The sequence below is a fragment of the Flavobacteriales bacterium genome (genome assembly GCA_016704485.1).
In the GTDB taxonomy this organism is placed as follows: Bacteria; Bacteroidota; Bacteroidia; order Flavobacteriales_F; family PHOS-HE28; genus PHOS-HE28.
In genome coordinates this window covers 2,425,858-2,541,200 of sequence record JADJAA010000001.1, presented here as the reverse complement: position 1 = coordinate 2,541,200, position 115,343 = coordinate 2,425,858, and the positions used below count along the sequence as shown (strand labels likewise).

The 115,343-nt window shown below is 49.2% G+C and carries 112 protein-coding genes, 2 tRNA genes and 2 pseudogenes (1 of these 116 running past the window's edge); 80 read left to right on the top strand and 36 right to left on the bottom strand.

Annotation, left to right across the window (positions count from 1 at the left end; all coding sequences use genetic code 11):
- Positions 1-49 precede the first annotated feature (49 nt).
- The 3 genes from IPF95_10905 (at position 50) to IPF95_10895 (ending at position 3,593) form a co-directional block, all read left to right on the top strand.
- Complete coding sequence (locus IPF95_10905) at positions 50-1,030, top strand: T9SS type A sorting domain-containing protein (GenBank protein ID MBK6475200.1); 981 nt, start codon at positions 50-52, stop codon at positions 1,028-1,030.
- 226 nt (positions 1,031-1,256) lie between these two features.
- Complete coding sequence (locus IPF95_10900) at positions 1,257-1,784, top strand: DUF488 domain-containing protein (GenBank protein ID MBK6475199.1); 528 nt, start codon at positions 1,257-1,259, stop codon at positions 1,782-1,784.
- 156 nt (positions 1,785-1,940) lie between these two features.
- Positions 1,941-3,593 carry an aryl-sulfate sulfotransferase gene (locus tag IPF95_10895; GenBank protein ID MBK6475198.1) on the top strand — a complete coding sequence of 551 codons (1,653 nt, stop codon included), beginning with the start codon at positions 1,941-1,943 and terminating at the stop codon, positions 3,591-3,593.
- A gap of 97 nt (positions 3,594-3,690) precedes the next feature.
- Here the strand turns inward: IPF95_10895 and bshB1 are convergent, their stop codons facing one another.
- A complete protein-coding gene (bshB1, locus tag IPF95_10890; GenBank protein MBK6475197.1) occupies positions 3,691-4,434 on the bottom strand; it encodes a bacillithiol biosynthesis deacetylase BshB1 in 744 nt (247 codons plus the stop codon).
- Positions 4,419-4,895: a glutathione peroxidase gene (locus IPF95_10885; protein MBK6475196.1), complete on the bottom strand. Its 477-nt coding sequence runs from the start codon at positions 4,893-4,895 to the stop codon at positions 4,419-4,421. The genes bshB1 and IPF95_10885 overlap by 16 nt, the downstream gene beginning before the upstream one ends.
- Before the next feature lie 373 nt (positions 4,896-5,268).
- On the opposite strand from IPF95_10885, the gene IPF95_10880 reads away from it, so the two are divergent.
- From IPF95_10880 to IPF95_10815, 14 genes and pseudogenes are all read left to right on the top strand, one after another.
- Positions 5,269-6,105 carry a hypothetical protein gene (locus IPF95_10880; protein ID MBK6475195.1) on the top strand — a complete coding sequence of 279 codons (837 nt, stop codon included), beginning with the start codon at positions 5,269-5,271 and terminating at the stop codon, positions 6,103-6,105.
- Positions 6,106-6,174: 69 nt separating this feature from the next.
- Entirely contained in the window at positions 6,175-6,843 is a 669-nt protein-coding gene (locus IPF95_10875) for a heme exporter protein CcmB (protein ID MBK6475194.1), read from the top strand.
- Between the two features lie 198 nt (positions 6,844-7,041).
- Positions 7,042-8,061 carry a cytochrome c biogenesis protein CcsA gene (ccsA, locus tag IPF95_10870; GenBank protein MBK6475193.1) on the top strand — a complete coding sequence of 340 codons (1,020 nt, stop codon included), beginning with the start codon at positions 7,042-7,044 and terminating at the stop codon, positions 8,059-8,061.
- A complete protein-coding gene (locus tag IPF95_10865; protein ID MBK6475192.1) occupies positions 8,058-8,279 on the top strand; it encodes a CcmD family protein in 222 nt (73 codons plus the stop codon). The genes ccsA (IPF95_10870) and IPF95_10865 overlap by 4 nt, the downstream gene beginning before the upstream one ends.
- A 40-nt stretch (positions 8,280-8,319) precedes the next feature.
- Positions 8,320-8,709: a cytochrome c maturation protein CcmE gene (locus IPF95_10860; protein MBK6475191.1), complete on the top strand. Its 390-nt coding sequence runs from the start codon at positions 8,320-8,322 to the stop codon at positions 8,707-8,709.
- A 54-nt stretch (positions 8,710-8,763) separates the two neighbouring features.
- The gene (gene ccsA, locus IPF95_10855; GenBank protein MBK6475190.1) at positions 8,764-11,562 is read left to right on the top strand and encodes a cytochrome c biogenesis protein CcsA; all 2,799 of its coding nucleotides are present in this window, start codon (positions 8,764-8,766) and stop codon (positions 11,560-11,562) included.
- A 96-nt stretch (positions 11,563-11,658) separates the two neighbouring features.
- Complete coding sequence (locus IPF95_10850) at positions 11,659-12,417, top strand: DUF2520 domain-containing protein (protein ID MBK6475189.1); 759 nt, start codon at positions 11,659-11,661, stop codon at positions 12,415-12,417.
- Positions 12,418-12,536: 119 nt separating this feature from the next.
- Positions 12,537-12,875 (top strand): ribose-5-phosphate isomerase, encoded by a 339-nt coding sequence (locus IPF95_10845; protein ID MBK6475188.1) that lies wholly within the window; start codon positions 12,537-12,539, stop codon positions 12,873-12,875.
- 44 nt (positions 12,876-12,919) lie between these two features.
- Positions 12,920-13,432: a hypothetical protein gene (locus tag IPF95_10840; protein ID MBK6475187.1), complete on the top strand. Its 513-nt coding sequence runs from the start codon at positions 12,920-12,922 to the stop codon at positions 13,430-13,432.
- Positions 13,433-13,504: 72 nt separating this feature from the next.
- On the top strand, positions 13,505-14,032 hold the full coding sequence (locus tag IPF95_10835) for an HAD hydrolase family protein (protein ID MBK6475186.1): 528 nt from the start codon (positions 13,505-13,507) through the stop codon (positions 14,030-14,032).
- Positions 14,033-14,125: 93 nt separating this feature from the next.
- A complete protein-coding gene (locus IPF95_10830) occupies positions 14,126-15,154 on the top strand; it encodes a geranylgeranylglycerol-phosphate geranylgeranyltransferase (protein ID MBK6475185.1) in 1,029 nt (342 codons plus the stop codon).
- A gap of 62 nt (positions 15,155-15,216) precedes the next feature.
- Complete coding sequence (gene maf / locus IPF95_10825) at positions 15,217-15,786, top strand: septum formation protein Maf (GenBank protein ID MBK6475184.1); 570 nt, start codon at positions 15,217-15,219, stop codon at positions 15,784-15,786.
- Between the two features lie 85 nt (positions 15,787-15,871).
- Positions 15,872-16,774 carry a hypothetical protein gene (locus tag IPF95_10820; GenBank protein MBK6475183.1) on the top strand — a complete coding sequence of 301 codons (903 nt, stop codon included), beginning with the start codon at positions 15,872-15,874 and terminating at the stop codon, positions 16,772-16,774.
- A gap of 119 nt (positions 16,775-16,893) precedes the next feature.
- Positions 16,894-18,463 (top strand): annotated as a pseudogene (locus IPF95_10815) (IS1182 family transposase).
- Positions 18,464-18,909: 446 nt separating this feature from the next.
- Here IPF95_10815 and IPF95_10810 read toward each other — a convergent pair.
- From IPF95_10810 to IPF95_10800, 3 genes are all read right to left on the bottom strand, one after another.
- Positions 18,910-19,464: a transposase gene (locus tag IPF95_10810; protein MBK6475182.1), complete on the bottom strand. Its 555-nt coding sequence runs from the start codon at positions 19,462-19,464 to the stop codon at positions 18,910-18,912.
- 398 nt (positions 19,465-19,862) lie between these two features.
- A complete protein-coding gene (locus IPF95_10805; protein ID MBK6475181.1) occupies positions 19,863-22,289 on the bottom strand; it encodes a gliding motility-associated C-terminal domain-containing protein in 2,427 nt (808 codons plus the stop codon).
- A gap of 158 nt (positions 22,290-22,447) precedes the next feature.
- On the bottom strand, positions 22,448-25,153 hold the full coding sequence (locus tag IPF95_10800) for a gliding motility-associated C-terminal domain-containing protein (GenBank protein ID MBK6475180.1): 2,706 nt from the start codon (positions 25,151-25,153) through the stop codon (positions 22,448-22,450).
- Positions 25,154-25,223: 70 nt separating this feature from the next.
- On the opposite strand from IPF95_10800, the gene IPF95_10795 reads away from it, so the two are divergent.
- The 8 genes from IPF95_10795 (at position 25,224) to IPF95_10760 (ending at position 31,461) form a co-directional block, all read left to right on the top strand.
- Complete coding sequence (locus tag IPF95_10795; protein MBK6475179.1) at positions 25,224-25,481, top strand: hypothetical protein; 258 nt, start codon at positions 25,224-25,226, stop codon at positions 25,479-25,481.
- A 179-nt stretch (positions 25,482-25,660) separates the two neighbouring features.
- Positions 25,661-26,359 (top strand): hypothetical protein, encoded by a 699-nt coding sequence (locus IPF95_10790; GenBank protein MBK6475178.1) that lies wholly within the window; start codon positions 25,661-25,663, stop codon positions 26,357-26,359.
- A gap of 333 nt (positions 26,360-26,692) precedes the next feature.
- Entirely contained in the window at positions 26,693-27,142 is a 450-nt protein-coding gene (locus tag IPF95_10785; protein ID MBK6475177.1) for a hypothetical protein, read from the top strand.
- A 207-nt stretch (positions 27,143-27,349) separates the two neighbouring features.
- Entirely contained in the window at positions 27,350-28,195 is an 846-nt protein-coding gene (locus tag IPF95_10780) for a hypothetical protein (protein ID MBK6475176.1), read from the top strand.
- A 166-nt stretch (positions 28,196-28,361) separates the two neighbouring features.
- Entirely contained in the window at positions 28,362-28,742 is a 381-nt protein-coding gene (locus tag IPF95_10775) for a hypothetical protein (protein MBK6475175.1), read from the top strand.
- A 205-nt stretch (positions 28,743-28,947) separates the two neighbouring features.
- Positions 28,948-29,514 carry a hypothetical protein gene (locus tag IPF95_10770; GenBank protein MBK6475174.1) on the top strand — a complete coding sequence of 189 codons (567 nt, stop codon included), beginning with the start codon at positions 28,948-28,950 and terminating at the stop codon, positions 29,512-29,514.
- Positions 29,515-29,727: 213 nt separating this feature from the next.
- Positions 29,728-30,099 carry a hypothetical protein gene (locus tag IPF95_10765; protein MBK6475173.1) on the top strand — a complete coding sequence of 124 codons (372 nt, stop codon included), beginning with the start codon at positions 29,728-29,730 and terminating at the stop codon, positions 30,097-30,099.
- A gap of 930 nt (positions 30,100-31,029) precedes the next feature.
- Positions 31,030-31,461 carry a hypothetical protein gene (locus IPF95_10760; GenBank protein MBK6475172.1) on the top strand — a complete coding sequence of 144 codons (432 nt, stop codon included), beginning with the start codon at positions 31,030-31,032 and terminating at the stop codon, positions 31,459-31,461.
- A gap of 144 nt (positions 31,462-31,605) precedes the next feature.
- Here IPF95_10760 and IPF95_10755 read toward each other — a convergent pair whose 3' ends face one another.
- Together IPF95_10755 and IPF95_10750 are read right to left on the bottom strand one after the other, a co-directional pair.
- Complete coding sequence (locus IPF95_10755; GenBank protein ID MBK6475171.1) at positions 31,606-32,016, bottom strand: hypothetical protein; 411 nt, start codon at positions 32,014-32,016, stop codon at positions 31,606-31,608.
- Between the two features lie 17 nt (positions 32,017-32,033).
- Complete coding sequence (locus tag IPF95_10750; GenBank protein ID MBK6475170.1) at positions 32,034-32,588, bottom strand: hypothetical protein; 555 nt, start codon at positions 32,586-32,588, stop codon at positions 32,034-32,036.
- Between the two features lie 197 nt (positions 32,589-32,785).
- Between IPF95_10750 and IPF95_10745 the strand changes: the two genes are divergently transcribed.
- The 9 genes from IPF95_10745 (at position 32,786) to IPF95_10705 (ending at position 39,154) form a co-directional block, all read left to right on the top strand.
- A complete protein-coding gene (locus IPF95_10745) occupies positions 32,786-33,109 on the top strand; it encodes a hypothetical protein (GenBank protein MBK6475169.1) in 324 nt (107 codons plus the stop codon).
- A gap of 284 nt (positions 33,110-33,393) precedes the next feature.
- Complete coding sequence (locus tag IPF95_10740; protein ID MBK6475168.1) at positions 33,394-34,011, top strand: hypothetical protein; 618 nt, start codon at positions 33,394-33,396, stop codon at positions 34,009-34,011.
- Between the two features lie 282 nt (positions 34,012-34,293).
- Entirely contained in the window at positions 34,294-34,836 is a 543-nt protein-coding gene (locus IPF95_10735) for a hypothetical protein (GenBank protein MBK6475167.1), read from the top strand.
- A 367-nt stretch (positions 34,837-35,203) separates the two neighbouring features.
- Positions 35,204-35,671, top strand: coding sequence for a hypothetical protein (locus tag IPF95_10730; GenBank protein ID MBK6475166.1), 468 nt, complete (start codon positions 35,204-35,206; stop codon positions 35,669-35,671).
- Positions 35,672-35,784: 113 nt separating this feature from the next.
- Positions 35,785-36,243 (top strand): hypothetical protein, encoded by a 459-nt coding sequence (locus IPF95_10725; protein MBK6475165.1) that lies wholly within the window; start codon positions 35,785-35,787, stop codon positions 36,241-36,243.
- Positions 36,244-36,831: 588 nt separating this feature from the next.
- On the top strand, positions 36,832-37,362 hold the full coding sequence (locus tag IPF95_10720; protein ID MBK6475164.1) for a hypothetical protein: 531 nt from the start codon (positions 36,832-36,834) through the stop codon (positions 37,360-37,362).
- Between the two features lie 207 nt (positions 37,363-37,569).
- Positions 37,570-38,046 (top strand): DUF695 domain-containing protein, encoded by a 477-nt coding sequence (locus IPF95_10715; protein ID MBK6475163.1) that lies wholly within the window; start codon positions 37,570-37,572, stop codon positions 38,044-38,046.
- Between the two features lie 173 nt (positions 38,047-38,219).
- Positions 38,220-38,624, top strand: coding sequence for a hypothetical protein (locus tag IPF95_10710; protein MBK6475162.1), 405 nt, complete (start codon positions 38,220-38,222; stop codon positions 38,622-38,624).
- A 125-nt stretch (positions 38,625-38,749) separates the two neighbouring features.
- On the top strand, positions 38,750-39,154 hold the full coding sequence (locus tag IPF95_10705) for an OmpA family protein (protein MBK6475161.1): 405 nt from the start codon (positions 38,750-38,752) through the stop codon (positions 39,152-39,154).
- A 130-nt stretch (positions 39,155-39,284) separates the two neighbouring features.
- On the opposite strand, the gene mazG is transcribed toward IPF95_10705, so the two are convergent.
- A complete protein-coding gene (mazG, locus tag IPF95_10700; protein ID MBK6475160.1) occupies positions 39,285-40,079 on the bottom strand; it encodes a nucleoside triphosphate pyrophosphohydrolase in 795 nt (264 codons plus the stop codon).
- Between the two features lie 116 nt (positions 40,080-40,195).
- Between mazG and IPF95_10695 the strand changes: the two genes are divergently transcribed.
- The 8 genes from IPF95_10695 to IPF95_10660 all read left to right on the top strand — a co-directional run bounded on the left by IPF95_10695 (position 40,196) and on the right by IPF95_10660 (position 48,888).
- Positions 40,196-40,870 carry an NAD(P)-binding domain-containing protein gene (locus IPF95_10695; protein MBK6475159.1) on the top strand — a complete coding sequence of 225 codons (675 nt, stop codon included), beginning with the start codon at positions 40,196-40,198 and terminating at the stop codon, positions 40,868-40,870.
- Positions 40,871-41,010: 140 nt separating this feature from the next.
- Entirely contained in the window at positions 41,011-41,649 is a 639-nt protein-coding gene (locus tag IPF95_10690; protein ID MBK6475158.1) for a hypothetical protein, read from the top strand.
- A gap of 197 nt (positions 41,650-41,846) precedes the next feature.
- On the top strand, positions 41,847-42,134 hold the full coding sequence (locus IPF95_10685; GenBank protein MBK6475157.1) for a hypothetical protein: 288 nt from the start codon (positions 41,847-41,849) through the stop codon (positions 42,132-42,134).
- Positions 42,135-42,261: 127 nt separating this feature from the next.
- Positions 42,262-44,775 (top strand): TonB-dependent receptor, encoded by a 2,514-nt coding sequence (locus IPF95_10680; GenBank protein ID MBK6475156.1) that lies wholly within the window; start codon positions 42,262-42,264, stop codon positions 44,773-44,775.
- 100 nt (positions 44,776-44,875) lie between these two features.
- A complete protein-coding gene (locus IPF95_10675) occupies positions 44,876-45,262 on the top strand; it encodes a hypothetical protein (GenBank protein MBK6475155.1) in 387 nt (128 codons plus the stop codon).
- Between the two features lie 53 nt (positions 45,263-45,315).
- Positions 45,316-46,821, top strand: coding sequence for a serine hydrolase (locus tag IPF95_10670; GenBank protein ID MBK6475154.1), 1,506 nt, complete (start codon positions 45,316-45,318; stop codon positions 46,819-46,821).
- 50 nt (positions 46,822-46,871) lie between these two features.
- Complete coding sequence (locus IPF95_10665; GenBank protein ID MBK6475153.1) at positions 46,872-48,071, top strand: tyrosine-type recombinase/integrase; 1,200 nt, start codon at positions 46,872-46,874, stop codon at positions 48,069-48,071.
- A gap of 100 nt (positions 48,072-48,171) precedes the next feature.
- Positions 48,172-48,888 (top strand): DUF4304 domain-containing protein, encoded by a 717-nt coding sequence (locus tag IPF95_10660; GenBank protein ID MBK6475152.1) that lies wholly within the window; start codon positions 48,172-48,174, stop codon positions 48,886-48,888.
- A 99-nt stretch (positions 48,889-48,987) separates the two neighbouring features.
- Here the strand turns inward: IPF95_10660 and ltrA (IPF95_10655) are convergent, their stop codons facing one another.
- Positions 48,988-50,304 carry a group II intron reverse transcriptase/maturase gene (ltrA, locus tag IPF95_10655; protein ID MBK6475151.1) on the bottom strand — a complete coding sequence of 439 codons (1,317 nt, stop codon included), beginning with the start codon at positions 50,302-50,304 and terminating at the stop codon, positions 48,988-48,990.
- Between the two features lie 702 nt (positions 50,305-51,006).
- Between ltrA (IPF95_10655) and IPF95_10650 the strand changes: the two genes are divergently transcribed.
- Complete coding sequence (locus tag IPF95_10650; GenBank protein MBK6475150.1) at positions 51,007-51,921, top strand: T9SS type A sorting domain-containing protein; 915 nt, start codon at positions 51,007-51,009, stop codon at positions 51,919-51,921.
- 51 nt (positions 51,922-51,972) lie between these two features.
- Here the strand turns inward: IPF95_10650 and ltrA (IPF95_10645) are convergent, their stop codons facing one another.
- A complete protein-coding gene (gene ltrA / locus IPF95_10645) occupies positions 51,973-53,289 on the bottom strand; it encodes a group II intron reverse transcriptase/maturase (protein MBK6475149.1) in 1,317 nt (438 codons plus the stop codon).
- 772 nt (positions 53,290-54,061) lie between these two features.
- Complete coding sequence (gene rocD, locus IPF95_10640; GenBank protein MBK6475148.1) at positions 54,062-55,318, bottom strand: ornithine--oxo-acid transaminase; 1,257 nt, start codon at positions 55,316-55,318, stop codon at positions 54,062-54,064.
- A gap of 112 nt (positions 55,319-55,430) precedes the next feature.
- On the opposite strand from rocD, the gene IPF95_10635 reads away from it, so the two are divergent.
- The 11 genes from IPF95_10635 (at position 55,431) to IPF95_10585 (ending at position 63,265) form a co-directional block, all read left to right on the top strand.
- Positions 55,431-55,670 carry a hypothetical protein gene (locus IPF95_10635; GenBank protein ID MBK6475147.1) on the top strand — a complete coding sequence of 80 codons (240 nt, stop codon included), beginning with the start codon at positions 55,431-55,433 and terminating at the stop codon, positions 55,668-55,670.
- On the top strand, positions 55,660-55,992 hold the full coding sequence (locus IPF95_10630; protein ID MBK6475146.1) for a hypothetical protein: 333 nt from the start codon (positions 55,660-55,662) through the stop codon (positions 55,990-55,992). The genes IPF95_10635 and IPF95_10630 overlap by 11 nt, the downstream gene beginning before the upstream one ends.
- Before the next feature lie 139 nt (positions 55,993-56,131).
- Positions 56,132-57,574, top strand: a complete 1,443-nt coding sequence (gene rlmD, locus IPF95_10625; GenBank protein ID MBK6475145.1) for a 23S rRNA (uracil(1939)-C(5))-methyltransferase RlmD — start codon at positions 56,132-56,134, stop codon at positions 57,572-57,574.
- A 17-nt stretch (positions 57,575-57,591) separates the two neighbouring features.
- Positions 57,592-58,074: a hypothetical protein gene (locus IPF95_10620; protein MBK6475144.1), complete on the top strand. Its 483-nt coding sequence runs from the start codon at positions 57,592-57,594 to the stop codon at positions 58,072-58,074.
- Between the two features lie 75 nt (positions 58,075-58,149).
- Positions 58,150-58,749, top strand: a complete 600-nt coding sequence (locus tag IPF95_10615; GenBank protein MBK6475143.1) for a CDP-alcohol phosphatidyltransferase family protein — start codon at positions 58,150-58,152, stop codon at positions 58,747-58,749.
- 5 nt (positions 58,750-58,754) lie between these two features.
- The gene (locus IPF95_10610; GenBank protein MBK6475142.1) at positions 58,755-59,687 is read left to right on the top strand and encodes a phosphatidate cytidylyltransferase; all 933 of its coding nucleotides are present in this window, start codon (positions 58,755-58,757) and stop codon (positions 59,685-59,687) included.
- Position 59,688: 1 nt separating this feature from the next.
- Positions 59,689-60,228: a 1-acyl-sn-glycerol-3-phosphate acyltransferase gene (locus tag IPF95_10605; GenBank protein ID MBK6475141.1), complete on the top strand. Its 540-nt coding sequence runs from the start codon at positions 59,689-59,691 to the stop codon at positions 60,226-60,228.
- Positions 60,229-60,626: 398 nt separating this feature from the next.
- Complete coding sequence (locus IPF95_10600; GenBank protein ID MBK6475140.1) at positions 60,627-60,998, top strand: GxxExxY protein; 372 nt, start codon at positions 60,627-60,629, stop codon at positions 60,996-60,998.
- A 197-nt stretch (positions 60,999-61,195) separates the two neighbouring features.
- Positions 61,196-61,984 (top strand): SAM-dependent methyltransferase, encoded by a 789-nt coding sequence (locus tag IPF95_10595; GenBank protein ID MBK6475139.1) that lies wholly within the window; start codon positions 61,196-61,198, stop codon positions 61,982-61,984.
- A 41-nt stretch (positions 61,985-62,025) separates the two neighbouring features.
- Positions 62,026-62,733 carry an SIMPL domain-containing protein gene (locus IPF95_10590; protein MBK6475138.1) on the top strand — a complete coding sequence of 236 codons (708 nt, stop codon included), beginning with the start codon at positions 62,026-62,028 and terminating at the stop codon, positions 62,731-62,733.
- 31 nt (positions 62,734-62,764) lie between these two features.
- The gene (locus tag IPF95_10585) at positions 62,765-63,265 is read left to right on the top strand and encodes a phosphoribosyltransferase (GenBank protein ID MBK6475137.1); all 501 of its coding nucleotides are present in this window, start codon (positions 62,765-62,767) and stop codon (positions 63,263-63,265) included.
- 45 nt (positions 63,266-63,310) lie between these two features.
- Here IPF95_10585 and IPF95_10580 read toward each other — a convergent pair whose 3' ends face one another.
- Entirely contained in the window at positions 63,311-63,796 is a 486-nt protein-coding gene (locus IPF95_10580; protein MBK6475136.1) for a shikimate kinase, read from the bottom strand.
- A 182-nt stretch (positions 63,797-63,978) separates the two neighbouring features.
- Here IPF95_10580 and IPF95_10575 point away from each other — a divergent pair, with 182 nt between their 5' ends.
- From IPF95_10575 to IPF95_10555, 5 genes are all read left to right on the top strand, one after another.
- Positions 63,979-65,181: a hypothetical protein gene (locus IPF95_10575; GenBank protein ID MBK6475135.1), complete on the top strand. Its 1,203-nt coding sequence runs from the start codon at positions 63,979-63,981 to the stop codon at positions 65,179-65,181.
- Positions 65,182-65,343: 162 nt separating this feature from the next.
- A tRNA-Lys gene (locus IPF95_10570) sits at positions 65,344-65,416 on the top strand.
- 925 nt (positions 65,417-66,341) lie between these two features.
- Positions 66,342-66,557 carry a hypothetical protein gene (locus IPF95_10565; protein ID MBK6475134.1) on the top strand — a complete coding sequence of 72 codons (216 nt, stop codon included), beginning with the start codon at positions 66,342-66,344 and terminating at the stop codon, positions 66,555-66,557.
- Positions 66,558-66,611: 54 nt separating this feature from the next.
- Positions 66,612-66,695 (top strand) — tRNA-Leu (locus tag IPF95_10560).
- Positions 66,696-66,846: 151 nt separating this feature from the next.
- Positions 66,847-67,923: a CoA transferase gene (locus IPF95_10555; GenBank protein ID MBK6475133.1), complete on the top strand. Its 1,077-nt coding sequence runs from the start codon at positions 66,847-66,849 to the stop codon at positions 67,921-67,923.
- Between the two features lie 9 nt (positions 67,924-67,932).
- Here the strand turns inward: IPF95_10555 and IPF95_10550 are convergent, their stop codons facing one another.
- Complete coding sequence (locus IPF95_10550; protein MBK6475132.1) at positions 67,933-68,493, bottom strand: hypothetical protein; 561 nt, start codon at positions 68,491-68,493, stop codon at positions 67,933-67,935.
- Positions 68,494-68,502: 9 nt separating this feature from the next.
- Positions 68,503-69,633 carry an N-acetyl-alpha-D-glucosaminyl L-malate synthase BshA gene (gene bshA, locus IPF95_10545; protein MBK6475131.1) on the bottom strand — a complete coding sequence of 377 codons (1,131 nt, stop codon included), beginning with the start codon at positions 69,631-69,633 and terminating at the stop codon, positions 68,503-68,505.
- 132 nt (positions 69,634-69,765) lie between these two features.
- On the opposite strand from bshA, the gene IPF95_10540 reads away from it, so the two are divergent.
- The 3 genes from IPF95_10540 to apaG all read left to right on the top strand — a co-directional run bounded on the left by IPF95_10540 (position 69,766) and on the right by apaG (position 74,202).
- Positions 69,766-71,109: a DUF5103 domain-containing protein gene (locus IPF95_10540; GenBank protein MBK6475130.1), complete on the top strand. Its 1,344-nt coding sequence runs from the start codon at positions 69,766-69,768 to the stop codon at positions 71,107-71,109.
- Positions 71,110-71,280: 171 nt separating this feature from the next.
- Entirely contained in the window at positions 71,281-73,674 is a 2,394-nt protein-coding gene (locus IPF95_10535; GenBank protein ID MBK6475129.1) for a gliding motility-associated C-terminal domain-containing protein, read from the top strand.
- Between the two features lie 141 nt (positions 73,675-73,815).
- The gene (apaG, locus tag IPF95_10530) at positions 73,816-74,202 is read left to right on the top strand and encodes a Co2+/Mg2+ efflux protein ApaG (GenBank protein ID MBK6475128.1); all 387 of its coding nucleotides are present in this window, start codon (positions 73,816-73,818) and stop codon (positions 74,200-74,202) included.
- A gap of 147 nt (positions 74,203-74,349) precedes the next feature.
- Here the strand turns inward: apaG and IPF95_10525 are convergent, their stop codons facing one another.
- Positions 74,350-75,180, bottom strand: a complete 831-nt coding sequence (locus IPF95_10525) for a T9SS type A sorting domain-containing protein (GenBank protein ID MBK6475127.1) — start codon at positions 75,178-75,180, stop codon at positions 74,350-74,352.
- Positions 75,181-75,325: 145 nt separating this feature from the next.
- Between IPF95_10525 and IPF95_10520 the strand changes: the two genes are divergently transcribed.
- From IPF95_10520 to IPF95_10510, 3 genes and pseudogenes are all read left to right on the top strand, one after another.
- Positions 75,326-75,607 carry a DUF4372 domain-containing protein gene (locus IPF95_10520; GenBank protein MBK6475126.1) on the top strand — a complete coding sequence of 94 codons (282 nt, stop codon included), beginning with the start codon at positions 75,326-75,328 and terminating at the stop codon, positions 75,605-75,607.
- Between the two features lie 77 nt (positions 75,608-75,684).
- Positions 75,685-76,451 (top strand): annotated as a pseudogene (locus IPF95_10515) (IS5 family transposase).
- Position 76,452: 1 nt separating this feature from the next.
- On the top strand, positions 76,453-77,448 hold the full coding sequence (locus tag IPF95_10510; GenBank protein ID MBK6475125.1) for an IS4 family transposase: 996 nt from the start codon (positions 76,453-76,455) through the stop codon (positions 77,446-77,448).
- A gap of 61 nt (positions 77,449-77,509) precedes the next feature.
- On the opposite strand, the gene IPF95_10505 is transcribed toward IPF95_10510, so the two are convergent.
- Positions 77,510-78,214: a hypothetical protein gene (locus tag IPF95_10505; protein ID MBK6475124.1), complete on the bottom strand. Its 705-nt coding sequence runs from the start codon at positions 78,212-78,214 to the stop codon at positions 77,510-77,512.
- 154 nt (positions 78,215-78,368) lie between these two features.
- On the opposite strand from IPF95_10505, the gene IPF95_10500 reads away from it, so the two are divergent.
- On the top strand, positions 78,369-79,451 hold the full coding sequence (locus IPF95_10500; GenBank protein ID MBK6475123.1) for an iron-containing alcohol dehydrogenase: 1,083 nt from the start codon (positions 78,369-78,371) through the stop codon (positions 79,449-79,451).
- 10 nt (positions 79,452-79,461) lie between these two features.
- On the opposite strand, the gene IPF95_10495 is transcribed toward IPF95_10500, so the two are convergent.
- Positions 79,462-79,635 (bottom strand): hypothetical protein, encoded by a 174-nt coding sequence (locus tag IPF95_10495; GenBank protein MBK6475122.1) that lies wholly within the window; start codon positions 79,633-79,635, stop codon positions 79,462-79,464.
- A gap of 68 nt (positions 79,636-79,703) precedes the next feature.
- Between IPF95_10495 and IPF95_10490 the strand changes: the two genes are divergently transcribed.
- Genes IPF95_10490 through IPF95_10480 form a run of 3 tightly spaced genes read left to right on the top strand, consistent with a single transcriptional unit; the run spans position 79,704 to position 82,652 of the window.
- Positions 79,704-80,822 (top strand): T9SS type A sorting domain-containing protein, encoded by a 1,119-nt coding sequence (locus IPF95_10490; protein ID MBK6475121.1) that lies wholly within the window; start codon positions 79,704-79,706, stop codon positions 80,820-80,822.
- A 55-nt stretch (positions 80,823-80,877) separates the two neighbouring features.
- Positions 80,878-81,891 carry an iron ABC transporter permease gene (locus IPF95_10485; protein MBK6475120.1) on the top strand — a complete coding sequence of 338 codons (1,014 nt, stop codon included), beginning with the start codon at positions 80,878-80,880 and terminating at the stop codon, positions 81,889-81,891.
- Positions 81,888-82,652, top strand: a complete 765-nt coding sequence (locus tag IPF95_10480; GenBank protein ID MBK6475119.1) for an ABC transporter ATP-binding protein — start codon at positions 81,888-81,890, stop codon at positions 82,650-82,652. The genes IPF95_10485 and IPF95_10480 overlap by 4 nt, the downstream gene beginning before the upstream one ends.
- A 139-nt stretch (positions 82,653-82,791) precedes the next feature.
- Here IPF95_10480 and mscL read toward each other — a convergent pair whose 3' ends face one another.
- The 10 genes from mscL to IPF95_10430 form a co-directional block, all read right to left on the bottom strand.
- A complete protein-coding gene (gene mscL / locus IPF95_10475; GenBank protein ID MBK6475118.1) occupies positions 82,792-83,220 on the bottom strand; it encodes a large-conductance mechanosensitive channel protein MscL in 429 nt (142 codons plus the stop codon).
- A 57-nt stretch (positions 83,221-83,277) separates the two neighbouring features.
- Positions 83,278-84,900 carry a hypothetical protein gene (locus IPF95_10470; GenBank protein MBK6475117.1) on the bottom strand — a complete coding sequence of 541 codons (1,623 nt, stop codon included), beginning with the start codon at positions 84,898-84,900 and terminating at the stop codon, positions 83,278-83,280.
- A gap of 148 nt (positions 84,901-85,048) precedes the next feature.
- Entirely contained in the window at positions 85,049-85,606 is a 558-nt protein-coding gene (locus tag IPF95_10465) for a hypothetical protein (protein MBK6475116.1), read from the bottom strand.
- On the bottom strand, positions 85,603-86,016 hold the full coding sequence (locus tag IPF95_10460; protein MBK6475115.1) for an acyl-CoA thioesterase: 414 nt from the start codon (positions 86,014-86,016) through the stop codon (positions 85,603-85,605). Before IPF95_10460 ends, IPF95_10465 begins: the two co-directional genes overlap by 4 nt.
- A gap of 2 nt (positions 86,017-86,018) precedes the next feature.
- The gene (locus IPF95_10455; GenBank protein ID MBK6475114.1) at positions 86,019-87,788 is read right to left on the bottom strand and encodes a DUF349 domain-containing protein; all 1,770 of its coding nucleotides are present in this window, start codon (positions 87,786-87,788) and stop codon (positions 86,019-86,021) included.
- Positions 87,789-87,968: 180 nt separating this feature from the next.
- Entirely contained in the window at positions 87,969-89,597 is a 1,629-nt protein-coding gene (gene pruA / locus IPF95_10450; protein MBK6475113.1) for an L-glutamate gamma-semialdehyde dehydrogenase, read from the bottom strand.
- 128 nt (positions 89,598-89,725) lie between these two features.
- Complete coding sequence (locus IPF95_10445) at positions 89,726-90,343, bottom strand: carbonic anhydrase (GenBank protein MBK6475112.1); 618 nt, start codon at positions 90,341-90,343, stop codon at positions 89,726-89,728.
- 27 nt (positions 90,344-90,370) lie between these two features.
- The gene (locus IPF95_10440; GenBank protein ID MBK6475111.1) at positions 90,371-91,960 is read right to left on the bottom strand and encodes a SulP family inorganic anion transporter; all 1,590 of its coding nucleotides are present in this window, start codon (positions 91,958-91,960) and stop codon (positions 90,371-90,373) included.
- Between the two features lie 104 nt (positions 91,961-92,064).
- The gene (locus IPF95_10435; protein MBK6475110.1) at positions 92,065-92,382 is read right to left on the bottom strand and encodes a hypothetical protein; all 318 of its coding nucleotides are present in this window, start codon (positions 92,380-92,382) and stop codon (positions 92,065-92,067) included.
- Positions 92,383-92,816: 434 nt separating this feature from the next.
- The gene (locus IPF95_10430) at positions 92,817-94,013 is read right to left on the bottom strand and encodes a DegT/DnrJ/EryC1/StrS family aminotransferase (protein ID MBK6475109.1); all 1,197 of its coding nucleotides are present in this window, start codon (positions 94,011-94,013) and stop codon (positions 92,817-92,819) included.
- A gap of 425 nt (positions 94,014-94,438) precedes the next feature.
- Here IPF95_10430 and IPF95_10425 point away from each other — a divergent pair, with 425 nt between their 5' ends.
- The 3 genes from IPF95_10425 to IPF95_10415 are packed head-to-tail and all read left to right on the top strand — an operon-like array spanning position 94,439 to position 95,744.
- Positions 94,439-94,771: a translation initiation factor gene (locus IPF95_10425; protein ID MBK6475108.1), complete on the top strand. Its 333-nt coding sequence runs from the start codon at positions 94,439-94,441 to the stop codon at positions 94,769-94,771.
- A 49-nt stretch (positions 94,772-94,820) separates the two neighbouring features.
- Complete coding sequence (locus IPF95_10420; GenBank protein ID MBK6475107.1) at positions 94,821-95,213, top strand: hypothetical protein; 393 nt, start codon at positions 94,821-94,823, stop codon at positions 95,211-95,213.
- Positions 95,214-95,234: 21 nt separating this feature from the next.
- A complete protein-coding gene (locus IPF95_10415; GenBank protein MBK6475106.1) occupies positions 95,235-95,744 on the top strand; it encodes a DUF1905 domain-containing protein in 510 nt (169 codons plus the stop codon).
- Positions 95,745-95,807: 63 nt separating this feature from the next.
- Here IPF95_10415 and IPF95_10410 read toward each other — a convergent pair whose 3' ends face one another.
- The 3 genes from IPF95_10410 to IPF95_10400 all read right to left on the bottom strand — a co-directional run bounded on the left by IPF95_10410 (position 95,808) and on the right by IPF95_10400 (position 101,423).
- Positions 95,808-96,476: a flavodoxin reductase gene (locus IPF95_10410; GenBank protein MBK6475105.1), complete on the bottom strand. Its 669-nt coding sequence runs from the start codon at positions 96,474-96,476 to the stop codon at positions 95,808-95,810.
- 88 nt (positions 96,477-96,564) lie between these two features.
- Positions 96,565-99,192: a T9SS type A sorting domain-containing protein gene (locus tag IPF95_10405; protein MBK6475104.1), complete on the bottom strand. Its 2,628-nt coding sequence runs from the start codon at positions 99,190-99,192 to the stop codon at positions 96,565-96,567.
- A gap of 128 nt (positions 99,193-99,320) precedes the next feature.
- On the bottom strand, positions 99,321-101,423 hold the full coding sequence (locus IPF95_10400) for a dehydrogenase E1 component subunit alpha/beta (GenBank protein MBK6475103.1): 2,103 nt from the start codon (positions 101,421-101,423) through the stop codon (positions 99,321-99,323).
- Positions 101,424-101,567: 144 nt separating this feature from the next.
- On the opposite strand from IPF95_10400, the gene IPF95_10395 reads away from it, so the two are divergent.
- Positions 101,568-103,082 carry a hypothetical protein gene (locus tag IPF95_10395; GenBank protein MBK6475102.1) on the top strand — a complete coding sequence of 505 codons (1,515 nt, stop codon included), beginning with the start codon at positions 101,568-101,570 and terminating at the stop codon, positions 103,080-103,082.
- On the opposite strand, the gene IPF95_10390 is transcribed toward IPF95_10395, so the two are convergent.
- Together IPF95_10390 and IPF95_10385 are read right to left on the bottom strand one after the other, a co-directional pair.
- Positions 103,079-103,831 (bottom strand): methyltransferase domain-containing protein, encoded by a 753-nt coding sequence (locus IPF95_10390; protein MBK6475101.1) that lies wholly within the window; start codon positions 103,829-103,831, stop codon positions 103,079-103,081. The two genes, IPF95_10395 and IPF95_10390, sit on opposite strands and share 4 nt — an antisense overlap.
- The gene (locus IPF95_10385) at positions 103,809-104,792 is read right to left on the bottom strand and encodes a glycosyltransferase family 2 protein (GenBank protein MBK6475100.1); all 984 of its coding nucleotides are present in this window, start codon (positions 104,790-104,792) and stop codon (positions 103,809-103,811) included. The genes IPF95_10390 and IPF95_10385 overlap by 23 nt, the downstream gene beginning before the upstream one ends.
- Positions 104,793-104,963: 171 nt before the next feature.
- Here IPF95_10385 and IPF95_10380 point away from each other — a divergent pair, with 171 nt between their 5' ends.
- Genes IPF95_10380 through IPF95_10370 form a run of 3 tightly spaced genes read left to right on the top strand, consistent with a single transcriptional unit; the run spans position 104,964 to position 107,583 of the window.
- Positions 104,964-106,061 carry a sulfatase-like hydrolase/transferase gene (locus IPF95_10380; protein ID MBK6475099.1) on the top strand — a complete coding sequence of 366 codons (1,098 nt, stop codon included), beginning with the start codon at positions 104,964-104,966 and terminating at the stop codon, positions 106,059-106,061.
- Entirely contained in the window at positions 105,950-106,720 is a 771-nt protein-coding gene (locus IPF95_10375) for a sulfatase-like hydrolase/transferase (protein ID MBK6475098.1), read from the top strand. Before IPF95_10380 ends, IPF95_10375 begins: the two co-directional genes overlap by 112 nt.
- Positions 106,717-107,583 (top strand): diacylglycerol kinase family lipid kinase, encoded by an 867-nt coding sequence (locus IPF95_10370; GenBank protein MBK6475097.1) that lies wholly within the window; start codon positions 106,717-106,719, stop codon positions 107,581-107,583. The genes IPF95_10375 and IPF95_10370 overlap by 4 nt, the downstream gene beginning before the upstream one ends.
- 25 nt (positions 107,584-107,608) lie before the next feature.
- Here the strand turns inward: IPF95_10370 and IPF95_10365 are convergent, their stop codons facing one another.
- The 4 genes from IPF95_10365 to IPF95_10350 all read right to left on the bottom strand — a co-directional run bounded on the left by IPF95_10365 (position 107,609) and on the right by IPF95_10350 (position 110,887).
- The gene (locus IPF95_10365; GenBank protein ID MBK6475096.1) at positions 107,609-107,845 is read right to left on the bottom strand and encodes a hypothetical protein; all 237 of its coding nucleotides are present in this window, start codon (positions 107,843-107,845) and stop codon (positions 107,609-107,611) included.
- A 54-nt stretch (positions 107,846-107,899) separates the two neighbouring features.
- Positions 107,900-108,220 carry a DUF5615 family PIN-like protein gene (locus IPF95_10360; GenBank protein ID MBK6475095.1) on the bottom strand — a complete coding sequence of 107 codons (321 nt, stop codon included), beginning with the start codon at positions 108,218-108,220 and terminating at the stop codon, positions 107,900-107,902.
- Positions 108,204-108,449: a DUF433 domain-containing protein gene (locus tag IPF95_10355; protein ID MBK6475094.1), complete on the bottom strand. Its 246-nt coding sequence runs from the start codon at positions 108,447-108,449 to the stop codon at positions 108,204-108,206. The genes IPF95_10360 and IPF95_10355 overlap by 17 nt, the downstream gene beginning before the upstream one ends.
- Before the next feature lie 92 nt (positions 108,450-108,541).
- Positions 108,542-110,887, bottom strand: coding sequence for a M1 family metallopeptidase (locus IPF95_10350; protein MBK6475093.1), 2,346 nt, complete (start codon positions 110,885-110,887; stop codon positions 108,542-108,544).
- Between the two features lie 328 nt (positions 110,888-111,215).
- Between IPF95_10350 and IPF95_10345 the strand changes: the two genes are divergently transcribed.
- The 4 genes from IPF95_10345 to IPF95_10330 all read left to right on the top strand — a co-directional run.
- The gene (locus IPF95_10345) at positions 111,216-112,229 is read left to right on the top strand and encodes a site-specific integrase (protein MBK6475092.1); all 1,014 of its coding nucleotides are present in this window, start codon (positions 111,216-111,218) and stop codon (positions 112,227-112,229) included.
- Between the two features lie 176 nt (positions 112,230-112,405).
- Complete coding sequence (locus IPF95_10340; GenBank protein ID MBK6475091.1) at positions 112,406-113,230, top strand: hypothetical protein; 825 nt, start codon at positions 112,406-112,408, stop codon at positions 113,228-113,230.
- A gap of 339 nt (positions 113,231-113,569) precedes the next feature.
- Positions 113,570-114,892 (top strand): T9SS type A sorting domain-containing protein, encoded by a 1,323-nt coding sequence (locus tag IPF95_10335; protein ID MBK6475090.1) that lies wholly within the window; start codon positions 113,570-113,572, stop codon positions 114,890-114,892.
- Positions 114,893-114,999: 107 nt separating this feature from the next.
- A protein-coding gene (locus IPF95_10330; protein ID MBK6475089.1) for a hypothetical protein crosses the window boundary here: on the top strand, positions 115,000-115,343 show its 5' portion. It continues 679 nt past the right edge of the window; 344 of the gene's 1,023 nt are visible here — the first part of the coding sequence; it begins with the start codon at positions 115,000-115,002; its stop codon lies beyond the right edge, outside the window.

Here is a 115,343-nt window from a genome sequence, read left to right as displayed (position 1 = left end):
AAAGCGTATCGTACTTAACCAGTACATTGTACGGTGAATCCAAGTAGAGATGAAGCTATTCGTCACCTTTTTCGTCCTATCAGTTTCCGCATTCTGCATCGCTCAGCCCACCATTCCAATAACTGACGCGATCTCCGTTGGGAGCACCTTCACGCTAGTTTCTGGAACGTGGTTAGACCAAACTGAAGTGGGAGCGGATATAACGTGGGATTACTCTACAGCTGGAGAAATAAGCATTTTCAACATGACTGTTTCGGAAGTTACTACGAGCAGCTTTGCTTCTCTATTTCCAAGTGCATCAATGGTACTAATAGGCGATGGTTTAAACATGTTCGTGAGTAAAGATGAAGATGTGGTATACACACATGGGTCTGCAAGTGATTTTTCAGAAGTCGTTTTGGATGCACCATTGCCCCTGATCGAATATCCGATATCCATTTCGACGGATTGGACGGCATCGGTTAGTGGAATGAACCAGACAGACTCACAGACTGTTAATACCTCTAGCGTTGCGGTGGGATTTGGCACGCTCTTATTGCCTTGGGGCCAACTAGAGAATGTCCTAAAAGTACATAGTTATTCTACGACAACAAGATTCGGTGACATACTAATTGTCAGCGTAGATACGATGGAATTGTATTACTCGAACAACTTTCCTTGGTATGTAGCACGAACATTAAAACGTCAACGTTACGTCGGCGTTGGGATACCAGACCCTGAGTTCAGTTTCTTATATGCTGGAGAAAACAGTTTCGTCGGAATTGCCGAGCAACAGCATAATGGTATGGTCGTTAAAGCCTTTCCGAATCCAGCATCGGATATGGTGATAATTGCGGCAATGGGGCATAGTCAAGGAACGCAGGTGCAAGTATTCGATGCTGCGGGACGTTCGGTCCAACTCGGTAAGCTTGTGCCGAAGAGCAACTTGGTTCAACTCGATGTTTCTAGTTGGGAGAGCGGGCTGTATGTGGTGAGAGTTAAGCATGCTGATGGGAGCAATGGCAGCGCGCGCTTTATTGTGAATAATTGACTGAGAATTTTATTGAAGCCTGCCATATATAGCCTTCAACGATGTCGTAGTGTTTTGTGGTGAATAGGTGACGGACACATCCGCGACACGATCATACATTCGGATCAAGCAGCGGAACGATCACCAGCCAGCATGATTATCTTAGCCTTCTGCAGCGTTCTTCGCACTGATGCTGGGCAACCAAGAGTTGATCTGGAGCAAAGTGCCTAGACCTGAGCAAGATCCAATGGGGGCAAAAACCGTTTATACCATCGGGCATTCCACCCACAGTCTCGCAGAATTCGCGGAAATGTTGGAGTCATTCGACATTCAAACCCTTGTAGACATCCGGGGAATGCCAGGATCTAGCAAGTTTCCCCACTTCAACAAGGAAGTATTAGAGGTCTCCATGGAGGAAATGGGAATACATTACCTGCACCTTGCTGGCTTAGGCGGAAGGAGAAAGGTCCATAAGGATTCGAAGAATACCCGCTGGGAAAAGGCCTCCTTCAGAGGATATGCCGACTACATGGAAACCGCGGAATTTGAGGCTGCTGCCGCGCAACTGGAGCAGATTGCACGCAAACAACGCACAGCCTATATGTGTGCCGAAGCGGTTTGGTGGCGGTGTCATCGTTCCATGGTTTCCGATCATTTGAAAGCAAAGGGCTGGACGGTGATGCACATCATGGCGATCGGCAAAGCCCAAGAACACCGCTACACGGCGCCGGCACGAAATATTGGTGGAAAAGTCTTTTACAATGAAGAGGCGTAGTGCTACGTGTTGGTCACCTAAGCCGCGGGTCAGACATTGTGAAGTAAGTTGACCAATAGTTGTCCGGCACGGTTCGACCACCTTTACTGATCCCGCCCGAAGGAGCCAGCGCATACGCGTTGTCCAATTGAATAGCCCACTATACCTTCGTGGCCGATGACCAAGACCCTAACACTCACGGCTACGCTACTTTTCAGCGCAATAGGCAACAGCCAAACCGTTGGCTTACTTCAGCACACCCCAGAGAATCTGGAGGATGGCTATGTACTATTCGCGCCAATGTCCGGCACAGAAACTTATTTGATCGACAAATGCGGTCGTGAGGTAAAGAGCTGGAGCAGTGCGTACCGTCCTGGGCAATCGGTGTACTTGTTGCCTGATGGAAAGCTGTTACGTCCTGGGAATGTGGGGAACTTGACATTCAACGCGGGCGGCAAGGGCGGTATCATCGAGATCATTGAATGGGATGGCACGGTTTCATGGAGCTATGACCTTAGCTCGATGGCAATTTGCCAGCACCACGATATCCGCGGATTACCCAATGGCAATGTATTGGCGATCGTATGGGAGAGCAAGACCAGCGGAGATGCCATTAATCAAGGCCGCGATCCCGCGTTAACGCCCAATGCCGTTTGGAGCGAAACCATTCTGGAGATCCAACCCACAGGTCTGACTACCGGCACAGTCGTTTGGAAATGGGATCTTTGGGACCACTTGGTGCAGGACTTTGACCAGAGCAAGCCCAATTTTGGTGTGATCGCTGAGAATCCACAGCTAATGGACATTAATTATGGCGCCAGCGATCTGCAAAGTGATTGGGTCCACATGAATTCGATCGACTATGATCCGGTCTTGGACCAGATCTTACTCAGCCCGCACAGTTTCGACGAGATCTGGATCATAGACCATAGTACAAGCACTGCCGAAGCGGCCAGCCATAGCGGAGGCAATTCTGGCCAAGGTGGCGACCTGCTCTACCGATGGGGCAATCCAGCGGTCTACGGCCAAGGGTCGAACCAGGACAAAAAGCTCTTTGGGCAGCATAACGCACGCTGGATCGAAAATGACCTCCCCTTTGGAGATCACATCATGATCTTCAACAATGGTGAAGGACGTCCTGATGGTAGCTACAGTACAGTTGAAGTAATAGACCCGCCAGTAATGGGTTGGAACTATGATACCAGCTTGCCTTTTGGTCCGGCCACCACGGCTTGGAACTATAACTACGGCGACCCACACAATTACTATGCACAGCGTCTTTCAAGTGCGCAGCAGCTTAGAAATGGAAACGTATTGATAACGAACGGTCCGGCAGGCATTTTCACGGAAGTAAATGCTGTAGGCGATCCGGTTTGGAACTACGTTAACCCGGTTTCCGGCACAACGATCGCTCCTCAATATTCCATACCATCTTCGAATAATGCATTCCGGAGCGCCTTCTATCCAATTTCTTACTCAGGATTTGCGGGTCAAACGCTCGTTGCGGGAACTACCATTGAGGACACGAACCCTGTGTCGGATGCATGCGGCCTAACGGTAGGTTTAATGGAAAGCACAGGTTATGACGTTCTGGAAGTCTACCCGAACCCTGCGTTCGATAACATCACGATCCAGTTCGGTAGTGCGATCCCACAGGGCACTAGGCTCAGCATGTATAATGCAATAGGCCAATGTATTTACAGTCATTTCATAACCAGCTCAAACACAGTTTACACGATCCCGGTCGCGGAATTTTCCGGCGGGATGTATGTTGTGAAGGTAAATGGCCGTGACCTTCACTGGGAACGCCGCTTGACTATCGTACGATAATTTATCGGACTATGGAATTACCCTTCAATGGGTAAACACCAAGACTCCACTTTGCCCCTTAACCTGCATCTGGTCTTTCGTCTGAAATATCCTCGGATCAACTTTGATCAAAGGACAACAGATCATTGATCTTCAGTGGTTTTTGAGACGTATATCCTTCGCCATAGGTCGTTCCGATCAACCGGCCCATTTCGCGTGCTCTGCCTTCTAGAAAGGGTAGGAAATCAGGAGTTGCGATGGGGCTAGTTGGTTCGGTGCTGTTCGGGTCGTGGAACTGAGAAGCAAAGCACTTAAGCGCGGCTAACTTATTTGACCAATAAGGGGTTATGTCAACTACAAGGTCCGGCTGGATGTAGTGATCTTGGATCGCATGAAAAACCTGAGAAGGTCTCCATGGAACTTGATCCAATCCGTTATGTGTAGTAATAATTCGCCTTAATCCACTCAGGAAAGCGGCCTCGTTGACCAGTTCCGCACCGCGTCCATGATCGGGGTGACGGTCCCGTACGGCATTGGTCAACAGCACCTTAGGTCGGTGACGACGTATGGAAGCGATCACTTTGTGCAAACTTAGCTCATCGGGCCTAAAGAACCCATCTGGAAGCCCTATCTGATAACGGAAAGAGACACCCAGGAACTTCGCTGCTGCCTCAGCTTCTTGTTTACGGATCTCCGGGGTTCCGCGCGTACCTAGTTCGCCAGCCGTTAATTCCACCAAGCCAACAGAATGGCCCAAGGATCGATGGTGCAGGATCGTCCCAGCCATGGATATTTCAACATCATCCGGGTGTGCGGTAACGCACAACATATCAACATGATCAGCAGTTACTTGCCCAGCCATTCTACAATCTCTTTGTCAAGCGGAGAAACAGCAGAACCGAACGACATTACAAGGTGTCCATCGGCATCAATAAGATACTTATGGAAATTCCACTTTACGCTGGATTCCAGCACTCCGTTCAATTCTTTGTGAGTGAGCCAGTTATATACCGCATGCTGACCTTCACCTTTGGTCTGCACTTTACCCATCATTGGGAAGGTAACCCCGTAATTCTTCTGACAGAATGTCGCGATCTCAGCTTCTGAACCCGGCTCCTGTTTTCCAAAATCGTTACTTGGAAATCCTATGATGATCAATCCTTTATCCTTGTATACCTCATATAATTCTTGAAGCTGAGCGTACTGGGGAGTATAACCACATTCACTCGCCGTATTCACTACGATCACCTTATGTCCACGAAGCTGATCGAATTTGTAAAGTTGGCCATTGATATCGGTAGCTGTAAGATCATGAAATGCCATAGGGGGAGGTTGTTGAGGATGGTCGATAGGAACGGAAACCGGTCCAGCATGGACACGATCAAAACGCCCGCAGGACATCAAAGGAAGAACAAGGGCGATAAGAGCAAGCTGTGAATGCATGGTCGTACAAAGATCGGGGAATAATCAGGTTGGATCAAAAATATCCCAACCCTCGGAGTCCAATCCAATGTAGAACAACTGAATGGTCGTTCGTGTTCATTGATCGATCTACGGCACTGATACAACTTCTGGCAGCTTTCAACGCCACCCTGATCAGCGCCCAGTGAACCTCGATCATGACGATCGGAAACGAGCGCAAAATAAATATTGTCTCCCCCCTAACAAAAAGAGTGGGTCATGCGTACAAATGCGCATGTCACCTTTACCTACCCTGATCCTTCTGACCCTTCTTCCGTTCACATTTGACCTCTGTGCACAAACGGAAGTACGCATTACGAACGTTGCCGCTTTAAGTGAGCCGGTGAACATTGGCGCAGATCCCATAGCCAGAGCGGGCATACAGGCACAGGGGGTCGAACAGGAGCGCTTGGAGGAGGTCATCAACTTTTCTCGCCCTGCGTATTGGCCAATTGGCCTCCGATCCGATAGTGCGCGCAACGTGAATGCTGAAACAGCCAAGAACTATGTGGCTTTCCTTGTTTGCAGTTATCACACTGCGGAGATCCCGATGGTCATCATTCGTATTCCAGCCGCATCAAACATTCATATGCCAGAAGACATGCGCATGGGACAAGACTTCTACCTGGTGTTGACCGAAGACGACATAATTGCAGCCCCAACGCGGGTTTCAGCATCTAAGCCAAGCAAAGGGCCCGCTTATGGACGTATGCCTAAAGCCAGGATCAAAAAACCAGAGGGAGTGTATGCTACTTATGACCTCGGCAAGGATCCAGCGGCTTTGGAAGTATTGGAACGTCGAGGCTTGAGCAAACAGGAGATCGAAGCAGTGGTATTCCGCAGTCAACAACGGAACTGGCCTGATGGTATCGATAGTTTCGAGGAGCGCTTTCCAAAACTTGCCAAGTTCAAGAAATTCAAAGCCTTCAGTGCTGCCAAGTGGGACGGCAAGGTCCTGTTGATCATTCCAGCGGAAAAGAACAAGAAAGTCCACCCCACCTTACGGCCGTATCTCGACATTTACATGGTGTACGAGGAGAACAGTGTAGCTGTAGCCGGGAAAGGGCGGTAATTGTCCTCGGACACTTACACGTACTGAGTTACCTTAGCGCCGCGCCGACCATCCAATAGCGCAGGCAATTTGAAACCCACGGAAATAGCCCATCTCCTGCGTCTGGAATTGGCGCTGGATATGCGTCAGCGGGCTGCTTGGGGTGGTATGTTGCTCTATGTGGTCAGTGCTGTTTACGTCTGTTTCCTAGCTGTAAAGAATGGGCTGGGTACAGCCACTTGGAACGCTTTGTTCTGGGTCATTCTATTATTCGCAGCATTCAATGCCTTGGCGCGATCGTTCCAGCGGGAAGACAATAGCCGGCAACTCTACCTGTACACCTTAGTAGATCCACGCAGCGTGGTCATGGCCCGGACGTTGTACAATGCGGCTACCATGATGATCCTAAGCCTATTAAGCCTTGTATTCTTCGTCCTGTTCTTGGGCGATGGTGCTTTGGACAATGCTGATCTTGGCCTGTTCATTTTAGCAGTTGTGCTAGGCGGGATCGGATTTGCCGCAGTGCTTACGTTGGTCTCGGCTATTGCAGCGCGTGCTGGTAATGGCCTTGGTTTGATGGCGATCCTAGGCTTCCCGATCGTGCTGCCCATGTTGCTAGCGGTCATGCGGGCCAGTAAGCTTTCCTTGGATGGCGTGGCATGGAGCGTGAGCAGCACTTACTTCGGTGGGATCGTGCTGTTGGTGGTGATCACGGTCACGTTGGCGTGGGTATTGTTCCCGTACCTTTGGCGGGACTAGTTAGGATCAGAAAATTAGATGATCAGACACTTCGGCTTCGCTCAGTGCATGCAATTAGAAGATCAAGTGGGACACGCTTATGTTGATCAACTAGGACAAGAAGTTCAGACAGGGCCAAATATGTGCTGGCTATTAACCAATGATCATTCACGTTCCAGGCTGAACTACGCTCAACAAACACCTATCAACTAACATCCAATGTTACACTGGTGGTGGAAAATAGTAGGTGTAGTGCTGCTTTTGGGGGCATCGGTTGCTGCTTTATGGGTACCGCTTTCACCTGCGTTGGTGCATGTGGAACCGGGACGGATCTCTCCTGGGCCACAAGAGATCACGGTAACGGGCTACAACACGCAGTTCGCGGCTGAGCCTGTTCAGGTATACTTGGAAAATGGAACAGATCGGATCTGCGCCGATCAGGTTGAGGTGGTTTCCCCTACTCTGTTGAAGGCGACCTTTTCGATTCCCGAAGGGTTGAAAGAGAACTTGACGACCATATCCGTTTGGAATGCACAAAGCGGCAAGATCGTTATGCCGGGAGCCTTATTCACGAATGGGACCGGAGCTGGTGTAGGCACCACGGATTGCCCCGAGCCCGATGCAGCGTTTGGTGCGAAGGCGTTCACCTTTCCGAACCGGAGCATTCTGTACGAGAGCATTCGCAATCTCTGTTTCCACGTACCGATGTGGTTCACAATGATCGTGATCATGGGAATTTCCGTTTGGCAGAGCATCCGTGCATTGGGCAGCAATACATTGGTCCATGATCGCGCGGCTGTGCAAGCTGTTCACGTGGGACTCGTATTTTGTTTCTTGGGACTCATAACCGGTTCCATTTGGGCGCGCGGAACGTGGGGAGCCTTCTGGACCAACGATGTAAAACTCAATGGAGCAGCAGTAACAGCGCTTATCTACCTCGCCTATCTCGTTCTCCGCGGATCCGTCCAGGATGCACACAAACGGGCACGCCTAGCTGGCATTTACAACATCTTCGCCTTCGTGTTGTTGGTCATGTTCCTCTTCGTGGTACCGCGCCTCAATGCTATTGATAGCCTTCACCCCGGTAATGGTGGCAACAGTGGCTTCAACGACCTTGATCTCGACCAACGCTTACGCACCGTATTCTACCCTGCCTGTATGGGCTGGATCATCATGGGCGTTTGGATGTACGACCTTCGTTTACGCGCCGCCACCTTTCGCGAACACCTTGACCAATGAAACCGACCGCACTCATTCTACTGCTCTTTACCCCACTGATCGCTGCCGCTCAAGCCCCGAGCTGGCTGGAAAGCTCGTTGTATAGCGGAGGAAAGATCAATACGGTCATTGCCGTTGTGGCTGTGATCATCATCGGCCTTAGCCTGTGGATGTTCATGATGGACCGGCGGTTGAAGAAGATGGAGGAAAGGATAGACTCCGGGTCAAGCCCGGAGTGACAGCCGAGAGTGACGATTGCAAGAAAACACACCAATAAAAATGAAACGTAGCCACATCATCTCCATCGTGATCATCGCCGTAGCGATCGGCGCGTTGATCGGTTCATTGAGCGATAGCAGCACCTATGCCGATCTGTCCCAGGCCTTAGCGAATCCGGGAAAGGAATACCACGTGGTGGGCGTATTGGACCGTTCACAGGATATCGTTTACGAGCCATCGTTGAACGCTAGCCTCACTACGTTCACCATGACCGACCTCGAGGGCAAGAGCTGCACCGTGCATTTGAACAAAGCAAAACCGCAGGATCTGGAACGCAGCGAACGGCTGGTATTGATCGGAAATGCCAACGCCAATGGCGAATTCGAAGCGCATGACATGCTGATGAAATGCCCATCGAAATACAACGAAGAACATAAAATTGAAGGGTAACGGTTCGGGCGGATGACCATCCTCCCACAACTGATTACGCGAACGAAGGACTGCATGATCGACTACGTAGGTGAACACGCCTTGGCAGGGCAACTGGGACATTTCTTTGCCATCCTTTCCGTGGTGGGCGCTATGCTGGCAACGGTCGGCTATTTTTTTGGTGCGAATAAACTCGATAAAAGCTGGGAATCTTTGGGACGATTGGGTTTCCGGATGCATTCGGTAGCGGTGTTGGCCATTGTGGTAACGCTTTTTACCATGCTGTTCAAGCATTGGTTCGAGTATGATTACGTTTGGAAACACAGCAACTTGCAGATGCCCATGCGGTACATCGCGAGCTGTTTCTGGGAGGGTCAGGAAGGCTCGTTCCTCCTGTGGACCTTCTGGCACATGGTCCTTGGGAATATCCTGATCTACGGCTGGAAGCGCAATTCCACATGGGAAGCACCCGTTATGACCGTGATCGCGCTGGTACAAGTGTTCTTAGCGTTCATGCTCTTGGGCATCTATTTCGGTGATCTGCGCTTGGGCAGCAGTCCCTTCCTGCTCATTCGTGAATTGCCCGAAAATCTAGGACTTCCTTGGACCGGCATGGCGGGTTACCTCGCAGCTATCCCGCAGTTCCAAGATGGTCGCGGTCTGAATCCCTTGTTACAGAATTATTGGATGGTGATCCACCCGCCGACCTTGTTCCTAGGATTTTCCGCTACTGTCATCCCGTTCGCTTACGCCATTGCTGGACTCTGGCGCGGAGATCGCAAAGGATGGATCACACCCGCATTGCCGTGGGCCTATTTCGGAGTGATGATCCTGGGCATCGGCATTTTAATGGGTGGCGCTTGGGCGTACGAAGCTTTGAGCTTTGGCGGATTCTGGGCATGGGATCCAGTAGAGAACGCCTCACTCGTTCCATGGCTGACCTTGGTCGGCGCAGCGCATCTGATGCTGGTCAACAAAAAGAAGGAAACATCGCTCTTTGCCACGCTATTCCTTACGTTGCTCACGTTCATCCTTATTCTGTATTCAACCTTCCTGACCCGCAGCGGAGTATTGGGCGATACCAGTGTACACAGCTTCACGGGCGACGGCATGTTACCCGCGTTGGTGCGCTTCCTGTTGATCTTCATCGGGATCAGCGTGGCAATGTTGATCCCTAGCAAAAGTCAGCGTTGGTTTTATGTCGGGATCAGTTCCAGCCTAATGGTTCTCGGCATCGGATTAGAGATAGATGTACCGGCGATCATCCTATTCGGTGCCATCAGCATTGGGATGTTGGTCAGTGCCTTTCGCACCGGTTATAGGGATCATAGTGCTGAAGAGTCGTTGAAGTCGCGTGAATTCTGGATCTTCATCGCCTCCATCGTCCTGTTGCTCAGCGCGATACAGATCACCTTCAGTACCAGTGTACCGGTCTTCAATATCCTGTTGGAGCCATTCGACAAGGTCTTCAGCTGGCTCGGCAATGCAACGGGCAGTGAGTTCTTGAACACGTTGGCTACGAAAAAGCTTGCACCACCTACGCCGGCCATTGCGCACTATAACAAATGGCAAGTACCCTTCGCCTTTATTGTGAGCATTCTCGTTGCTTTCACCCAATACTTGCGGTGGAAGGACAGCGACATGAAGCGCTTTTGGAAGACCATCTCCATATCAGTGATCATTGCAGCAACAGCCACCGGATGGGGCATCTATTTCTTCGAGTTCACCTTGGCTGAACTACCGTTGATCGCGCTGTTCTTTGGTTCCACCTTCGCTGCTGTTGCCAATGCGACTTACATCGGCAAAGTGCTCAAGGGCAACTTCAATCATGCTGGTGCATCCATAGCACACGTTGGGTTTGCTTTGGTGTTGCTGGGCGCGCTGATCAGCACTGGCCGGCAGAATGAGGTCAGTCGGAACAGCCAAGGAATGGACCTGCGTTTCTTGAGCGAGAACTTCAGTAATAGCACGGATATTCTGCTCTACAAAGGGGACACCGTGCGTATGGCCGATCACTATGTCCATTACCGCAAGAAGCATGTGGATGGTGTGAATGTGGTCTTCGAGACGGATTACTTCGCAGTAGTGCCCACCACATACCATACCAACGACACCGTGCGTGTGGGCGACATGCTTTTCAGCGCAAAGAACGATCATACCGCCACGGCTGTATTCTTGGCCGATCAACCCGATCACTGGTTAGCCTTGGAACAATACCCGCGCCGCTTGATGTGGAATGCCCGCGAATGGAGTGCAACGCATCCCGGCAAGCAAGTATTTGAATTGGCACCCTTCATTCAGATCAACCCGAAATTCGGGAACGTAGCAGAGCCGAGCACCAAACATTGGTTGCACCGTGACCTCTACACACACGTGCGGTATGCGGATCAGGAAGTACCCGGTGGTGATACATTGGATGATGCTTGGATGCCGGATCGGCTCTATGAAAAATCCGTTGGCGATAGCATCGTGACCCCAACTGCTTTGGCGATCATTGATAGCGTGTACGTGGTGCGCGATAGCAGCACCAAGCAAATGCTGGGAGACCGCTTCACCGTTCATGCCATCAAACTGCGTGTGCGCGATCTCTACCGCCCGGATCGATGGTTCGAGGCTCGTCCGTTGGTAGTCTATTCTGACGGTGAACCGGTAGCTGGCAAAAGCGCCGAGATCGCAGCCCTGCGTATCCGATACGATCTGGCTACGGTAAACGGTGAAGCACTGGGCATCAATGTCGCTGAGAGCGAATTCCTGGTGATGCAAGCGATCGTCTTCCCGGGTATCAACATCTTGTGGATCGGATGTATCTTGCTGTTCCTCGGAACGTTGTTGGCCGTGGTGAAACGGGTGAGAGGAAAGCGATCAGACAAATAGATGGATCACAACTTTGCGCGGGGAAACAACGATCCGCACAACCTGAGCCGGTTCTGCAGTATCAGCTAATCCGCGAATCATCGCATCAGCTAATCAATGATCCTTCTCTACGGCACCGGACGCGCAGCAACCCACTTGGGACATGCCTTTGTGAAGGCTGGAGTGCAGGTCGTGGGTGTTGTAGGCCGCAATGAGGAAGCGCGGAACGCATTGGCCAAAGTCCTGGGGACGAAAGCCTATAGCAAGCGCGATGAATTACCCAAGGCGGATGTGATCTTGTTGGCGATCGCAGATGACGCCATTGAAAAAGTTGCGCTAAAGTTCCCGCAAAGCGAAGCAGTGATCGTGCATTGTTCCGGTGCGCGCTCGTTGGATGCGTTGGAACCACACGCAGACCGTGGCGTGCTGTGGCCCATACAAACGTTGGGAACAGGTGAACCGATCGACCTAAGCACCGCACCACTGGTGATCGATAGCAACACGGATCATGCGCGTACAGTGCTCAGCGAGCTTGCTAAAAAAGTGAGTTCGAACGTAGTCGAATTGGCGCACGACAAGCGCCAACGCGTGCACTTGGCAGCCGTACTCACCAGCAATCTCCCGGTTTTTCTTGTGCGCGAAGGGCAGCGCTTGTTGCGAGCTGCGGATCTCCCCACTACCCTCTTGGAACCACTCTGGCGGGAAACTGCGAAACGCATCACGGAACTAGGTCCCGAAGCAGCCCTCACCGGCCCGGCCCGCCGGGGTGATATACGCACTATAAAGCAGCACCTGGACCAATTGGCGGACGATCCGGATCTTCGGGATGCATACGCCTTATTGAGCAAGTTGATCATGCGGGCGCATGGGTTCTAAGGGTATAGCGAAATTGGTTGGAGAGAGATCGATGAGAACCCGCTGAACATTCGGTACGAATCGTCCACCGAGCATGGGATCTCTTACTCGCATGTAAATTCGCTTTTGTTGATCTCCCCATGCCCTACCGTGTCTACGTCATTGAATTGAATAAAAAAGTATTCTCTGAGAACCGCAAATTCCGTGAGGCCAATCCGCAGTTCAATGGTGTACTGCAATGCTTGTATGTGGGCATGACGAGTAAAACGCCGAAAGAGCGCTTTGAGCAGCACAAGGGAATTGTGCTTAGCAAAAAAGGGCACGACATTTCCGCAGCTATTGTCAAGAAATACGGGATGTATCTGCGCGGCAGCCTTTTCGAACATATCGACCCGATGTCCAAAACCGAAGCGCTGAAAGCAGAGAAGGCACTCACACTGGAATTGCGGCGCAGTGGTTATGCTGTTTGGTCCAATTGAGCGGATCGAACATCCAGCCTATATTCGTTCGAGCAATTGCGATCATGACCACAGAACTCCACGAAGAAATACCTGTGGCACAGATCCGCCCAAGGTTCCGGTTGACGACCACTGAAAAAGCGTCTACCATAGCCGACAAGCTTAGAACAGGACTGCGCAGCGAGAATGCCACATGCGTTGGTGAAGCACACCCAAGCTATGCCCTCTTGCGCATTCCAATCAAGGACGTGCATTATTGGTCGCCTCAGTTGCATGTTACCTTCGAGGAGACAGAGGAAGGAACCGTTGTAAGAGGGCTTTACGGCCCCAAACCCACCGTGTGGACCATGTTCGTTTTCTTCTATTCGATCGTCGGTTTTGCAGTTCTGATCATGAGTATTGTGGGTTACTCACACTACAAGATCGATGGGGCCTTTGGACTATTATGGACGATACCGGTCCTGGCCCTGCTCTTCTTCACCCTTTATGCCGTGGCCTACTTTGGCAAAAAGAAGGGATACGCACACAGTGAAGTGCTGCATCGTTTCTTTACACGCGCTACGGGGTTGAATTATTGAGACCCTGTAGATTCATCGTTTCATTCTACCTTGATACCGCTGGCATCCGAGTCGTTTGCTTTCCTACTTCCCATGCCCAACACCACCTACAAAGAAAAATTCGCCAACCTCAATGCCTTCTTATTTGATGTGGACGGCGTTTTCAGTACCGGACAGGTAATCCTCTTATCGGATGCTGATCCCGTACGCACCTTTCATAGCCGCGACACGTATGCATTGCAGCATGCGCTAAAGGAGGGTATGCGCATCATCATCATTACTGGTGGGCATAGCGAAGGAGTTACCGCGTATTTCAAACGGTTCGGAGTAACGGAATTCCATGATCGCGTGGCGAACAAGCTGAATAAATTGGAAGATCTGATCGCCACCACTGGCTTGGATCCTACGCGATGCGCCTACATGGGTGATGACATTCCCGACTTGCGTGTGATGCAGCGTGTTGCCTTTCCCTGTTGCCCGAATGATGCAGCAGAAGAAGTTAAAACGATCAGTGCCTATATCAGCAAGAACAAAGGTGGACATGGTTGCGTGCGTGATGTTCTGGAACAAGCGATGAAGATCCAAGGCAAATGGATGACGGAAGCTGCGCATACCTGGTAGACCGATCTTCGAGCAGAATGGGTCAAGAAATAAATCGGTCGAAAGCCGATCCGGTTGACGCATAAGGTCCGATCTTGCAGCCCTGCACACAGCATGTTCGACCTTCTACGACTTACCCGTCCCGTCAATTTGGTGATCATCGCGCTTACGATGGTCGCGATCCGATACGGCGTAGTGGCAGGTAATCTGGAGCGTGGGTTGAGCCATTTAATGACGGAGATCGGTGGCGACATCCAGCGAGCGGACCTCTTGGTCCCTGCAGGATATGGTCCACAACTACAGCCGATCCACTTCTGGCTACTGGTTTTCAGCACGGTATTGATCGCTGCGGCCGGCAATATCATCAACGACTATTTCGATACACGGATCGATCGCATCAACAAACCGGATGAAGTGATCGTTGGGCGCACTGTAAAACGACGCGTGGCGATGACGGCCCATATGCTATTGAGCGGTATGGGACTAGTGATCGGTGCGTTCGTAGCGTGGCGCAGTGGTCTCCTCAAACTGACCTGGATCCCGTTGTTCAGCATTGCTGCGTTATGGTTGTACAGCACCAATTTGAAGCGGTCACTGGTCATTGGAAACGTGCTGGTAGCAACGCTTACCGCATTGGTCCCGTTGAGCGTTGGCCTGTATGAGATCCCGTTATTGGCGAAGCTGTTTGCGGATCCAGTAGTGATCGCTGCTGGAGGAGAGGCTTATCAAATGGAAGCCGGATTCATCATTGAGCTCTGGTGGTGGGTATTGGGTTTCGCGGGGTTTGCGTTCTTAAGTTCGTTGGTGCGTGAGCTCCAGAAGGACATGGCAGATGTAAAAGGTGATGCAGCTGTCGGTTGCAGGACCGTGCCGATCGTCTGGGGCATGCGCAGGGCTAAAGCATTGGCACTATTTGATATGGGCATGATCATCGCTGGATTGATGACCATTCGGTTCTTATTCCTGCATGACCAATTGAGTTATTGGTACATCGGGGTTGGCATCACAGCGCCTTTGTTGTTATCCGCTGGATCCACCTACAACGCAGTATCCCGTATTGAGCACAAACGGGCTGGGAACCTGATGAAATTGGCCATGGTACTGGCCGTCGGGTTCGCATTCTTGATCCGTTACTTACCGTAAGGTTTTGGGGCACGCGATCGCCTCCATTCGCCGATCACCCATCACCATTCACTTTTCTAACAATGAACCTACGCCTTATCCTCGCTTCCGCTTCACCCCGGCGCAGACAATTGCTTCAAGGATTGGATCTACCTGTGGAAATAACAAGTGTGGATGTGGATGAAACTCCGCCTGAAGGTTTACCGAATGATCATGTCGCCGAGTATCTAGCACGAAAAAAAGCTAATGCTTGGAAAGGGCAATTGGCCCCCGATCAGGTTCTGGTAACCGCCGATACCACGGTTGTGATAGGTGATGTATTACTCAATAAACCGGAAGATGCTGCTGATGCGCGGCGCATGTTGGCCATGCTCAGCGGTAGAACGCACCGTGTGATCACTGGCGTGTGCTTGCGAACAGCGGAAAAGACGGTATCGTTCTCGGACATTGCTCATGTCACGTTCGGACAGTTGACACCAGAAGAGATCGCTTACTACGTGGAGCGCTACTCACCGTTGGACAAGGCCGGCGCATACGGCGTGCAGGATTGGATCGGATATGTGGCCGTAGAGCGCATAGACGGTAGTTTCTACACGGTAATGGGCTTGCCGCTGCATCTGATCTACGCAGAGTTGACCAAAATCATGCGGTAAACAAGTGACCGGCCCGATATTTGAACGTCAGAGATCAGACACCATGCCATTTACATTTGAGGTGTTATCCATCAAGACCAGAACCATGAACCATTCGACCCGTACGTTGATCAGTGCAGCAGCCTTGCTGACGATCACTTCACTTACTGCACAGGACAAGACCAAAGAGGGTTATTCCCTTTCCTGGAACAATGATATCACGGTAGTTCCGGACTCGTTGACCAATACAACCCATCGTTTACCTGCATACAGGATCACCGTCTTCGAAAGCAATGGAGGCGATGCGTTGAACTTGTGGAAGGATGAGATGAAGAGTAAGAGCAAAAGCGTAAGCGGATCCAACCCTACGACAGCTGATGTTGTGGTTTTACCTGCGGTAAGTACGTTGCCCATAAAGGTATTCGCCAATGCTACTACGGATAAGAAAGCAGAGATCGGCCAATTGATCATTGCTTATGCCCTGAATGATAGTGTTGGCATTGCCGATATGGCTTTGGCAGAAACAAATGCACGTGCAATGGCCGTTGCATTGAATAAGGCCAATGTGCAGAAGCAGATCGATCAGTACACTAAGACCTTGGACAAAGCTGAAGGGAAATTGGAAGGCGCACAGAAGGACCTTGCGAAGAACGATAAAGCATTGGAAAAAGCGAAAAAAGCAGGTGAGAAAGCGAAAAAAGCCGTTCTATCCCTGAACGCAGATATCAGCAAATTGAAATCTGAGGTTACTGGACTCGAGAGCAAATTCGGTATTACGAAAGACCCAAAGGATCTGAAGCCGTTGACCAAGGCGCGTGGGAAATTGTCCAAAAAAGAAGGTCAACTTGCCAAAGCAATGAAGTCGGAGAATAAAGCCTACGAAGACGTGAGCAAATACAGTGGTAAAAGCCCTGACCGCGCTAAAGAAGAAGCCGAACGTGCAGAAACCATGAATGCCAAAGCAGCTATCGTGGAGTCATTGAAGAAGAAGATGGAGACGATCAAGTGATCGGAGAATTAAGGAACTTAAAAAAGGGGCTGTCTCAAAAGAGGCAGCCCTTTTCATTTTGTTGAAAAGCCGTTGGAAGTTGATCTTGACAACTCGTTTTGGGTGATCGACCTTCGGGCATGGCTTCACAAAGAAAAGTCGTGTTCAAGGACTACGACCCGAGTCAAGCGATGCTCTTGCCACCATCGTTGGAAGAACTCATCTCAAAGACACATGCCGTACGTGTAGTTGGTTCGGTTATCGACCAGATCGACATCGGTTCGCTGGCCGACACGTACAAGGGTGGCGGCACCTCTAGTTACCACCCGCGTATGTTGCTCAAGGTATTGGTCTATGCTTACCTGAACAACATCTACTCCTCGCGTAAGATCGAGGCAGCGATCCAGGAGAACATCCATTTCATGTGGCTTGCCGGGATGAAGCGTCCGGATCACCACACGGTCAATCGGTTCCGTGCCCAGCGGCTCAAGAACCACATCAAAGAAGTGTTCAGCCAAGTGGTTCTGTTGTTGATGGAAGCGGGTCATGTGGATCTCAAAGCAGTGTACACCGATGGCACCAAGATCGAGGCCAATGCCAATAAGTACACCTTCGTTTGGGCCAAGAGCATTGCCACCAACAAGAAGAAAATGAAAGCCCAGTTGGAGGAGCTCTGGAACTACACCCAAGGAGTAGCCGCTGAAGAACTACAGGGCGATGACCCCGGTGAGATGGAAGAACTCGACCCGAAGAAAGTGGCCCAGACCATTGATGCGATCAACGCCGCGCTCAAGGACAAGAAGATCGATCCGAAGACCAAGCAAAAGCTCTCTTACGCCAAGAGGAACTGGCCGGACAACGTGCGCAAGTACAAGATGCAAGAGTCCATCTTGGGCGAGCGCGGTAGCTACTCGAAGACCGATCGCGGAGCCACCTTCATGCGCATGAAGGACGACCACATGGGCAACGGACAACTCAAGGCCGGCTACAACGTGCAATGGAGCACCCAGAACCAGTTCATCATACACTACAGCCTACATCAGGACACCACCGACACCAAGACACTGATCCCCCACTACAAGGAACTACAAGCCCAGTTGGGCAAACTGCCCCAAGCGGCTGTGGTCCGCCGCATGGCGGAGCTATGGCTCGGAGCAGAATTACGAATACTTGGAAGGCGAGGGCGTGGAGGCTTTTGTGAAGTACAACTACTTCCACCGTGAACAACAAAAGAGCTACTGGGAAAAACACCCCTTTGTACAAAACAGACTCCACTACAACGCTGCAAGGAACGAGTATACCTGCCCCATAGGCCAGCCCATGCGGCATATCGGTGACCAGCGCTCAACAACAAAGGCCGGGTATGTGCAAACCGTATCGCGCTACCAAGCAAGCAACTGCGCCACATGCCCCATGAATGGTGTTTGCCACAAGGCCAAGGGTAACCGGATCATCGAAGTGAACCATCGGCTTAACGAACTTAAAGCCCAAGCCCGAGAAAAGCTCACCAGCGAAGAAGGTCTAATGCACCGAAGCGCTAGACCGGTGGAAGTGGAATCGGCCTTCGGTAACCTCAAGCAGAACAAAGGCTTCACCCGGTTCATGCTAAGGGGACTCGACAAAGTCGCCTTGGAAACCGGACTACTTGCAACTGCGATCAACCTGAAGAAGTTGGTCAGGATCCTTCAAAAAGGGCTGAGGAACGTCTAAAAAGTGCCTTGGGTTCGGTCCTGTCCTTTACACGGGCAAGGCCGCAAATAATCCCGATCTGGTAGGTCTCTGAATCAGCACCACATCCAATCCCCATCAAAACAAGAAGGGGCCATCCCTTTCGAGACAGCCCCTTTTTTTTACTCAGCGCGTTGCATTTGGCTACGCGTAACACCACAAGATCTCAGTAGCCTGCGGCTACTCACACAGCGCGTTGCCTTTGGCTACGCTTAACACACCCTGATCTCAGTAGCCTTGTGCGCATTCTGCGCGTTGCCTGTGGCTACGCGCAACACCCCTTGATCTTAGTAGCCTGTGGCTACTCACCAAGTGAAGCGCATCAGCGATGGTGCTTGATCACAGAATAAAGGGTAGCAACAAGCTAACAGCAGCCTACACATTTCGCGTAGCCAAAGGCAACGCGTAACAATGGACCAACGGCCTAGCTACCAGAGTTTATCTAAGCTCAACAGACCTTTGCCAACTAGGTGATCATCCACGTAATCGCGTGCAGAGCTGTAAACGTAATGGTGTGGCATTTCCACTATACCAGCACGAACCGGATTATTGTGAATGTATTCGACTTTTTGTTCAATGGTGAAGGATTGTAGTTGAAGTGGATGGTTATCATGCTTCCAGACTTTGAAATTATCGTTCCGCGCGGTGGTCATTGCATTCACGATGAACCGCGCGTTCATCCATTCTCTTCGACTTTCGGTCTCGCTTTGTAGTGCAGTGTAAATGGCCTTGCTGGTATGTCCCTTCAGATCCCGGATAACATCGGAAAGGTTAGTCTCAGGGGTGCTTAGGATCGCGTGCAAGTGGTTGGACATGATCACCCAGCAATGAACTCGAAGGCCTTTATTCGCTTGGCAATAGCGAAAACTATCCAATACAATATCGCGGTAGACCTGACGGGTGAACACATCGATCCATTCTACAATAGTGAACGTCACAAAGTGAAGGGCGTGTTGGTCAGAGATTCGATAACCTGTGCTCATGTACGTGTAATTGATGACAAGATAGAGTAGCCACAGGCTACTATGAGCCTACCTGTTTCACGTAGCCACAGGCAACGCGTAGCAGTACAGCGCGTAGCAGCACAGCGCGTAGCCTGTGGCAGGTACAGCGCGCAGCCTGTAGGAGGACAGCGCGTAGCCTGTGGCAGGTTCAGCGCGTAGCCTGTGGCTACGCGCAACACCCCCGGATCTCGGTAGCCTGTGGCTACCCCACCACCCTACCAGAACCAACACCGACCGATCAGACCCGCATGTAGTTGTAAATACCGCGCAAGGGACATGAGTGGAAAGCCCGGATCCGTCGCAAGGCGGAGAGGACTTGCAGCGATGGCCCGACCCCTTACCAAGGGGTTACGCCCGAATAACACGAATTGAAATGATCAACGTACCAACGTTACGTGTCCTTGGCGTTCTTGCAATCCACCATGCGTATCCTGTATTTTCAACTGCCACGCGTAGATGCCGATGGGAGCACCCTCCCCTGTCCATTCCTGATCTTTTTGGGTTGCAGTAAAGATCACTTGACCCCACCGATCGAATAACTGTAACTGGAAAAAACCGGGGTCCGCAACGGAAGTGATCACCTCGAAACCATCGTTTATCTGATCATTGTTCGGAGTGAAAGCGTTGGGTGCGAAGAGAAGGAATTCATCCTCTACACACACCTCGGCACTCGTCCGCGAAGTACACCCGAGATCATTGGCGACCTCCAATTCTACCGTATAACAGCCAACTTCATTGTAAGCAAATGTGGGTGATCTATCGGTAGACAATGAATCATCTGGATCGCCGAAGCTCCAATTCCAGATGGTTGCGTCCGTGGACTGGTCAATGAACTGAAAGGTCGGCTGATCGATCGTAGTTACACCCGGTGAAGAGACGAACACGGCAACCGGAACGGGCAGTACATCTACTGCATCTACTAGCGTAATGGTTCCTTCGCAGCCATCTGCGGTGGTGATCGTAAGTGTAGCGTCATAACTACCTGCCTCGTTAAAGCAGTGTTCCACTTCGTTCCCTTCCACTGGATCACTGCCATCACTAAAGTTCCATGTGCGTGTTCCCGGTGTAGCACTTTGATCTGTGAACGTAACACAGAATGGCGCGCAACCCAACGTATCGGAGATCGTGAAAGCCGCATCCACACTTGCTCCTACGGTTACGAGCACATCAGCAGAGGCACTTGAGCATCCGTTCGCATCTGTTGCAGTGACGCTATACACCGTATTGGCAGCTGGCGAAACTGAAGGCCCCTCCGGACTCCATGTGAACACATAGCCCGGTATTCCACCATCCGCTGTTGCGGTAAGATCGGTCGCATCGCCGGAACAGATCGTAACGTCCGCCTGTGGTGTAATGGTCAATGGCAACGGTTCAGTAATGATCACATCCACGGTGCCCTCGCAACCCGAAGCATCTGTGACCACACACGTGTAAGTGTCCGGGGCAAGGCCTGTGACCGACCCTGTTGCACCAATGTTCGGCGACCATACATACGCAAAGGGCATCGCGCCACCGGTAACAGTAAGGGTTGCAGTGCCATCATCCGCAGCCGCACAGGTGATATTCGTATGCGTCTCCGTGACTGTCGGACCTGCGCTACCCATTGCAATGTTGCCCGTTGCTTGCGCTGCACAAATGGAATTTCCTGTAACCGATACGGTCACATCGCCAGGAACCAATCCTGTAATTGTTTGCGTGGTCTGTCCTCCAGGAGACCATGCATAGGACACCAAGCCCACACCGGGGTCAACAAGTGCACTGGCAGTGCCTTGATCCTGCGTGCAACCTGCATCCGTGGTCTGCACGGTAACGCCTGTAATGGTCACCGATTGAGTAATGGTACTCGGTGCATTGCACGGACCGCTTACCGTAAGCGTTACTTGATAGGTTCCCGCCGCTGAGAAGACGTGCTGTGGTGTATTCGAGGTGGATGTATTGTCCGCCCCAGAGGCAGGATCACCAAAATCCCATGTGCGGGCAGAAGGGCACGGTGTTGAATTATCCTGAAAATCGATGGTATTCCCCGTGCATTGGAACGCAAAGGCCGCTTGATTGGGAGGTGCTTCGCCGATCTGCACAAGATCCACTCCGATACCATCAAAGTCATTGCATTGTGTACCTGCGCCGAAGATGAAACGGAACTTCACGCTTGGTTCGCCTTGCAGATCATTCAAGCATTGCGATGATGTAACCCACGCTTCGCTACCCTGCCCTCCGGCACAACTACCAACAGTTGGTCCAGCTCTACCGCTCCAACCCATTTTAGGATTGGCTTGATAGAGTGTGGTAATGCTCTGCGTATTGAACCAATTGGTATTCAAGCAATCATTCGGGCCGTTGAATGAACCCACATTGCTCCACGTAGTGCCCTGATCAAGCGAGTACTGAAAACCAAGACCATCATATTGCCGCTCACATTCCCAATAGAGTTTGAAGCTGATATAAGGGTATTGCAATGCTGTAAAATCGAAACACGGACTCTCCAACCAGCTCTGCTGTCCGAACTCATAATAGGTCCCGCTCAGGCTACCAACGAACCATCCTTTGGTTCCTTCAGCAGCTGTATTAATGGAAGGATGAGAAGGTGTACCCCAGGCCCAATCGCTAGCTGTTCCACCTGAGGTCCAAGCTGGGTTCGTCTCGAATCCTTCTTGATACGGGAAGGTATTGATGGTACTCGGGCATTGGGCAATTGCCTCAGCGATTGGAAAAAAGGCCCCCAGAATAGCACCTATGGCACCAAGGAACTGAAGCGCATTGAATTTCAGTGCCTTTATCGGCTGATATAATGAGTCACTATTCACTTTAGCCTAGACGCTAAACAACTGCACAACGGTGTCCGATGTAATGACAAACGATGCGAACGTTGCAGTATTATGACCTTTCCACATTGGATGCGTTCAATGTGCACTATACCAAGGACTGCCCTATCCATGTCTATTTCCTTCACTCCTTCTGGGTATTACCGCAGTACTGAAATGGTTCCATGAAGGTCGTAGACCTTTCCATCAACGCCTTTAGCTGCAATAACATAGAAGTACGTTCCATCCGGAACACGCTCACCGGTCTTGGAGCGTGAATCCCATACTTGTGCAGGGTTAGTGATCTCGTGTACCATTTCACCCCAGCGGTTGTATATCTGCATATTCAGCGATGTAATGCCGACGCTCTGCATCTGGAATACATTGTTCACTGCGTCACCGTTCGGCGTGAACACATTCGGAACGAAGAGGTAACTGTCACCAACGAAAGGAGGTAGAACCGTGATCTGTATGCTGCTAAAACTCGTACAACCTTGATCCGTGGCGGTCAAAATGACCGTGTAGGTTCCAGGGCTGAGATACGTGTGCTCCGGATCGCTCTCCGTACTTGTAGACCCATCACCAAAGCTCCAGGAAACGGTCGCAGTAGCAGGGTCCGTTGTGTTCGTGAATGGCACTGTCAACGGCGCCTGACCAATTAATATCCCAGCGGTGAAACCTGCATTCACCAGCACCTCCGTAACCGTGATCGAATCGCTTACTTGTCCGCAATCATTACTACCTGTAACAGTATATGTTCCGCCGTTCTGAACAGTGATCGAAGACGTTGTTTCCCCAGTACTCCAGACATAGCCATCGGCTCCGGAAGCGGTAAGAACTGTAGATGTACCCGGACAGATCACCTGGATTCCGGAAACACTTACCATTGGACCTTGGGCTGCGACCACATTTACGGAAACGGTGGTATTACCACACGAACTACTTCCCGTTACGGAATACATACCCACCGCATCAACACTAATGCTCACCGTCGTTTCCGTCGTATTCCAGACATAAGTATCCGCACCTGAGGCGGTCAACTGTGTGGTTGTTCCAGGACATAAGGTCGTATCGCCAACGATGGACACTACGGGCCCTGGAGCTACCACCACGTTCACTTGAGCGGTATCCGGACCGCATGCACCAGTTGCTATTACGTAATACGTGCCGGCAGTTTGAACGGTAATACTTGGGGTTGTTTCACCCGTACTCCAAAGCAATGAAGTGCTACCGGATCCGGTAAGCACCGTACTCTCTCCAGCACAGATCAAAGTATCTCCAGAAATGGACGCAACAACACTGGTTGCTTGCGTGATCGTGAGCGATTCCACATCACTACCACATCCATCCGTACCTGTTACGCTATAGATGCCGGGAACAGAGATAATGATGGAGGCTGTGATCTCACCGGTGCCCCACAAATAGGTATTCGCACCCGAAGCAGTCAATGTCAGTTGTTGGTTATCACAGATCGCATTGGGTCCGTTGCTTGTGATCTGCACTGTAGGCCCAGAAGACGTTGCGATGGTGATGAATGCTTGCGTACTTCCACAGCTCGAAGTTCCGACCACCGTGTAATTCCCTGGGAACATGATGGTAATTGACTGGGTGGTCTCGCCACTGCTCCAGAGGTACGAAGTGGCACCGCTTGCCGAAAGCACAAGACTTTCACCTGGACACATCTCCAGCGGACCATTTGCCGTGATCGCCACACTTGGTCCACTTGATGATGCGACATTGAGACTGACCATGTCAGAGCCGCAATCACTTGTTCCGGTAACGGAGTATGTACCCGGACTGGAAACAATGATGGAACTTGTGGTCTCACCCGTGCTCCACACATAGGTTGTTGCCCCAGTACCGGTCAGCACAATGCTTTCGCCAAGACAAACGGTAGCAGGTCCGACCGTTGTTATGGCAACGATCGGACCTGTGCCTGCCGGAACGAAAGCCGCTCCGCAAACCGTATCGTTGGCACAAAGCCCAATAACACAATACTGCAACACGATGTTGCCATTATCACCAGCACCAGCAGTATAGGTAGTGGTTGCAGCGGTTGTACTGCTGAATGTACCCGTACCACCTGACCAGAAACCGGAATCGAACGGACCAGTTGCCGTTGCGCTAAGTGTTACTGACCCTCCGCTGCACAAATTCCCGGAGCTGGTAACCTGAACCGCAGTATTCTGTATCGGCGCTTGGCAGCCGAAATTGATGTACGTGACCTGTGGCACACCGGGCCACGAGTACAGGACGGTACCACCATCGCTTTCCCCCAATTGACCGCCATAGCTGCCCAAGCTGTTCGTCAATAACTCCCGCTGATAGATAGCAGTATCGGTGCAATTCGTGGGTGTATAGGTAATGGTCAGCGTTCGTAAGTTCGTCCCTGCAGGTGGGGTTGGGCTTATAACCGCGCCTGCTGCTGGGCTGTTCGCGAAATGACCAGCCGTGTTGTTCCCATCCTGATAGATGATGTAGATCGTATCACCCAAATTGGTAAAGGGATTAGCAATGGCGCAGAGAAATGCACTCGTCGCAAGAATAACAGTGGATCCCGGCGGAATAATACCTCCCGCAGGTTCAAGGATCAAGCCGCAGCTTTCTACTGTTGCATTGAGGTCGACGGTAGTGGCAGCAGTAACCGCATTCTGAACAAGACCCTGCCATGTATTGTTGGGCCAATTCACTGAAAGATCATTGAGCGCAGTGGCTTGCGGTCCGGTAATGAAGCGGACCATTTCATTCAGTCCTTCGGCGCTGCTAGAGCAAATGGTTCCGGGATTGCATGCATCCACCAGAATACTCTCTATTTCCAAGCATTTAGTAGGTATTTGCGCAGATGCACCGAACGCAATCCAAGACACGATCGAAAGCAGAAAAGGCCGAGTAAGCATACCAATTGAAAAACGCAACATTCTTGAGCCAGTGGATTTTATGCAACAAAGGTCGGGTTTTTTGACCGGGGTTCGCAGTACGCACCGGTGGAGTTATCAGGTCGATATCCACGTCCTTGGGCGGATCTCTTCACGGATGACGCAACTTGATCCGCTGGCGACGTATGGCATGACCAGCAAGGCCCGCCTAACGGTGATGGGCCTTATTACGGATAAGAAATACGCGTTCCGCGCAGCCGCAGTAGGTGTGGTAGGCGTAGGACCAGTATGCGATGCCGTAACCGCAAAAGCTGCATAAGCCAAGCGCGTTAGCATCCCTTTTCCACTACCAAAGCCCTCGGAGTTCCGGGGGCTTTTGGTGTTCTATAGGTAGCAGTTGTAAAAGGCTTTCAGGTCAAGATCTTTGCCGTTCTTTGATATCGGATAAACGTATTACGTTTATCCGATAGTTAGCGGCAAGCTCAGAAAGGGGCACTGATGACGAATAAACTGGAGATGAGAACCAAAACATGGCGATACGTACTTCTTGGAATCATAGGCCTAGTTTTATTCATTGGTCTTGTCCTTGGAGTTGGTTTCATAACAGCAATGCTAAGTGATAAGCTCGATGAAAATATCATATGGACCTTTTTGATTCTTTTGATCCTTGCTGCGCTAATCAATCTATTCATTATAGGGTACAGAAACAAGAAAAATCTGAAGACTAAAATCCATCACTACTTTGACATAGGCAAAATCATATTCTCGCAATACAAAGCTGAATTCGAAGCCTATTACACCTATTACCTGAACAATCAGACAAGGAAGTTTAGACCAATAGATGCCTTGGCAGCCTTTGCAGACAATAAGGGTCTATCGCTGGTTATAGACTGGAGAGGCGAGGAGAATGAAGGTGAGATTGAAGAATTCATCAACTCAAAAGTTGACACACTTAGATGGCCTAACACAGTCGAACTAAGGGAGCAGTATTTAGGCAGAGAAACAAGAGATGGAAAATTCATCATCCGTCTATTCAAGGCGCTTGAGAAGGACCTGAAACAATTAAACCATCAATTGCTTTTCTTCGACCTAGGAGGCGATTCATATGTCTTCATTATTACGGACGCAACGACATTCAAGAATATCATGAAATCAAAAGACATTGATCTTCATGGAGCCGGAAAGCTTAGAATCTGACCCATTCATTGTACGGTCGATAAACATGCCAGCCCCCAATATGCTCTTGCCGCGAACCGCCCTCGTCCCGGTGACAACCCGCGTTGAAACATGATAACTTCGTTCAGGAACAAGATCACGAAAGGCGGCAAGCGCAGGACCGTTGTGAAAGACTTTCAGGTCAAGATCTTTGACGTCCTTTGATATCGGAAAAGGGATTACGTTTATCCGCTAGTTGGCAAGCATTTGAAAAAGTCCCCATCCATTAGAAAGCGCATTTCATATAACTGGGTCAAAGACTTCGCATATACCTTCATCTGGTCTGCGATTGGATCAGCGGTATTCGTTGGAGTCATGCATTTGTTTGTCGCACCGCAGCATGATGTATTGAAGTCAGCAGTGCTGTTGAGCTTCGCAATTACTCTACCGATCGGCATGCGTCCAGTATATAGCTTATTCACTATCCCTGATACCCTTTACCTAACGGGTGAAAAGCTACATCGGGCGAATGGCGAGATCATTGACATTCAGAACATAGCCGGTTTAACTGTGAACACGATAGGATTAGGCTCAGGCGAATTACAGTTTTATGAACTAGAGCTTAAAAAGCCACTTCCCAGTCCAAGAGTAAAATCACGACAATCCCTAGTTTTGGTGGAACGCTACGATCTGCGGTATTTGCTGCAAACCAGGTCAGAGATTCTAACCATCTTCAAAAGCGCTGGTCTTGACCAAAATCGCATCAAACAAAAGCAGGTCAAATGGTATCACGCATTGGGAATAAGGGATAGATTTAAAACTTAACGCCTGGTAACATGCTCTCACCGTAAACCGCCCTCGTCCCGTTGCCAACTCCCGTTGAAGGGTTAAACACTTCGTCCAGGAACAAGATCACGAAAGGCGGTATGCGGCAAGCGCAGGACCGTTGTGAAAGGCTTTCAGGTCAAGATCTTTGATGGCCTTTGATATTGGATAAACGTATTACGTTTAACCGCTAGTTGTAGTGAATTGATGAAGTACATCGCATTCCTTATTATTTTGATAGCTACTGGCTGCGTGTCAGTCAACTTGGGAGCTGGCCCTCACCCATCCATAGAACGTTATGGAATGCTATCGTTTGGTGATTCGATTCAAGTTGATCAAACGGAGGTGCGACTCGCGGAATGGATTGAATTCATGCAAAACTCCGATCCACAACGAATTGGCTCCTTCATAAATCGAAAGGAGCATTCTGAAGAAGAGCTTGAGCTGATCATACGAACCCCATTGGATGAAACCTTTCTACCAGCACCCTCATATCCCTACTACACTCTTTTACTGAACCTGTTGGACCTACATAATGAACAAGGAATTGCCTCTGGTGCGGGATCCTCCAGCAACACGAATCTGGTTCTTAACAGAGCTTACTTCAGTGATAGTACTGCTCAGATCTTGAACAGCCCGATTACGGGAATCACTTTCCAACAAGCAAAGGACTTCTGTGCATGGCGGACGCAAGTAGATAACCTGCGTTACGAAGAGTCATCTGGAAGACTTGAATTCGGGCTTATTTCAAGATCCATTTATGATGCACTAACTTTTGACATTGATAGCATTAACAAACTGGGTGAAAGAACGTTCAACTACGGAACCAATTCGCTCAGTTATTGGAAAGAATATTCTACTAATCTGGAGCACTGTCACAACGGCCTTTGGGATATGTATGGAAATGCAGCTGAAATGTTAAATACTAATGGCTTGGCGGTAGGCGGTTCATATAAAAGCACTGCGTCAGATTGTTTGGCCAGAGGCACTATGGAATATGCAGTCAGCTCGCCAGAAGTTGGATTCAGGTGTATTGCTAGAGAAATGAAATAACTCACTACAACATTACCTATAAAACAAAGCCACGCAAATCCACCCGCAATGCCAAGCTTAGTTTGATAGCTTTAACGTTGTGAAAGGCTTTCAGGTCAAGATCTTTGCCGTCCTATGATATCGGATAAACGTATTACGTTTATCCGCTAGTTAGCTACAAGCAAGAATGCCAGAGATCGAGTCAAATAGAGATTCGCCATTTAATGAGGAATTCTGCACTCAGCTGGAATATCACTTAGGTCAAACTTTTGCCAACTCAAATCGACCAGACCTGAAAGGATTTTGGTGTGATGGTGTATCATGGTTTCCAGCAATGGATACGCAGTTGACGCAAAAATGCGTGAATGATACTCGTAAAATTGTAACGAAGGCTTGGATTGGAAAGACTGGACAGGATGAATACCATATGACCATTCATTTCGGTAAATCCTCCCTTCGACGTTTTGCCAAGGGGACAGAATTGATTGACTGCATACCAAGTGAAGAAACACTGGATTGGATTGACATTGACACCCATAAGCGAACAATAGAATTAAGATTAAAATAAAAGCCAGCGGCTAACATGCTCTTGCCGCAAACCGCCCTCGTCCCATTGCTAACTCCCGTTGAAGGGTTGTACATTTCGTCCAGGAACAAGATCACGAAAGGCGGTATGCGCAGGCCCTTTGTGAAAGGCTTTCAGGTCAAGATCTTTGACGTTCTTTGATATCTAGTCGTATTATGTTTATCCGCTAGTTAGCCGTCATTAAAGAATGAAATACCCTCTCCTTCGCTGTTTACTAATTCTACTTCTGCAAGGCTGCTACTTTGGCGATAATCCATCCGTTTATCATAAGGAACTACCCGGTGGGCTCCGTCTCAACGCAATGTTCAGGATGGAAGAGATGGCACTATTTAAGAAGAGCAGTTCAGGGGCTGTGCTCAACAATACTATTACCAAAATTGGCTGGACCGATAATTTTGTCATTGCTCAATCACATCCGTATCCTCATGGAATACCAACCGATACGATTGGAACTCGGATACTTTTCAGAGAAATCAAGGACTCGGCTGATATAGCCTACTTCTTGTTTCATTACAGACAAGATGTTGTCAATATGTATGGCAAATGGCATCTTCGCTATCCATATGTAGAAATTAAATCAGACTCCACTACTGACTATAAGGTGCTTCCAAGGTGGTCAATTGTTGACGTTGATAACGACTGTAAAACGTTCAATACCTATTCATACAATGAATTCAGGGAGAAACGAAACGCCATGGGTGTTCCTGACACCTTATCGTTCTTTCTGAGCTTCCATTTCGAAGAATATAAATAAACGGCTGCTAACATGCTTGCCACAAACCGCCATCGTCCCGTTGCCAACTCCCGTTGAAGGGTTGAACACATTTCGTCCAGGAACAAGATCACGAAAGGCGGTATGCGGCAAGCGCAGGACCGTTGTGAAAGGCTTTCAGGTCAAGATCTTTGCCGTTCTTTGATATCGGATAAACGTATTACGTTTATCCGCCGTTGTGGTGCATTCAAATAAATGCAAGCGATAAAGAAAATAGGACTGGCAGCTCTCGGAGTTGTTGTGATTCTTTGGGGGTTGAAATTCACGTCTTCGAATCTGAGGATTGAAGGGTACTGGGGGTTGCTATTTGAATATCTGTCACCGAAACATGATACAGTGTTCGCTGATGAATACACGGACAAAGGATTTCTCAAAATCAACAAGGGAATGACCGAAAAAGAAGTTCTTGAAATTCTAGGTGAACCAATTGTGCGCTGGGAACCTAGAGACGAAATAGTCGGATTTCAATACAGTGAATCACCTAGTTCAACTCATTACAGACTGAGACAGGTCTACTTAAAAGATAAAATCGTGGTTGAACGAATTGGATATTATTACATTGACTAAAAAAAACGACACCACAACACCCGATTATAGACTATACCCACACAAATCCCGCGCGCAGCGGGCTGGAGAAAGCTCCGCTTTTTCCACGGTACAGACCATATCGATTAGTACGTTGTGAAAAGCTTTCAGGTCAAGATCTTTGACGTCCTTTGTTACTAGTCGTATTACGCTTATCCGCTAGTCGGCGGTAATTACTGGAAGATACATGTCTGTTAATTACAACATATTCATATTCCTTGGTAGAGTTCTCTTTGTATTGTTCCTCATTGCTAGTCTTGTTGTTTTAGCGTCGCTTGTGTTTCACGGCAAAATCACCAAAGAGTGGTTCTACGTTGTATTCGCGTTCATGTCATTTCCGATATTTCTCACATCCTTCATCAGGTCAATTCATCGAGAGACATTCCATCTGAAAATCAAAAACGGTAGCGTACTTCTGATTCGGCCAATCATAGGTAGTCAGAGAAAAATAGACTTTGAATCAGTTAGAGGATTTTCAACTTCAGAAATAAAGTTCGGTATCTACTGGGGCATCAGTATTTTCAAGAGCAAGTCGATTATATTATACTTGAATCAATATGAACCAATAGAACTAATCGAGTATAACTATTGTTCTTTCCAAACATTACACGACAAGTTTCTTGAACTTGGGTTTAATTATTTGGGACACGAAGAGTATAAAACCGGATTGTTCAATAGAAAATACACATTCTGAAAGGAACTACCGCCAACATGCTTTTGCCGCGAACCGCCCTCGTCCCGGTGACAACCCGCGTTGAAACATGATAACTTCGTTCAGGAACAAGATCACGAAAGGCGGCAAGCGGCAAGCGCAGGACCGTTGTGAAAGGCTTCCAGGTCAAGATCTTTGACGTCCTTTGTTACTAGTCGTATTACGTTTATCCGCTAGTTGTGGTGCATTGTGAAAGCAAGATGAAAGCCAAGCAGTTATTCATAGCACTGGTCCTAGTGTCAGCGTCATCTTGCACGGACTATTGTAAAGCTTGGGGCGACTACAAACTTGGTAGTGGATACAGTCTTATGGCTGGGGACGGCTACAATCAAACAATCCTAATCCTCTGTACATCTGATGAAAAATGCTGTTACGCTGGAATCGAACTGGTTCCAGCGAATGTGAGCGAAGTTGCTTTTGATGATAAATGGATAGTTGCGAAAACAAACACGGGAAGTGAAACTGGATTCTGGGTCATCGAAAAGCTTGACCTCACACATGGAAAACCTGACAGTCTGGATATCGAACAGGCACGACAAATGGTAACCGGTCCGCTTGACAAGACTGCCTTCGATAAACTGACTGCCGGGGAAAGCATTAGCCTGACCCTGAACAAGTTTGAATGGGAATAAAGAGAAACAACGACACCGCAACAATGGCTACACGCAACGCCTGCCCGCGCAATAAGGCCCACATACAAAGGGCGCTGCTCATAGCCTGAACGTTATTCACCATTTCCTACCCTCGGAACAGGAACGGATCGGACACGGCACAGCTCACTCCCCCTTCGCCCGTTGCCAATAGCCTTCCATTTCTTCCAAGGTCATCTCTCCCATCACTTTGCCGTCCTTGTGGCTTTCTCGTTCGAGGAATTGGAACCGTTGAATGAATTTGCGGTTCGTACGTTCCAGTGCTTCGTCGGGGTCGATGTTCAAAAAACGCGCATAGTTGACTAGTAAGAACAGCACGTCGCCGAGTTCTTCTGCTTGTTCCGGAGTGTTGTTATCCACTTCGTGCTTCAACTCACCCAACTCCTCGTGTACCTTTTCCCAAACCTGCTCACGGTTGTCCCAATCGAAGCCAACGCCGCGAGCCTTGTCCTGGATCCGGATCGCTTTTACCGTGCTCGGCAGTGATCCGGTATCAGCTACGGTGAGCCCGACCGCACAACAGCACCATCCGCCCAACCACCGTTACGGCACGGCTACCGCACGCAAACCGCCTCTGCGTACGGCGTGAAGGTGTAGCTAAGGCGTACGCAACAGCCGCATGGGGTTTCTTCGCGGAGGCAGGTGGGGCGTACCAAGTTATCTGCCAAGGTCCAATGGGGGTGGGCCACCCACTGCAGGCGGTTGCCGAAGGGGTGTACGCGCGGCTCGCTGCCCTTGAGGTACAGCAGCACGGGATGGTGGTAAATGGGCTGCGGTGAATTCACGTACACCACTACTTTCAGATGATCGCCCAGGGTATCGTGCGGGGTAGGCAGGCCATTGCCGGGGAGCTTGGCACTGAAAAAATAATACGGCATGCGCACCCACGGCGACCAGACCAACCGTTTCGGTTCGTGGTGGCCGCGTTTGCGGCGCGCTTTGGCCAGCAGCGCTGTTAGGTCCGGCCCGAACGCCATGCGGGTAGGCAAGGTGCTGCGTACCAGTGGCAGCTTCGGTGCGGCATCCGCATCGTAGAAGATATACGCATGGATGTGTGGGCGCGTGCCGGCCATAAGCGCGAGCTCTACCCCGATCTGCTTCAGACACATACACCGAAGGTGAGGTAGTACACGCGATCCGGCAATACCCACAAGTGGGTATTTTAAGGACGCTATACCATACTACTATAGGGCAGGTATACCATACTACTATAGGGGGGTATACCATACTACTATAGGAAGGTATACCATACTACTATAGGGCACAGCGGAAACTACCATGCGGCCCTGCCCTACCCTTTGCCAAAATGAAAAAGACAGAGGAAGTTGCCGCAAGTGCAAAGGAGAAAATGAAAAAGACAAAGGAACTTGCCGCAAGTACAAAGGAGAAAATGAAAAAGACAAAGGAACATGCCGCAAGTGCAAAGGAGAAAATGAAAAAGACAAAGGAACTTGCCGCAAGTACAAAGGAAAAAATGAAAAAGACAAAGGAACTTGCCGCAAGTACAAAGGAGAAAATGAAAAAGACAAAGGAACTTGCCGCAAGTACAAAGGAGAAAATGAAAAAGACAAAGGAACTTGCCGCAAGTACAAAGGAGAAAATGAAAAAGACAAAGAAGAAAATGGCTTGATCCTCTAACAAAATGATCCCGACAATGTTAAAATGATGGCGAACATGCGCGGGAACGGCGCGTTCCTGAAAACGTAAAAAACGGTTGAAAGTGTTAAAGTTTTAACCAAGGGGCTTCCAGAGTGCCCTGTTATCAACGGTTTCGTTATTAACATGAAATAGGGCCGTAACCGCACAAGGGGCATTCACGCATCAATGTCCGGCCAGCGACAACCCACTAATGGAACGCCAGGGCCAACGTCAACCAACGGACCCCGAACCAGCGGTAATCAAAAACGAACAACGATGAAAGTTATCAAAGCAGGACTCAAAGGCCTGAAACCTTCGGAACTGATCGGCAAGTGTAGCCATGTGGAATCCCAAATGACCGGAAACGCGAATTTTGTGAACCCCTCACCAAACCTTGCGGACATGACCGCAGCACGTGTCGCTCTAGTAGTCGCCATTGCGGCTGCGGAAAGCGGTGCCCATGCAGCGGTCGCAGTTAAGAACGAAGCTGCCAAGAACCTCTCTACCATGATCGTGAAACTGGCGCGCTATGTGAATAGTGTAGCTGGTGGCGATGTGGATATGGCGGTGGGCAGCGGTTTCGAATTGGCCAAGACACCAGATCCAGTAGATAAGTTGAATGCACCAACAAAGTTCGAGGGCACCACCGGCGCCATAGAAGGTCAAGTTGATCTCCGCTGGAAAGGTGTGCATGGCGCACGAATGTACCAAGTGTACATCTGCGAAGGCGACCCTACGGGCAGCGGAGTGTGGGTTCCAGTTGGCATGACCAGCAAGGCCCGCCTAACGGTGATGGGACTTATTACGGATAAGAAATACTCGTTCCGCGCTGCCGCCGTAGGTGTGGTAGGCGTAGGACCGGTATGCGATGCCGTAACCGCAAAAGCTGCATAAGCCAAGCGCGTTATCATCCCTCTTCCACTACCAAAGCCCCCGGAGTTCCGGGGGCTTTTGGTATTCTGTAGGTAGCCGTTGTAAAAGGCTTTCAGGTCAAGATCTTTGCCGTCCTTTGATATCGGATAAACGTATTACGTTTATCCGATAGTTGGTGGCCATGGCTTCTCCCGCTGAAGAAAAGGCCCGCAGCTTAGTCTGGTCCTTTGACCACAGCAACATTCTGGAGCATTTGCATCGTTTAGGACAATGAAAAAATTATTTGTATCAACGAGTGTGTGCATGTCCACCTTGCTCATCGTTGAGCCATTCATTGCGTTGGGTTTGCTTCTTCTTGCTTCTGGTTGCCATAGCCCCCAAGCGGAAGATCCGATAAGTATGGACCACGTTACCCAGTATGACAAGGAATTACGCATTAATGAGATCGTCCTGGATCCGGAACTTAAGCATGCACTTGTACGGTACGCCAACAGCACCTCCCAATCCAGCCCGTTCATTGTCGTCAGTACAGAGCCCAAAGGCATGTTGCGTATCAGAAATGCACCATGTGTCCCAAAGCCTTTGCAATTAACCGATCTCCAAAAGGCTTACGCCGACTCTCTCATTGGCTCCACAACGTTGGAGGAAATGACCAATGGAATCCATTGTTTCGTGTACACATCTTGGGGAAATCGGTTCATTGTTGTTGACCTCCGCGAACCAGAAGTAGTTTCTCGCATGATGATGGATCTATTTCGGGAAGTGAGCACCATTCAACCGGAGATGATATGTGAACGAGTGGATTTTTTTGAACCAACTGTTGTAATGGTGAACATCTCCCGCTGAAGAAAAGCGCATCGCACAACCGGAACTCAAGCCCACCATCGCGCATACAGGCCGCCCATACACAAGGCCCAGGCGCCATACCCAGCACACGGCCACCAACAGCACCTAAACGCCAGCAGGCCATCATTTCTTCAATCGAAAGAGAAGTGGGAAACTTGAATGATCAGAGCTTCGAGGCTTGTCGCGGGAAACCTGCGGGCGTTTAGCTGCAAAACGTTGAAGGGTGGTACATTTCGTCCAGGAACAAGATCACGAAAGGCGGTATGCGGAAGCGCAGGACCGTTGTGAAAGGCTTTCAGGTCAAGATCTTTGACGTCCTTTGATATCTAGTCGTATTACGTTTAACCGCTAGTTGTAGCACATTGGAATGAAACCAATCGGAACATATAGTGCTCGACGGGTATTTTGGTTCGATTACGACAAATTCCAACTCGATCAGTTACCGACTAAGAATTGGCTTTGTCTTGCTACTTCAGATATTGAGCCAAATAAAGACAGGTTCGAGGAATTCATCCGTCATTCCATTGACCACGGAATTTTAGAGTTTAAAGGACACGGACAATTCGGCGAAAGACTTCATGACATTTTTGACGAGATCATGGTTGATATTGAGATTTCAAGAAAAGTAGACTTTATCGATATAGGAACAACCTGCCATAATGGTGAAACTTTAGCTGATGCCTTTTGGCAATGCTTCTTCGCTACCGCTTTGCCTGTAACGGCTGACATGGATAACATATCAATAGTCTGTACCGACATTGAAGGAACGGATAGAAGCAATGAAATGGAATTGATACTTGGTCGCTTTGAAAAAGGATGGATTCCAGAGGATTAAATATTAAAACGCGCTACAACAACGGCTATACGCAACCGCTAACCCGCAGGCCTCCGCTTCGGTTGCGCATAGCCTGAATGTTCTGCGACATGCGAAAACGAACCACGAAATAAATGGACGTTTTGATCATCAATCTCATTCTTGCTTTACCGACCTTCTTTTTGGTTCGACTGATTTTAGAGAAGATCAACCCAACATGGAGCAGACTTAGAAACCCGTTTCTGTGGTTGACGACATTCTTTGCGACACCAGTCATCTATGTTGCACTGATCTTCACTTGGATATCCATTGAGACCTACTATCCAGAAAGAAATTTCGATAAGGTGGCATGGACTGAGAACGCGGAGAAGAGATTCGAATACGCCGACGACTTAGTAGACAACCATAAACTGATTGGCTTAACCAAAACTGAGATCAAGGAACTACTAGGTGAGCCGTATAACGAGAATGGGAACTTAATGACCTATTACCTAGGTTTCTCCAAACGACAGTTTATTGGAATAGACCCAGACTGGTTGGAAATTCGTTTTGAACATCATAAAGCGATTGATACTAGAATATACACAAGTTGAATAACAGGAAAGCACGATCGCACAACATGCTCTTGCCGCAAACCGCCCTCGTCCCGTTGCCAACTCCCGTTGAAGGGTTGAACACTTCGTCCAGGAACAAGATCACGAAAGGCGGCCTGCGGCAAGCGCAGGACCGTTGTGAAAGGCTTTCAGGTCAAGATCTTTGACGTCCTTTGTTACTAGTCGTATTAAGTTCGCTAGTTAGGCGACATTAAAAACACATGGAACCAGGACTTATACTTCTTCTTATTGCAATATGTTTTTGGTCTGTGATTACAACATTCTCAGCAATCATCAGAATCTTAACGAATGATTTTAACGGATCCAAAGTTGAATGGATCATCATCTCTATGATTGGAATCATCGGACCTATATTATGGATTGTTAAGGGCAAGAAAAAACTAATAAAGAAACAGACGTCGCCTAACAACGGCTATACACAACCGCCCAATCACTGACCAAAGCTTCGGCTGCGCATAGCCTAAACGTTGTGAAAGGCTTTCAGGTCAAGATCTTTGACGTCCTTTGATATCGGATAAGCGTATTACGTTTATCCGCTAGTTATAGCCCATTTGAAGAAACAGAACAATGAATCAAGTAATCCAAATAATTTTAAGTGTATCGGTTTTGTCAATTCCGATAGTCTTTTTTTGGGTATACATGACAACTCTTGAAAAGAAAACGAAAAAGATAATTCAGGAACACTCAGACAATTCTTCAGAAATTTTCACTGACTTGAAAGTTTGGTTCAAAAATTTTGATGTGTTTAAAAAGAAGAGCAAGTTTGACTTAGACCCTTTTGAGACTCTTTACTCTTTTAACAATTGCGATTTGATACTAAATGACCGAAATATTGTCGTGATTGGGAAAATGAAAATATTGGGTAGAGAAAAACCTCTAACACCAACGATTTTTGAATTTGACAAGAATGGGGCTGAATTCAGACAAGGACAAGTTTCGATTGAGAAGATTCAAGATGTCGGCAATGACATTGAAATTGAATTTTCAGACGATAGATACAAAGACAGAATGACATTGGTAATAAAACGAGCAGAAACGGAATTAAAAGAGAAAATTGAAAAACGGGCTACAACATTGTATAAACGTAATGCCGGCTAAACAGCTAAAATTAAGCATTTTTGCTTCTAATAAATTCTGGAGTAGATTGACAGTTAATCGCGCCGAATTCCCGCACTACGCTTATACTTGGCCGTTGTGAAAGGCTTTCAGCTCAAGATCTTTGAAGTCCTTTGATATCTAGTCGTATTATGTTTATCCGCTAGTTAGCAACCATAGAACAAACCTCCAGATCACCAGCTAAAAGTCATGTCATCATTTTTCGGCTTCGGGAAACGCAAGGCGCCGACAGGCACATCTTCTGACGAACCAAAAGGCAGGATTGGAGAATACTATGAAAACGAGTTGCCTGTTATCATGAAGTTTTCAATCAGACTTCCAGATATCGCAGTTCAAACTCACTTCACTTTTCTAACAGTGATTTCTTGGAAGTACGATGGCACATCCAATAACGGGATGCCCCCAAGAGAGGTCAACAATAAAATGATTGCTCTTGAAGATGCTATAGAAACCATACAGTCCAAATCCTCAGAGTTCGTTCACGCCTATAGTAGGACTGGGAACAACCTGAAGGAACTGGTTTACTATAGCAAAGGCTTGAGTGAATTCATGCCCATGTTAAACAAAGGGCTAGAATCTCATGAACCTTATCCGATAGAGATAAACTTCTACGAGGACAGTGATTGGTCCGAGTTGAAGAAACTTCTCCAAGATTTCAGAGAATAACGGTTGCCAACAACGGCTATGCGCAACCTCCAACACACAGGCCGACGCTTCGGTTGCACATAGCCTGAACGTTGTGAAAGGCTTTCAGGTCAAGATCTTTGACGTTCTTTGATAGCGGATAAACGTATTACGTTTATCCGATAGTTGCACGGCATGCAAAAGAACGATATACAATGAAACAGGAATATAAAGTACTTCTAATCGCACTACTCGCATTAGTACTGCTCGACACTCTTGGCTCAATCTCTTCAAGACAGTTTGACTTTAACTATTCATTCTTATCTCCATTTTCTTTCATTATTTACGGAACGACTGCATTTCTTACCGCAAGACAAAAGGACATAACGACGGGAGTACTATTTGCAGCAATTCTCGGTCTCTTTGACTCGACAATAGGATGGAAACTTTCAATGATCCTTAACGCAAACACTGGCGACATAGACAATCAAGCATCAACTGGACTTTGGATCATGACGGCTTTGATCATGACCGGTTTTGCCGCGTTGGTTGGATTTTTAGGTGGTGGACTGACAAGAATAATAAATAAGAAAAGCACGAACGCCCAACACAAGCTATAGCAGATGCCCTTCGGGCCAAGTGCCATAGCCAAACCGTTGTGAAAGGCTTTCAGGTCAAGATCTTTGACGTCCTTTGATATCGGATAAACGTATTACGTTTATCCGCTAGTTAGCTGCCATTTAGAATGAAATCCACTTTGATTCTTCTGATACTCGTTTTGAACACGACGTTCGGTTTTGGCCAGAGGCAAAAAGAATTCAGAATGTGCTTTGACATAGGATCGAGCAAACTATCTGAAGAAGCTGAGAGTCAAATTCAAACAATAGCCCAATTGCTTCAAGAACCCAACTTCAACTACTTGAAAATATTCGGTTATGCAACTACGTCGGGAACCGAAGCATCTAACACCGAACTATCAAAAAGAAGAGCTCTTGAAGTGTATGGTAAAATCAAGGCATTTCATTCGATCGATGAGTCCAAAATCTATATTACATGGCTCGGAGAAAGTCAGGACGCATATGACTTGCACTATGAAAAAGCCAAACCTCAAACCCCATGTGTGGAAGTGATAGTTCAATACAACGAGTGATAAGAAATGGCAGCTAACAACGGCTATACGCAACCACCAACACACAGGCCAACGCTCCGGTTGCGCATAGCCTCAACGTTATTAACCATCTCCTGACCTCGGAACAGGAAAAAATCGGCAACGGTACAGCTCACTCCCCCTTCGCCCGCTGCCAATAGCCTTCCATTTCTTCCAAGGTCATCTCCCCCATCACTTTACCGTCCTTGTGGCTTTCGCGTTCGAGGAATTGGAAGCGTTGAATGAATTTGCGGTTCGTACGTTCTAGTGCTTCGTCGGGGTCGATGTTCAGGAAACGCGCATAGTTGACTAGTGAGAACAACACGTCGCCGAGTTCTTCTGCTTGTTCCGGTGTGTTGTTATCCACTTCGTGCTTCAACTCGCCCAATTCCTCGTGTACCTTTTCCCAGACCTGTTCGCGGTTGTCCCAGTCGAAGCCAACGCCGCGTGCTTTGTCCTGGATCCGGATCGCTTTAACCATGCTCGGCAGCCCACGCGGAACACCTTCCAATACGCTGGGCACTTCGCCATTCTTCGTTGACCCAGCTTTTTCAGCGAGTTTGATCTTTTCCCAATTGGCCTTCACTTCTTCTTCGTCCTTCACCTTCACATCGCTGTAAATGTGTGGATGTCGGTTGATCAGTTTCTCGCAAATGCCGTTCAGCACATCGGTAATATCGAATGCTTTCTGCTCGCTCCCGATCTTCGCGTAGAACACCATGTGAAGGATCAGGTCGCCGAGTTCCTTTTTAACTTCCTGTAGGTCGTTGTTGAGAATGGCATCACCAAGTTCGTAGGTTTCCTCGATCGTCAACGGGCGCAAGGTCTCCATAGTCTGCTTACGGTCCCACGGACATTGCTCACGGAGTTCATCCATGATGGTAAGCAGGCGTAAAAAAGCTGTGGCTCGTGGGTCTTGCTGGGTCATTGGGTCGAAGGTAGATCGTTGTTCGTTGTTGCACTTCATCGGACAATGAACCACATCAATCAGGATCAGCAATTGATAGCGATATTTGCAGTACGAAAAACGATTCCAACCATACCATGGCAACTTCAAGCGTACAAAAAGCACCACTTCGTAAGATCGGCATACTTGGTTCCGGAATGGTCGGTCAGGTTCTGGCGAAAGGTTTTTTGGAGCACGGCCATGATGTCATGATCGGCACGCGGAACCCCGAGAAGCTGGCGGAGCTGATAGAGAAATTCCCGGAGATCGGTGTGGCGAGCCATAAAGAAGTAGCCGCATTCGCTGACATAGTTGTGCTAGCGGCAAAGGGAACGGCTGCTGAGCTGGTGATCCGCTTGTGTGACAGCAATGATCTGGTAGGAAAGGTGGTGATCGATACGACGAACCCGATCGCTGATGCGCCGCCTGAGAATGGTGTTCTGAAGTATTTCACCACGTTGGATGAAAGTCTGATGGAGAAATTGCAGAAGGTCAGCACCGGAGCCTACTTCGTAAAAGCATTCAACAGTGTGGGCAACGCCTATATGGTCGATCCGAATTTCGCCGAAGGCCGTCCTACCATGTTCATCTGCGGAAACAACGAAGCAGCCAAGGAAACGGTAACCGCCCTACTGGCAGACTTTGGTTGGGATGCCGAGGACATGGGCGGTGTGGAGGCAGCACGCGCCATTGAGCCGCTCTGCATGTTGTGGTGCTTGCCCGGGTTCACGCGCAACCAATGGACGCATGCGTTCAAGTTGTACAAGAAGTGAGTTATTCACGTAACGCAGGTGAGTAGAGCGTGAATCAAAATACCCAACATATTAACGAACCATTCGATCAAGATTTTTGTTCCGTCTTTGATATAGGATGAACCTATTACGTTTATCCGCTAGTTAGCGCCAATACAAAAATGAGCATCATCGGCAACAACAAACCTGTATGGTTGGAGAAGGCAGCTTTTGACGATAGCTTCGATTGGAGCAATTCAATGAAAACCACTTTCGAGACTTTTCTCCAACATGTGACCTTGCATGATTCCTATTGGGAGACTGTCACGCTTAATCTTTGGAATCAGCTTGTGCTGACAATGAAGCTAGATGCATTTTGGAATAAGGTGTACTGCGATAAAACTGAAAACACAAACGATTGGCCATACCTTGTTATTAAGGTACCTAATACAGTGAATGTGTCGTTTCATGGTACGGAGTATGGAACCATGACCATCAGCAACACTGAAACTATAGCAATAGATAGAATACAAATTGAAACGCTTCTCGACAAGCTATCGGACACAAACATTCTTCCCATTAAGTTCTATGAACAGCTAATTGACTGCAAGCAACTCACAAAAACGCGATTTGACGATATATATGGCGGATTCATTGAGGTGCTACATGACGCACCAATTGAGCTACTCCTAATTAACCAAGACGGGAGTTACATTAATCCCGACCTGCGTAGGGTAAAAGCGTTTAGCGAAATCGAAAAGTCTGAAGCAGATAAAGAAAGTTTCATCAAAACGATTTGGACTAAACTCACCGGACAATAAAACTGGCGCTAACAAGGGCTATGCGCGACCGCCAACACACAGGCCGACGCTTCGGCTGCGCATAGCTAAACCGTTCAAAGGTCCTTTTAGGTGCCTTACAAACGTTGCGCATCCATGGAATCGCTAGCTCTTCATTAAATCGTTGAAGTTCCTGGTACGACCATCAACAGACAACTAACAACTCTTATTTTCGCGCCATGAAGACAGCACCCGTCTTGTTTTTTGGTCGTAACCCTGCGATGATGTCCATTGTGGACCTGCAACTGAGAGCCACGGGCATTACGGCACAAGGCTTCATCAGAGAAAGTGAACTGATGGCCGAATTGTCGAAAGGACTCACAAAAATGCTGGTCATTGGCGGCGGGGTTGAAGATGAACCACGCGTGCGATTGAAGGCTTGGTGTACAGCGAATAATGTCTTGATATTGGAACATAGCGGTGGGCCGCAGAGTTTACCGGAAGAAATTGAGGACGCATTAACCTAGCGTTCATGGTTCTTGCGATACAGTGACATGCTTCGACCCACCTGCATACTTCGATCCATTTAGCCGCGTTATCTTGGCCGACCCTAACTCTGGCCTACTAGCTGTGTCGCACGCACAGTATCGAACCATGCGTTCATTAATTGCTCTTCTTTTCTTAATTGCCGCGGAAACGATCAGTGCCCAGACAGGAACGCTGGCTGGCGTAGTGCGCAATGAGGTAGGCGATCCTGTGCAGGCAGTGGTTTCAATTGAGACGTTAGGCCGCAGTGTAACTGCTGACGAACAGGGTAAATATTCCATTGAGCTTCCGGCGAAGGAACGGGTTATCGTCTCCTGGACCTACACTGGTCTGAGCAAGGTGGAACGCAGCTATTCGTTGCGCCCAGGCGAAGTAAGAACGGTGGATATGAGCATGCCGTTCTTTACGTTGAACCCTGCCCAAGTTGAAGGTGAGCGGCGTGGAGGAGGCACAGGACTGGAGCAACTGGATGCCCGGATAACGAATTTTGCGCCGACGATTCAGAATGGCGTGGAATCACTGTTGAGCGGACAGACCGGGGTTGTAATGCGCAATGAACTGAGCAGCGGATACAGCGTACGCGGTGGCAACTTCGATGAGAACCTCGTGTATGTGAACGACATTGAGGTGTACCGCCCTTTCCTGGTGCGAGCCGGACAGCAGGAAGGATTGAGCTTTCCGAACCCGAACCTCATCGACCGCTTGCAATTCAGCGCGGGCGGATTCGAAGCACGGTTCGGCGATAAACTGAGCAGCGTACTGGACATCACCTACAAACGTCCGACGGAATTCAAAGGCAGTGCAACGGCAGGTCTTTTAGGAGGTTCAGTGCATTTGGAAAGTGCAATGTTGAAGAAACGGTTGCGGCAGATCACGGGTTACCGCTACCGGACCAACCAATTGATCATTAGCGGTCTCGATACCAAAGGCGAATACCGCACGGGCTACACGGACCTGCAGACCTATTGGACCTACGACCTTACACCGAATACCGAGCTTGGTTTTCTAGGGATCTATTCCAGCAATAAATACAATGTGGTACCGCAGGACCGCGAAACGGAATTCGGTCCGTTCAACATGCCATTGCGCTTTACGGTATACTTTGAAGGCCAAGAGAAAACAGCTTTTGAAACCTTGTTCGGCGCTTTGGACATGAACATTAAGGCGAGTAAGGACCTGAAGTTGAAATTCACTGCAAGCGCATTCCGGACCTATGAAACGGAACGGTTCGATGTGCTTGGTCAGTACCGATTGGGCGAGTTGGAGCGCGATCCGAACAGCGATCAGTTCGGCGAGGTGGTCCGTGATCTCGGTGTTGGTACGTTCCTGGAACATGCTCGGAACCAGTTGGATGCTAAGGTGTACACCGTTGCGCACAAAGGCTATCTGAAACGACCGAAAAGCTATATTCAATGGGGACTGGACGCGCGTGCGGAAGCCATCAACGATAAGCTGAGCGAATGGAACCTGGTCGATAGCGCGGGATTCAGCATACCACTGAACGATCAGGAAACCTTGGCACTAAGCAACACACTGAAAAGCAAGTTGAACTTGGAAAGTGTACGTGCATCAGCCTACTTACAGAACACCTGGCGCTGGAACCGTGGATACAACAAATACTGGACGCTCATAGCCGGAGCACGCGCACAGCATTGGAGCTACAACCAACAGACCGTAGCTAGTCCGCGCTTACGGTTGACCTATAATCCGGGATGGACGAAGATCAAAGCCGCAGGCGATACTGTAGATCTGGATTATAGCTTTTGGGCCGCAACCGGCTACTTTTACCAGATGCCGTTCTACCGCGAGGTCCGGCGAATGGACGGTACGTTGAACCCGGATATTCGCGCTCAAAAGAGCGTTCACTTCCTATTGGGTATGGATCGTCGATTCCCGATCTGGCATCGTCCCTTCAAATTCGTTGCCGAAGTCTACTATAAACACATCACCGACCTGATCCCTTACGAGGTAAGTAACGTTCGGATCCGCTATTTGGGGACCAACAATGCGAAAGCCTATGCGACAGGTCTCGATCTGAAGCTCAACGGGGAATTCATTGAAGGTGTGGAAAGCTGGGTCGGCGTTGGTCTACTTCAAACGCGAGAGGACGTTCTTGACGACTTCTACTACAAACGATACAATGCAGCGGGTGAGTTCATTCAACCCGGTTACACATTCGACCAGACCGCTGTGGACAGTGTGCGTGTTGAACCCGGTTTCATTCCTCGCCCTGCGGACCAACGCGTGAATTTTGCATTGTTCTTCCAGGATGAAATGCCCCGCTGGCCCACGTTCAAAGTAGCGATCAGTATGGTCTTCGGCACGCGTTTACCGTTCGGCCCACCGAATGACAACCGATACAGCGATACGTTAAGGACGGACCTTTACCAACGCGTGGATATTGGCTTTTCGAAGCAATTGCTCGGGGCAAAAGGACAGGAAAAAAGAGGATTTCTTCGCCATATCGATGACCTCTGGATCAGTGTAGAGGTCTTCAATCTGTTGGGCATTAACAACACGATAGACCATACGTGGGTAACCGACGTAACCGGCCGGCAGTATTCGATCCCGGATTACTTGACGCCAAGGCGATTCAACCTCAAGATCCTTGCTTGGTTCTAGCGAGGATCGGAAGTCATAGCAATACAGTACTATTGATCGTGAGGCGCACCTGTGCAAAACAGTCGCACCCTACCCTCATTTCCCCTAATTTAGCAGCACTATGAACCGAAATCACCTGATCCTACTACTGGCCGTTGTAACCCTTACGGCGTGCAGTACCAAGAAATACGTAGCTGCTAGTTTCCCAAGTGGCAAGCCTGAGGTGGTCGTGTATATGTCCGGCAAAGGAGAGAATGCCGAGAAGGTGATGGAAAAAGTATACTATCCGAATGGCCAATTGGAATACATCGGTCAGTTCCAGAATGGTGTAGAGCATGGTGATTGGACGTACTACTATGAGAACGGTACCAAGAAATTCGTGGAGCATTGGGAGAACGGATTGGAAACCGGTATCCACTATGATTATGCACCCGATGGCCAAGTTTATCGCGAGTTGCACTACGAAGCAGGGAAACTGATCCGTGAGGTTGACCGCAGTAAGCATTGAGGTTGATGGTTGTTGGTTGCTGGTGAATGGTATCCCGCCAACCGACCTACCTCATGGAAAGGCAACTTCATGCTGAATTTTTTAGTGCTTGTGGCGGAGACTGGGAAGATGTGCTTGGATCACTAAGCGAGTATGATCCATTTTGGCGTATTAGGAATGAGCAAGCTTGGCTTGATCCTGCTATGCAGCTATTTGTTCGCGCGATCGAACCAAGTGCTTTCGAGCGTGTCCTAACCTTGAAGACTGAAAACATGCGTGTATTTATTACGATCATTCTATCGCTCTTTGTCTTGATCGGCACTGCACAAGACCCGTACTTCCCGCCAACTACTGGAACCACCTGGGAAACCGTTGATCCGTCGGCATTGGGCTGGTGCGCGGATCAAATACCGCCTCTGCTGCAATACTTGGACAGCAATAACACCAAGGCCTTCATTGTATTGAAGGATGGTCGGATCGCGATCGAACATTACTTCGACACATTCACTCAAGACAGTGTTTGGTATTGGGCATCGGCAGGAAAATCATTGACCAGTTTCTTGGTCGGTTTAGCGCAACAGGACGGATCGCTCGACATCAACCAACCTAGCAGCAATTACTTGGGCGCCGGATGGACGAGTTGTACACCTGCTCAGGAACAAGCGATCACCGTGCGGCATCAATTGACAATGACCACCGGCTTGGACGATACCACCGGAGACGCTGATTGTACGGACCCTGCATGCTTGCACTACTTAGCGGATCCTGGCACACGTTGGGCATATTTCAATGCGCCCTACACACTGTTGGATGGTGTGATCGAGAATGCAACTGGATCAACAATGAACAGTTTTGTCTTCTCACGCTTAACCCAACCTGCCGGCATTTCAGGCGCTTATGTTCAAGTTGGTTACAACAACATATTCTTCAGCAAACCGCGTAGCATGGCGCGTTTCGGGCTATTGATGTTGAACCAAGGCACATGGAACACCACACCCATCATGACGGACATGAACTACTTCACGGACATGACCACGCCTTCGCAAACGATCAATAATTCGTACGGTTACCTGTGGTGGTTGAACGGTCAAACGAGTTACCATCTTCCTGGATCACAAATTGAATTCCCCGGTATGTTGATGCCCAATGAACCCGCCGATGGGTACAATGCGCTAGGCAAGAACGGGCAATTCATCAACGTGATCCCGAGTGAAGGGATCGTGCTGGTGCGCATGGGCAATGCTCCGGATGGATATCCAGTACCCTACTTGCTCAATGATGAGATCTGGGCGCGATTGAATGCGGTGATCTGTGTTTCGACAGCTGTGGAACCGAACACGAGACCAGAAGAGCTAACGCTGTACCCCAACCCTGCTCAGGATCTGCTCCACATCACGCTGCCCTCCAACTACCTCTTAGGCGACGTGCAAATTATGGATGCACTCGGTAGCGCATTGATCAACCAACAGGTCCTATCCGTCGCTACGACCATCGATCTCAAGGACCTCTCCCCTGGTTGTTACCAATGTGTGGTTACTACACCGCAGGGTCGTGTTGTGCGTGGGTTCGTGAAGGAGTGAAGAACGGCCTGCGCTTGTTGGACAAATGTGCATTATCTTGCCTTTGCACCATGGACGAAAAAGGCATCAAGAAACAGGTCCACTTAGCGCATTTTGTACACGATGCCAAACGTTGCATAGCCATCGTTTTCCCTTACGACACGCTGCTCATTGCTGCAGCGAAAAAGGCCGGGGCCAAGTGGAGTGTTACCCACAAGCGATGGTACCTTTCCAATACACCGGATACCTTGCGGGAGATCTTCGCAGCATTCAAGGGCGTTGCTTGGGTAGAGATGGAAGCCTTGCGGAAAAAGCAAGATATACTTCCAACAGATCCACCAAATGTACCGCGGAAAACGGGGCCCAACTCCCCGGCGAGGCAAGTGCCCGCAACGCAAATAACACCTGAACCGCCAGAGCTCAATGCCGCTCAAGTGTTAGCGCTCGAGGCGATGCGGTGCAAATTGGAAGTGGCCCGGTATAGCCCACAAACGATCAACACCTACCTGAGCGCCACGAAGAAGTTCTTTCAGTACTTTGCCTCAAAGCATCCGATCGACATCGACACAAAAGATATCGAACGCTATCAACACTACTTGGCTTCCGAGCGAAAGGTGAGCAACAGTTATTTGAACCAAGTGGTGAACGCTGTTCGGTACTATTACAAGGAAGTATTGGGCGATGCGCACCGTGTGAAATTCATTGAACGGCCGCGCGGCGAACGCAAACTGCCAAAAGTGCTCAGCGAGGAAAAAGTGACGGCACTGCTTAACGCCGTGGACAACTTGAAGCACAAGTGCATCCTCATGTTGATCTACTCCGCAGGGCTACGATTGGGCGAATTGCTGGCCTTGGAGCGGACGGACATCATCCCCGAGCGTAAACAAGTGCTTGTGCGCGGTGGAAAAGGATGCAAGGATCGGGTAACGCTGCTGAGCGATAGGATCCTTGCGCTGCTTACCGAATACTTGCAAGTATACACGCCTAGAACCTACCTCTTTGAAAGTCCAGAGGGTGGCATGTATTCCGCTACAAGCGTCCAAATGGTCTTTAAACGAGCCAAAAAGAAAGCCGGTATAACCGCTCCCGCAACGGTACATACGCTTCGGCACTCTTTCGCAACACATCTTTTGGAGAATGGTACGGACCTTCGCTACATTCAGACCCTGTTAGGCCATGCCTCCAGCAAAACCACAGAGATCTATACGCATGTCAGCACCAAAGCCATTGGCAAGATCCGGAGCCCGTTGGACAACTTGGATCTGGGATGAACGATGGATGGCATAGACGAAATAAACCACATATGATCACAACCGAGTAGTTAGCGGTCAGGCTAAAAGACGACACCTAATAAAAAACAGAAACTAAAAAATGGGGATTTTTGACTTCTTAAAAAACAAACCAAAAATGACTGACGAAAAATCAGACAACCAAAATTTGACAAATAAGATCGAGCTTAAAACTCATTTGGACAGCATACAAAAAGAGATTTTTCTGTTCTTGAAGCCGTTAGGATTTAAGAAAAAAGGACGGACTTTTAACAGACAAACTGAAAACGGAATTTATCAAGTAATAAATATTCAAAGTGGTAGATACGAATTTGGCGACAAGTATGTAATCCCAGGATTTAGGGAGAATTTTTATGGCAAGTTTACAGTCAATTTAGGAGTTATGGTTAAAGAAATTTATGAACTTGAAAGCCACAACAAACCGAAAGACATATACCAAGATTACGATTGCCAAATTAGAGAACGACTGCCTCATTTGACTATTAAACAAGATCATTGGTGGACAATTTCAGACGACAACAATAAAACAGCGAAAGAAGTTATTGACGGACTGAGTTCACACGGACTTGATTGGCTTGACAACTTTGAAAACCGAGATAAGATTTGCAGAAACTTAGGAAATTTGGAAGACGGTTCACCGAGAGCAAAATTGGACGTTGCTTTAATTGAACTTCACCGAGACAAATCAAAAGCAGAAAAACTATTTCAAGACTATTACAACAACATTGAAATAAAAAACAGACATAAAGAATATGTAAAAGGACTTGCCGACAGACTTGGTTTAATATTGAAAGATTGACAATTAAATTTTTAAAACTAAATAAAACGACAAAGAAAGAAGCCCGAACCGCTAATCGAGTAGGCGGCCCCGCCGCTTAATAGCGACGGGGTGCGCCTCTCACACCACTGTACGTACGGGTCTCGTATACAGCGGTTCGTTGAGGTGTGGAGCGACTTTCTGGTAGTGATCGAGCAGGGCTTCGTAGCCGCGTTTGGCCAGACGGGACAGAGTGATCGTAGTGTTCAGGATGGGACTTTGGGCGATGGCCCAGCCACCTTTGCGCGTTCGGCTCCATGCATAGGCGTGTTGCTGGTCAACTCCCAAACGGATCAGGTTCTTCCGTTTCCGTTCGGGTTTCTTCCAGTCCTTCCAAATGCAGTACCGCAAGCGATTGCGTACCCAGCCGTCCACATCGCGCAACTTACCCCACATACTTGCCAAACGGAAGTAGTTGAGCCAGCCGCGTTGTACGGTCCTAAGCCGGGCGATACGTTCGCTAAGCGGTAGCGGAGCGGTCTTGCGTGTAATAGCTTTCACCTTGCGCTTCAAGGTCTGCCACCCTTGTCTACCGACCACCAGTTGGTATTGCCCTTTCACACCCTTTTCATACGTGGGGACGAACCCGTAGCCCAGCAGCTCGAACTGCACGGGTTTCCGGATGCCGCTCTTCGCACGGTTGATGGGCAGCTTCAGCCGCTCCCGAAGGAACAGGTAGATACTATTGCCCACTTTCCGCGCTTGGCTCTTGCGCTTCAGATAGATGCTGAAGTCGTCCGCATAACGCACGTAGCGCAACCCTTGTCGTTCCAGTTCACGGTCCAGTTCGTGGAGCATGATGTTGGATAGCAGCGGGCTGAGCGGGCTGCCCTGCGGTACACCCTTGCGCCGCTTCACCAGCTTCCCATCCACTTGGATGGGTGCGCGGAGCCAGCAGCGTATCAGGTGCATAGTCAAGGGGCACTTCACCTTGCGGTATAGCAGTTGCAACAGCGTACAATGGTCCACTTCATCGAAGAAGTTTTTCAGGTCGATATCAACGATGTGTTGATGCCCTTCATTGATGTTCCGTTGCCCACGCTGCACTGCCTGTTGGGCGCTCCGTCCGGGGCGGAAGCCGTAGCTGTGGGCCTTGAACTCCACCTCGAACAGGGGCATGATCACTTGGTGTACCGCCTGTTGTAGCAGGCGATCGGTCACCGTGGGGATACCTAGTAGACGGGTACCCCCTTTGCTCTTGGGTATTGCTACCCCCAGAATGGCCTGCGGCAGGTAACGGCCCGTGCATACTGCGGTGGCAAGCCGCTCGCCATGCACCGTGAGGTGTTCGGCAAGTGCGTGTACACCCAGCCCATCTACTCCGGCAGCGCCCTTGTTGGACGCCACCCGCCGACAGGCCGCTAGCATGTTGCGTTTCGTTACGATGCGTTCGATCATCCTGTTCACTCCTTCATACTTACTCTGTTCCGCTTATCGCCGGGCTTCCCCACCTTGCGGAGGGCGATCCCAACGGCATTTGGAACACCTCAACGTTCGGTCCTTCATGGGCTTGTGAGACCTCCGCCTTTATCCTCGCGGTGACGGCTCGTATCCAACCACTACTACGACCTCTGCTGACCTCTCCACTACATCCGCCGTACGGCGGACCAGGGAGATCTCCCAGGTAAGGGCAATATCCTTCGGTCCATCCCCGCCGCATCTACCTCCATGAGCTTGTTGTCCAAGGGCTTTGCAGTGATGTGCCTGCTTACCCGCCCACAGCGGCCTCCTTATGCGGTTTCTATTCGTCGGTACGGACCTTTGCAGTCGCGCTTCCTTCAGTGCAGAGGTCACCCCCAACCACCTTGCGCCTTGCTAACCGGCCCTGCCTACCGCAGGCAGGTTCGACAACTCGCCGGCAAGGGACTTGCACCCTCTGGATATTCAAAGAACGATACTACCTTGCGGTAGTGTTCTTGGCCCATGCTGGGCACACACATCGTATTGGCAATAGGCGGGGTTTAGTCTTCGAATGAAGTGTTTTGCTATTTTAAAATTCAGTTCTTCGAGTGAAGTTTATCGATAAAAATCCCGCCCATCGCCAATACGCAAAACGTTATGGCTAATGCTAAAAAGACAGACACCAAATAAAAAAGAGATATGAAAACAACAATTATTTTTTCAATTCTACTGCTTCCCTCAATTCTTTTGGGACAAGTAATTAATCATTTTGACAACTTAGATTCAAAATGGAATGTTGCAAAAACCTATCCTGCCGCAAATCAACAAAATCCAAACTTTGTGGCGACAACAACAACCGTTTACGGCTTTCAAGGCGACACGTTAATAAATAGCGAACAATGGTTAAAGCTCTATTCTACGAGTGACTCATTGTTTCAAAGTAATCTTTTATATCGTGGTTTACTAAGACAAGAAAACAATAAAGTATTCTATCTTGACACATTAAACCAGCTTGATACCTTGTATGACTTCTCTTTGAATGTTGGCGACAGCATTCTGTTTGACTTATATGGAATGTATCCTGAGTGGCTTCAAGTTATCAATATTGACAGTATTCAAATTAATGGAGATTATTACAGACGCCTAAAATTTGAAGAGCCTACAATTCAAGCATTTGATGAACTTAACGAAATATGGATTGAAGGCATAGGAAGTATTCACGGACCTCTCTTTCCAAACTTTCCAGTAAAGTTTAGCCAAGAAATGCCAGATTCAATGTTGGTTACTTGCACGTTTTCGAATAATCAACAAGTTTGGCAACACCAAAGTTATCCAAGCTGTTATGTAAACATTGTTCTTAGTGTTGACCAGTTGGAACTTTTAGATTTCAAAATTTATCCAAATCCATTTACGGACAAAATTCACATTGAAAACATTGATTTACAACAGTATGAATTAACTATATTGAACAGCTTAGGTCAGACAGTTAAACATACGCAAGTCAATAATGACAATATAATCATTGACTTATCAGAATTGAAAGCAGGAATTTACTTTTTAAGAATTGGAAGTGGAGATAAGACTAACACAATAAAAATGATAAAGAAGCACTAAGCCATAATCGAGTAGGCGGCCCCGCCGCTTAATAGCGACGGGGTGCGCCTCTCACACCACTGTACGTACGGGTCTCGTATACAGCGGTTCGTTGAGGTGTGGAGCGACTTTCTGGTAGTGATCGAGCAGGGCTTCGTAGCCGCGTTTGGCCAGACGGGACAGAGTGATCGTAGTGTTCAGGATGGGACTTTGGGCGATGGCCCAGCCACCTTTGCGCGTTCGGCTCCATGCATAGGCGTGTTGCTGGTCAACTCCCAAACGGATCAGGTTCTTCCGTTTCCGTTCGGGTTTCTTCCAGTCCTTCCAAATGCAGTACCGCAAGCGATTGCGTACCCAGCCGTCCACATCGCGCAACTTACCCCACATACTTGCCAAACGGAAGTAGTTGAGCCAGCCGCGTTGTACGGTCCTAAGCCGGGCGATACGTTCGCTAAGCGGTAGCGGAGCGGTCTTGCGTGTAATAGCTTTCACCTTGCGCTTCAAGGTCTGCCACCCTTGTCTACCGACCACCAGTTGGTATTGCCCTTTCACACCCTTTTCATACGTGGGGACGAACCCGTAGCCCAGCAGCTCGAACTGCACGGGTTTCCGGATGCCGCTCTTCGCACGGTTGATGGGCAGCTTCAGCCGCTCCCGAAGGAACAGGTAGATACTATTGCCCACTTTCCGCGCTTGGCTCTTGCGCTTCAGATAGATGCTGAAGTCGTCCGCATAACGCACGTAGCGCAACCCTTGTCGTTCCAGTTCACGGTCCAGTTCGTGGAGCATGATGTTGGATAGCAGCGGGCTGAGCGGGCTGCCCTGCGGTACACCCTTGCGCCGCTTCACCAGCTTCCCATCCACTTGGATGGGTGCGCGGAGCCAGCAGCGTATCAGGTGCATAGTCAAGGGGCACTTCACCTTGCGGTATAGCAGTTGCAACAGCGTACAATGGTCCACTTCATCGAAGAAGTTTTTCAGGTCGATATCAACGATGTGTTGATGCCCTTCATTGATGTTCCGTTGCCCACGCTGCACTGCCTGTTGGGCGCTCCGTCCGGGGCGGAAGCCGTAGCTGTGGGCCTTGAACTCCACCTCGAACAGGGGCATGATCACTTGGTGTACCGCCTGTTGTAGCAGGCGATCGGTCACCGTGGGGATACCTAGTAGACGGGTACCCCCTTTGCTCTTGGGTATTGCTACCCCCAGAATGGCCTGCGGCAGGTAACGGCCCGTGCATACTGCGGTGGCAAGCCGCTCGCCATGCACCGTGAGGTGTTCGGCAAGTGCGTGTACACCCAGCCCATCTACTCCGGCAGCGCCCTTGTTGGACGCCACCCGCCGACAGGCCGCTAGCATGTTGCGTTTCGTTACGATGCGTTCGATCATCCTGTTCACTCCTTCATACTTACTCTGTTCCGCTTATCGCCGGGCTTCCCCACCTTGCGGAGGGCGATCCCAACGGCATTTGGAACACCTCAACGTTCGGTCCTTCATGGGCTTGTGAGACCTCCGCCTTTATCCTCGCGGTGACGGCTCGTATCCAACCACTACTACGACCTCTGCTGACCTCTCCACTACATCCGCCGTACGGCGGACCATGGAGATCTCCCCCAGGTAAGGGCAATATCCTTCGGTCCATCCCCGCCGCATCTACCTCCATGAGCTTGTTGTCCAAGGGCTTTGCAGTGATGTGCCTGCTTACCCGCCCACAGCGGCCTCCTTATGCGGTTTCTATTCGTCGGTACGGACCTTTGCAGTCGCGCTTCCTTCAGTGCAGAGGTCACCCCCAACCACCTTGCGCCTTGCTAACCGGCCCTGCCTACCGCAGGCAGGTTCGACAACTCGCCGGCAAGGGACTTGCACCCTCTGGATATTCAAAGAACGATACTACCTTGCGGTAGTGTTCTTGGCCCATGCTGGGCACACACAGGCGTTTGGCAAAAAAGCGGGTTCAGTGCTTAGGTGAAGCTCTGTGCTTCGCATCATGTTCAGCGCTGGCAGACAGTTCAGCTCTTCGTAATCCGCTTCTTTGCCAAGCGCCAAACCGTTAGGTCTCAGCCATGGCGTTAATGAATTTTGGAACGCAGACCGCGCCTTCAGTCGCTTCCCAAAATTGCAGGTACGTAATCCTTTGATAGCTGAACTATGATCCGATCACTTAAGCGAACTGCTTCACGCTAAGCGCAATGATGCGGCAACAGTCCATCAGTTGTTCTTCGGTGATCACCAACGGTGGTGCAAAGCGGATGATATCGCCGTGTGTTGGCTTGGCGAGCAATCCGTTATCGCGGAGCATCAGGCACAACTCCCATGCGGTCTTCGGAGAACCATCGGCAGCTTTGCGTGACTCGATCACAACAGCATTAAGCAGGCCTTTTCCGCGGACCAATTTCACATAAGGGTATTCCGCCACGAGCTTATTCATTTCGGCACGGAAGATCTCGCCCAAACGAAGCGCATGATCGGCTAATTTCTCCTCCTTCACAATGGTCAACGCTTCTGTTGCAATGCGCGCGGCCATTGGGTTTCCACCGAACGTACTGCCGTGTGTTCCGGGTGTGAACACGTCCATGATAGCATCATCTGCAAGCACAACGCTCACGGGATACATACCACCACTCACTGCTTTACCGAGAATAACAACATCCGGACGTTCGCCGCTGTGGTCGCTGCACAACATTTTGCCCGTGCGCGCTATACCGGTCTGTACCTCGTCAGCCATGAATAACACGTTCTTCGACTTGCATAGCTTGATAGCACTAGCGATGTAGTCATCCGCAGGAACGAATACACCTGCTTCTCCTTGGATCGGCTCCACGAGGAACGCACACACGTTAGGATCCTCTAACGCCTTCTCCAACGCAGGGATATCATTATACGGGATCAATTCGAAACCAGGGGTATACGGCCCGAACAGATCATGCGCTACCGGGTCCATGCTAGCACTGATAATACTGATCGTACGACCGTGGAAATTGCCTTCACACATGACGATCTTAGCCATGTCCGTCGCGATCTTTTTCTTGGAATAACCCCATTTACGGGCCATCTTCAGCGCAGTTTCCACGGCTTCAGCACCCGTATTCATGGGGAGCATCTTCTGGTAACCGAACATCTCACAAACGAACTGTTCATAGACACCAAGATCGCTGCTGTAGAAAGCGCGTGAGGTCAGCGTGAGCTTACCGGCTTGATCCTGCATGGCCGCCACCAAACGCGGATGGCAATGGCCTTGGTTCACGGCGCTATATGCTGATAGAAAATCGAAATACTGCTTACCTTCCACATCCCACACATGCACGCCTAATCCACGTTCCAATACCACGGGTAAAGGATGATAATTATGCGCACCATACTTTTCTTCGAGCGCGATAGCCTTTTGTGTCTTTGTATGTGCTTTGGTAGTGATCTCCATTTGTACGTGGCAACAGCTTAATTCAGTAAGGCCGCAAAGGTACTGGAATTGTGTGGTTTGGTTGGTAGCGTAGAACACATTCCATCTATGGATCGCTTATCTTTGACTGAACATGGCTACAGAGATCCGAATAGAATTGACTGACGATTCGCAACAAAAGTTCATCATTGAATTACTTTCGAAGTTTGATTTTGTGAAATTGAAGGCGCCAATTAAAGCGATTTCCAAGAAACGAAGTGCCGAGGATATTGACTTGGAAGCAAAGCTCCGGAGGTCAGTACAAGCCATGAAAGATGACCTTTCAGGGAAAAAGCCTTTACCCAGCTTAAGAGAAGTTTTGGATGGCTTATGAAATTCGACCAACTCCTGAGTTTGCGAAGGATCTTAAACAATTGAAAAAGAAGTACCCGTCTATAATTAGTGACATCGAAAATTTAGCTATTTCATTACAAAGTAAGCCTCAACAGGGAGTTGCACTTGGTAATGATTGCTATAAGATCCGAATGTCCATCACAAGTAAAGGACGTGGAAAAAGTGGAGGCGCACGAGTAGTTACGTGTGTTGTAGCCCTCCGTGAGAAGATTTTCTTGCTCAGCATTTTTGACAAGTCCGAAATGGAAACACCAGACGCAGAAAAGATTCAGCAAACCTTGAACAAGATCGATTTCGACTAGATCCATCTTTTGCCGCGTTCACATTCTGACATAGGCTATTTCAAGCTAAAGCCAAGGTCTGCTCCTCTCGCCGCTTTCTGTTTTTCATATAGTCGCCATCCAGTTTACCAACCCATTTCAGATCCATTAAGAATTTTCCATGCGCAGATCCAAGTACAAAGAGCCTTTGACCTATGAAAATCTATTGATCATAAGCGCCGGTGCGGAGGGCAAGGCAATAACTAGGCATGAAGGACTCGTTGTATTCGTTAGCGGAGCAGTGCCAGGCGATGTTGTGGACGTGCGCGTAACGAAGAAGAAAAGTAAGTACGCCGAAGCGATCATGACCCGGATCGTAACACCTTCACCAGATAGGATCCCCGCGTTCTGCAAACACTTCGGTACGTGTGGTGGCTGCAAATGGCAAGACCTCACCTACACCAAACAACTCCAATACAAACAGCAACAAGTGATCGATAACTTGGAGCGTCTTGGAGGTCTGGAACTGCCGGAGGTAACGCCGATCATGGCTTCGCCAAGTTTGAAATACTACCGGAACAAGTTGGAGTATAGTTTCTGTAACAGCCGGTGGTTCACAACGGAAGAGGTAGGTCACGAAGGTGAGATCGAGGACAAGAACGCATTGGGATTCCATATTCCGAGGCGCTTCGATCGTGTACTTGATCTGAGCGAATGCTTTCTTCAACCCGAACCCAGCGATAGTATCCGCAATTTCTTCAGGGATCATGGGCGCAAAAACGAATTGACCTTCTATGACCAACGTGCACATGTCGGTTTTCTACGCACGCTTTTGATCCGCACAACAACCATCGGAGAAACCATGGTATTGCTTGCTGTTGGTCATGAAGACATTGATGCCCGCGAACGATTGCTGTCGGAATTCCTCATGGCATTTCCACAACTCACAAGCATACTCTGGACGGTAAACACGAAAAAGAACGACACCATCTTTGATCTTGATGTACACGTATTCCACGGTCGTGATCACATTGTAGAGGAACTTGCCGATGGCCCTGGGGGTAAACCGTTGCGTTTCAGGATCGGGCCAAAGACCTTCTTCCAAACTAACCCTGTGCAAACTGTTTCGATGTACAAATTGGTACGCGATCTTGCAGGTCTAACAGGCAAAGAGAATGTGTACGACCTCTATTGTGGCGCAGGCAGCATAACGCTCTACGTAGCAGGCGCAGCTAAGCATGTGGCCGGTGTGGAGTTGGTTCCTGAGAGCATAGCAGATGCCCATTTGAATGCAGAGTTCAATGGGATCACGAACGTGAGTTTTACCGTTGGAGATATGAAAAAGATCTTCGATATAGCATTCGTTTCCAAGCACGGAAAACCGGATGTCGTGATCACTGACCCACCGCGCGCCGGAATGGATGAACCAGTGGTCCGCCAACTGTTGGAATTAGCACCCCCAGTTATCATTTATGTGAGCTGCAATCCAGCCACGCAGGCACGCGATCTGGCCTTAATGAATGACAGCTACCTTATCGACTTCGTACAACCGATAGACATGTTCCCGCATACCTACCATGTTGAGAATGTGGTGCGCTTGGTGCGGAGAACAACCAAAGAATAAACCGTTAATGAACGTTGATGAACGTGAATAGATCGTCCTTGGTAATTGAGCAAGGTGCATTCTTTCCCAGTGCCATGCGTTGGCTCATCGTTATCGTTGGCGTTGCTTTGAGTATAGTCCTCATTGGTCTGCCGATATTGGCCATGGCGTTCTACCAAGTGGGGACCGAGATCCATACTGATCGATCACAAATACGTGAATATGGGTCGTTGTTCGGATTGCGGTGGGGTAATTGGCAACCTTCAACTCCCTATAAGGCCATCGTGATCCTGAGTAAGCGCCGGGTCAGCACCATGTACTCGAGGGGTCAAGTGGCAATGGACCTAGCTGAACAGAATCAAGATGTGACACTTGTGGATGCAACACAGCGCAAGAAGTTCCTGTTAAAGGCATGCGATACAGAATTAGAAGCACGATCGCTCGCAAATAATGTTGCTCAATTTACTGGGCTACCGATCGAACGATATGCCCCAAAGCAACTTGCTGAAAGGCGTCGGTAGATCACTTGCCTCATTTTTCATATTCTCGGCATATTTAGAAAGTGGTACTATTGGTGTGAGATAATATGCAAACCAATGCCATCTGTTTACGACCTTAAATCACGCTTTCAACAGCTCTTGAAGCCGGTCGTTTCTGCATTGCATCGTAAGGGGGTCACAGCGAACCAGGTCACCATCTCGGCTCTGATCCTTTCCTTGTGTATTGGCTTGGCCTTCTGGCATGCCGATGCATATCCACTGCTCTTTCTTGTTCTACCCATCGGTCTCTTACTGCGCATGGCATTGAACGCGATCGATGGCATGATAGCTCGACAGTACGATCAACAAACAAAATTGGGGGAGGTTCTTAACGAATTGGGTGACGTAGTGAGCGACATTGCCATCTATCTTCCTTTGATCAAATACGCTTCGGACCATGTGCTCTTAGCGGTTGTCTTTTTGGTGCTTTGCCCAGTGAATGAATTCGCGGGTTTCATGGGTAAGGTCATCGGATCAGGACGCAGGTACGATGGTCCAATGGGCAAGAGCGATCGTGCATTGGTGTTCGGTCTTTATGGCGTGTTGGCAGCATGCGGAGTTGAGATGCGTTCCGTCCTACCTTGGCTTTTGGCAGCTATGATCGCCCTACTAGCGATCAGCACGTTCACGCGCATCAAGCGATCTCTATCCAACTGAACCTGATGTTCAACATCCACCCCGACCTTTTACTTGTGATAGGGATCATATTCGGGATCCTGATCTTCGCTACACTTCTGTTCTTTATACTGGGTCGCTTCACCAAGGTGAAAGGCGTTGATGAGTTGAAGGCAAGGACACGTAGCTGGTGGGTGATGGCAACGTTATTCATTGCAGCGGCAGTTATAGATCGTCGCATTTCTTACATCGCCATTGCGCTGCTCTCCTTCATGGCGTTCCGTGAATTGTATGCCTTGCTCGGATTTCGGCAGAGCGATAGGCGCGCGATCTTCTGGGCATTCCTTTCCATTCCGGTACAGTTCTATTTGGCCTACGTCGGTTGGTATGGCGCGTACATCATTTTCATTCCAGTGGTCATGTTCCTGTTGCTCCCACTGCGTTTTATTTTGAAAGGAGATACCAAAGGCATCGTGAAATCCATGGCCCAATTGCAATGGATCTTGATGTTGACCGTATTCGGGATCAGCCATCTGGCCTATATGCTCTCACTCCCCGATCACCCGGACTCCGCCACGGATGGTCGTGGGCTATTGCTTTTCGTGGTGGTGATGACGGAATTGAACGATGTGATGCAATTCACCTGGGGCAAGTTGTTCGGCAAGCATAAGATCATTCCAAAAGTGAGTCCGAACAAGACATGGGAAGGTTTTTTGGGTGGTTTGATCAGTACCAGTGCGATAGGCTATGGCTTGAGTTTTCTTACGCCAATGGATGGTTGGGTCGCAGTTGGCGTGAGTGCGTTCTTGGCCTTTGCAGGCTTCGTTGGCGATGTGGTCATGAGTTCCATAAAGCGCGACATTGGCGTAAAGGACACAGGCTCTTCCATCCCAGGCCACGGAGGCATCCTGGATCGTATCGATTCGCTGGCATATACGGCCCCAGCTGTATTCCACGTGATCTATTGGATCTACTATTGATATGCATAAGATCACACTGCGACTCCTTTACTCAGTGATCAGCCGGTTCTTTTTGAAGCTGATCGTCGGCGTACAGTTCGGCCCAGCACGTGCTTTGAAAAGTGTGCCTCAATTCATTGTAGTCGCCAATCACAATAGCCATTTGGATACCATGACGTTGATGGCGGCAATGCCATCGGCGATCGTACACAAAGTTCGCCCTGTTGCAGCTGCGGACCATTTCGGCAAACGTCGATTTCAAGCGTGGGCAACGCGCTTTTTCGTGAATGCACTTTTGATCCCGCGAAAACGGAATATTGAAGACGCCACGAAGGATCCGATCAGCTTAATGCTTGCTGCGTTGGATGCTGGCGATTCATTGATCCTATTTCCCGAAGGCACCCGCGGAGAACCGGAGATCACCCAACGGTTCAAGAAAGGTGTGGGGATCGTATTGGCGCAAAGGCCGCATATCCACTATGTGCCAGCGTTCATGAGCGGACTTGGCATGTCACTACCGAAAGGCGATAACCTGATCCTGCCGCATCCAGGTAAACTATAAATTGGAGAACCGACCTTGGTAACATCCGTGATACCCGAAGAGATCACCGATCAGATCGAGCGTGATGTTCTTGGGCTTGCGCAGCTCAAGGATCGTTGAGTATTGAAGAGCGAGAGATAGAAATGTAGTAATTCCACTACCGAATGTCGCAATATGAACTTGGACCGTAAATTTTCGAGATCAAAGTACACCTTATCCGACTCAGCACATGATAGTGATTGGAATTCTAACTCCATATTGTACGATAGACAGAGTGCGCCTAACTTTAGAGCAGGAAGATCCAACCGTCAATGAACGTGTATGAACGTTAATGAAGATCTTCCATTAATCAAGTTGTGCGCTAGGTTGAATGAGTCGCGCTGTAGCAGAGATATGTTTCTACATTTCATGATACAAGAATGACTGACGGAACTATAGGATCAAAGGACATAATTGGATGTGCAATGACCGTCATCAACAACATTGGGCATGGATGCCACGAAAAAATATACGAAAATGCTCTATGTATTGAGATGGAAGCTCAAGGTATTCCTTTCGCTCAACAACCAAGGTATCCAGTACATTATCGAAGTATACAAATAGGCGAATACGTACCCGATCTAGTAGTAAATGATTTGATAGTGGTAGATACTAAAACCATTGAACTAATTGGAGATCACGAGATAGGAAAAATGTTGAGCTACCTGCGTGTGACCAATAAGCAAGAGGGGTTACTGATCAACTTCAAACACGCAAAACTAAAATGGCGCACAGTCTGGAACCGCGTCTGAACTTGGCTCGTTGAGCCTGCTTTTCAACACTGTTGATCAATAGCGAAGCAAGTACAGCAGGCATTTAATTAACGTCCATCTACGTTCATTAACGGTAAAAAAACAAGCTGAATAAGCTCGATCTGCTTCATTCAAGGATCTAAGTCATCAGAGCATGTTTCCCCTGTTCATTGGTCATTACTACCGAACTTCGCAGCATGAACTTGGATCGCAATTTCTGGGAATCACGGTATCTCGCCTCCGATACAGGCTGGGATCTTGGCGGACCATCCACACCACTGAAGGAGTACCTCGACCAACTCACGGATAAGGACTTGCGGATACTGTTCCCTGGGGCAGGAAGGGCTTACGAAGCTGAGTATGCGCATCGCCTTGGTTTCAATAACGTATTCGTTATCGATCTAACGGATCTGCCTTTTGCCGATCTTTTGCAACGCTGCCCCGAATTTCCGAAAGACCATTTGTTGGTGGGCGATCTTTTCGATCATGAGGGAGCATACGATCGCATCTTGGAACAGACTTTCTTCTGTACGCTATATCCGGTCGTACGCAAAACATACGTTCAAAAAATGCATGAATTATTGAAGCCTGGCGGAATATTGGTCGGTGTACTTTTCGATGATGTGCTGAACACGGACCGTCCGCCTTTCGGTGGAAACAGATCGATCTATGAACCGATATTCACCCCCTATTTTCCAACTGTTTCAATGGAACGCTGTTATAACTCGATCGCTCCGAGAGCAGGTCGTGAGCTCTGGCTTTCAGCTAAGAAGACAGAAGTCTATGTTCCGATCGATTGCAACCTCTACGATACGTTCGAAGCAAATGCAACACTGAAAAAGTGGTGTACGATCACCTTGAGTAACGGCGAGAAAGTTGAAGGACGGATCATCGACCTGTTCATCAAGGACAAAGTTGAACTGCTCAAATTGCACACAGGAACAGAGATACGACTTGATCATATAACGGACCTTCGCTCAGAATAACCGCACATATGTCCGATATTTGCGGCCCAAACAAACACACCATGCGCTATCTGTTCATCGCTCTTGTCCTATTCATCGGCACAGCCAATGCCCAAACCTTGACCGAAACCTACATCGAGCTCAGCATTACCGATACGTTACCAGTAAAGATCAAGCAGATCACCTACGATTATACGCCTTCAAGCACGGAAATGGGTACCGATGCGGTCTACGAGGAAGATACCGATTGGGAGAAATTGCAGAAAAAAGTTGCTGAGGAAAACAAGAAGCTCAGTGAAAAACTGACAAAGAGCTTGGTGAAGGAAGGTTTTTCCGTGACGGATGCTCCTGCCGCCGACGGATACAATATCTCATCCTACGACGAGGACGACAACAGTGCATCCAGCTTGCGGATAACGGTATTGAACGAAACGGAATTGAAGCGATTGGTGACTTATCTTAGAGCTAATTCCAAGGGCGATGGATCCGTTCACGAATGGGAAATGGATGTATTGCCTATGAAAGAACAGGTTTTCATGACAAGCCTTTTTGACAAAGCCAAAGTTCAGGCCGAGGCACTCGCTAAATTGGGTGGTCGTAAGTTGGGTAAATTGATCAGTGTGAGTGATCCGGCGAGCACCTCAACGGGTTATTCGTTCTTGGATACGATCATTGGAATTGCGAAGGAGGAAATGATGAAGGAGAACAGGTGGAAACTGCAATCAACCAAGTCCAAAACACTGGTTTTCCGTTTCGGTCTGGTAGATTAGAGCGATCCAGAGCGAACGTAGATCCGCAGGTATGACCAAGCCCACCATCATCTTGGACCACGACCATGTTCAACGCAAGCTTCAGCGCATTGCACATCAATTGTATGAGCAGAACTACGAAGAGAAGGCCATCGTCCTAGTAGGGGTATCACCGCGTGGAACAACGGTAGCAACGCGTCTTGGCAAGTTACTAAGTGAGATCTCGCCGTTGAAAACAGAGTACGTCGAATTGAAGTTGGATAAGGACGTACCATTGGAAAAACCTGTTCATCTTTCAGTGGATCATTCACAGTTGAAGGATCGTGTTGTTATCCTTATTGACGATGTGTTGATGTCCGGGAGGACATTGATGCACGCCGCATCCTTCCTGATCAAAGTGCCACTAAAAAAATTAACCACGGTAGTGCTTGTCGATCGTTTGCATCGCACCTACCCTATCCGTGCGGACATTGTTGGTCTCACCCTAAGCACCACGGTCCAAGAGCATATTAGCGTGGAGTTGGGCAAGAAGGATGTTGTGTATTTGAAATGATCACAAGACGGGTTTATCACTTTCCATTGCGGAAGAGCGCTTGAACTACCAACTTTTCAAGGCAAGTGCGATCCGCTCTACAACGATTGATGGTAAAGCACCTGCTTGGACGATCAGATCCGCCTCAGCATAGATCTGTTCTCTAGGCGTATATAGCTCCATCACGCGATCACGTAACTCTGCGCCTTTTAAACCGAACAATAACGGCCTGTCACCGCCTTTTCTTTCGATCAATGGCATCAAGTACTCCATTGGCACATCCAACCAAACGGTAATACCGTTAGCGTTCATGCGTGCCATGTTGTTGTTGGAACATGGTGTACCTCCACCCGTTGCTATCACGGCATCCGGGCCTTTCAAGAGCTCATTGAGCAGTTCATTCTCCAATTCGCGAAAGGTCTGTTCACCTTTTTGCTGAATGAAAGGTACAAGCGGCCCGACGCGCCCTTCAACCATTCGATCAATATCAATGAACGGAAGATCCAGAACCTTTGCTAACGCACGCCCAACGGTCGATTTACCGGAACACATGAATCCAATGAGAAGGATACGCTTCGGCTTTTGATGCAGGTTCAACATTTTACAGTGCAAAGATCGCTGAGTATCTAGAACTTCGTCGCCCCATTCCATTCGAGTGCGATCTGTTCAAGCGGTCACGTTGGACCGTTCACCATTCGAATGAAAACAAACAGGACATTAAGCAAGAATAAGGTATGCAGATCGAATTGATCAAACCCGGTAACAGCAGTGCATTGAATGCTTGGACGAAACTTCCTTGGCGTATTTACAAGAATGACCCCAATTGGATCCCTCACCTGAAGCAGGATATTGAAAAGGTCTTTGATCTGGAGAAGAACAAGCTCTTGAAAGTTGATAAGGAAACGGGTAAGCAAGGGTATATAGAGCGTTGGTTGTTGCGCGATGGGAAAGGTGAACCCATAGGCCGAATAGCCGCTTTCGTGAACCCCAAAAATGCATGGGAGAACGACCAACCTACGGGTGGCATGGGTTTTTTCGAGTGCATCGATGACCAGAAAGCAGCCAATACATTATTCGATACGGCCCGTGATTTTCTGAAAAGCAAGGATATGGAGGCCATGGACGGCCCTGTGAACCTAGGAGACCGCAATATGTTCTGGGGTCTATTGATCGAGAATTTCACGGACTTCCCGATCTACGGGACCAACTACAATCCTGAATACTACAGGAAGCTTCTTGAAGGCTATGGCTTTCAGCTCTACTACAATCAATTGTTCTTCAAACGATCCGCTAGCCTACCAGCCCAGCCGATATTCCGGCGTAAATACGAACAGATACAGCGCGACCCGGATTACCGAGTGGCTGATAGTGTAGGCCGCAGTATTGAGCTGATCGCTTCGGATCTCCGCACGGTACTGAACAGTGCATGGGTGGATCATGAAAACTTCAAACCGATGGAGCAAGCCACGGCCTTCAAGTTGGTAAATAGCATGAAAGCCATAATTGATAAGCGTTTGCTGATCTTCGTGTACTACAAAGAGTTGCCGATCGCAATGTACATAAGCGTGCCAGAAATGAATGAGATATTCCGATATGTCAACGGCGATCTCAATTGGATCGGTAAGCTCAAGTTCCTGTATCACAAATGGCGAGGAACGGTGAAGAATCTTACGGGGATCGTATTCGGCGTAGCGAAGGAATACCAAGGCAAAGGCATTGAAGGTGCGCTAATTACATTCAGCGAGAAACAGATCGTCGACAAGAAACTGTACAAGGACACCGTCCTTACCTGGATCGGTGATTTCAATCCGAAAATGATCAAGGTGTGTAAGAACCTAGGTGCGGAGAACTATCGCACACTTGCCACCTTCCGTTATCTATTCGACAGGAGCAAACCATTCCAGCGGCAAGGGATCATTGAGGAAAAGAAGGATTAAGAGTATCTGGATGAGCTTTGAAAATGCGCCGTACAGGGTCGTAGGATCAATTATTGAATGGATCATTTCTACATATTCTTGGATCATGCTTGGTGATATGGCAGGGATCCTTACTTTTGCGACCCCAATCGAAAATCGGCAACGATTCCAGGGAGGGGAATTGATCCTGTAGCTCAGCTGGTAGAGCACAACACTTTTAATGTTGGGGTCCTGGGTTCGAGCCCCAGCGGGGTCACAGAAAGCTTCTCAGAAATGGGGAGCTTTTTAGTTTTAATATGAACTCCTGTCGAAGGATGAATACCCCGATGGAGCGAGAAGTTCATACCGTAGGAGCCGGAGGCGAAATACGGTAAGCCCCAGCGGGGTCACAGAAAGCTTCTCAGAAATGGGGAGCTTTTTTGTTTTAATATGAACTCCTGTCGAAGGATGAATACCCCGATGGAGCGAGAAGTTCATACCGTAGGTGCCGGAGGCGAAATACGGTAAGCCCCAGCGGGGTCACAGAAAGCTTCTCAGAAATGGGGAGCTTTTTAGTTTTAATATGAACTCCTGTCGAAGGATGAATACCCCGATGGAGCGAGAAGTTCATACCGTAGGAGCCGGAGGCGAAATACGGTAAGCCCCAGCGGGGTCACAGAAAGCTTCTCAGAAATGGGGAGCTTTTTAGTTTTAATATGAACTCCTGTCGAAGGATGAATACCCCGATGGAGCGAGAAGTTCATACCGTAGGAGCCGGAGGCGAAATACGGTAAGCCCCAGCGGGGTCACAGAAAGCTTCTCAGAAATGGGGAGCTTTTTAGTTTTAATGTGAACTCCTGTCGAATGATGAATACCCCGATGGAGCGAGAAGTTCATACCGTAGGAGCCGGAGGCGAAATACGGTAAGCCCCAGCGGGGTCACAGAAAGCTTCTCAGAAATGGGGAGCTTTTTAGTTTCAATATGAACTCCTGTCGAAGGATGAATACCCCGATGGAGCGAGAAGTTCATACTGTAGGAGCCGGAGGTGAAATACGGTAAGCCCCAGCGGAATCTCAGAAAACGAAAAGGCATATTGTTCTTGTTCGATCCGGCTAAATAGGGTCACAAGGTCATTGCCGGAAATTACCCAGATACAGGTATTGCGTGCCGTACTGGTGAGCCATTCCTTTACCATACGCTAATGAACGCACAGCCGAAACGCAACCCTATCCCGCAAGAAGATGCGGATTCTGAGATCCGGTACATTGCCGAGATGGACTGCGCCGCAATGGATCGCAACCTCTTGTACCACTGGTACCATGATCCTGAAGAACGCGCTGAACTAGCTGATAAACTAGCTCGTATCCGCACAGAAATGCGCCAAAGACGAATGACAGGACTTGGTGACTCCGAATAACACCGCAACTCATTATATTTGCCGCCCCTTGCCGCGCAGCAGAGCTGCAAACCTGCCCAGGTGGTGAAATTGGTAGACACGCACGCTTGAGGGGCGTGTGGCCGAAAGGCTGTGCTGGTTCGAGTCCAGTCCTGGGCACAATTGTTTAAAAGCCTTAGCGAGAGCTAGGGCTTTTATATTTAGATTCACACGCGACTGGACTCGAACACCGCAGGCGCGACAGCGTGCGGAAAGGCAGATGGGCACTGAATATGACCCATCCGCTTATGCGTGCTGGGTCTTTTCCGATATGAACCATTTGCCTTCCGACCTTCTTGTTCTGGAAACAGCGGCGATCTTAGCTGGCCCTAGCGTGGGTATGCACTTTGCGGAACTCGGTGCGAGGGTGATCAAGATCGAGAACAAACGTGCCGGGGGCGATGTTACGCGCCAATGGAAGCTAGCAAATGAAGACCCAGCTGCTACTGTTAGCGCCTATTTCAGCAGTGTGAATTGGGGGAAAGAGCACCTGTTCCTGGATCTTAAAAATGCCGAGGACCGGGTGCAATTCGATGCGCTATTGGCCAAAGCCGACGTTCTGATCACGAACCATTTGGCGGCGGACTCTGAAAAGCTAGGCCTTACGGAAAAGCGCATCCGCCGCATCAACCCTACCATACTGCACGGCCACATCAAAGGGTTTGCGGACCAGCCGGATCGTCCCGCGTTCGATGTGGTTTTGCAGGCCGAGGCCGGCTATCTGAGCATGACCGGCACCGATGAACACCACATTGCGAAATTGCCGATCGCGATGATCGATGTGCTGGCCGCTCACCAGCTTAAGGAGGGGTTGCTATTGGCTTTGCTGAAGCGTGAGCGCACAGGACGCGGCTCTTATGTGGAAGTCTCGTTGGAAGAAGCCGCATTGACCGGACTGATCAATCAGGCAAGCAATTACTTGATGGCGGGTGCTATTGCAAAACCAATGGGCTCGTTGCACCCGAATATTGCACCATACGGCGAAGTTTTCGCTTGTGCCGATGATGGTCGGATCGTTCTCGCCGTTGGCAGTGATAAGCAATTCACAATTCTTTGCGAGGTTTTGGATCTGGCAGGAACTGCAACAGCGCCTTTGTTCAGGACGAACACGTTGCGCGTGCAACACCGAGAAGGACTCGGCCACATCTTGGCCCCTGCATTCGCCGACCACGATCGCGATGAACTATTATCCAAGTTGATCTCCGCTGGTGTGCCATGCGGGGCTGTGCGAACAATGGATGAGGTTATGGCAACCCCAGCGGCCAAGGCCATGATCCTGGAGAGCCGGATCGATGGAGCGGAAACACGGCGTATCAGGGGCAATGCATTTCGGATATCCGAACGGTAACAAAAACGATCAGGATCTCTTCCGTTCCTCCGTTAAAGCTTGTTTAAGCAGGGATAGCACGTTCCGTGCTTCTTCATCCGTAATGCCTTTACCGAATATCACTTTCTTGCCAAGGTATTCAAAGCCTAACCGTTCACCACCCATAACCCAAGGACTGTCGTTCAATTGCCACTTGATCGATGTCTCATCGAAGTTCAGCAAGCCGAGCTTCTGAATGTTCTCAACGAAGTAGGTGCTCGCTTTTCCATAGCCAAGAATGCTATCCTTAATGGTCAGTGAGCCGTCCTTGATCCGCCACAATTCAAATCCTTTTGTTCTCCAGAGCACAACACGACCGATCTTGAAAGCGAAGTACGCCCAAAAGGCCAGAAAGGCCAGCAGGTACTGCCGAAGTGGATCATCTTCCGCCAGTTCAGTTCGTGCGTAAATGACATAAGCGCCACATAGGATCCAAGCGATCGCCCACGTGATCAATAGCGCTTCTTTACCCTTGGGCAACCGCGCACTAACGACCACACTCGTTCGATCCGGTGTGCGTTCGATCGTTATTCGTTCACTGATCGACCTCATCCCTTCCGATCAAACGTTCACCGCTGCTACTACACGATCATACAACTCCTCGTAGCGCGGCAAAACGATATTCAGGTCAAAGGTAGCGGCCTGCTCAAGTGCTCCTTTTCGATAGTTCGCCAAGGTATTATCATCTTTCAGGATCTCGAAAGCATTTGCTGCCATTGCTTGTGTATCTCCAACAGCGCTCAGCAATCCACTTTTGCCATTGATATTCACTTCGGGTAGACCACCGGTATTCGTTGTCACCACCGGCACGCCACATGCCATGGCCTCCAGTGCAGCAAGACCAAAGCTCTCGCTCTCACTGGTCAGAACGAACAGGTCGCAACTTGCGAGGATCTCTTCCGGCCGGGTCATTTTCCCGAGGAACTGAATGGTATCACACGTACCATTCTGTCTACACAAATTCTCCAGGCGTTGCCGTTCCGGACCATCTCCGATCATCAATAAACGAACGGGCATCATCTTTTGAAGCGCATAGAACATATGCAGCACGTCATCCACCCGTTTCACAGGGCGGAAATTGGAAATGTGTACAAGGATCCGCTCACCATTTGGCGCATAACGCTTGTGAACCGCTGGGTCCGGAGCATGCTGGTATTGGTCCATACACACGAAATTGGGGATCACTTCAACATCACGCTTCAACGGGAAATGGGAATAGGTATCCTTCTTCAAACTCTCCGAAACAGCGGTTACGGCATTGCTACGCTCCATGCTGAATGTGATCACCGGTTCGAAGCTTGGGTCACGGCCTACCAAGGTGATATCCGTTCCATGCAAGGTGGTAACGAAAGGCAATCGGATCCCTTCGGCCGCTAGGATCTTCTGTGCCATCCATGCCGCCGACGCATGCGGGATCGCATAATGCACATGTACCAGATCAAGCCCTTCGAATTTGGCAACATCCACCAACTTGCTTGTGAGCACCAATTCATAGGGTTGATAATCGAACAACGGATAATCGCTCACACGCACCTCGTGGTAGAAAACGTTCGGGTGATCGCGTAGTCGCACAGGCCTGTCATATGTGATAAAATGAACGGTATGGCCTTTATTGGCAAGCGCCATTCCTAACTCCGTGGCCACAACACCACTACCACCAAAAGTCGGGTAACAAACAATTCCTATCCGCATTTACCGTTCCCACTGACCGCGATACTTATTCCGCATCAGCGTGGTGCAAAGGTCGGGGATCTTGAATGACCAAAAGACCAGAGATCCGGTACGTTTTTCGATAGCGGTAACTTCATCCCCCCGAAAAAACCCATGCTTTTAGTTCCATTTTCACGCAACCATCGATCACTTGTGCTGGCCATTGGATGCACACTCGTGATCTCTAGCTGTGCAACTGCGCACAATTCCACAACCAGTCGAGCAGCGGATGATTACTATTCCCCGCAGGTCCTGAAGATGGAGAATGCGGTGTATAGCCCCACGATCCATACCGTTCAGTTGTTCAAGAAAGGCTTTGAGCTCGCACCTCCTTTGATCCAGTTGAACAGCGATGAATCCCTTATTCTACGGTTCGATGACCTACAGCAATACACAGAGAACCTATCGTACACGGTAGTTCATTGTGATGCGAATTGGAAACAAAGCGATCTGATGTCCGGGCAATACCTCACCGGTGCTATGAACGATTACATCCCTGCCGGCCGCCAGAGCTTCAACACATTGCAACAATTCATAGAGTACGAAGTGGAAGTACCCAATGGCATGATGCAGTTCACGCGATCGGGGAATTATTTATTGAAGGTCTATCGCGATTCTGATGAAGAAGACCTGGTCTTGACACGTCGCTTCATGGTCTTCGAGCAGATCGTGGGTATCGAAGCACGCGTTGCGGCGAGCCGGAATGTCGAACTGCGCGACCAAGCGCAACAAGTAGACCTTACGATACGCACCGCCTCGTTGCCAATACAAGATCCCTTCAGCGATATACACGTAGCCATGATGCAGAATATGCGATGGGACGACCTACGCACCGGATTCAAACCACGCTTTGTCCGTGACAAAGAACTTGTGTATGATTTCCCGGAGCCCGGTCTTTTCATGGGCAACAATGAATACCGGAACTATGATCTGAAGAACTTGCGTTTCATGACACCGCGGATCGCAAGCATTGATCCCGGTCCGGGGCAAGGCGTGTATGAAGTAAAGCTTGTGAGCGAGATCAAACGCAATATCCGCGTGTACTTCGAACAGCCGGACCTGAACGGGAGGTACTTGATCAAAAATGACCTGGTGAATGATGATCCGTTGGGAGCGGATTATACGGGGATCCATTTCAGCATGCCGATGGCAGCTCCAATGATGGAGGATGTTTACGCGTACGGTGCATTCAGTGATTTCCAATGTCAGAAACAATTTCGTATGACATGGAATCCGGAGAATAAAGCCTATGAATTGCGTGCATTATTGAAGCAAGGGTTCTATGATTTCATGTTCGTTACGTTGCCGAAGAATTCGAGCGTTCCGGACCTTACAGCCATCGAAGGAACCCATTTTCAAACCGAGAATGATTACGTGGTCCTCGTGTACTTCACTGATCGTATACAGCGCTGCGATCGGTTGGTCGGTGTGAAATTCGTGAACAGTAGACGCGGGTGAGTGTTTGAAGGAAGAATAAAAAATGTAGAATGTAAAATGAAAAATGAAGAATGGTCAATTGTCGGTGATCAGTCGTTGAGAATGTGATTTCGCTCTTCGACTTGAGGCATTTCGTATTCAATCTTTCCCTCCTCAAAACACCTGAAACACCCGACCTTTGTACCTGTGTAAATGATGAGGTATTCCTTGGTCTTCCTATTGTTTGTTGTGATTGCGTTCCAGCGGAGTACTGCTCAGATCCCAACGAAATGTTTGGAGATCGAGAACGTGCTTGCAGATGCGTGCAATAATGCATGCCCAGGCGCTGAGGAAGGCACCAATGAAATGTTCCGGTTCATCGTGGGTCCTGCGCCTATCCCTTTGAACCAGCTTACCGCGCAATGGGCAACGCCTAACGGCTTCTTAGGTTGGATACAGAACGGGGTCACTGCAGACCTAACGGCTATGTTGAACGGCACTATCACGAATTGTGGATGGTTGATCGAACCACCAGGTGGCATCATTCCGGCTGGAAAACGTGTGTTGGGTATCACAAGCACGGATATCTGCATTACGGGCAACTCCTTTGCGCTGCTTGCCGACACGCTGTATGTGATCTACCAGGTCGCGGGGAACACTTTAGGGCACTTCAAGAACACCAGCAACATTGGCGCTTTATCCAGCTTTCCAACCAGTGGATCAAGTTATCGCACGTTCGTTCTTTCGGTGCCTGCTTGCAGTGACACGGTAGCCTATAACATAGCGCAGATGGTGAATATATACGGCACCTATGGCGGTTCGTATACAGAGAACGATGGCTCAAGTATAGCTGCCTCTTGGCCGGGTGCACCGTCCGTGAGTTACTTCAACAACGGATGTCAAGCCCCGATCACGCCCTTCGGCACGGCCATTACGACACCCCCGACCCAAGTACTTTGCGGGGGAGGTTTGGAATTGGATGCAGTAACGACAGGAAGTTTCAGCACCAGTTACTGGAGTGGTGGTCAAGGCGAATTCGATCCACCGAATGGTATCAGCACCACCTACACAATGGCACCGAATGAATCCGGGAACGTGGCACTTTCATTTTGTATCGTTGGACTTTGTGGCGATACGGTCTGTGGCACCTATCAATTGGAAGTGATCACGCTAGCGCCACCTGTCATAAATGTAGATCCGGCCCCAGTGAGCTGTGGTGCTAGTGCAGCATTGAGTGCAACCGTGCAAGGCACCAATAATTTCTTCTGGAATGGCGGCATGGGCGTTTTCAGTTCACCTACTGCGTTGAGTACGAATTACACGCCGGGCAGTACAGAATCGGGCACCATTGATCTGCAGTTCTGCGCGATCGGCGGCTGCTCAGATACTGTTTGTACACCGTTCCAATTGCAGGTCGATGGCCCTCCGATCATTGAAATTACCGCTAACGGACCGACCACGTTCTGTGAAAGCACTGAATTGATCTTGACGGCAACCGGAGGCAGCACCTATTCTTGGAACACTGGTAGCACTTCATCCACGATCAACGTGAATTCAGAAGACACGTTCGTTGTAACAGCTACTAACGCATGCGGACAAAGCACGGATAGCATTTCAACCCTAGTTACACCGTTACCGACCGCCAATGTTACCGGACCAGCTACCACTTGCCCCAACAGCGGGGTTACCCTTATAGCAAGTGGCGGCGCAACATACGCGTGGAACACCAGTGCTGTAGGCGATACCATAGACGTGGAAGGCCCCGGAACATACACGGTTACGGTAAGCGATCAATGCGGCAGCGATGAAGCAACGATCATTGTGGCGCAGGGAACATCGTTGGCACCTACGTTCTCAGTAGATATTACCGCGGGCTGTTCACCGTTATGCGTTGTGTTCAGCACTGTTCCTGCACCGAATACAACGTACACCTGGGTTTTCGGCGATGGCACAACGGCAGATGGGATCTCACCTACACATTGTTTTCAGGCCGGCGGGCATGACGTAACGCTAACTTCCACGGAAGCCGATAATGCGAATGGGTGTCCGGGCAGTATCATCATGCCAGAATTGATCCATGCGTGGCCTGTGCCGGAAGCACGTTTTTCAGCATCACCTGCGGCTGTAACGATCGAGGACCCACTGGTTCAGTTCATCGATGAGAGTACGAACGCTGATTCATGGATCTGGAATTTCGGAACCGTACTGGATAGTTCAAGTACGTTGCGATCACCCGCTTTTGCGTTCGATTCAGTTGCTTGCTATACCATTACGTTGGATGTAACGAGTACACATGGCTGTACCGATAACGCGGAACTGGAACTCTGTGTGGAAGATGGATATGCGCTCTGGGTGCCGAATGCGTTCACTCCGAATGGCGACGATATCAACGACGTTTTCATGGTCCAAAGCAGTATCCGCACTCCAAAGGTTTTCCAACTGACCATATACAACCGCTGGGGTGAAGCGATCTTCACTGGCGGATCGCTGACCGATGTGTGGGACGGTGCCAATGCCCCGAATGACGTATATGTCTGGAAGATCAAGATCATTGATACGGAAGGCTATCCGCATGAACATACCGGGCATGTGATTTTGGTCCGCTAGTACGTCGAACGGAGCCGAGATGTACTAGCTAGGAAGAGAGAAAAGATCCGGCTCGGCTTTGCTCGATGTACTACTCGATTAAAAAAATCGTTCCACATTCGACATTTCGATCGTGTTGCTGTAAACTTGTACTTCACAGCAATGTCAACCGCAGTAAGCAACGATATCCGCATAACGGCTGAACCCCGCTATGAACGCTCACAGAGCGACCCACGTGCTGCGCGGTACTTGTTCAGTTATCGCATAACGATCACCAATACAGGGCGTGATACAGTGCAGCTCTTGCACAGGCATTGGTTCATCCGTGATAGCCTCTCACCCATGCATGAAGTGGATGGCCCCGGCGTAATTGGTCAAACACCCGTGTTACGACCCGGCCAGGAATTCACGTACAGAAGTGCCTGCGAGCTACGCAGTGCATTCGGCAGTATGAATGGTTGGTACCTGATGGAACGTACCGGCGACGGTTACCAATTCAAGGTGACGATCCCTGAGATGCAGTTGGGGTTTCCTGTTGCGGCGAATTGAGGGGGGTGGACGTTGGTTGTTAGAATTGATCTGTTGGAATTGAGTTGTTGGTTGTTGCTGTCTGCGTACTAGCAATACCCCTCTCCGCGTCGCCTGTGGCTACGCGCTCAATCACACAACACCGTAGCCTGTAGCTGCACACGCTGCTCATTCCACAACAAACTTACCGCCAGTTAACCATTTACTACCCGCAGCAACATGCACATAGTAAACTCCGGAAGCCAAGGGTTGTAACGCCAACGAGTGCGCTCCATTACCCGCAAGGTTCTGTTGATGTACTACGCGGCCATCCAAAGAAACCACGTTTAGTTGCAAAGGTTGGTTGGCAAGAGAAGGCGGCAGGTCTAACTGCAAGTTAAGTGGTTGGCCGGTTGCAACAGGATTGGGGAAAAGTGTTAGTGCATCTTGTAGGTTAGTAGCTTGCTCTGTTATACCAACATTATTGCAGCCGGGCACAATGCAACCTTGGCCATCTACTTTTACTACCCAGGTGTCTTGACTGTAGCCTGGTGGGTAAGGTAGATTAACTGGGTTATACGCCCCGCCAACAGCAATAAAACCATCATCTAAGGTGGGGATTACATCAAAGAACTGCCCTCTACCGTTGTCCATTATACTGTCTTGGTAAAAGTAGCTGAACATCCATAAGCTATCTCCTTGAGCTGTTGAGCGTAAAATTATGCCTTTACGTGACCCCGGACTAGGAAATGAAAAACCTGCGGCAACAAAATCAGAATTTGGACATTCTTTGCCGGCCATGAAACCATTATTTGGGTAAAGCGTACCGTATTCGCGTTCCCATATTATTGAGCCGTCAGAGCTATCGAGTTTGGCGAGATACGGGCGAGTTAATGCATAGTTTTCTGCGTGGCCCAGAACACTTGCAATTCCTATATTCCCATCCGCCAGTACAAACGATTGGCAAGCACCTTCGTCATAAGGCCCACCCCAACTTACTCGCCACTTTACATTGCCCAAACTATCGGTACGTTGTACCCAGAAATCATTGTTCGTGAATCACTGCCGTCCGGAACAATAGAACGGACCGGATAATTTTGCACTGCTAAAATAGGAAAGGGACCCCTGATTGCGTCGCGGATCCCTTTCCATAATTAATGGTACCATGGGCAAAATTAAGGCAAAGGCTGGAACTCCGGTTTACGGACAGCTGTTATCGCTTATCAACCGAAAAGACTTCCATAATGCGGTAGTTGAAACCGGTGCAGACTTCGCTGTAAAGAAGCTCAATACATGGACCTTGATGGGGTCTATGATTTTTGCCGTGTTGCAAAGAACTTCAGGGCTTCGCGAACTCACCAGTGGTTTAGCGGGTTATAGCGAAGGTCTGAAACACTTCGGGTTTAGAAGGAATCTCAAAAATAAGCATTGCCTAAGTTATCTATGAACACTGGGCTTTGATCAACTTTTTAATGTTCCAGTTGATCTTCTTCTTTGGCGCAATGTACTTCGCTAAGAAAAGCGATGGACATCAGCGACAAGCAATGGGAAGTGTTGGAAAAACCGCTTACAAGTATTTTTCATAAGAGCGAAACACGTGGCAGGCCCAGACAAGATCCACGTGCGGTGCTTAACGGGATCTTGTGGATATGCCGGACCGGTGCACCATGGGCGATCTACCTGGCAGATACCCGCCATACCAGACTTGCCATCGGTACCACAAACACTGGTGCAAGAGCGGTTCTTGGGATAAACTGCTGCATGCTCTTGCATCGGATCTACGCGATCGAGGGAAGATCGACATTACCGAATGCTTTATCGATGGCACCTTCGCAAGTGCCAAAAAAGGGGGGGCTTGTGTTGGACCTACTAAGAAAGGGAAAGGCACCAAGATCATGGCAGTCACAGACGCTGTTGGTATTCCTCTCACCGTACGGGCCTTTAGCGCCAGCACCCATGAAGTAAAGCTAGCCGATAGGACGATCCGTTCGTGTGCCATAAAGCCCAAACGTGTGATCGCCGACAGGGCGTACGACAGTGACAAACTAAGACGCACATTGAAGAAACGCGGAATCCAACTGGTATGTCCGCACAGGAGTAACAGAAAACGACAAGTGCATCAAGATGGACGGGAATTACGGCGCTACAAACGCCGCTGGAAGGTCGAAAGGTTGTTCGCGTGGTTGTTTAACTCGCGCCGTACATTCGTTCGGTATGAATACCATGCAGACCTCTTCTTAGGCATGGTGCAGTTGGCTTGCGTAATGATAATTCTCAAAAGTTATTTTTGAGATGGCTTCTACTCACCTGCCCAAACGCAGCACCGTAAGCGATGCGAATAAGAAGCGGCCACCAGAGTTGTTCGCTAGGGTTTTTGCGGACATATACCGCCGATATAGACACTATTTATCGGACAGCAGTTTGCCAAAGAACGAACGTTGGCTACGTAATTTGTTCTTGGTAGACTCAACCACAATTACACTTTTCAAAGAGATCATGAAGGCTTGTGGGCGCACTCCTGCCGACGGAAAACGCAAGGGCGGGGTGAAGGTCCACATGGGTATGCACCTTACTGAAGAAGTGCCATCTCTGATTCGGATTACCAAAGCGGCCACCAACGACAAGCAGTTCATGCCTGAGTTCAAGAACATGGCCAAGGGAACCATATTGGTGTTCGACAAGGCGTACATGAACTACCCTTTGTATAGGCACTGGGGTAAGACCGGGGTGCATTTTGTTACGCGCCTAAACCTGCGAAGCACGGTGCAAATACTTCGCGATCGCACGGTAAGCGCAAGCGCCAAGAAGGCTGGAGTACTCAAAGACCAATGGGTTCTGCTGGGCCACGAAGGCGAACTCAACCCTATACTGTTGCGCTTGATAACCTACTACGACCAGACCTTCAAACGCACCTTGCAATTCATTACCAACATGGGTAAAATGGGACCGGTGAACGTAGCCCAAGCCTATAAACAGCGGTGGCAAATTGAGATACTATTCAAGCGTCTCAAGCAGAACCTGAAGTTTACCGACTTCCTAGGTGACAATGAGAACGCGATCCGGATCCAGATCTGGTGCGCCTTGATCGCGGATCTATTGGTAACGATCAAGCGCAAATTATTCTCCTTCAAGATCCAGCCAGCATATTCAACGATGGTGGGCCTAGTGCGATTGCATTTAATGCGTTATGTGGATCTAAAGGAATTGTTGCTGAGCCCTGATGATCCTACACTTTTCGGATCGCCACCAACTCAACAACTTACGTTTTTTAACTTCGGACCACCCTAACTTTAGTGTCCAGCAGACCAGTTCAACAAAACCAGGTCTTCCAGAACGTCAATCTGCCGAGCTAGGATTGTTCCGGACGGCAGTGGTTCGTGAATGAAAAATTTCGTGTTCCGGCCATTATCAAATCCCGTTCTGAAATATTTGCGCACGATATCAGAGCATCATTCCAGGAACTTCCCCAATCATAAAACCGCCGCCATTGTTCCATGCCATTAGAATTAGTTTTTAACGCAAAACCGCGCACGGGTCCGTTCTGGTCAGTATCTCCTACAATTAAGAAACCTCCGTCATTAGTTTGTTTCACTTGGCGCCCGATGTAGTAAAAGTTTAGATTTGCATCGCCGAACACCTTTGTCCAAAGCGTATCACCCAGTGTATCAAAACGCATTAAATATACCTCATCATTTCCCAAACTATCTTCGCTTGCACCGCCCACCACATAACCACCTCCGGGTATGGTATCGCAACAGTTAGACCAACCCACTGTGGTATTATGCAAATCCCTCCATGCTTTTTTCTCGCCTCGCTTAACGCCCATTTCGTCTATCCATGTTAATAGAACCGAAGCATGAAAGTAGTACGAGCCAGGTGCAATGGTATCGTAATCTTCTGTGCCTCCAATAATAACGTAGCCACTATCGACACGCTCGATATTAAAGGCCTGCTGGTAAAAGCCATTCCCAAACGCATCGTACCGTTTATTGAACCCTTGGCCGAATACCAAGAACCCAATGAACAAGAATGCCGCAGTCAGAAAAAGGCGCATGATTCAATGCTGGAGGATCAAGCTATTGTTGTCCATTTTTCCCACTCACTCGCTATTCGTTCCTTTGCATCAAAAGAATAGTCACGTAAAGGACGGTGTTCCTTCCTTATCATTTGTCTGATCATCTAATTTTCTGATCATCCGATCAACAACCATGAACGTACACCGCAACTTCAAGTCCGTTACAAAAACCTGTTATGGCCGTGGTTCCTTCGATATGCTCGAATCTGTTCTGGAACCAAACCGCTCTGCGGGAAAAGGCTTCATGGTTTTCGTTGTCGATGATTACTTCAAGGACAAGACGGCATTTACCAAGCGTATTCCGGCAAAGCCAGAGGACGAGGTCCACTTCATCAGTTCGTTGAAAGAGCCGAGTACGAAACAAGTGGATGCATTGCGCGATGACATTCTGGAACGACGTGGTTTGCCAGCAGGTATTGTGGGTATTGGTGGTGGCACGTTGATGGATATCGCGAAAGCCACAGCATTGATGTTCACCAATGAAGGAAGCAGTGTTCGGTATCAAGGGTTGAATTTGATCAAGAAGCCAGGTATCTACCATTGTGGTGTGCCCACGATCAGCGGTACAGGTGCAGAGGTGAGTATGACGGCCGTACTCACCGGTCCGGTAAAAAAGCTGGGGTTGAAATGTGATTGGACGGTGTTCGATCAGATCATTCTCGATCCCGATCTTATCGCAACGGTACCATCCGATCAATGGTTCTACACGGGCATGGACACGTACATCCACAGCGTGGAAGCCATCACCGGAACCAAGAAGAACACCTTCAGCGAAGCATACAGTGAAAAGGCCTTGGATCTGTGCAGAGAAGTTTTCCTGAAACTAGATCGCAAAGACCCGAAGAGTGACGAGAACCTGATGGTGGCGAGCTATATGGGCGGCCTCAGTCTTACGTACAGCGAGGTCGGTGTTTGCCACGCGTTAAGCTACGGACTGGGCATGGTGCTGGAGATCCATCATTGCATTGCCAATTGCATCGCCTATGATAAGTTGGATGATGTGTACGGCGACTATGTGCAGGAATTCAAAGGCATGGTGAAACATTTGAACGTGACCATTCCACAGAACCTTGCAAAGGATTGGAGTGAGGAGACGATCTCTGCCATGGCTGAAGTGGCGTACAACCTACCCCACATGTGGGATCATCCTTTTGGTCCGGAGTGGCAGAAGGTGTTGGACAGGGAGCGGATCAAGGGGTGGTATCGGAGGATGTGAGGAGAGAGGATCAGCTGATGTGGATGATCAGCTGATTAGCTGATTTAGCGCCTGCTTGGTCAAAGAGTAGAAAGCTCTCCGGTTCGCGGCCCGGAGTGACGACACTGAAATGATAAATATCTGCGCTGATCCAGTCGATCAACTGCAAATGCTGATCGGCACTAGTGGATCGGACAATTTTCATTATTTTTCATTGTTGAAATGGCAACCTTTCATAGGATTCCACGTCAATCAATTAAGCACCTATTCATCATGAAAGAACAACTACTCAGCTTCGGCCTGTTATTTGGAACTTTATTCTTTGGGAATAGTGCGCAAGCGCAATGTGGCCCATATATGTTCCACCCCTTCCTGCCGGATACTGTTGGGTATGCCTACGTAGACTTAACCGCATGCGGTGGCGATAATGTGCTTTGGGATACGGGTGCTACAACAATAACAACCGACCTTGGTGTGGGTTCCCATACGGTCAGTTTTTATGATGGTGTTACGCTGCTGAACACGCTCACCTTTGACATTATCCAGGAATACTGGCATTTCAATTTGAATATTTATGCAATGGCTGGCCAAGTTCAGATAAGCGGCGAGGTCAGGGTTCCATCTGCGTTAGGACAGATCTTTACCTATGTTGATTGCGACGACTTAACGAATGATTCGCTTAATGTGTTGCGGATCATACAGGATGGCACCACCGTTGTTGATTCGATCACTCCGTATAGCGCTGGGATAGGTTTGTTGGTGCCGCATTTCTATCCTTTCGGCTACACCTATTCAGTGCAAATTTCAAGTCCATGTGGTGTTGCACAGTCGGAAGAAACGATTGCTTATGGTGACAGCCTTACCCTAGAGACCAGCAACGTTGCACCCACCGGAGGCCTTTCCAACGGAAGCATTTCGGTTTTGAATGTATTGAACGACCCAAATTCCACCCTGCCCTATCCTGGTCAACCAATTGGTACATTAAGCTTGTTTGACATGAATGGAGGATCTCCAACACCTATTGGTGACCCCATTGAGCAAACGAACAACGGCACTTGGAATGATCTTCCAGCCGGCCAATACATGATCATTTTCACACCGGAATTACTATGCCAGTCAGCAATTGTGATGATTGACCTTGCTGGACCGATGGGAATTGATGAAGCTGTGGATAAGGATGCTCTGGTTTTGTCTCCAGTTCCTGCGACCAACTACCTGAGTTGGAACTTAAAGGGCTCGTATCAAGTTGCGGTCATCGATGCACAAGGTCGACGAATTGAACACGGCAAGGCTGCTAATGGGATCGATATTTCGACACTAGTGACTGGGGTCTATACCTTGGAATTAGCGCGTAATGCAACGATAATACGCCAGCAATTCGTGAAGGAATAAAGTGCGTTTGAAGGCAGTGGAAGTAGGGTCCGGTAACACCGCCTAAGTTTGCGGAATGCCGTCGCGCTCTTTTTGGCCATTTCTTGTGCTGTTTGTTCTAGGCCTCGTGTTGTTCTTGGTACACTTGAGCACCGGTTCAGTGGCCTTGTCATTTACTGAGATCCAGGATGGCTTGATGGGCAGTGGTGACAGTGCGAAGAACGTTGTTCGATTAGTGCGATTACCACAAGCACTTACCGCGTTGTTAGCCGGTGCAGGGCTAGCGGCGAGCGGTTTGTTGATGCAGACCTTGTTCCGTAATCCACTGGCAGGGCCTAGTGTGCTGGGCATTAGTTCCGGAGCCAGTTTGGGTGTTGCTTTGCTGATGTTGTCACAACCATTGTGGAGCATGGTACCGATCCCGCGTGATGCAGCGTTGGTCATTGCTGCATTGATCGGCAGCATGGGTGTATTGGCCTTGGTACTTTTAGCAGACCGCCGTATCGGAGATGGCGTAACGTTGTTGATCGTGGGGTTGATGGTGGGCTATATCTGTTCGGCGTTGATCAGTGTGTTGCAAGTTGCTAGCCCCGATGCAGCATTGAAGGGATTTGTGTTATGGGGAATGGGTTCTTTTGCAGGAGTAGGACCAGAGCGGATGGGATGGTTGGTGGTACCGGTCTTGTTGGGGATAGCGGCATCAGTGTATCTGGTGAAATCGTTGAACGCTCTGCTGATGGGTGAGGATTACGCAGCAACGATGGGCATTCCCGTGCGCAGCGTGCACCGGCGCATTATGTGGACCGCCGGCATTCTTGCGGGTACGATCACGGCTTTTTGTGGTCCGATCGCTTTCCTTGGTCTTGCCACTCCACACGTTGCACGTGCATTCATGCGGACCAGTGATCACACCCGACTAATGCCAGCGACGCTGCTTTGTGGAGCAGTGCTGGCGTTGCTCTGCGATGTCATTATCAAACTACCCGGCGTGCAACATGCCATTCCGTTGAATGCAGTGACTTCCTTACTCGGAGCGCCCGTTGTGGCGTGGGTATTATTCAGCGGTAAAAGATGGGCGCGTAGCACATGAAGACCATTCTACATACCGCCGACCTTGCAGTTGGTCATGGAAAGAAAACCATACTCAAGGGTATCGACCTATCACTTAACCCCGGAGAATTGGTTGCCATGATCGGTGTGAATGGTAGCGGCAAATCAACGTTGCTGAGAACACTAGCTGGGCTACTGAAGCCCATCTCTGGCGGGATAGCTATCAATGGTATAGACCTGTTCAGTATGACCGCAATGGACAGAGCACGCACTATTAGCGTAGTACTTACCGGTCGTCCGGATATGGGTTTGCTTGACGTGCGCACGTTGATCTCGCTCGGGCGCCAACCGTGGACCGGCCATATGGGACGACTGACCGACGAGGATCAGCTGAGGATCGATGATGCGATGCAACGCACAGGAACCAAGCAGTTCGAGCAGCGCGCATTGCGTTCGTTAAGCGATGGTGAATTGCAGTTGGTACTGATCGCGCGCGCACTCGCTCAAGACACGCCGATCATGCTCTTGGACGAACCTACCGCGTTCTTGGATCTCGTCAATCGCGTGCGATCAATGGCTTTGTTGAAGGAGCTTGCACAGCGTACCAAAAAGTGCATCGTACTGAGCACGCATGATCTGCAGACCGCGCTGCATATTGCCGATCGGATCATTCTCGTTACCGATGGATCGGTGATCACCGACGCACCGAACGTATTGATCACATCAGGACGAATGGAAAAAGCCTTTGCACTATCCGGAATGCGGTTTGATCCGGTGTTGTTGAGCTTTATACCGTGTTGATGCATTCGATAGATAATCTACAGCCGGTGTTCATTCCATGAACTAAATACGGCTCACTTATCCTAGGATGAACTTCGTTCAAAGAAAAAAAAACCCTCTCGCACAATGCAAGAGGGTTTTCAAAACGATCGATGCTCGCTTACTTCTTCAGCGCATCACGTATCTCCATGAGTAGTTTCTGATCGGCCGTTGGTCCGGCAGGAGGCGGAGCAGGCTCACTCTTCTTGGCTTTATTCATTGCTTTTACAAGCATGAACACTACGAATGCGACCACGATGAAATTGATCACTGTGGTAACAAAGGCACCATAGGTCATCGCAACCTCGGCTACTTCGGCTGTCACAATGGCACCGGTTGCATCCGTTACAGACGGAGCTCCTGCCTTGAGCACATATTTCAATTGATTGAAGTCGATACCGCTTGTGATCATACCGATCGCAGGCATAACAATGCCATCAATGAATCCGGACACGACCTTCCCAAAGGCAGCACCCATTACGAAACCTACGGCTATATCGACGAGGTTGCCTTTCATGGCAAACTCCTTGAACTCTTTCATCATACTCATGTGATCCTGGTTTTGGTGGATGTGGTTTGGTTAGTTGGTAAATCTAATGCGAATGGATCACTCAGCAGGGTTTGATGAGAACGTATTCCACGATCCAACATGTACAGCTATAGTTGAATGCAGCCCGACCGGCCGCACTAAAAGAACGGACGGTGATGATGTTGCGCTGGAGACTTCCAACCGGATCATATCGTAGGTCAACGGCATATCCGGCTCACGCGCCGCTATGAATATGGGTTTCTCAAGTTCCACAGTATCATTTTCAGCAACGAAGGCGACCACTTCCACTGGCAAAGCGTGCACGTTTCCTACGGCTAATCGATCAACCGCCCCTATCCGATCCTCGAAATAGGCCAACATAAGATCTTTCGGATAGAGGGTACTGCGGATCACCAACCGGTTGTGTTCGAAAATTGCGCGATCCAGAACGTATTGGGGAAAATAACCGACCACGATCCTTTCCTGAAGATCCAATTCAGCAGCATAGCGTTCGAATAGTGCTTCTGACCAACCTGGCGTGCTGATGGTATCCAAATACGCCACGTATGCTCTATAGAAAACCGGATCATTGAACATGCGATCAATGAGATCCGAACCGTTGGATGGGAACCTGATCACATTTCCGCTTGTCAGTGCATGAATTCTCGCAATTGGTCCAGGCTCCAGATACTGCAATGGAACGGTCATAAGCCGTGCGGTACTATCCGGAACGAATCTCAAATTCCACCAGGCCATGGTACGTTGCTGTCCGAAAAGATCACTGAGTGCGTAAAGCTTTGCCAATGCGTTCACTTGGAACACCTCGGATGTTGATCTGCTTCCTTTCCGGAACGCATCCAATGATCTTACGACCAGTTCCTGAGCCTTAGTGGTTTGCGCATTTTTCGTTGTTCCTGCGATCAATGAGGTCAAAATGGGCGCTACGAGCCAATCCGCTTGGCGTAATGGATCCACCGGGTACTTCAATTCCGCGGTCTCTTGTTGAGCAGCCAGATACAATTCATTGCCATACCAACCCGCAATGAAATTTTCCGCACCCCACCGAACAAGCGCAGTACTATCCAACGCACCTTCCAACGAACTCAATCCGTTCTTGTACCATGGAGTGGTCGCCTCGACGATGGAACGACCCAGAACCGGCAAACGCTGTTCAGCAAGAACATGTGCCATCAGCCAGCCATGGAGTACCTGCCCATTCGTGATCTTCTTGAGGTTGAAGCGTTGCATTCCTTGGATCGTATCGCCCATGACCAGACCTACTTGCAGTTGGCCTAGATCCGCTTTTCCATCGTTGATCCTTGGTCCTTCCTGTAGCGATATCACTGCAGCAAGCGTACTATCACCCCATTCAACCGACCCCACGAAATAGGCGTTCATGGATGTTCCCAGCCATCCACGCACTTTGGCCGAATGTTCGATCTCAAGCATGCTATCCACAGCGGCAGAATCTAGCTGGATCAATAGCGAATGGACGGGAGGCACGCCCCCTCGGAATGCATTCAGGACGGGGTTCGTGATGCGCTTCAATCCAGGGTCCAGAACCTCACGAACGAATCCAGTCCGTTCCGTACGCACACCTAGGAAATAGACCAGACCGATCAGCACAAGTGCCAAGAACGGTGTCGCCCAACTGATCAAGCGGTATAGCTTGGTTCGCCAGCCGGGGGGGATCAGGTCCATGAGATCTTCATCAACTAAAGATTACCTGCTTCGAGTGTATGAAGCAGAAAAACGTGCACGGCGTTGGAGAGTTCCGCTGCCGTCAACGATCACGAAGTAAAGGTATTCGAGTACCTTGATCAAACACCGTTGATCAGATATACTGAACCTACCGCCGTGTGAAATGGAATCTTTCCGAGCGCGGAACGCCTTTGTCAATTCCTGAAACGACCACATTCCATGCAGAATCGCCTTGGATCACATACGCAATACGTTGTGGAAAATCATGTTCGGGAGCTTCGAAGACCATGGAATCCTCACTTGCTGTGGTCAATCCGAAACGCACGTACTCCCTTTGGTTCTGGGCAGGGATCCGAGCAGAATAATGAGCTCCAAGACTATCATACGCGATAACCAAGTTCTCAATGAAAACGGTATCCGTCCCGGACATTACGAAGCCGAGGCCCGTGTAGAACTGATCATCCGTACGTTCCCATTGCTCATGGAAAACCGTGGTGCCATCGGCCTGTACATCATGCCATTCACCCATCAACTTCAGTATCAGTGCTCCAAGGGACAGGTCATTCAGGCTATCGGCAGTGCTCAAGGTGTTGGTACTAGCTGCTTCTGGCGTATCTACGCTGCGCACCTCAGGCGTAGAACAGGCGACCAGAACGGTACAGAGAGCGATGGTCGTGTAGCGAAAAACGAAGGGGAGAGCATTCATTCCAAACTAGCTATTGCGTTACGCACTTGGTCCGGAATGGACACTTTAGTGCCTTTATTGTAATCGTACATCACCTGCACACTAGTGCCTTTCGCCACTACCTTGTTCTGTTCATCAAGGATCTCATACCCCAATGTAAAACTGGTGTTTCCAACGGCGGTACATGCTGTGCTGATCTTCAATTTCTGAGGCCATTTCACAGGGATCTTGAAATCGCATGTAGTGCTTGCCAGGATCACACCAATGCCGGTTTCATTGTGCGACCTGAAGATACCGGTACGCTCCAAGAAATACATCCGCACATTCTCGAAATAACGGAAATACACAACGTTGTTGACATGTCCGAAGAGGTCCTGTTCACCCCAAGCGACCGGGATCTCAATAGAGACTACACCTTCAACGAGTGCCATAACTAGGCTTGCTGTTCGCGTAGCTCTTTCATCAGCTCTTTATGCTGACCTTTCAATCGTTCAATATCCCGCTCCAGCTTTTGGATCTTGTTCTCAATATCCAGCTTCATTGCTTCGCCAGCTTTGGATTTGAAATTGAACATACCCATGCTGCCTTCGATCGTTCGCTTCTCGGTTTCCACCTCTTCGATCTTGCGTTTAATGAAGCGGCTTTCCCGTTCGATGCGATCCTTACCATCAGGACCACTCTTGAGGTTGTCCATATGATCTTTGAAACGGAGTTTCTGACGCTCATCGCCCTCCATTTTCAGCTGACCGTAATGCTTATCCAATGCGGCGCGATACCGATCGCTGAAACCATCGTACAGTTTCGGTGAAACACGTCCGGAATTCATCCAACGCGCAGAGAAATCCTTCAATTGTTCAATGTCCTTGTTGCGTTCGCCGGATAGAATAAAGACCTCTATCTCTTTGAGCAGGTCTTCTTTCTGCTTTACGTTCTCAGCTTGCTCATCATCGATCTTGGCATATGCGGCTTTTCGCGCGCCAAAGAAGCCATCGCACGCATCGCGGAATTTACCCCAAAGTTTATTCTCGTCACGTAGACCCGCGTTCCCTGCGGCTTTCCATTGACTTTGGAGTGCTTTCAGTTTATCAGCGGTCTGGCGCCATTCCGTACTCTCCTTTAACGCCAATGCCTGCTCCAATAAAGCTACTTTCTTATCCTTTGCTTCCTTGAATTGCTCTCGGATCTGATCATAATGCGCCTTTTTCGCATCGAAGAAGGTATTGCATGCATTGCGGAATTCCTTCCAGATCCGCTCATTATCCTTCTTGGTAGCGAAACCGATCACTTTCCATGCGTTCTGTGCTTCCAACACTTGATCGGTAAGGACTTTCCATTCCTTGGTACCGATGTCCTTGGTCTGATCAGCAATCGCCAGAACGCGTTCCACTAAATGTTGTTTGGCCAGTAGGTTGGCATCATGTTCCGCTCGGCGTGCCTTGTAATGTTCATGCACCTTATCGTACACCACGCGCGTTGCATTCCAGAATCCATCGCGGATCGCTTCCCATTCTTCACGCACTACCGGGCCAACCTGGTGCCATTTATCCTGGTAGTCCTTCACCTGAGTTTCCAATTCCTTGATGTTGTCTTTTTCACCAAGGGAGGTCATATCCGCGATCAATGCTTGTTTGAGTGCGGTGTTCTTGCGCAGATCATGATCCCGAAGTTCCTTATAGATCCGGATATGGTAGAAGAACTCGTCCAATAAATGCGAGTAATCCGCTTGTAGATCGCGATAGGCTTGTTGCGGAACTGGTCCGATGGTCTTCCACTTTTCCTGTAGATCACTGAAGCGTTGGAAGGCCGTACCAATGTTCTCCTCACCGGAGATCATGGCTTTCAACTCTTCCATGACCGCGTGCTTCTCCTTCAGGTTGTCCGCTTCTTCTTTGGCTTTTTTCCTTCGGATATCATTCACCCGTTGGTTGAAACCATCCATCAATTGCTTGAACCGCTTATCGTGCTCGTCCTGTGGCGCAATGGATTCAATATCGATGGTAGTCGGCGGCTCCTTCGCGGCTCCCGTAGTGTCATCCGAAGTTTCCGCATCATCGTGCGTTTCTTCCGATGCGTTCTCCAGCTCCGCAGCTATCAACGATTCATATGCTTCTTTCACAATATCAACGGCCTCGGCGGCGTGTTCAACATCGTCGTGCGCGATCAATTCTTCGAGCTTATTGATCAGCTCTGCTTTGGTAGCCATTCTTCAAGTAGTGATGTTCGGTAGAGTGTGAGCATCATGCCAAATATAGAGGGATGCGTGGGAACGGGCACACCTATCTGGAATTACGTGCAAGGATCTGCGTTATTCGGACACTTAAAACATACAAATGGGGATCTGCGATCGGTGCAGATCCCCATTCAAAAAACGATCGTACCAAGATCAACCCAAGAACGGATAACCGTGCTCAGTAGCAGGCACAAAGGTTTCCTTGATCGTTCGTGGGCTTACCCAGCGAATGAGGTTAAGATAGCTACCCGCTTTATCATTCGTGCCACTACCACGTGCTCCACCAAAAGGTTGTTGGCCAACTACGGCTCCTGTCGGTTTATCGTTGATGTAAAAGTTACCGGCAGCATGGCGGAGTATATCCACTGCTTGCAATACGGCGCTACGGTCATTGCTGATCACCGAACCTGTCAATGCATATTCACCCGTGGAATCCACCAGTTTCAACGTATCCATCCAGCGGTCGGCACTGTAAACGTGGATCGTTAATACCGGCCCGAAGATCTCTTCACACATGGTAACGCTCTTCGGATCCTTGGAAACGGCAACGGTAGGTTCAATGAAATACCCTTTGCTCTTATCGTATTTACCACCAGCGATGATCTGGATGTTCTTTTTATCCTTTTTCAGTGCATCGATGTAGCCTGCGATCTTGTCGAAGGACTTCTCATCGATCACTGCACCGGTGAAATTCTTGAAGTCGCGCGGATCGCCCATTTTCATTTCTGCGAGATCGGCAAGCAGTTCTTTTTTGACCTGTGTCCAGATCGTATCCGGGATGTATGCGCGACTTGCAGCGCTGCACTTCTGCCCTTGATACTCGAACGCACCACGCGTTAATGCAGTTGCCACGACTTTCGGGTCGGCGGATGAATGCGCCACAACGAAATCCTTACCACCTGTCTCCCCAACTACGCGCGGATAGCTGCGATAGAGTGGCAGGTTGTTACCGATCGTTTTCCAGATATCACGGAATACATCAGTGCTTCCTGTGAAGTGGATCCCAGCAAAATCCTTGTGCTTGAAGATCACATCACCAGCAACGGGTCCACTGACATGGATCAAATTGATAACACCATCCGGCAAACCTGCTGCCATGAATACTTCCATCAACACTTGCGCGCTGTAACATTGTGTGTCGGCGCATTTCCAGACCACGGTATTGCCCATTAGCGCACAGGAGCTCGGCAGATTACCAGCGATGGCCGTAAAGTTGAAAGGCGACAAGGCAAATACGAATCCTTCCAGAGCGCGGTACTCCAATCTGTTCCAAACACCGTGAGAGCTGATCGGTTGGTTCTGATAGATCTCGTGTGCATAGCTCACGTTGAAACGTAAAAAGTCGATCAACTCACACGCCGCATCGATCTCCGCTTGGTAGGCGTTCTTACCCTGCGCCAGCATGGTCGCCGCATTGATCTGTGCGCGGTATGGTCCGGCCAAAAGGTCGGCGGCACGCAGAAAGATCGCAGCACGATCCTCGTATGGCATGGTCTCCCAGGCTCTCTTGGCCTTCAGTGCAGCGTCGATCGCTGACTTGACGCTTTTTGCATCGCCGTGATGCGAATTGCCCAAGTTGTGCGCGTGCTTATGCGGCGGGCTCATTTTGCGCACGTTCGTGGTGGTGATGGCTTTACCTCCGATCCACATCGGCGCATCGATCTTCGTTTTAAGTCGACGGTCATATTCAGCCTGTAGCGCTGCACGCTCCGGTGTGCCAGGAGCATAGCTTTTAATGGGTTCATTGATCGGAACTGGAGGTACGAAAACGGCGTTGCTCATGGAATGGTCCTAAAATTTTGCAGATCCAACACACTATCATGTTGAACGAGGTCCGCAAAGATACCTACCTCAACCACAAAGCGCGAAGACCTTTCGATCTCCGCGCCGGGCTTTGAAGTTTAATGCGATCAATGGAATGTCACCTCGCCTGTACTAACATCATACATGCCCCCGACGATACCGATCTCGTTATTGTCTTCCATGGCTTTCAGGATCGGGCTTAGGAGACGGATCTGCTCCATTGCCTTGTCCACGTTCAGGTTCGCTACGGCTTGTACAAATTCACCATTTTTAGAAGTGCGATCACCATCCATATTCACACCCTCCACAGCCGGTTTGATATTTGCGAGCATGCTCGTCAAGTTGCCCATTTGCACATTATCGCAGGCTCCTTTCACTGCGCCACACTGGCTATGACCCAGTACCACGACCAATTTACTTCCGGCCACTTTACACGCGAATTCCATGCTGCCAAGAATGTCGGTATTCACGAAATTCCCGGCGATTCGCACACTGAAAATATCTCCAAGGCCTTGGTCAAAACAGAGTTCAGCACTAGTTCGTGAATCGATGCAACTCAAGATCACGGCGAAGGGAAATTGTCCTTCCGCAGTTTCGTTCACTTGTTGGAGCAAATTGCGATTGGCTTTCAGGTTTTTCACGAATCGCTCGTTGCCATCCTTCAGGATCTTCAGCGCTTTGGCCGGCGTCAGGTCAGTCTGAAGTTCTTTGGTAAGAGTTCTCATTTTCTTTTAAAACTTTAGTAAGGTCCACTAGAACGCAAGGGCCTGCTTCTGTTTCAGATTCGAATTGTTCTCGTCGATGTTGTTCCTCCGCTGTTCATCCAAACCCACGGTCTCGATGATAGTTCCATTTTCTTTGGCGCGAATGGTCTGATCACGAATGATCTCGATAACATCAGGATCCAAGCCAACAGTTCGCGCTAGATCAATTATCAAGTGTGCGCCTTTCGGCAGTTTGTTGAGTGTCTGTAGAATGGCTGCCTTGTTCAAGAAACTCACGTCCTCGCTCAATTCGATACGCGTGGGCACCCCTGAGACCAACGTTGCCGGATCGAGGCGGAACGGCAGTTTGAAATTGTTGTAAAGAATGAAGAATATACCAACGGCCATCCCGATCATTACACCGGTCAAAAGGTCGGTGAATACCACTCCCACAATAGTTACTATGAATGGAACGAATTGGTAGGCGCCTGCTTTCCACATTTCCTTGAAGAGAACAGGTTTTGCCAATTTATAGCCTACCATTAAAAGGACAGCGGCCAAACTTGCTAGAGGGATCGCACGCAATACACTTGGGAACAAAAGCACCGATAGCAGGAGCAATACACCATGAAAAATTGCTGATAGCTTGGTTTTTCCACCGCTCTGCGCATTAGCAGAACTGCGAACGATGACCTGCGTGATCGGTAACCCACCAGCAAAGCCGGAAAGGAAATTACCAGCACCTTGGGCCAGTAGTTCCCGATTGGTAGGAGTAACGCGTTTGTGATCGTCCATTTTATCCGCAGCTTCTACACACAAGAGCGTTTCCAAACTTGCTACAATAGCAATGGTAAATGCTACTTTCCAAACAGCAAGTTGAGTAAATCCAGCAAGATCCGGCGACGGCAAAGAGGCTGAGAGCGATGCCAATGAAATATCCGGTAACGCCACGAAGAAGCTACTGCCTAACTCCATAGTTCCACCTTTGAAAACAAACCCCAGAACAATACCGCTCAACACAGCAAGCAATGGTCCTGGAATTGACGCGAGTTTGGAATTTTTAATGAGTGGCTGTTCCCAAACTAACAATAAGGCCAGCGCTACTAGTGCAATTATAATGGAGCCATATTCCAGAAAATCCATCACATTGAGCAACTCGGAGAATGTGTTCTGGTTATCCGGTTGGAAAAAATCAAGATCACCTTCATAATCAGAATTGTAGCCTAAAGCATGCGGGATCTGTTTCAGTATAATGATGATACCAATACCCGCCAACATGCCCTTGATAACAGATGAAGGGAAATAGTAGGCCAATACACCAGCTTTAAACAATCCTAAAAGGGCTTGTAATACACCAGCAATTATTACAGCACAAAGAAATAATTCGTACGAACCAAGCGAACTTATAGCGGTAAGAACGATCACTGCCAAACCCGCAGCAGGACCACTTACGCCTAATGAAGAACCGGACGCGTAACCCACAACAATACCACCAATTACTCCAGCGATTATACCTGTTATTGGATCAGCACCACTTGCCAGGGCAATACCAAGACATAATGGTAATGCAACCAAAAAAACCACGACGGAAGCTTGAAGATCCTGCTTCCAATAGCCGAATAGACCTTTGTCTTTCATTAAAAAAATTGTAACGTGAACTGATGTGGATACAGCTTGTGTGGACCTGGATGAAGGTCACAAGCGAACGCTGGCCTACACGACCAACGCTAAAGATCAACACATCAGCACCAAGGAGGCGGGTCGGGTACGTCACCGTGCTTCACAGAAAGTAAAGCATCAGGCCCAGCAGGAATAATTGTACTCTTTTCTGCATTGCCAGCAAATAGATCCAAACCAATGGGGTCCGGGAGCAACTTAGCAGCGTGTGCAACTTCCTCTTCCAATATCGGTGCAGGGGCATTACCACAATTTGCAACCTTGGCCATTTCCGTAATGGAACTGACCAGCACCGGAGCAACAAAAAGCAGCATGGCCATAGCTATGGCCAACCCCATGATGGTGGCTCCAAAATTTGAGCTATTGGTCGAGCGAAAGATCACTATGGTGCAAAAGTAAGCAGAGATGACTTTTTAAGTGCGCAGTAATTCATAAAAAAACCTCAGAGCGTATCCCAGAAATTGGATATTTGATGTAATGGGGCATATGATTCAAGTCGATTTCATAGAACCCCGCTGCGCCTCTGACTCAACTAGACAATGATCTCGTTCATCACATTCAAAACGACAGGACCATATGCTCAAGATCATCTATGAACATATGCGGCTTGTTGGGTAGTGTAGCTGCTATTTCCTGCATCATTCCAGTAGATCCAAAATGAACGGGAGCGTGGTTACGTTTATCCTTGAGCAATCGCAGTAGATCGCGTTCATCAGACTGATCCACATTCTTCACAATGCCATTCAAAGGATCTGCGCTTTATCGTTATGCACTTTCATGGTCCTATGATCCCGGGATCCAAAAGACGGTGGGCCAATTAGGTCAATAAGGCCTGTTTAACCGCACCTTCCATTTTATCCAGCATCGCATTCAGTTCAGCATCGGTCCATGTAACGCGGATATTGAAGCTGATCAAACGGCTCATAACGGCATCGCTTTTGGGGAATTTGATGGTCTTTAGATCTTGGGGTAGGCCCAATTCGTGGGCGACCATTTTATACGGAGCGCTAAGGTTCTTTACGTGATCCCATTGCTTGATGTAATGGAACATATTATCATACCAATACCCTACCCCGATACCGGCTTCACCAAGCAATTTCACACACGCACGTGCTTGTTCTTCGTTCGGCATAAGCAAATGAAAGAACGTAGCACTGTCGCCCGCTTCATCGGTGTGCCTCCGGAATTGTAGACCTTCAATTCTACCCAACCTCGCTTGTATGGTCGCTTTGTGCTGGCGCTGCTTATTGAGAATGTACCCAAGTTTGCGCGTTTGCGCTAAGCCGATAGCTGCGTTGATCTCGCCGATCCGGAAGTTGGTGCCCAGGATCGGGTGCTGTTCCATGCCGCGGTTATTACCGATGTGATCGTGTCCATGATCGGCAAATTGCTGTGCGGTATCCCAAAGCTCATGATCATCGGTGATCACGATCCCGCCTTCACCACAGGTATTGATCTTGAAGAAATCATAACTGAAGCTGCCCATAAGTCCGAACGTTCCGAGCATTTTGCCTTTGTAGCTTGCACCCAACGCTTGTGCGCTATCCTCGATCAGTTGGATGTTCTTCTCTTTGCAAATGGCGATGATGCCATCGAGGTCTGCTGCTGCGCCGCACATGTGTACCAGCAAGATGGCTTTGGTCTTTGGGCTTAACACGGTACGGATGCCTTCCGCGCTCATGCACAACGTATCATCGATCTCCGCAAAGACCGGTAACGCACCTGCGAGCAGAACGGCTTCGATAGTGGCGATGTACGTGAAGGGCGGCACGATCACTTCATCTCCGTATCCCACACCACAAGCGGCAAGCATTGTATTCACCGCGGTGCTGCCGCTGCTTACCGCTAACGCATGCTTTGCGCCAGTGAATTGCGCGACCTCCTTTTCAAAGTCCTTCGCTTTCCAATGGCCTTCGCGCTGCGCGTCGTGATTGAACCGGAAAAGAACGCCCGAGTTCATCACGTCCATCACTTCCTTCTTTTCTTCTTCACCGAATAGTTCTGTACCAGGCATGGATATTTGCGTTTGGGGCAAAGATATCTGACTGTTTCGATCACTTTTTTATCACCTAAGGAAGAAGACTTGCCGAATGATCATCTCTACAATTCCCTGGTCACCGAACCTGGAGGCATTGTGAACAGACATGAAACCACTGATAGTCCTAATGGCCTGTTCTTCTCCATTCCTTTCTGCTTTCTGCCCAGAGTGACCTGATAACTTACGCAGACGGCGCTAGTAATGAGGTCTTCAACGATGTCGTGCAACGAGGTAGTGACAAAGTGTTTGTGATCCAGTACCGGACTCTGATAAGAAGATGATCTGGTGTGATCGCCGGATCTTTTGTTCGCTTGGATCAACGGTCTTTCAAACACTATACCCATATCAATAAAAGTACAATATGATTACGTTCCTATCCTTCATAACTATTTTAGCCCTTCATGAAGAAACGTCCCCCAAGCGGTCTCGGCGGATTGGTTTACAGCACCAACAAGAACTTAGGCACCTCTGCTGAACCGTCCACCCTGCCACCTCAGCAACAAGATCTCCGCATTCATTTGGATCGAATGAAGGGGAACAAGGAAGTTACACGCATTGCGGGCTTCGTTGGAAAGGCCAGTGATCTCGATGATCTTGGGCGCGCATTGAAGAGCAAATGCGGCGTTGGCGGAAATACGAAGGACGGCGTGATCCTATTGCAAGGTGATCACCGTGATAAAGTGTTGGTCTTATTGACCGAGAAGGGTTATCGAGCAAAAAAGGCGGGTGGGTAATTCGAAACCATGCCTAGTGATCGCTAATATTGACAACTAAATACATACCATGCATCGCATCCTACTATTTGCAGCCGCCACATTGATCACCTGCTTTATTCAAGCGCAGATCGCCCATGATCTTACTATTTACTCTGAAGATGGTTTGAAATTCACCCTTACCGTAAACGGGGAAACGGTTAATGCGGAACCGAGCACCAACGTTAAACTGGAGAACACCAACTACGACTTTGCACGTGTTGTGATCACGTTCGAAGACGAGAACATTCCGCAGATCGAGCGGAAGGCTCTACAGCTCGCCACACCCGGTACCGGGCCCAAAGGTCCTGTAGCTGTGGTATTCGCGATCAAAGAAAAGAAGGGGGAACAGATCCTTCGGTTCGTTGGTCGTTCGGCGAAAAAGATCCAGGACAACCCTACGATCATCATTAACAACAAGTAAGGAAGTCAATCCATTCGGCCGGTGAAGTCAACTTCGATAAAGCCCTACCGATTTACCGCTCCATTGGAGCGCATGAAAGGCGAATTCACATGGTATTTTGTGGAGTTCCCGCATGACGTGGTAACTGAATTCGGAACCCGTGGAAGGGTACGTGTAAAATGCATGATCAATGGGATCGCTGTCGACCGTGCATTAATGCCGACCAAGAGTGGTTACCACATTATCATTCTTGGTGGTGATATCCGGCACGCAGCGAAATTGAAAAAGCAGGGGGATCTGGTCCACGTTGAACTATGGGCAGACCCTGAACCGGATAAGGTAACGATCCCGGAAGCCCTGGCCGAGACCTTGGACTTCATGCCGGAATTCAAAGTGGGCTGGGATAAATTGACAACGGGCATGCAACGCAGTATGTGCTATTGGGTGGCGAGCGCGAAGACCGAACCTACCCAAGCCAAACGGATCGCAGAATTATTGCGTCGTTTTGAAACGGGACATATTCACTTCGGCGGTAGAACAAAAAAGATCTAGCAGCGATTGATCGAACGCGACCTTGGGTCGGATCCGTGAGGTGCTATGATCTTGATCACGGCGCTATGCCTCAAAGATCAGCGTATCCGCTTTGGCACCGAGACTAAGGAGCATTTCCTCCAGATCGCGTACGAACTCTTTCGGGCCGCAGATATAGAAGTTCTGATCAAAATTCTGGACCAAAGCGATGAGCGTATTGTTGTCGATACGCCGATCGCGGAACCCAATGACGCGTTCACGCGTGAACAACTTGAAGTATCGTTTGCCCAGAAGTTTCGCAAGTTCCGTATCCATGATCACATCCAAGCCCGTTCTATTGGAATAGACCAACGTGTTTGCCTTCATTTTTTTCTTCTTCTCCAGATCGCGAAAGATGGCCAGGAATGGCGTGATGCCTGTACCTGCTGCGAAAAAAACTCCAGGACCATTGTACGTTATTGTACCGAACACGTCTCCTAAAAGTAGCCTTTCGCCTTTGCGAATGATGCCTAATTGTTCGGTCACTCCTTTGTGATCGTTGTAGATCTTAACGATCAATTCGATGTTGCGCGATGTGGTCAACGAGGTAAATGTGAAAGGCCGCCATTTGTCGCGCCAGCCATCGCGATCAATGGCAACCATTACTCCTTGACCTGGTTTGAATTTCAATCCTGTAGGGCGTGTGAGCACGAACCGTTTCACATCCGGCGTAATGAACGTACTACTCTTGATCTCCGCTATTAATGGCTCCATGCGTTGCTAAAGTAGGGAGTTCGAGGGTGTGCAAGAAAACAGCAACAATGGTTAACAGGGATACTGTCGCAGAACGCACCACTGATCGTTATTGCTTAATGAATTGTTCACGCAAAATACCTCCTGCCGCACTCTGTAGAATGATCACATACGTCCCGGGCGAGAGAGAAGCTACATTGATCCGATCGTTCGTTCGTACTGCACTAACGCGTTGTACCACCCGGCCGTCGGTTGCGATCACCTCTCCTTGATACACGCTGCCATTCGGAAGGATCACCGTAATGTGATCAAGAGCTGGTATTGGGTACACGGCACTGGCTTCTTGTGCAATAACACTCGGAACAGCATTCGAAATGTCGATCGTCAGTTCGCAAGGATCAGTGATCACTGGTTCATTGAAATCGAAGTAGATGTTCGCAATATTCTGAACTGTTTCACCAAGTGCAAGATCCGTATTGGGTCTGATGGAGAAGCTCACGAAGCCATGGCTTTCGGGTTCGTTCGCATTGCTGTCCGGCAACATGATCTCGTTGAAAACGAAGTGGAGCACTCCATCGCGCATGAACCATTCGCACGGATGGCTGCTTTGGATGAATCGGAATGAATCCCACTGTAGGTCGTCACTCAACGTATCGGTAACTAGCACGCGTTCGGCGAGGTAGGTGCCTGTGTTCTGGAAACGGATCATGTATTCAACCGTAGTGTCGGCAGCTACTTCATCCGGTGCCAGCATTGTTGGAAAAACCTGTTTGTCATTAGGGTCAAAAGAACTAAGGACTTCATGATAAATTGTTATGCTATTGTTGACCGGGTTTGGATCATTGGTAAGTGGACTGATCTCACAATGCTCCATAAGAATAGTGCCCATCGTTACTGTTTCAGGCACATGCAGGCTAACAACTATATCAGAATAGAACTGGGTCATCGGCGGAGTCTTGTAGGTTATTACGTTACCGGTTACTGTAGACGTGCCGAATGGACGAACGAAATTCAGCGTAAGTAAGGGATCGAAGGTGATCGTAACAACCGTGGTGTCTTCGTGAGAGCCTTGGATACTTCCATTCACTATCATATAGTGATCAAACCCCGGTCTGGCTGGCGACACCAACCTCATTTGTACACTCCGTTCCACGGGAATGTCCAAGGCGCTTATGGCAAAGTCCAGACCATCAATATTATCATTCACCGTTAACAGTTCTTGAACATATTGCAACGGTAACACATCCGAGAAAGGTTGAGAAAGCCCTACCAATTCCACAGTGTATTCTCCGATGGGTAAAGCAATACTGTAGTTACCAGCAGTGTCTACCCCAGTTTGGTAGTTCGATGGTAGAAAACGCACTGTTCCGGATATATGGTTCGGTTCATCTGCTCCCTGCTCGCCGTCACTGTTCAGATCAAGAAATACATGTCCGGAAATAGTAGGATTTACTTCGGAGCAGTAGCTGGTAAGGATGGAACAAAGGTTCAACTGTTGCACTAAATTGGATGGTTGGTTGGGGTAACAAGCCATGTCAGCACTCAACTCGGTCAAGGTCGTTGGTAAAGGCGGTAAACAAGTACCACTGTTGTACACGATAAGTTCCTGAAGTCCTTCAGGGAACGATGGCATTCCAGTGAAGGAACAATCGTTAAGTGCAATAGTCTCAATTGCGCTAGGGAATGCTGGTTGCCCAATATCCGTGGACAAGCCGGTCAGATCCAACTGCCTCAAACCTGATGGCAACTGGGGAATACCATTCGTAAATGCGCCATCAGCGATGAAAGACCACAAGCTGTTCGGGAAAACTGGAAGCAGAACATCCGTCGAAGCTCCGATGATCTTGAATGTTTCCAACATACTCGGTAGAGCTGGAACAGCATTCCAATCCACCCAGCCAACGGATAGATAGCGTAAACCAGCAGGGAAAATCGGCACTGGTAGTAACGGCACATAATCCAAGTTAAGCCCGACCAATGAACTGGGCATCGGTAATGAAGTAAGAACGGGTGTAACTACCACCGAAAGGCTATCCACCAAGGTTGGGAAGTTCGATAAGGTTTGTAGGCCATCCATATTGCTGAATATCAACGTGGGGTTATTGGCTACTTGCTGCACTGCCCAACCAGAAGTTATTGAGGGACAGGACCCAATTTCCATGTAATCTTGATCCGGCGATAGCATAGGCAGAACTGTCAAATTGGGTAGTCCGAGGTATACAACGCGCAACACACCATCTCCAAGTATGAATGGTTGATCTCCTTCGCTGTTCACCACAGAAATAAATTCCACGTATGAGATCGAAGAGGGCCAAGCTGAAGTGGCCGGGAAGTTGTTGATCTCTACGGCAAGTATCGGCTGTGCAGGTGTGCCGTCAAGGGTCCAGTTCTGTAGTTGCGTTGGTGCGTCAATAATTAAGGCCTCGAGGCCAAGCGGTAGCGCGGGAAGATCAGTACCGGTGTAGTTCCAAATTTGAAAGAGGGAACTAGTACCAGAAACGGCAGGGAAGGAAGGGAATGCTGTTACTTCAACCCCGGGATCGAAACCCAAGTTCATTAAGTTGCATGACACATATTCTAAACCGGTAAGGTCGCAAGGTGTCCATGACACATTCAAGTTAATATTTTCGATGAACGCTCCAGGGTCCGTTATGTAACCATCCGAACTTACAAGATCAGGAATGAAACCATTCAGCACATCCCTAAGATGAGATCCGGCACAAAGTTTACTTGGCACCAAGTAGGTGTCGTAATGCTGAAAGCAGCAAGGATGATAAGCGCGCGGAAAGACTTCATGACACCAGTTGGTTTAAAAACAGGTGCAAGGTCGACGATCTTTTCGTTCTACAGAACGTCACGAGCTCATTAATACCCCGCCAACCGCTCCACTGCTTCCGCGAATCTGCTCTTTGGCAAGAACCCTTTCTCCAACGGTATCGCAAAGGGCACCGGCGTATCCCAACTTGCTACGCGCATGATGGGTGCATCGAGATGATCGAAACAATGTTCATTGATCAACGCGCTGAGCTCACCACCAAAACCACCGGTCAGCGTATCCTCATGCAGGACAATGACCTTACCGGTCTTCTTCACACTAGCAACGATCGTTTCAATATCCAACGGGACCAATGTGCGTAGATCAACGATCTCCATATCGATCGGACCTCCATCGCCACTCGAGCGATCGGCAAGTGTTGCTGCGAGTTCGGTCGCCCAATGCACGCCCATGCCATAGGTGATGACGCTCAATGAAACGGGGCTATCGTTTCGTGTGGCCTGTGCTTCACGAACGATTCGTGCTTTACCGAAGGGTATGCTGTAGGGTTCGGTAGGAACCGGTCCAGAAACGGAGCGATACATGGCTTTGTGTTCGAAGAACATCACGGGATTCGGGTCTTCGAATGCCGTCATCAGCAAGCCTTTCGCATCGAACGGATTACTCGGGTAAACAACTTTCAGACCCGGTGTTTTCACGAACCACATTTCATTGCTTTGACTGTGGAACGGACCAGCGCCAACGCCAGCGCCGGTGGGCATTCGGATCACCACATCGGCGTTCTGTCCCCAGCGGTAGTGGCTTTTGGCGAGCACGTTGCAGATCTGCGTCATGCCCTCGCTCACGAAATCCGCGAACTGCATTTCCATCATGGCCTTCATGCCCTTCACACTAAGGCCGTATGCTGCACCAACGATCGCGCTTTCACACAGTGGCGTATTGCGAACGCGTTCCTTTCCGAAGCGTTCAACGAATCCATCGGTGATCTTGAATGCTCCGCCGTATTCAGCAATATCCTGGCCCATCAGCACCAGATCCGGATGGCGCTCCATGCTTTGCAACATGGCTTCCTGAATGGCATCGATCAGGCGTTTTTCGGGATGTGGTTGGCCGTCGGGGCCATTGGTCTCGTTAGGTCGACCGAGGAGGTCGACGCTACCCGTGCCAATGGTGGGGTCCGGCGCAGTTGCATACACATCACCCAATTCAACCTCCTCAACAGGTGTAGGTTCAGGTTCTTCAAACGCATGTCGAATATCTTCTTCAATACCCGCTTTGATCTCATGCCGGATCTGATCGCGGTTCTCCGCAGTAAGTATGCCCTCTTTCAAGAGCCATGCTTCGAAATTGTGAACAGGATCTTTCTTACCCCACACCTCGAACAATTCCTGCGGAACATACTTGGTGCCACTGGCCTCCTCATGCCCGCGCATCCGGAACGTGATGCATTCCACAAGGATGGGACGCGGATTCTCACGGACGCTATCCGCCAAGCGCGCAAGGTTATTGTAGACCTCGAGGATGTTGTTGCCTGCGATCTGCACTGATTCAATTCCGTAGCCTATCGCCTTATCGGTGAAGTGCTTCATGCGGAATTGCTCCTTGCTCGGCGTACTCAATCCATATCCGTTGTTCTCTATGATGAACAATACCGGTAGGTCCCAAACGGCAGCAACATTGAGGCTTTCGTGAAAATCACCTTCACTCGTTGCACCATCACCGGTGAAAACGAACGTGCATCTGTTCTCCTTCTTCAGTTTGTGCGCTAGTGCGATGCCATCGGCGATCCCCAATTGTGGCCCGAGGTGGCTGATCATGCCAACGATCTTATGCTCTTGATCACCGAAGTGGAAACTACGCTCCCTTCCTTTTGAATAGCCTGTTGCTTTTCCTTGCCATTGGGCGAAGAGTTTTCTGAACGGCATTCCGCGCGTAGTGAAGACGCCCAGATTCCGATGCATTGGCAAAATGTACTCATCCTCATTGGCGGCAAGCGCAACACCAACGCTGATGGCTTCCTGGCCAATTCCACTGAACCATTTACTGATCTTGCCTTGCCGAAGCAGGCTCAACATTTTCTCTTCGATAACACGTGGTCGTGCGAGCTGCACGTACATGTTCAGCAGTGTGGCATCATCATGTGTTCCGCGTTCAAAGCGGAGTTGACGGTCTTCGGTGGTCAGCGTGGTCATAACGAGGAATTGAAATAACTGTGAGCTTTTAAATGCTCTTTTCGGTGCCAAAGGTATTGCGGCCCGGTTACGGCAGAACATGGTCGCTACCTTCAATATCGGTAAGGTTGTCAACAAGACCTACTTTGGCGCTTCGATCGCGAAATGGAGGCTGAAAGCGGAATAACGGGACTTACGAAGTCGAGCGGGATGCGTGCGTTGAAATACGCTTCGATCGCGTTGGCCATTGCCCTTACGGTCACTACGCTAGCCAGCCGTATCAGCTTGATCAACACGCACTTGCTGAACATCATGGGCGAGGAGCAGAACGTGGTCTATGGCATTATAAAATGGATGCAAGGCAGCCCATTGTACACGGACCCAGCCATTCTCCCCATGGATATCATCCAATATGCACCAAGCTATTACTACTTGGTCGGCAGTATTGGGAAGTTGATCGGCGTTGACCCATCGGAGCCACAGAACATTTATGCATTGAGCCGCACGGTCGGGCTTTTGCTCAATCTGCTTTTCGCATTTATTGGATATGGAATTGCCCGCCAAATGGGTGCAATTCGGTGGGTCGGTATACTGTGGGGTGCGGTTGTATTCAGTTTCCTACCCGTACAGATCTACAGCCGGACCGATGCCTTGAACTTGGTCTTTTTTGCATCAGCAATGTTCTTTTTCTTACGCTCCTTAGAACGCGGTACTGAAGGAAAGAAGATACTCTATCTGGCCACGATCTTCGGCTGTTTGGCGATGCTGAGCAAACAGACCGGAGTGCTGCCGTTGATCATCATTGGGTCCTGGTTACTGATCACCAAACAATGGAAAACGCTGTTCTACCAGATCATTGTTGGGGCAGTGATACTAGGTGTAGCTGTGGGCTCTATGTTCATTCATTATGGAACAGGCGTGGTGATCGATAATCTGTTCACGTCGGTCAGGAATGGGATCGACCTGGTCCTAGTGCGTTCGCTCTTAAATGTGCGTTACGTGGCAATGTTCGTTTTACAAGGCATCGGCTTGGTCCTTGCATTCCGTTGGTGGCGTGGAACCGAGCCTATGAAACGGGGTTGGGCGTTGGCATTCATGATCAGCTTGGTCTTCGGGTATATCACGAGCCTGAAGTACGGCAGTTCCGTAGCTTACTACATGGAGGGGCTGGTGTTGGCCACTGCCGCTCTGGCAGCGATCATGTGCCATAGATCGGTTTCTTGGCAATGGGCAGGGTTAGCATTGGCGATCCTCTTCATCCAACCGCGACAATTTGCTTGGGGCATAACGGTATTGCTCGGCAGGAATACGGTGCAGAACGAACTTGTTGAATACGAAGAAGCGAAGGCCATGGCGAAAGAATTCGCGGAAGATCCAGCCCTGCGCGAAGGATACATCCTCTTCCCGTACCACGATCACATGGAGAATTTCATTGTCGGTCGAAGTGTACTTACCCAAAAGGACATCTATCAATTGCCTACCTCGATCGCAAACTATGATCTGAGCGCCTACCGTAATGCACTGAACGATGGCACGATCCGGTACATTCTGAAACGGGACCTTTCGATACCGCTTTGCGTTGTTGGTGATGACCATCCGCCGTTGCGGTTGATCGGTGTTCGGCACGGCTATCACATCTACGTGAACACGGCTTGGAAAGGTGCACCTTCCGTAAACTAGCTCTTCGCAACTCCGATAACAGAGGTTCCTTTCCATGTTCGTGGAAGCACGAGGAACTCGACGTAGAAGAACAGGCCGAGTACGTAATTGAAAAGTTCAGCTAGCCAATTTTTGGGCACATTGAAGCCGACCTCACGTTCACCTTTCGACTTCAGCAATAGTCGCGCTGCGGGATATAAGCCATGGAAGACGTAGCTTACGTAAGAACTGCGCGTGTTGTTGGTGCGCAAATGTTCGGTAAGCATGTTCAGATCATAGCGCCGGAAGTGATTGTTGAACCGATCGAAATTGCTGAACAGTTCTTGTCGGGCAGGCACGGTTGCCAGAACGCATTCTGCATTCGGCAGCTTCTTCCGGACCATGACCAAAAAGGCAACAGGATCTTCGATGTGTTCGATCACATCCAGAAGTAAAATTGTTCTTATCGTTGCGCAGACCGCGGGGTCCATGTCCAGCACATCGGCTCCGGTCTTTACGAATGTTGCTACGCTTGGGAGCGCTTTCACCGGTGCCAATTCTATTCCGGTAATGTCGAAGCCATCATTCCTCAAGTACTCCACAACAACGCCTTTTCCGCAACCGATCTCCAGCATCGGGCCGACCGCATTCACCTTGCGCAGGGTGTGTGCAATGACCTTATTCCGACAGCGGCTCCAATAATGCCGTTCCACGCCTAGCGGGTATAGCTTATCGAACTGTTCTTCGGAGAACGCGGTATCCTTAGGGTCACTCACCGGTAGTGCGTTCAATGATGTAACGGGGGCGTTGCTTCACCTCTTGGTAGATCTTACCGATGTACTCTCCAATGATCCCGAGACTGGTGATGATCATCGCCGAAAAGATGGTGATGATCAATAGCGTTGAGGCCCACCCTTGAATGGCTTGCCCAGCGAACAAGCCCCAGATCACCCATACCGCAACACCAAAGCTCATGAACATCATCGCGATACCGAGGTAGAAAACCAATTTCAGCGGTGTGGTCGTGAACGATGTGATGCCTTGCCATGCCAAGCTCATCAACTTCCGGTAGCTGTATTTGGACTCACCTGCATGGCGCTCTTTTCGGACGTACTGGACTTCCGCGGAAGGATATCCGATCAATGGGAACAAGCCGCGTAAATAGATATTTGCCTCGTTGAAACGCTCCAGATCAGCGATCACTTTGGAATCCGCGGACCGGAAATCCGCATGCCCTTTGATCGCACGGTCATTCATTCTGCGGATCAGGCTGTAGTACAGCTTTGCTGCGATCTGCTTTCCGAACGAATCCACTTGCCTATCCAAACGAACGCCATACACAACGCGTTTTCCGGCGTGGTGCAACTTCACCATTTTGGAGATCACCGAAACATCATCCTGCAGGTCCGCATCCATGGAGATGAGGATATCCGCATGCGTGCGTTCCGTAAAGAGCCCGGCTATCACCGCGTTCTGGTGTCCGAAATTGGCACTCAACTTCAACCCTTTGATCCGTGCATTGTTCTTAGAAAGCACTTCGATCTCTTCCCATGTGATATCCCGGCTGCCATCGTCCACGCAACACACGTAGCTATCAGCAGTCGCGTATCCTTCCATTGCAAGGCTTGTCAGTTCGTTGAGAAGCACTTCGGTGGTGTGCTGCAGAACGCCTGCTTCGTTGTAGCACGGAACAACCATGCACACCCGCAGCGCTTTGGCAGGAACAGTATGGAGGTCGGTAGATCCGGGCATAACAACAGTTCACATCCTGAAATGAGGGCGAAAAATACACCGTTGCACCAGAACGCTATCATAAATGCCAACTTCAAAGGAATTCCGAGATCCTAAAAACGGAACTGTTAAGCTCTGATAAACGAAATTGACCGCGATGTGATTCCCTGAACTATTCCGCAACTTCGCGGCATGTTGCGCGGCCCACTTACCGTTCTCGTACTTCGTTTAGGAGCGGTCACGTTAGTGTATACTCTATTACGGCTACTGTTCTGGGCACTGAACAGCATGGCGTTCCCGGATCCTTCCTTCTGGGCATTCGTAGGTGGCGTTCGATTCGACCTCAGTGCCATTGCCTGGTTATACTTGCCTTGGATCGTACTTTTCTTGATCAACCCCTATCCGAACAAACTATTCGGACGCATCCAATTCTGGGTGTTTATGACGATCAATGCCATCACCTTGTTCTTTCAATGCGTTGATCTGGAATTCTACAAATTCAGTTTGAAACGTAGCACTGCTGACTTTCTCAACATGATGGTCAGCGGCGGTGACACGATCAATCTAGCACCCGCATTCCTCAGGGACTATTGGTACATCGCACTGATCTACGTTGGATGCCTTACTCTCATAGGATGGATCTACGAACGTGTAGGCCACATTGGTGAACCCGTGGAACGGAAAGCATTCCAACAGATAAGCTGGCGGATCCTTGCCGTGGTCCTTGTTGGGTTGGCATCACGCGGTGGTCTGCAGTTGATGCCCTTGCAAGTGCTTGATGGCGCGAAGTATGGTGGTGCGAGTTATTTGCCGTTGGTACTGAATACACCCTTCACCATGATGACCAGTTTGGGCAAGCCAACGCTGGAAGAACGTGTTTACATGGACCAAGCTGAAGCCGACGCGCTATGGCCTGTAATGCATCAGTACAAGGACCTTCCATATGCACCGTTCGATAGTGTTTCCACTATACAGCGCCCGAATGTTGTCGTGATCATTCTCGAGAGTTTTTCTGCGGTGTACAGTGGCAGACTTGGCGGAGGCGAAGGCTATATACCATTCCTCGATTCGTTGATGGGACAAAGTCTGAACATGACCAACGCCTATGCGAATGGACGCCGAAGTGTGGATGGAATACCTGCAGTTCTGGCCAGTATGCCAGAATGGATGGATGAAGCATTTCTGACATCACCCTACGCAAGTTTACCGTTCACTTCCATTGCGAGTGTTTTGGGCAAAGAAGGTTATTCCACCAGCTTCTATCACGGGGGAAGGAATGGTATTACGTAGCAGAACTATCGAAGGAGAAAGAACCATTCATCAGCAGCGTTTTTACATTAAGCTCGCATCATCCGTATGAACTTCTGCCCGAAGATGCCGAACGTTTCAACGGTGGCACCTTGACCATTCACCCTACCCTTCGCTACACGGACAATGCGGTGCGCCAGTTCTTTCTGAGCGCAGCAAAAATGCCGTGGTTCGCCAACACGTTATTCGTCATTACCGCTGATCACACCGCGGACATCGAACGAACCGGATCTCACAGTGATAAGGCCATTGATCACTGGGTGCCGCTCTTCTATTACATGCCGAGTAAGATCACTCCAGCAGCACAAACGAAGATCACGCAACACATCGACATTCTGCCTACAACGTTGGATCTGATCGGATGTTCGGACCGGTTCTTCAGCTTCGGTCATAGTGCTTTGCGCAACGAAACAAGGCCCTATGCCATCATGGCAAGTAATGGGGTTTACAGCGTTGTGAGCGAACATGCTCAGGTAAAGTTCGATGGAGATCAGGTGATCGAAGCACGAACCTTGGATAGCACAAAGACGGTGGATCCGATCTTGGCTGCGGAAATGGAATTGTACCTGAAGGCTGCGATCCAACAATACAATGGCCATTTGATCAAAAGCCAGCTTACCGCAACCCCGGAAGTGCCATGAAGAAGGCGATGTTGGTGATCAACCCACGTTCGGGGAAGGGCAAAGCACCGATGATCGAAAATGCGGCGATCGGTATTGCCCAAGAGCACGGTTACGAACTGACCGTACGTTTGGTAACAGGGCACGGTCATGGAACGCAGTTTGCGCAAGAGGCGGTCTCCAGCGGCATGGACATGGTAGTTAGCGCAGGAGGCGATGGTACCTTGAACTCCATTGCAGCAGGACTGATCGGCACCAAAGTGGCACTCGGCATAATTCCGTTGGGGAGTGGAAATGGCTATGCACGCTCGTTGGAACTGCCGTTGGAACCGACTGAAGCAATGCACCGCGCATTCACCGGAACAGCCAAGTTGATGGATGTTTGCTACCTCAATGACCACGCATTCCTAGGTGTTGCAGGTATCGGTTTCGATGCTCGGGTAGCACACCGGTTCGATAAAAGCAAAGGCCGTGGTATGTGGGGTTACGCGAAGATCATCATCCAAGAAGTCCTTGGTGCCAAGCCGATGCAAGTGACCGTACACGCCAATGGCGAACGGATCACTGAGCACGTGTTGATGGCCGTGTTCTGCAACACACGTGAATTCGGTAACGGTGCAGTAATAAGTCCTGGATCACGGCCTGACGATGGGTTTGCCGAATTGCGACTGGTGCGCAAACCGCCCTTCTTTTCCATGCTGAAGACCTTGTGGCAGATCTATACGCATAGAGCGGATTCCAGCAAGTTCATCCAGAATCTGGTCACTACCGAAGCCACCGTCGTGCAGGGCGGAACACTTGCCCATTTGGATGGCGAGCCGCTGGAAGTGGGCAATGATGTGCGCTTCCGGTTGGAGCCTGGAAGGTTGTGGGTGGTGGTTTGAACTTTTTCCGTCAATAGCTGACAGGTTATTTTACTACTGCCTCATGTGCCATGCGCATTGCCTCTTCCATGGATACATAGGTATCCTCTCCACGCTCTTGTCTACGTTCGATCTCACGCAGTTCAGCTAATTCACCTTCCGATAGGTCATCTGTTGCCACAAGCTCACGATCGAAAACTTGTTTCAAACGAAGAAGCAGGGATGCATCCTGCACAAGTGCGAGACGTTCCAGCAGGTTCAGCTTTAATTCAGTAGTTGTCATTAGTTGACGTTTTCCATGTCAATCATATGAATTGCACCTAGAATACCATCGCAATTATCTAATGACCACCAACCCATTGATCTCAGAATTAGCAATAGCATCCATAACCTTGGCAATTAACGGTTTCAGTGTTAAAAAGGTATTGTCAGGTGCATCCAATACGATCACATGGAGATCATACTGTGCAAAGTTCTGTTGATACACCAAGTTCTTATCAAAGGTCATCAAGGCTTCAAAGCCTTCAAACTTCATTAACCTCAGCAATTCGCCATTGGTTTTACCTCGCCAACCCATTTTTTGTACGGTCCAAACATCATTTGGAAGAAGTTCCGCTTTGATCCGCTTGGGCAAATTCTCATCAAGCAGCAGCTTCATACAACTTCGTGATCTTTTCGGCTGAGAATAAAGCGCCCACCAACTCCAATAAACTGGTTGCTTGTTCCTTTGAAACCGACGGAAAGTCGGATAGGAATTCATCCACCGTGATCCCTTTTTCCAAATGACTTATCAGCGAACCCACTGGGACACGCGTGCCTCTGAAAACCGGACAACCTCCAAGTATAGCTTGGTCAACTGTAATCAATTCTTTTGGGTCATGTATCATGGCACTTCCAAAGATACAACAGATCACACTCCGGAGCATCTGCGATGGCAACCTCAAGTTGCCTTGGATAACCCTGCTTCAAAACCACTACCCTACGGCTTCAACCCCTCCGCTCGCTGCTTCCGTTCCATCTGCATAGGGTTGGGTTCTTTCCACTGGCTCTCCTTGAACACATCGAACCGCGTTGGCACCATGCGCGGCGGCCAGCTGTTGTTGTTGAGGTCGCAGTCCGCTGTTTCCAGGAACGGGTCCATCACTACGGAAACGACTTCCTTTTTCTTGACGAATACCTTGGTCACTTCATCGCTGGTCTTCCAGATCTCGGCCGGAATGTGATCGATCTCTTTGGTGCCATCGGCGAATTCCCATTCCAGGATCAACGGCATTACCAAGCCACCGATATTCTTGAAACTGAGTTCGTAGAGGTGCAGGTCCGCATCGAGCAACGTGCGTTCTTTATCGCTCAACGAAGCCATCATCTTATCATACCTCGCTTTGTCGCGTGAAGTGGCTGTGAGTGGGTCGTAGCTGTTGTAGAAGTCGCGTGTTACCGAGTCGCGCTCCAGCATCACTTGTGCGAGTGCGGTCATGTTACGCTCTCTGGTAAGGTCCGGAGCTTCGGCGGCTTTGTCCTTGCGCTTCAGGCCTTCGGAGATCACAGGATCAACAGGATCCATGCGTTTGTATTTCAAGTTGGTAAGTGCGAGATCCACATGATCGGTGGTGTAGAACCAACCGCGCCAGAACCAATCGAGGTCCACGCCGCTGGCATCTTCCATGGTGCGGAAAAAATCAGCTGGTTTGGGGTGCTTGAATTTCCATCGGTTAGCGTAGGTCTTGAATGCATGATCGAACAACTCACGCCCCATAACGGTTTCGCGCAGAATGTTCAGCGCCGTACATGGCTTGCCATACGCGTTGTTACCGAACTGCGTGATGCTTTCACTGTTGGTCATGATCGGCTCGATGCGGGCTTTCACCTTATCCGGTGCAGCGTTGACATCGCCTTTCATATACCCCACGATGTTCCGTGGTTTCCCACGCCAGCTCGGATAATCCCGGTCCCACTCCTGCTCGGTGAGGTATTGCGTGAAGGTATTCAACCCCTCATCCATCCATGTCCATTGGCGCTCATCGCTATTGATGATCATGGGGAAGAAGTTGTGCCCTACTTCGTGAATGATCACCCCGATCATGCCATACTTCGTGCGCTCGCTGTAGGTACCATCTGCCTCCGGGCGACCACCATTGAAACAGATCATCGGATACTCCATGCCGATGCGATCGGTGTGTACGCTGATCGCAACCGGGTAGATGTAATCACACGTGTACTTGCTGTAGGTCTTGATGGTGTGTGCCACTACTTTGGTGCTGTACTGCTCCCACAACGGATTGCCCTCTTTCGGGTAAAAGCTCATGCATAGAACGTTGTTCTTGCCAACGGGTTGGTTCTGTCCATCCCAGATGAACTTGCGGCTACTCGCGAAGGCAACATCACGCACATTCTGCGCTTTGAAAACCCACGTTTTCTTGCCGCTCGCCTTGGACTTTTCGGCCTTCAACGCTTCATCAGGCGTAACGATCATGACCGGCATATCCGCCGTGCGCGCCTTTGCCAACCGTGATCGTTGTTCAGCTGTTAGCACGGCACTTTCATTCTGCAACAAACCGGTCGCGCCAACGATATGATCGCTGGGCACGGTAATGCTCACGGTATAATCTCCGAAGTCGAGTGTGAACTCACCGGAACCCAGGAACTGCTTGTGCATCCAACCCGAGTAATCCATGTAGGCGCACATACGCGGGTAGAACTGCGCAACGGTGTAGAGGTAATTGTCCTCCTCAGCGAAATACTCGTAACCGCTTCGGCCGCCAACTTTCATACGGTCGTTGATCGGGAACCACCAACCGATCTTGAAACTGAACACTGCACCGGGAGCCAACGCTTTCGGCAGGTCAATGCGCATCATGGTCTTGTTGATCGTGTGCGTCAACTTACTTCCGGAGGCATCTGTAACACTCGTGATGCGGAAACCACCATCGAAGGGCTGCACCCAATTCTCCATCTCCTTCAGTGAAACGCTATCACCGATCGTTCCGGTCTTGATCAAGTTCGCATCGCTACCGGGCTCGAAAATATTCCCGTCCAATTGCAACCAGAGGTAGTCCAGTTTATCCGGACTTTGGTTGTGGTAGGTGATGGTTTCGGTACCGGTCAGTTTCTGTGTTGCGTCATCGATCTCCACCTTGATATCGTAATCGGCCTTCATCTGCCAATACGCATGGCCGGGTGCACCGCTGGCCGTGCGCTGCTCATTCGGTGTGGGTAACTCCTGATCCAACTGGCGGAACTTATCGCGGCCATAACGGGGTGAATCCTGGGCTGTTGCAGCGAATGCGACCAACGCTGCAGTAACGGTAATGAAATAGCGGAACATGGCGGCGAAAATACGGAGAAGCATCGCATAGCAGACGAGTCCATTACTTCCTACGAACATGCCATGGGATCACGACGTTCGCTATATTTACCCTGCTTCATCTATGGAACCTGCAACCAATACCAAATTGAATGTGCGTTTGGAGCACTTATACCATCATGGTGCACGGTGTATTGCGTTGAGCTTTGAAAACGACCAGGTACTGATAGCATGTGCTAAAGCTGCTGGTGCAGTTTGGAGCAAAACCCATGAATGCTGGTATGTGCGGAATTCGGAAGCAGCACTAAATGCAATATTCATATCATTCAAAGGCACCGCTTGGGTTGATATGGATGGGTTGCGCAAACCGCAGAACCGTTCTAATACACCACATGCGCACGAACGCTCCCATCCAGCGGAATCCATCAGCAGAAGTGCTCCTACCCTGCCATCCAAACCTGAACCCGTACGAACCATAACCACTGCAGTAGACCTTCCAAAGGGCTACTTAGAAACACTTGAACGGCGGCGGTACAGTGAAAACACCGTGCGGCAGTACTGCTCGCATTTCACAAAGTTCCTTGACCATTTTGGTGGAAGGGATCCCGAAGCGATCACAGAGGAAGAGATCAATGCTTACTTGCTCTATTTGGTAAACGAAAGGAAGGTGAGCCAGAGCATGCAGAATGGTGTGATCAACGCGATCAAATTCCATTATGAAAAGGTACTTGGTCAGAAGCGGAAAGAGTATTGGTTGGAACGTCCTCGCAAGGAAAGGAAACTTCCACACGTAGCCAGCGAAGAAGAAGTACTTCGGTTGATAGGAGCAACAACCAACATTAAGCACAAGGCGATCATTGCATTGCTTTATTCTACAGGAATACGACGAAGTGAACTTTTGCATCTGCGCAAGAGCGACGTGAACCTCGATAGACTTCAGGTAATGGTAAAAGGCGGCAAGGGCAAAAAAGATCGCTACACCATTCTAAGTGCTCAGTTGGCCGTTGCGCTAAGTGCTTACTTAATAACATTCACACCCAACTACTGGATGTTCGAAGGACCTGAACGCAGCCAGTACAGCGCTAATAGTGTAGCTGAGATCATAAAGAAGGGTTGTAAAGTAGCTGGGATCACTACGCGGATAACACCTCATATTTTGCGGCATAGTTTTGCAACACACCTTATGGAACGAGGAACCGATATCCGCTACATACAGGAACTTTTAGGTCACAGTAATCTGGCCACCACGGAGATCTATACCCACGTGAGTCAGAAAAGCCTTGCAAAAATCATTAACCCACTTGATGCGATTTTAGGCCATAATCAACTAGGAACCAATCCATTACTAAAACCCAAGCCATAACCGTATATATCACATTGTGACATACACGATCGTTGGGCAATTTATTCACGACAATGAAGTACCTAGTTATCCTACTGACGACATTACTCATCGGGACAAGACCGGCCGACAATAAAATCAAGAAGGAGAAAAGAGTATAATTTAGAGACTCAAAAAATGGGACTACTCTTAAGAAATTGGTTAAGACGACAAAGTTTTCCCTTGACGGACAAGTCGTTTCTGAAATTGAAGCCTGTAAAGACTCCATTTGTTGTCACTATAATAAGCCTTTTAAACTCTATGACGTAAAAAGGGAATTCCGGTACAAAGACCAAAGGCTTATTTTAAGGGTATTCTGGTCATGTGACTCATTGCCTTGTTACAAAGACTTTCATGAATACAAGTTTGACAACAAAAAAAGGCTAATTGAAAAAAGGGAACTGACATATAATTTTGAAACAAAAGACAAAAAATATGAAAAGGGACAATGGCTGTCAGCTAAAATTGGCGACTCAACGTTAACTGAAAAAAATATCCATCAATACACCTACACCGAATTTGACAGCGTGAAGGAGGAGAAAATCATTGTTTGGAGCAAGCACTCGGACAGAGGAGAAAATTCGTGGACAGTTAATTACAAATACGACAAGAACAAGCGGCTAGTTGAAGAGATTCATCCAGGCATTGGACCTATGAAACTTAAGGCTACATGGGACTACGACAATAAAGGAAGGTTGATTAAAATGAATTCAAATTTAATGCATGGGGACAACGAGGTAATGGAGTGGTTTTATGACGACCGAGATAGAGTTTCATCAGTGAAGGATGGAGTCATGACTACAAACTATCAGTACGACAACAACGACAATCTAATACAAGCGAGCACGATTGGAAATAGGTACAAGGACACCGTGACAAAATATTATTATAATGAATTTAAAGACCTTATCAGAGAAGAGGTGTCCTACGCCAATGAACCACCTTATGTAAAGGTCTTCGAATATAGTTACCACCAAGAATAAACTGCGCCCAACAAAATGTTTCTGCAATGGCGGGGCTCGGTGTCCTCATTACTTTCGGTTTCTTTATTTAAATTGTGTCGTGGGACAGATCGCAACTGGTCGGCCTTAGCATTTCGCTTCGCTCCATTGCTAAGACCTCCTATGCCCGCCACTGCAGAAACACAAACGTTAGCAATTAACACTGCGTTAGGATCAGCTGAGCTTCTAAACACCTCGACCGCAACAGGTGTATGACCAAGCGAGTGTAGCACCCAGCCGCCTAACCGGTCGCACTCGAAAACAGGCATCCTCAAGGACGTTATATTTGGCTCCGATCTCCTAAGTTCCTAACTCAAGAACATGAACACAAACTACCTCGTACCAACCATTGCCGCTATTCTATTCAGTTGGAGCGGTTCAGCCCAAACGGTGGTTCCCAATGGTGGTTTTGAGAACTGGGAGAATGTTGGTGACGCTACGGAAGAACCTACGAATTGGAATTCCAATAAGACCGGTGGCGGTCTGGCACCGGTTGGGCCACAGACCTGTTTCAGGGAAACGACGGGGGCGCATACGGGTAACTACTGCCTTCGCTTGCAAAATGGTGCGGCCTTTGGCACACCCGTTAACGGATCTGCCACAACGGGGAAGATAGAGGCGCCTACATTCAGCCCAGCTGACGGATACATTCACACACTTACAGCCGTCCCGAATTTCAATTCAGCATTCACTGGTCGTCCGGATAGTTTAGTGGGTTGGTACAAGTTCGCTCAAGCAGGCGGTGATATAGGACAGGTACGTGCATTCCTGCATGATAGTTATGACTTTGAAGAACCGGATCAAGGCGGTTCTGTTACGCACAAGATCGCCGATGCCTTGTTCAACGTTCCGAATGAAAGTACGGGAGCTTGGACCCGGTTTTCTGTTCCGTTCAATTATGCTTCGGGCGCTATCGGAAGTGCAATTCCCACCCATATTCTGTTGATCTGCACGGCCAGTAATACGCAAGGAAGCGCCAATACAGCCACCACGTTCTGGGTGGATGATCTGGAAGCTGTCTATTGTACCGCCACAACTTCTTCCATTACCGAAACAGCGTGTACTAGCTATACATCACCAAGTGGTCATGTATGGACCACCTCGAATACCTACCAGGACACCATAGCAAATGCGGCTAGTTGCGATTCCATCATCACGATCGACCTGACCATTAACACCGTGGATGTTTCCATAACGCAAGCCGGTGCTACGCTGACCGCGAACGAAGTTGGCGCAACCTATCAGTGGTTGAATTGCCCGGCGCTTACGCCGATCACTGGAGCCACAAGTCAGGTTTACAACGCTACTGCAAGCGGAGACTACGCTGTGATCGTCACCACCAATGGATGTACGGATACGTCGGCCTGTGTTACAGTAGTTGTAACGGGGATCATCGAGAACGACTTTGGCAGCGGGTTGTTGTTCTACCCGAATCCAACGGACGGTGATCTCTCCATTGATCTGGGAGATGTCTTTGGTGACGTTGCCATCACGATGACGGATGTGGTAGGCAAAGTTGTTCGCTCGAGAACGTACACTGAAAGTCAGCGGTTGTATCTACACTTGGATGAACCTGCTGGAGTCTATTTGTTACGGATAGATGCAGGCGACAAGCAAGCGGTAGTAAGATTTGTGAAGGAGTAGGGAGAGGATAACGAGTTGCTAATAAAAGCATCAAGCAACCGGGCTTGATGGTTCACGACCGTTCATGACCACGGGTAGATGCGATCTCCGACGAATATGGTATCGACATGAATCATCCAGCTCGCTTAGCTCTCCTGATCGCTCTTTTTGTATCGTGTTCAACGCGCTCAACGTTCAAGAAGATCGTGGAGACCGGAACCACTGATCCCGCTATTACCAAATTCTCTACGTTGGATGGAGAATTACCATCATTCGATCTCTATGGAATAAATATCAAGAAGGATCCGAGCATTCCTGTTATCCTACTTGTCGGTGGTTCAAAATGTATTCCTCTATTCATGTATCATGAAAAAAAGCAAAGGATCGTTTCAAGCATGATGTTCTATCAGACGCTGATCGACTCCACGTACAACGCGAACGTGATCGGGGTAGAGAAGAGGAACATCAGATC

Coding starts and splice junctions, on each gene's coding strand:
- IPF95_10905 (MBK6475200.1), top strand. CDS start 50: ATGAAGCTATTCGTCACCTTTTTCGTCCTATCAGTTTCCGCATTCTGC.
- IPF95_10900 (MBK6475199.1), top strand. CDS start 1,257: ATGGGGGCAAAAACCGTTTATACCATCGGGCATTCCACCCACAGTCTC.
- IPF95_10895 (MBK6475198.1), top strand. CDS start 1,941: ATGACCAAGACCCTAACACTCACGGCTACGCTACTTTTCAGCGCAATA.
- bshB1 (MBK6475197.1), bottom strand. CDS start 4,434: ATGGCTGGGCAAGTAACTGCTGATCATGTTGATATGTTGTGCGTTACC.
- IPF95_10885 (MBK6475196.1), bottom strand. CDS start 4,895: ATGGCATTTCATGATCTTACAGCTACCGATATCAATGGCCAACTTTAC.
- IPF95_10880 (MBK6475195.1), top strand. CDS start 5,269: ATGTCACCTTTACCTACCCTGATCCTTCTGACCCTTCTTCCGTTCACA.
- ccsA (MBK6475193.1), top strand. CDS start 7,042: ATGTTACACTGGTGGTGGAAAATAGTAGGTGTAGTGCTGCTTTTGGGG.
- IPF95_10865 (MBK6475192.1), top strand. CDS start 8,058: ATGAAACCGACCGCACTCATTCTACTGCTCTTTACCCCACTGATCGCT.
- IPF95_10860 (MBK6475191.1), top strand. CDS start 8,320: ATGAAACGTAGCCACATCATCTCCATCGTGATCATCGCCGTAGCGATC.
- ccsA (MBK6475190.1), top strand. CDS start 8,764: ATGATCGACTACGTAGGTGAACACGCCTTGGCAGGGCAACTGGGACAT.
- IPF95_10850 (MBK6475189.1), top strand. CDS start 11,659: ATGATCCTTCTCTACGGCACCGGACGCGCAGCAACCCACTTGGGACAT.
- IPF95_10845 (MBK6475188.1), top strand. CDS start 12,537: ATGCCCTACCGTGTCTACGTCATTGAATTGAATAAAAAAGTATTCTCT.
- IPF95_10840 (MBK6475187.1), top strand. CDS start 12,920: ATGACCACAGAACTCCACGAAGAAATACCTGTGGCACAGATCCGCCCA.
- IPF95_10835 (MBK6475186.1), top strand. CDS start 13,505: ATGCCCAACACCACCTACAAAGAAAAATTCGCCAACCTCAATGCCTTC.
- IPF95_10830 (MBK6475185.1), top strand. CDS start 14,126: ATGTTCGACCTTCTACGACTTACCCGTCCCGTCAATTTGGTGATCATC.
- maf (MBK6475184.1), top strand. CDS start 15,217: ATGAACCTACGCCTTATCCTCGCTTCCGCTTCACCCCGGCGCAGACAA.
- IPF95_10820 (MBK6475183.1), top strand. CDS start 15,872: ATGAACCATTCGACCCGTACGTTGATCAGTGCAGCAGCCTTGCTGACG.
- IPF95_10810 (MBK6475182.1), bottom strand. CDS start 19,464: ATGAGCACAGGTTATCGAATCTCTGACCAACACGCCCTTCACTTTGTG.
- IPF95_10795 (MBK6475179.1), top strand. CDS start 25,224: ATGCAACAAAGGTCGGGTTTTTTGACCGGGGTTCGCAGTACGCACCGG.
- IPF95_10790 (MBK6475178.1), top strand. CDS start 25,661: ATGACGAATAAACTGGAGATGAGAACCAAAACATGGCGATACGTACTT.
- IPF95_10785 (MBK6475177.1), top strand. CDS start 26,693: ATGCATTTGTTTGTCGCACCGCAGCATGATGTATTGAAGTCAGCAGTG.
- IPF95_10780 (MBK6475176.1), top strand. CDS start 27,350: ATGAAGTACATCGCATTCCTTATTATTTTGATAGCTACTGGCTGCGTG.
- IPF95_10775 (MBK6475175.1), top strand. CDS start 28,362: ATGCCAGAGATCGAGTCAAATAGAGATTCGCCATTTAATGAGGAATTC.
- IPF95_10770 (MBK6475174.1), top strand. CDS start 28,948: ATGAAATACCCTCTCCTTCGCTGTTTACTAATTCTACTTCTGCAAGGC.
- IPF95_10765 (MBK6475173.1), top strand. CDS start 29,728: ATGCAAGCGATAAAGAAAATAGGACTGGCAGCTCTCGGAGTTGTTGTG.
- IPF95_10760 (MBK6475172.1), top strand. CDS start 31,030: ATGAAAGCCAAGCAGTTATTCATAGCACTGGTCCTAGTGTCAGCGTCA.
- IPF95_10750 (MBK6475170.1), bottom strand. CDS start 32,588: ATGTGTCTGAAGCAGATCGGGGTAGAGCTCGCGCTTATGGCCGGCACG.
- IPF95_10745 (MBK6475169.1), top strand. CDS start 32,786: ATGAAAAAGACAGAGGAAGTTGCCGCAAGTGCAAAGGAGAAAATGAAA.
- IPF95_10740 (MBK6475168.1), top strand. CDS start 33,394: ATGAAAGTTATCAAAGCAGGACTCAAAGGCCTGAAACCTTCGGAACTG.
- IPF95_10735 (MBK6475167.1), top strand. CDS start 34,294: ATGTCCACCTTGCTCATCGTTGAGCCATTCATTGCGTTGGGTTTGCTT.
- IPF95_10730 (MBK6475166.1), top strand. CDS start 35,204: ATGAAACCAATCGGAACATATAGTGCTCGACGGGTATTTTGGTTCGAT.
- IPF95_10725 (MBK6475165.1), top strand. CDS start 35,785: ATGGACGTTTTGATCATCAATCTCATTCTTGCTTTACCGACCTTCTTT.
- IPF95_10720 (MBK6475164.1), top strand. CDS start 36,832: ATGAATCAAGTAATCCAAATAATTTTAAGTGTATCGGTTTTGTCAATT.
- IPF95_10715 (MBK6475163.1), top strand. CDS start 37,570: ATGTCATCATTTTTCGGCTTCGGGAAACGCAAGGCGCCGACAGGCACA.
- IPF95_10710 (MBK6475162.1), top strand. CDS start 38,220: ATGAAACAGGAATATAAAGTACTTCTAATCGCACTACTCGCATTAGTA.
- IPF95_10705 (MBK6475161.1), top strand. CDS start 38,750: ATGAAATCCACTTTGATTCTTCTGATACTCGTTTTGAACACGACGTTC.
- mazG (MBK6475160.1), bottom strand. CDS start 40,079: ATGACCCAGCAAGACCCACGAGCCACAGCTTTTTTACGCCTGCTTACC.
- IPF95_10695 (MBK6475159.1), top strand. CDS start 40,196: ATGGCAACTTCAAGCGTACAAAAAGCACCACTTCGTAAGATCGGCATA.
- IPF95_10690 (MBK6475158.1), top strand. CDS start 41,011: ATGAGCATCATCGGCAACAACAAACCTGTATGGTTGGAGAAGGCAGCT.
- IPF95_10685 (MBK6475157.1), top strand. CDS start 41,847: ATGAAGACAGCACCCGTCTTGTTTTTTGGTCGTAACCCTGCGATGATG.
- IPF95_10680 (MBK6475156.1), top strand. CDS start 42,262: ATGCGTTCATTAATTGCTCTTCTTTTCTTAATTGCCGCGGAAACGATC.
- IPF95_10675 (MBK6475155.1), top strand. CDS start 44,876: ATGAACCGAAATCACCTGATCCTACTACTGGCCGTTGTAACCCTTACG.
- IPF95_10670 (MBK6475154.1), top strand. CDS start 45,316: ATGGAAAGGCAACTTCATGCTGAATTTTTTAGTGCTTGTGGCGGAGAC.
- IPF95_10665 (MBK6475153.1), top strand. CDS start 46,872: ATGGACGAAAAAGGCATCAAGAAACAGGTCCACTTAGCGCATTTTGTA.
- IPF95_10660 (MBK6475152.1), top strand. CDS start 48,172: ATGGGGATTTTTGACTTCTTAAAAAACAAACCAAAAATGACTGACGAA.
- ltrA (MBK6475151.1), bottom strand. CDS start 50,304: ATGATCGAACGCATCGTAACGAAACGCAACATGCTAGCGGCCTGTCGG.
- IPF95_10650 (MBK6475150.1), top strand. CDS start 51,007: ATGAAAACAACAATTATTTTTTCAATTCTACTGCTTCCCTCAATTCTT.
- ltrA (MBK6475149.1), bottom strand. CDS start 53,289: ATGATCGAACGCATCGTAACGAAACGCAACATGCTAGCGGCCTGTCGG.
- rocD (MBK6475148.1), bottom strand. CDS start 55,318: ATGGAGATCACTACCAAAGCACATACAAAGACACAAAAGGCTATCGCG.
- IPF95_10635 (MBK6475147.1), top strand. CDS start 55,431: ATGGCTACAGAGATCCGAATAGAATTGACTGACGATTCGCAACAAAAG.
- IPF95_10630 (MBK6475146.1), top strand. CDS start 55,660: ATGGCTTATGAAATTCGACCAACTCCTGAGTTTGCGAAGGATCTTAAA.
- rlmD (MBK6475145.1), top strand. CDS start 56,132: ATGCGCAGATCCAAGTACAAAGAGCCTTTGACCTATGAAAATCTATTG.
- IPF95_10620 (MBK6475144.1), top strand. CDS start 57,592: ATGAACGTGAATAGATCGTCCTTGGTAATTGAGCAAGGTGCATTCTTT.
- IPF95_10615 (MBK6475143.1), top strand. CDS start 58,150: ATGCCATCTGTTTACGACCTTAAATCACGCTTTCAACAGCTCTTGAAG.
- IPF95_10610 (MBK6475142.1), top strand. CDS start 58,755: ATGTTCAACATCCACCCCGACCTTTTACTTGTGATAGGGATCATATTC.
- IPF95_10605 (MBK6475141.1), top strand. CDS start 59,689: ATGCATAAGATCACACTGCGACTCCTTTACTCAGTGATCAGCCGGTTC.
- IPF95_10600 (MBK6475140.1), top strand. CDS start 60,627: ATGACTGACGGAACTATAGGATCAAAGGACATAATTGGATGTGCAATG.
- IPF95_10595 (MBK6475139.1), top strand. CDS start 61,196: ATGAACTTGGATCGCAATTTCTGGGAATCACGGTATCTCGCCTCCGAT.
- IPF95_10590 (MBK6475138.1), top strand. CDS start 62,026: ATGCGCTATCTGTTCATCGCTCTTGTCCTATTCATCGGCACAGCCAAT.
- IPF95_10585 (MBK6475137.1), top strand. CDS start 62,765: ATGACCAAGCCCACCATCATCTTGGACCACGACCATGTTCAACGCAAG.
- IPF95_10580 (MBK6475136.1), bottom strand. CDS start 63,796: ATGTGTTCCGGTAAATCGACCGTTGGGCGTGCGTTAGCAAAGGTTCTG.
- IPF95_10575 (MBK6475135.1), top strand. CDS start 63,979: ATGCAGATCGAATTGATCAAACCCGGTAACAGCAGTGCATTGAATGCT.
- IPF95_10565 (MBK6475134.1), top strand. CDS start 66,342: ATGAACGCACAGCCGAAACGCAACCCTATCCCGCAAGAAGATGCGGAT.
- IPF95_10555 (MBK6475133.1), top strand. CDS start 66,847: ATGAACCATTTGCCTTCCGACCTTCTTGTTCTGGAAACAGCGGCGATC.
- IPF95_10550 (MBK6475132.1), bottom strand. CDS start 68,493: ATGAGGTCGATCAGTGAACGAATAACGATCGAACGCACACCGGATCGA.
- bshA (MBK6475131.1), bottom strand. CDS start 69,633: ATGCGGATAGGAATTGTTTGTTACCCGACTTTTGGTGGTAGTGGTGTT.
- IPF95_10540 (MBK6475130.1), top strand. CDS start 69,766: ATGCTTTTAGTTCCATTTTCACGCAACCATCGATCACTTGTGCTGGCC.
- IPF95_10535 (MBK6475129.1), top strand. CDS start 71,281: ATGATGAGGTATTCCTTGGTCTTCCTATTGTTTGTTGTGATTGCGTTC.
- apaG (MBK6475128.1), top strand. CDS start 73,816: ATGTCAACCGCAGTAAGCAACGATATCCGCATAACGGCTGAACCCCGC.
- IPF95_10520 (MBK6475126.1), top strand. CDS start 75,326: ATGGGCAAAATTAAGGCAAAGGCTGGAACTCCGGTTTACGGACAGCTG.
- IPF95_10510 (MBK6475125.1), top strand. CDS start 76,453: ATGGCTTCTACTCACCTGCCCAAACGCAGCACCGTAAGCGATGCGAAT.
- IPF95_10505 (MBK6475124.1), bottom strand. CDS start 78,214: ATGCGCCTTTTTCTGACTGCGGCATTCTTGTTCATTGGGTTCTTGGTA.
- IPF95_10500 (MBK6475123.1), top strand. CDS start 78,369: ATGAACGTACACCGCAACTTCAAGTCCGTTACAAAAACCTGTTATGGC.
- IPF95_10495 (MBK6475122.1), bottom strand. CDS start 79,635: ATGAAAATTGTCCGATCCACTAGTGCCGATCAGCATTTGCAGTTGATC.
- IPF95_10490 (MBK6475121.1), top strand. CDS start 79,704: ATGAAAGAACAACTACTCAGCTTCGGCCTGTTATTTGGAACTTTATTC.
- IPF95_10485 (MBK6475120.1), top strand. CDS start 80,878: ATGCCGTCGCGCTCTTTTTGGCCATTTCTTGTGCTGTTTGTTCTAGGC.
- IPF95_10480 (MBK6475119.1), top strand. CDS start 81,888: ATGAAGACCATTCTACATACCGCCGACCTTGCAGTTGGTCATGGAAAG.
- mscL (MBK6475118.1), bottom strand. CDS start 83,220: ATGAGTATGATGAAAGAGTTCAAGGAGTTTGCCATGAAAGGCAACCTC.
- IPF95_10470 (MBK6475117.1), bottom strand. CDS start 84,900: ATGGACCTGATCCCCCCCGGCTGGCGAACCAAGCTATACCGCTTGATC.
- IPF95_10465 (MBK6475116.1), bottom strand. CDS start 85,606: ATGAATGCTCTCCCCTTCGTTTTTCGCTACACGACCATCGCTCTCTGT.
- IPF95_10460 (MBK6475115.1), bottom strand. CDS start 86,016: ATGGCACTCGTTGAAGGTGTAGTCTCTATTGAGATCCCGGTCGCTTGG.
- IPF95_10455 (MBK6475114.1), bottom strand. CDS start 87,788: ATGGCTACCAAAGCAGAGCTGATCAATAAGCTCGAAGAATTGATCGCG.
- pruA (MBK6475113.1), bottom strand. CDS start 89,597: ATGAGCAACGCCGTTTTCGTACCTCCAGTTCCGATCAATGAACCCATT.
- IPF95_10445 (MBK6475112.1), bottom strand. CDS start 90,343: ATGAGAACTCTTACCAAAGAACTTCAGACTGACCTGACGCCGGCCAAA.
- IPF95_10440 (MBK6475111.1), bottom strand. CDS start 91,960: ATGAAAGACAAAGGTCTATTCGGCTATTGGAAGCAGGATCTTCAAGCT.
- IPF95_10430 (MBK6475109.1), bottom strand. CDS start 94,013: ATGCCTGGTACAGAACTATTCGGTGAAGAAGAAAAGAAGGAAGTGATG.
- IPF95_10425 (MBK6475108.1), top strand. CDS start 94,439: ATGAAGAAACGTCCCCCAAGCGGTCTCGGCGGATTGGTTTACAGCACC.
- IPF95_10420 (MBK6475107.1), top strand. CDS start 94,821: ATGCATCGCATCCTACTATTTGCAGCCGCCACATTGATCACCTGCTTT.
- IPF95_10410 (MBK6475105.1), bottom strand. CDS start 96,476: ATGGAGCCATTAATAGCGGAGATCAAGAGTAGTACGTTCATTACGCCG.
- IPF95_10400 (MBK6475103.1), bottom strand. CDS start 101,423: ATGACCACGCTGACCACCGAAGACCGTCAACTCCGCTTTGAACGCGGA.
- IPF95_10395 (MBK6475102.1), top strand. CDS start 101,568: ATGGAGGCTGAAAGCGGAATAACGGGACTTACGAAGTCGAGCGGGATG.
- IPF95_10385 (MBK6475100.1), bottom strand. CDS start 104,792: ATGCCCGGATCTACCGACCTCCATACTGTTCCTGCCAAAGCGCTGCGG.
- IPF95_10380 (MBK6475099.1), top strand. CDS start 104,964: ATGTTGCGCGGCCCACTTACCGTTCTCGTACTTCGTTTAGGAGCGGTC.
- IPF95_10370 (MBK6475097.1), top strand. CDS start 106,717: ATGAAGAAGGCGATGTTGGTGATCAACCCACGTTCGGGGAAGGGCAAA.
- IPF95_10365 (MBK6475096.1), bottom strand. CDS start 107,845: ATGACAACTACTGAATTAAAGCTGAACCTGCTGGAACGTCTCGCACTT.
- IPF95_10360 (MBK6475095.1), bottom strand. CDS start 108,220: ATGAAGCTGCTGCTTGATGAGAATTTGCCCAAGCGGATCAAAGCGGAA.
- IPF95_10355 (MBK6475094.1), bottom strand. CDS start 108,449: ATGATACATGACCCAAAAGAATTGATTACAGTTGACCAAGCTATACTT.
- IPF95_10350 (MBK6475093.1), bottom strand. CDS start 110,887: ATGTTCCGCTATTTCATTACCGTTACTGCAGCGTTGGTCGCATTCGCT.
- IPF95_10345 (MBK6475092.1), top strand. CDS start 111,216: ATGGATGGGTTGCGCAAACCGCAGAACCGTTCTAATACACCACATGCG.
- IPF95_10335 (MBK6475090.1), top strand. CDS start 113,570: ATGAACACAAACTACCTCGTACCAACCATTGCCGCTATTCTATTCAGT.